121 protein-coding genes, 1 tRNA gene, 1 other RNA gene, 1 riboswitch and 3 other annotated features (2 of these 127 cut by a window edge) are annotated in these 115,343 nt (G+C 34.0%); of the genes, 106 read left to right on the forward strand and 17 right to left on the reverse strand.

Translation table 11 applies throughout. The annotated features are described in order from the left end of the window. Positions 1 to 19 (forward strand) — a binding site (T-box leader); it begins 246 nt to the left of the window's first position. A 109-nt stretch (positions 20 to 128) separates the two neighbouring features. The 32 genes from trpE to ACSBO6_RS01690 all read left to right on the forward strand — a co-directional run bounded on the left by trpE (position 129) and on the right by ACSBO6_RS01690 (position 29,370). Further along, positions 129 to 1,499: an anthranilate synthase component I gene (gene trpE, locus ACSBO6_RS01535; protein ID WP_498844640.1), complete on the forward strand. Its 1,371-nt coding sequence runs from the start codon at positions 129 to 131 to the stop codon at positions 1,497 to 1,499. Further along, on the forward strand, positions 1,483 to 2,094 hold the full coding sequence (locus ACSBO6_RS01540) for an anthranilate synthase component II (RefSeq protein WP_098845524.1): 612 nt from the start codon (positions 1,483 to 1,485) through the stop codon (positions 2,092 to 2,094). The genes trpE and ACSBO6_RS01540 overlap by 17 nt, the downstream gene beginning before the upstream one ends. Beyond that, entirely contained in the window at positions 2,066 to 3,094 is a 1,029-nt protein-coding gene (gene trpD / locus ACSBO6_RS01545; protein WP_498844063.1) for an anthranilate phosphoribosyltransferase, read from the forward strand. The genes ACSBO6_RS01540 and trpD overlap by 29 nt, the downstream gene beginning before the upstream one ends. Beyond that, complete coding sequence (gene trpC, locus ACSBO6_RS01550; RefSeq protein WP_498844064.1) at positions 3,095 to 3,883, forward strand: indole-3-glycerol phosphate synthase TrpC; 789 nt, start codon at positions 3,095 to 3,097, stop codon at positions 3,881 to 3,883. Next, positions 3,880 to 4,485, forward strand: coding sequence for a phosphoribosylanthranilate isomerase (locus tag ACSBO6_RS01555; RefSeq protein WP_098845527.1), 606 nt, complete (start codon positions 3,880 to 3,882; stop codon positions 4,483 to 4,485). Before trpC ends, ACSBO6_RS01555 begins: the two co-directional genes overlap by 4 nt. Continuing rightward, positions 4,486 to 5,685, forward strand: a complete 1,200-nt coding sequence (gene trpB / locus ACSBO6_RS01560; RefSeq protein ID WP_498844065.1) for a tryptophan synthase subunit beta — start codon at positions 4,486 to 4,488, stop codon at positions 5,683 to 5,685. Then, complete coding sequence (gene trpA / locus ACSBO6_RS01565) at positions 5,685 to 6,470, forward strand: tryptophan synthase subunit alpha (protein WP_098845529.1); 786 nt, start codon at positions 5,685 to 5,687, stop codon at positions 6,468 to 6,470. Before trpB ends, trpA begins: the two co-directional genes overlap by 1 nt. Before the next feature lie 344 nt (positions 6,471 to 6,814). Then, the gene (locus tag ACSBO6_RS01570) at positions 6,815 to 7,240 is read left to right on the forward strand and encodes a DMT family transporter (protein ID WP_098845530.1); all 426 of its coding nucleotides are present in this window, start codon (positions 6,815 to 6,817) and stop codon (positions 7,238 to 7,240) included. 26 nt (positions 7,241 to 7,266) lie between these two features. Continuing rightward, the gene (locus tag ACSBO6_RS01575) at positions 7,267 to 7,965 is read left to right on the forward strand and encodes a Crp/Fnr family transcriptional regulator (RefSeq protein WP_098845531.1); all 699 of its coding nucleotides are present in this window, start codon (positions 7,267 to 7,269) and stop codon (positions 7,963 to 7,965) included. Between the two features lie 42 nt (positions 7,966 to 8,007). Next, positions 8,008 to 8,490 carry a DMT family transporter gene (locus tag ACSBO6_RS01580; protein WP_098845532.1) on the forward strand — a complete coding sequence of 161 codons (483 nt, stop codon included), beginning with the start codon at positions 8,008 to 8,010 and terminating at the stop codon, positions 8,488 to 8,490. Between the two features lie 232 nt (positions 8,491 to 8,722). Continuing rightward, positions 8,723 to 10,219: an FTR1 family iron permease gene (locus tag ACSBO6_RS01585; RefSeq protein WP_498844066.1), complete on the forward strand. Its 1,497-nt coding sequence runs from the start codon at positions 8,723 to 8,725 to the stop codon at positions 10,217 to 10,219. Then, positions 10,209 to 10,583, forward strand: a complete 375-nt coding sequence (locus tag ACSBO6_RS01590) for a hypothetical protein (protein ID WP_098845534.1) — start codon at positions 10,209 to 10,211, stop codon at positions 10,581 to 10,583. The genes ACSBO6_RS01585 and ACSBO6_RS01590 overlap by 11 nt, the downstream gene beginning before the upstream one ends. 209 nt (positions 10,584 to 10,792) lie before the next feature. Further along, a complete protein-coding gene (locus ACSBO6_RS01595) occupies positions 10,793 to 11,023 on the forward strand; it encodes a FeoA family protein (protein WP_056469652.1) in 231 nt (76 codons plus the stop codon). After that, positions 11,017 to 13,017 (forward strand): ferrous iron transport protein B, encoded by a 2,001-nt coding sequence (gene feoB / locus ACSBO6_RS01600; protein ID WP_498844067.1) that lies wholly within the window; start codon positions 11,017 to 11,019, stop codon positions 13,015 to 13,017. The genes ACSBO6_RS01595 and feoB overlap by 7 nt, the downstream gene beginning before the upstream one ends. Positions 13,018 to 13,035: 18 nt before the next feature. Continuing rightward, entirely contained in the window at positions 13,036 to 13,188 is a 153-nt protein-coding gene (locus tag ACSBO6_RS01605; RefSeq protein WP_025568315.1) for a FeoB-associated Cys-rich membrane protein, read from the forward strand. 106 nt (positions 13,189 to 13,294) lie between these two features. Beyond that, a riboswitch (TPP riboswitch) is annotated at positions 13,295 to 13,404 on the forward strand. 135 nt (positions 13,405 to 13,539) lie between these two features. Next, positions 13,540 to 14,346: a bifunctional hydroxymethylpyrimidine kinase/phosphomethylpyrimidine kinase gene (thiD, locus tag ACSBO6_RS01610; RefSeq protein ID WP_098845536.1), complete on the forward strand. Its 807-nt coding sequence runs from the start codon at positions 13,540 to 13,542 to the stop codon at positions 14,344 to 14,346. Beyond that, positions 14,339 to 15,577 carry a putative hydroxymethylpyrimidine transporter CytX gene (gene cytX / locus ACSBO6_RS01615; protein WP_498844068.1) on the forward strand — a complete coding sequence of 413 codons (1,239 nt, stop codon included), beginning with the start codon at positions 14,339 to 14,341 and terminating at the stop codon, positions 15,575 to 15,577. The genes thiD and cytX overlap by 8 nt, the downstream gene beginning before the upstream one ends. Then, a complete protein-coding gene (gene thiM, locus ACSBO6_RS01620; RefSeq protein ID WP_098845538.1) occupies positions 15,561 to 16,373 on the forward strand; it encodes a hydroxyethylthiazole kinase in 813 nt (270 codons plus the stop codon). Before cytX ends, thiM begins: the two co-directional genes overlap by 17 nt. Next, complete coding sequence (gene thiE / locus ACSBO6_RS01625; RefSeq protein WP_180232883.1) at positions 16,364 to 16,999, forward strand: thiamine phosphate synthase; 636 nt, start codon at positions 16,364 to 16,366, stop codon at positions 16,997 to 16,999. The genes thiM and thiE overlap by 10 nt, the downstream gene beginning before the upstream one ends. 374 nt (positions 17,000 to 17,373) lie before the next feature. Further along, complete coding sequence (locus tag ACSBO6_RS01630; protein ID WP_098845539.1) at positions 17,374 to 17,988, forward strand: VC0807 family protein; 615 nt, start codon at positions 17,374 to 17,376, stop codon at positions 17,986 to 17,988. Between the two features lie 19 nt (positions 17,989 to 18,007). Next, on the forward strand, positions 18,008 to 18,517 hold the full coding sequence (locus tag ACSBO6_RS01635; RefSeq protein ID WP_498844069.1) for a GNAT family N-acetyltransferase: 510 nt from the start codon (positions 18,008 to 18,010) through the stop codon (positions 18,515 to 18,517). 45 nt (positions 18,518 to 18,562) lie between these two features. After that, a complete protein-coding gene (locus tag ACSBO6_RS01640) occupies positions 18,563 to 19,153 on the forward strand; it encodes a TetR/AcrR family transcriptional regulator (RefSeq protein ID WP_098845541.1) in 591 nt (196 codons plus the stop codon). 110 nt (positions 19,154 to 19,263) lie between these two features. Continuing rightward, positions 19,264 to 20,244: a quinone oxidoreductase family protein gene (locus ACSBO6_RS01645; RefSeq protein ID WP_498844070.1), complete on the forward strand. Its 981-nt coding sequence runs from the start codon at positions 19,264 to 19,266 to the stop codon at positions 20,242 to 20,244. Between the two features lie 135 nt (positions 20,245 to 20,379). After that, the gene (locus ACSBO6_RS01650) at positions 20,380 to 20,658 is read left to right on the forward strand and encodes a hypothetical protein (RefSeq protein ID WP_498844071.1); all 279 of its coding nucleotides are present in this window, start codon (positions 20,380 to 20,382) and stop codon (positions 20,656 to 20,658) included. A 757-nt stretch (positions 20,659 to 21,415) separates the two neighbouring features. After that, the gene (locus ACSBO6_RS01655; protein WP_098845543.1) at positions 21,416 to 22,561 is read left to right on the forward strand and encodes an acyl-CoA dehydrogenase family protein; all 1,146 of its coding nucleotides are present in this window, start codon (positions 21,416 to 21,418) and stop codon (positions 22,559 to 22,561) included. A gap of 11 nt (positions 22,562 to 22,572) precedes the next feature. Beyond that, a complete protein-coding gene (locus ACSBO6_RS01660) occupies positions 22,573 to 23,913 on the forward strand; it encodes an acetyl-CoA carboxylase biotin carboxylase subunit (protein ID WP_098845544.1) in 1,341 nt (446 codons plus the stop codon). 11 nt (positions 23,914 to 23,924) lie between these two features. Beyond that, on the forward strand, positions 23,925 to 24,146 hold the full coding sequence (locus ACSBO6_RS01665; protein ID WP_098845545.1) for a biotin/lipoyl-containing protein: 222 nt from the start codon (positions 23,925 to 23,927) through the stop codon (positions 24,144 to 24,146). Positions 24,147 to 24,157: 11 nt separating this feature from the next. Continuing rightward, the gene (locus tag ACSBO6_RS01670) at positions 24,158 to 25,069 is read left to right on the forward strand and encodes a hydroxymethylglutaryl-CoA lyase (protein ID WP_098845546.1); all 912 of its coding nucleotides are present in this window, start codon (positions 24,158 to 24,160) and stop codon (positions 25,067 to 25,069) included. After that, the gene (locus ACSBO6_RS01675) at positions 25,070 to 25,846 is read left to right on the forward strand and encodes an enoyl-CoA hydratase-related protein (RefSeq protein WP_098845547.1); all 777 of its coding nucleotides are present in this window, start codon (positions 25,070 to 25,072) and stop codon (positions 25,844 to 25,846) included. 4 nt (positions 25,847 to 25,850) lie between these two features. After that, positions 25,851 to 27,380: an acyl-CoA carboxylase subunit beta gene (locus tag ACSBO6_RS01680; protein WP_098845548.1), complete on the forward strand. Its 1,530-nt coding sequence runs from the start codon at positions 25,851 to 25,853 to the stop codon at positions 27,378 to 27,380. Between the two features lie 228 nt (positions 27,381 to 27,608). Continuing rightward, complete coding sequence (locus ACSBO6_RS01685) at positions 27,609 to 28,871, forward strand: DUF2157 domain-containing protein (protein ID WP_098845549.1); 1,263 nt, start codon at positions 27,609 to 27,611, stop codon at positions 28,869 to 28,871. Then, on the forward strand, positions 28,861 to 29,370 hold the full coding sequence (locus ACSBO6_RS01690) for a GDYXXLXY domain-containing protein (RefSeq protein WP_180232884.1): 510 nt from the start codon (positions 28,861 to 28,863) through the stop codon (positions 29,368 to 29,370). The genes ACSBO6_RS01685 and ACSBO6_RS01690 overlap by 11 nt, the downstream gene beginning before the upstream one ends. 53 nt (positions 29,371 to 29,423) lie before the next feature. Here ACSBO6_RS01690 and ACSBO6_RS01695 read toward each other — a convergent pair whose 3' ends face one another. Continuing rightward, positions 29,424 to 29,990 carry a biotin transporter BioY gene (locus tag ACSBO6_RS01695; protein WP_498844072.1) on the reverse strand — a complete coding sequence of 189 codons (567 nt, stop codon included), beginning with the start codon at positions 29,988 to 29,990 and terminating at the stop codon, positions 29,424 to 29,426. A 560-nt stretch (positions 29,991 to 30,550) separates the two neighbouring features. After that, positions 30,551 to 30,779 (forward strand) — a binding site (T-box leader). Between the two features lie 46 nt (positions 30,780 to 30,825). Beyond that, positions 30,826 to 31,058 (forward strand) — a binding site (T-box leader). Positions 31,059 to 31,500: 442 nt separating this feature from the next. Between ACSBO6_RS01695 and ACSBO6_RS01700 the strand changes: the two genes are divergently transcribed. The 10 genes from ACSBO6_RS01700 (at position 31,501) to ACSBO6_RS01745 (ending at position 39,991) form a co-directional block, all read left to right on the forward strand. Next, the gene (locus tag ACSBO6_RS01700; protein ID WP_098845552.1) at positions 31,501 to 33,237 is read left to right on the forward strand and encodes an aromatic amino acid hydroxylase; all 1,737 of its coding nucleotides are present in this window, start codon (positions 31,501 to 31,503) and stop codon (positions 33,235 to 33,237) included. 110 nt (positions 33,238 to 33,347) lie between these two features. Beyond that, positions 33,348 to 33,716, forward strand: coding sequence for a VOC family protein (locus tag ACSBO6_RS01705; RefSeq protein WP_098845553.1), 369 nt, complete (start codon positions 33,348 to 33,350; stop codon positions 33,714 to 33,716). Positions 33,717 to 33,879: 163 nt separating this feature from the next. Then, positions 33,880 to 34,866 (forward strand): GNAT family N-acetyltransferase, encoded by a 987-nt coding sequence (locus ACSBO6_RS01710; RefSeq protein ID WP_098845554.1) that lies wholly within the window; start codon positions 33,880 to 33,882, stop codon positions 34,864 to 34,866. A gap of 42 nt (positions 34,867 to 34,908) precedes the next feature. Beyond that, positions 34,909 to 35,451: a GNAT family N-acetyltransferase gene (locus ACSBO6_RS01715; RefSeq protein WP_098845555.1), complete on the forward strand. Its 543-nt coding sequence runs from the start codon at positions 34,909 to 34,911 to the stop codon at positions 35,449 to 35,451. Between the two features lie 89 nt (positions 35,452 to 35,540). Then, positions 35,541 to 35,921, forward strand: coding sequence for an SRPBCC family protein (locus ACSBO6_RS01720; RefSeq protein WP_098845696.1), 381 nt, complete (start codon positions 35,541 to 35,543; stop codon positions 35,919 to 35,921). Then, entirely contained in the window at positions 35,922 to 37,040 is a 1,119-nt protein-coding gene (locus ACSBO6_RS01725) for a GAF domain-containing sensor histidine kinase (RefSeq protein ID WP_498844073.1), read from the forward strand. A gap of 13 nt (positions 37,041 to 37,053) precedes the next feature. Then, positions 37,054 to 37,701: a response regulator gene (locus ACSBO6_RS01730; protein WP_098845557.1), complete on the forward strand. Its 648-nt coding sequence runs from the start codon at positions 37,054 to 37,056 to the stop codon at positions 37,699 to 37,701. Positions 37,702 to 37,750: 49 nt separating this feature from the next. Next, positions 37,751 to 38,698, forward strand: coding sequence for a ketopantoate reductase family protein (locus tag ACSBO6_RS01735; protein WP_498844074.1), 948 nt, complete (start codon positions 37,751 to 37,753; stop codon positions 38,696 to 38,698). Positions 38,699 to 39,023: 325 nt separating this feature from the next. Next, the gene (locus tag ACSBO6_RS01740; RefSeq protein ID WP_098845559.1) at positions 39,024 to 39,572 is read left to right on the forward strand and encodes an NADPH-dependent FMN reductase; all 549 of its coding nucleotides are present in this window, start codon (positions 39,024 to 39,026) and stop codon (positions 39,570 to 39,572) included. Between the two features lie 17 nt (positions 39,573 to 39,589). Then, the gene (locus ACSBO6_RS01745; protein WP_098845560.1) at positions 39,590 to 39,991 is read left to right on the forward strand and encodes a VOC family protein; all 402 of its coding nucleotides are present in this window, start codon (positions 39,590 to 39,592) and stop codon (positions 39,989 to 39,991) included. A 182-nt stretch (positions 39,992 to 40,173) separates the two neighbouring features. Here the strand turns inward: ACSBO6_RS01745 and ACSBO6_RS01750 are convergent, their stop codons facing one another. After that, a complete protein-coding gene (locus ACSBO6_RS01750; RefSeq protein ID WP_098845561.1) occupies positions 40,174 to 40,605 on the reverse strand; it encodes a YmaF family protein in 432 nt (143 codons plus the stop codon). A 175-nt stretch (positions 40,606 to 40,780) separates the two neighbouring features. On the opposite strand from ACSBO6_RS01750, the gene ACSBO6_RS01755 reads away from it, so the two are divergent. From ACSBO6_RS01755 to ACSBO6_RS01770, 4 genes are all read left to right on the forward strand, one after another. Beyond that, entirely contained in the window at positions 40,781 to 41,245 is a 465-nt protein-coding gene (locus tag ACSBO6_RS01755; protein WP_498844075.1) for an Lrp/AsnC family transcriptional regulator, read from the forward strand. 15 nt (positions 41,246 to 41,260) lie between these two features. Beyond that, complete coding sequence (locus ACSBO6_RS01760; RefSeq protein WP_098845563.1) at positions 41,261 to 41,875, forward strand: LysE family translocator; 615 nt, start codon at positions 41,261 to 41,263, stop codon at positions 41,873 to 41,875. A 135-nt stretch (positions 41,876 to 42,010) separates the two neighbouring features. Further along, entirely contained in the window at positions 42,011 to 42,439 is a 429-nt protein-coding gene (locus ACSBO6_RS01765) for an Rrf2 family transcriptional regulator (protein WP_098845564.1), read from the forward strand. Between the two features lie 147 nt (positions 42,440 to 42,586). Further along, positions 42,587 to 43,228 (forward strand): NAD(P)-dependent oxidoreductase, encoded by a 642-nt coding sequence (locus ACSBO6_RS01770; RefSeq protein WP_098845565.1) that lies wholly within the window; start codon positions 42,587 to 42,589, stop codon positions 43,226 to 43,228. Between the two features lie 89 nt (positions 43,229 to 43,317). Here the strand turns inward: ACSBO6_RS01770 and ACSBO6_RS01775 are convergent, their stop codons facing one another. The 3 genes from ACSBO6_RS01775 to ACSBO6_RS01785 are packed head-to-tail and all read right to left on the reverse strand — an operon-like array spanning position 43,318 to position 44,692. Continuing rightward, on the reverse strand, positions 43,318 to 43,950 hold the full coding sequence (locus ACSBO6_RS01775) for a hypothetical protein (protein ID WP_098845566.1): 633 nt from the start codon (positions 43,948 to 43,950) through the stop codon (positions 43,318 to 43,320). 11 nt (positions 43,951 to 43,961) lie between these two features. Next, the gene (locus ACSBO6_RS01780; protein ID WP_098845567.1) at positions 43,962 to 44,366 is read right to left on the reverse strand and encodes a permease prefix domain 1-containing protein; all 405 of its coding nucleotides are present in this window, start codon (positions 44,364 to 44,366) and stop codon (positions 43,962 to 43,964) included. Further along, positions 44,366 to 44,692, reverse strand: coding sequence for a PadR family transcriptional regulator (locus tag ACSBO6_RS01785; RefSeq protein WP_098845568.1), 327 nt, complete (start codon positions 44,690 to 44,692; stop codon positions 44,366 to 44,368). The genes ACSBO6_RS01780 and ACSBO6_RS01785 overlap by 1 nt, the downstream gene beginning before the upstream one ends. Positions 44,693 to 44,928: 236 nt before the next feature. On the opposite strand from ACSBO6_RS01785, the gene ACSBO6_RS01790 reads away from it, so the two are divergent. The 3 genes from ACSBO6_RS01790 to ACSBO6_RS01800 all read left to right on the forward strand — a co-directional run bounded on the left by ACSBO6_RS01790 (position 44,929) and on the right by ACSBO6_RS01800 (position 48,108). After that, entirely contained in the window at positions 44,929 to 46,233 is a 1,305-nt protein-coding gene (locus ACSBO6_RS01790; RefSeq protein WP_498844076.1) for an FAD-dependent oxidoreductase, read from the forward strand. Between the two features lie 20 nt (positions 46,234 to 46,253). Then, entirely contained in the window at positions 46,254 to 47,138 is an 885-nt protein-coding gene (gene sigJ / locus ACSBO6_RS01795; protein ID WP_498844077.1) for an RNA polymerase sigma factor SigJ, read from the forward strand. Positions 47,139 to 47,319: 181 nt separating this feature from the next. Beyond that, positions 47,320 to 48,108, forward strand: a complete 789-nt coding sequence (locus tag ACSBO6_RS01800; protein WP_498844078.1) for an EcsC family protein — start codon at positions 47,320 to 47,322, stop codon at positions 48,106 to 48,108. A 66-nt stretch (positions 48,109 to 48,174) separates the two neighbouring features. Here ACSBO6_RS01800 and ACSBO6_RS01805 read toward each other — a convergent pair whose 3' ends face one another. Continuing rightward, a complete protein-coding gene (locus ACSBO6_RS01805; protein ID WP_498844079.1) occupies positions 48,175 to 48,831 on the reverse strand; it encodes a glycosyltransferase in 657 nt (218 codons plus the stop codon). Positions 48,832 to 48,979: 148 nt separating this feature from the next. Further along, the gene (locus ACSBO6_RS01810; RefSeq protein ID WP_098845573.1) at positions 48,980 to 49,690 is read right to left on the reverse strand and encodes a polysaccharide deacetylase family protein; all 711 of its coding nucleotides are present in this window, start codon (positions 49,688 to 49,690) and stop codon (positions 48,980 to 48,982) included. A 291-nt stretch (positions 49,691 to 49,981) separates the two neighbouring features. Here ACSBO6_RS01810 and ACSBO6_RS01815 point away from each other — a divergent pair, with 291 nt between their 5' ends. The 26 genes from ACSBO6_RS01815 to ACSBO6_RS01940 all read left to right on the forward strand — a co-directional run bounded on the left by ACSBO6_RS01815 (position 49,982) and on the right by ACSBO6_RS01940 (position 74,325). Continuing rightward, positions 49,982 to 50,425, forward strand: coding sequence for a MarR family winged helix-turn-helix transcriptional regulator (locus ACSBO6_RS01815; RefSeq protein ID WP_098845574.1), 444 nt, complete (start codon positions 49,982 to 49,984; stop codon positions 50,423 to 50,425). A 20-nt stretch (positions 50,426 to 50,445) separates the two neighbouring features. Then, entirely contained in the window at positions 50,446 to 51,387 is a 942-nt protein-coding gene (locus ACSBO6_RS01820; RefSeq protein WP_098845575.1) for a ring-cleaving dioxygenase, read from the forward strand. 2 nt (positions 51,388 to 51,389) lie between these two features. Continuing rightward, a complete protein-coding gene (locus ACSBO6_RS01825) occupies positions 51,390 to 51,995 on the forward strand; it encodes an alpha/beta hydrolase (RefSeq protein ID WP_498844080.1) in 606 nt (201 codons plus the stop codon). Positions 51,996 to 52,011: 16 nt separating this feature from the next. Next, entirely contained in the window at positions 52,012 to 52,617 is a 606-nt protein-coding gene (locus ACSBO6_RS01830) for a flavin reductase family protein (protein ID WP_498844641.1), read from the forward strand. Between the two features lie 149 nt (positions 52,618 to 52,766). Continuing rightward, the gene (sigY, locus tag ACSBO6_RS01835; RefSeq protein ID WP_098845577.1) at positions 52,767 to 53,306 is read left to right on the forward strand and encodes an RNA polymerase sigma factor SigY; all 540 of its coding nucleotides are present in this window, start codon (positions 52,767 to 52,769) and stop codon (positions 53,304 to 53,306) included. Beyond that, positions 53,299 to 53,595 (forward strand): DUF5345 family protein, encoded by a 297-nt coding sequence (locus ACSBO6_RS01840; RefSeq protein WP_098845578.1) that lies wholly within the window; start codon positions 53,299 to 53,301, stop codon positions 53,593 to 53,595. Before sigY ends, ACSBO6_RS01840 begins: the two co-directional genes overlap by 8 nt. A gap of 419 nt (positions 53,596 to 54,014) precedes the next feature. Further along, positions 54,015 to 54,404, forward strand: a complete 390-nt coding sequence (locus ACSBO6_RS01845) for a GntR family transcriptional regulator (protein ID WP_098845580.1) — start codon at positions 54,015 to 54,017, stop codon at positions 54,402 to 54,404. After that, the gene (locus ACSBO6_RS01850) at positions 54,405 to 55,094 is read left to right on the forward strand and encodes an ABC transporter ATP-binding protein (protein WP_498844081.1); all 690 of its coding nucleotides are present in this window, start codon (positions 54,405 to 54,407) and stop codon (positions 55,092 to 55,094) included. Beyond that, positions 55,091 to 55,933 (forward strand): hypothetical protein, encoded by an 843-nt coding sequence (locus ACSBO6_RS01855; protein WP_098845582.1) that lies wholly within the window; start codon positions 55,091 to 55,093, stop codon positions 55,931 to 55,933. The genes ACSBO6_RS01850 and ACSBO6_RS01855 overlap by 4 nt, the downstream gene beginning before the upstream one ends. Positions 55,934 to 55,946: 13 nt before the next feature. Then, positions 55,947 to 57,215, forward strand: coding sequence for a hypothetical protein (locus tag ACSBO6_RS01860; RefSeq protein ID WP_098845583.1), 1,269 nt, complete (start codon positions 55,947 to 55,949; stop codon positions 57,213 to 57,215). Between the two features lie 288 nt (positions 57,216 to 57,503). Beyond that, positions 57,504 to 59,489, forward strand: a complete 1,986-nt coding sequence (uvrB, locus tag ACSBO6_RS01865) for an excinuclease ABC subunit UvrB (RefSeq protein WP_098845584.1) — start codon at positions 57,504 to 57,506, stop codon at positions 59,487 to 59,489. A 14-nt stretch (positions 59,490 to 59,503) separates the two neighbouring features. Continuing rightward, positions 59,504 to 62,362 carry an excinuclease ABC subunit UvrA gene (gene uvrA, locus ACSBO6_RS01870; RefSeq protein WP_098845698.1) on the forward strand — a complete coding sequence of 953 codons (2,859 nt, stop codon included), beginning with the start codon at positions 59,504 to 59,506 and terminating at the stop codon, positions 62,360 to 62,362. 229 nt (positions 62,363 to 62,591) lie between these two features. Then, positions 62,592 to 62,786, forward strand: coding sequence for a PspC domain-containing protein (locus ACSBO6_RS01875; RefSeq protein ID WP_098845585.1), 195 nt, complete (start codon positions 62,592 to 62,594; stop codon positions 62,784 to 62,786). After that, positions 62,787 to 63,161, forward strand: a complete 375-nt coding sequence (locus ACSBO6_RS01880; protein WP_098845586.1) for a phage holin family protein — start codon at positions 62,787 to 62,789, stop codon at positions 63,159 to 63,161. 272 nt (positions 63,162 to 63,433) lie between these two features. Continuing rightward, positions 63,434 to 64,375 (forward strand): HPr(Ser) kinase/phosphatase, encoded by a 942-nt coding sequence (gene hprK / locus ACSBO6_RS01885; RefSeq protein ID WP_098845587.1) that lies wholly within the window; start codon positions 63,434 to 63,436, stop codon positions 64,373 to 64,375. Positions 64,376 to 64,396: 21 nt separating this feature from the next. Next, positions 64,397 to 65,209: a prolipoprotein diacylglyceryl transferase gene (gene lgt, locus ACSBO6_RS01890; RefSeq protein ID WP_098845588.1), complete on the forward strand. Its 813-nt coding sequence runs from the start codon at positions 64,397 to 64,399 to the stop codon at positions 65,207 to 65,209. Positions 65,210 to 65,233: 24 nt separating this feature from the next. Then, positions 65,234 to 66,178 carry a nucleoside recognition domain-containing protein gene (locus tag ACSBO6_RS01895; RefSeq protein ID WP_098845589.1) on the forward strand — a complete coding sequence of 315 codons (945 nt, stop codon included), beginning with the start codon at positions 65,234 to 65,236 and terminating at the stop codon, positions 66,176 to 66,178. A 13-nt stretch (positions 66,179 to 66,191) separates the two neighbouring features. Continuing rightward, positions 66,192 to 66,839, forward strand: a complete 648-nt coding sequence (gene ppaX, locus ACSBO6_RS01900) for a pyrophosphatase PpaX (RefSeq protein WP_098845590.1) — start codon at positions 66,192 to 66,194, stop codon at positions 66,837 to 66,839. Next, the gene (locus ACSBO6_RS01905; protein WP_098845591.1) at positions 66,836 to 67,336 is read left to right on the forward strand and encodes an acyltransferase; all 501 of its coding nucleotides are present in this window, start codon (positions 66,836 to 66,838) and stop codon (positions 67,334 to 67,336) included. The genes ppaX and ACSBO6_RS01905 overlap by 4 nt, the downstream gene beginning before the upstream one ends. Before the next feature lie 176 nt (positions 67,337 to 67,512). Then, positions 67,513 to 69,012, forward strand: a complete 1,500-nt coding sequence (locus tag ACSBO6_RS01910; protein WP_098845592.1) for a tetratricopeptide repeat protein — start codon at positions 67,513 to 67,515, stop codon at positions 69,010 to 69,012. A 266-nt stretch (positions 69,013 to 69,278) separates the two neighbouring features. Then, positions 69,279 to 70,226 (forward strand): thioredoxin-disulfide reductase, encoded by a 948-nt coding sequence (trxB, locus tag ACSBO6_RS01915; protein ID WP_098845593.1) that lies wholly within the window; start codon positions 69,279 to 69,281, stop codon positions 70,224 to 70,226. A 484-nt stretch (positions 70,227 to 70,710) separates the two neighbouring features. Next, positions 70,711 to 71,169: an NUDIX hydrolase gene (locus ACSBO6_RS01920; protein WP_098845594.1), complete on the forward strand. Its 459-nt coding sequence runs from the start codon at positions 70,711 to 70,713 to the stop codon at positions 71,167 to 71,169. A 31-nt stretch (positions 71,170 to 71,200) separates the two neighbouring features. Further along, entirely contained in the window at positions 71,201 to 72,085 is an 885-nt protein-coding gene (gene rapZ, locus ACSBO6_RS01925; RefSeq protein ID WP_098845595.1) for an RNase adapter RapZ, read from the forward strand. After that, a complete protein-coding gene (locus ACSBO6_RS01930; RefSeq protein WP_498844082.1) occupies positions 72,085 to 73,053 on the forward strand; it encodes a gluconeogenesis factor YvcK family protein in 969 nt (322 codons plus the stop codon). The genes rapZ and ACSBO6_RS01930 overlap by 1 nt, the downstream gene beginning before the upstream one ends. A gap of 39 nt (positions 73,054 to 73,092) precedes the next feature. Further along, positions 73,093 to 74,043: a DNA-binding protein WhiA gene (gene whiA / locus ACSBO6_RS01935; RefSeq protein ID WP_098845597.1), complete on the forward strand. Its 951-nt coding sequence runs from the start codon at positions 73,093 to 73,095 to the stop codon at positions 74,041 to 74,043. A gap of 21 nt (positions 74,044 to 74,064) precedes the next feature. Further along, positions 74,065 to 74,325: an HPr family phosphocarrier protein gene (locus ACSBO6_RS01940; protein WP_498844083.1), complete on the forward strand. Its 261-nt coding sequence runs from the start codon at positions 74,065 to 74,067 to the stop codon at positions 74,323 to 74,325. Positions 74,326 to 74,381: 56 nt separating this feature from the next. On the opposite strand, the gene clpP is transcribed toward ACSBO6_RS01940, so the two are convergent. Together clpP and ACSBO6_RS01950 are read right to left on the reverse strand one after the other, a co-directional pair. After that, positions 74,382 to 74,975: an ATP-dependent Clp endopeptidase proteolytic subunit ClpP gene (gene clpP, locus ACSBO6_RS01945; RefSeq protein ID WP_098845599.1), complete on the reverse strand. Its 594-nt coding sequence runs from the start codon at positions 74,973 to 74,975 to the stop codon at positions 74,382 to 74,384. 1,599 nt (positions 74,976 to 76,574) lie between these two features. After that, positions 76,575 to 76,982: a hypothetical protein gene (locus ACSBO6_RS01950; RefSeq protein ID WP_498844084.1), complete on the reverse strand. Its 408-nt coding sequence runs from the start codon at positions 76,980 to 76,982 to the stop codon at positions 76,575 to 76,577. 90 nt (positions 76,983 to 77,072) lie between these two features. On the opposite strand from ACSBO6_RS01950, the gene ACSBO6_RS01955 reads away from it, so the two are divergent. The 11 genes from ACSBO6_RS01955 to chbG all read left to right on the forward strand — a co-directional run bounded on the left by ACSBO6_RS01955 (position 77,073) and on the right by chbG (position 85,163). Beyond that, positions 77,073 to 77,145, forward strand: a tRNA-Arg gene (locus ACSBO6_RS01955). A 198-nt stretch (positions 77,146 to 77,343) separates the two neighbouring features. Continuing rightward, entirely contained in the window at positions 77,344 to 77,499 is a 156-nt protein-coding gene (locus ACSBO6_RS01960; protein ID WP_180232886.1) for a hypothetical protein, read from the forward strand. Between the two features lie 309 nt (positions 77,500 to 77,808). Further along, positions 77,809 to 78,102, forward strand: coding sequence for a DUF6509 family protein (locus tag ACSBO6_RS01965; protein ID WP_098845600.1), 294 nt, complete (start codon positions 77,809 to 77,811; stop codon positions 78,100 to 78,102). Between the two features lie 337 nt (positions 78,103 to 78,439). Next, complete coding sequence (locus ACSBO6_RS01970) at positions 78,440 to 78,742, forward strand: PTS sugar transporter subunit IIB (protein ID WP_098845601.1); 303 nt, start codon at positions 78,440 to 78,442, stop codon at positions 78,740 to 78,742. A gap of 43 nt (positions 78,743 to 78,785) precedes the next feature. Then, positions 78,786 to 80,141, forward strand: coding sequence for a PTS sugar transporter subunit IIC (locus ACSBO6_RS01975; RefSeq protein ID WP_098845602.1), 1,356 nt, complete (start codon positions 78,786 to 78,788; stop codon positions 80,139 to 80,141). 21 nt (positions 80,142 to 80,162) lie between these two features. Further along, a complete protein-coding gene (locus ACSBO6_RS01980; protein ID WP_498844085.1) occupies positions 80,163 to 80,486 on the forward strand; it encodes a PTS lactose/cellobiose transporter subunit IIA in 324 nt (107 codons plus the stop codon). A gap of 430 nt (positions 80,487 to 80,916) precedes the next feature. Beyond that, positions 80,917 to 81,219: a PTS sugar transporter subunit IIB gene (locus ACSBO6_RS01985; protein WP_088014865.1), complete on the forward strand. Its 303-nt coding sequence runs from the start codon at positions 80,917 to 80,919 to the stop codon at positions 81,217 to 81,219. A 45-nt stretch (positions 81,220 to 81,264) separates the two neighbouring features. After that, a complete protein-coding gene (locus tag ACSBO6_RS01990) occupies positions 81,265 to 82,620 on the forward strand; it encodes a PTS sugar transporter subunit IIC (RefSeq protein WP_098845604.1) in 1,356 nt (451 codons plus the stop codon). Positions 82,621 to 82,654: 34 nt separating this feature from the next. Beyond that, a complete protein-coding gene (locus tag ACSBO6_RS01995; protein ID WP_098845699.1) occupies positions 82,655 to 82,963 on the forward strand; it encodes a PTS lactose/cellobiose transporter subunit IIA in 309 nt (102 codons plus the stop codon). A gap of 72 nt (positions 82,964 to 83,035) precedes the next feature. After that, on the forward strand, positions 83,036 to 84,373 hold the full coding sequence (locus ACSBO6_RS02000; protein WP_098845605.1) for a 6-phospho-beta-glucosidase: 1,338 nt from the start codon (positions 83,036 to 83,038) through the stop codon (positions 84,371 to 84,373). Positions 84,374 to 84,446: 73 nt separating this feature from the next. Beyond that, positions 84,447 to 85,163, forward strand: coding sequence for a chitin disaccharide deacetylase (chbG, locus tag ACSBO6_RS02005; RefSeq protein ID WP_098845606.1), 717 nt, complete (start codon positions 84,447 to 84,449; stop codon positions 85,161 to 85,163). A gap of 594 nt (positions 85,164 to 85,757) precedes the next feature. On the opposite strand, the gene ACSBO6_RS02010 is transcribed toward chbG, so the two are convergent. Next, positions 85,758 to 88,478 (reverse strand): sigma-54-dependent transcriptional regulator, encoded by a 2,721-nt coding sequence (locus tag ACSBO6_RS02010; protein WP_098845607.1) that lies wholly within the window; start codon positions 88,476 to 88,478, stop codon positions 85,758 to 85,760. Between the two features lie 148 nt (positions 88,479 to 88,626). On the opposite strand from ACSBO6_RS02010, the gene rpoN reads away from it, so the two are divergent. The 9 genes from rpoN to ACSBO6_RS02055 all read left to right on the forward strand — a co-directional run bounded on the left by rpoN (position 88,627) and on the right by ACSBO6_RS02055 (position 99,198). Continuing rightward, on the forward strand, positions 88,627 to 89,928 hold the full coding sequence (gene rpoN / locus ACSBO6_RS02015; protein WP_098845608.1) for an RNA polymerase factor sigma-54: 1,302 nt from the start codon (positions 88,627 to 88,629) through the stop codon (positions 89,926 to 89,928). Between the two features lie 19 nt (positions 89,929 to 89,947). Further along, a complete protein-coding gene (locus ACSBO6_RS02020) occupies positions 89,948 to 90,181 on the forward strand; it encodes a glutaredoxin family protein (RefSeq protein WP_098845700.1) in 234 nt (77 codons plus the stop codon). Between the two features lie 193 nt (positions 90,182 to 90,374). Continuing rightward, entirely contained in the window at positions 90,375 to 91,403 is a 1,029-nt protein-coding gene (locus tag ACSBO6_RS02025; RefSeq protein ID WP_498844086.1) for a sugar-binding transcriptional regulator, read from the forward strand. Between the two features lie 40 nt (positions 91,404 to 91,443). Next, positions 91,444 to 92,451 carry a type I glyceraldehyde-3-phosphate dehydrogenase gene (gene gap / locus ACSBO6_RS02030; protein ID WP_098845610.1) on the forward strand — a complete coding sequence of 336 codons (1,008 nt, stop codon included), beginning with the start codon at positions 91,444 to 91,446 and terminating at the stop codon, positions 92,449 to 92,451. 242 nt (positions 92,452 to 92,693) lie between these two features. Beyond that, on the forward strand, positions 92,694 to 93,875 hold the full coding sequence (locus ACSBO6_RS02035) for a phosphoglycerate kinase (protein ID WP_098845611.1): 1,182 nt from the start codon (positions 92,694 to 92,696) through the stop codon (positions 93,873 to 93,875). Between the two features lie 79 nt (positions 93,876 to 93,954). Then, positions 93,955 to 94,710, forward strand: a complete 756-nt coding sequence (gene tpiA / locus ACSBO6_RS02040; RefSeq protein WP_098845612.1) for a triose-phosphate isomerase — start codon at positions 93,955 to 93,957, stop codon at positions 94,708 to 94,710. Next, positions 94,710 to 96,242, forward strand: coding sequence for a 2,3-bisphosphoglycerate-independent phosphoglycerate mutase (gene gpmI / locus ACSBO6_RS02045; protein WP_098845613.1), 1,533 nt, complete (start codon positions 94,710 to 94,712; stop codon positions 96,240 to 96,242). Before tpiA ends, gpmI begins: the two co-directional genes overlap by 1 nt. Positions 96,243 to 96,306: 64 nt before the next feature. Further along, a complete protein-coding gene (gene eno / locus ACSBO6_RS02050; RefSeq protein WP_098845614.1) occupies positions 96,307 to 97,602 on the forward strand; it encodes a phosphopyruvate hydratase in 1,296 nt (431 codons plus the stop codon). A 345-nt stretch (positions 97,603 to 97,947) separates the two neighbouring features. Next, positions 97,948 to 99,198, forward strand: a complete 1,251-nt coding sequence (locus ACSBO6_RS02055; protein ID WP_098845615.1) for an MFS transporter — start codon at positions 97,948 to 97,950, stop codon at positions 99,196 to 99,198. A gap of 82 nt (positions 99,199 to 99,280) precedes the next feature. On the opposite strand, the gene ACSBO6_RS02060 is transcribed toward ACSBO6_RS02055, so the two are convergent. Together ACSBO6_RS02060 and ACSBO6_RS02065 are read right to left on the reverse strand one after the other, a co-directional pair. Then, a complete protein-coding gene (locus ACSBO6_RS02060) occupies positions 99,281 to 100,522 on the reverse strand; it encodes a helix-turn-helix domain-containing protein (RefSeq protein WP_098845616.1) in 1,242 nt (413 codons plus the stop codon). A gap of 433 nt (positions 100,523 to 100,955) precedes the next feature. Then, positions 100,956 to 102,623 carry a M4 family metallopeptidase gene (locus ACSBO6_RS02065; protein ID WP_098845701.1) on the reverse strand — a complete coding sequence of 556 codons (1,668 nt, stop codon included), beginning with the start codon at positions 102,621 to 102,623 and terminating at the stop codon, positions 100,956 to 100,958. A gap of 305 nt (positions 102,624 to 102,928) precedes the next feature. Here ACSBO6_RS02065 and ACSBO6_RS02070 point away from each other — a divergent pair, with 305 nt between their 5' ends. The 3 genes from ACSBO6_RS02070 to ACSBO6_RS02080 all read left to right on the forward strand — a co-directional run bounded on the left by ACSBO6_RS02070 (position 102,929) and on the right by ACSBO6_RS02080 (position 104,801). After that, the gene (locus tag ACSBO6_RS02070; protein WP_180232888.1) at positions 102,929 to 103,594 is read left to right on the forward strand and encodes a DUF4047 domain-containing protein; all 666 of its coding nucleotides are present in this window, start codon (positions 102,929 to 102,931) and stop codon (positions 103,592 to 103,594) included. Continuing rightward, positions 103,566 to 104,108 (forward strand): signal peptidase I SipW, encoded by a 543-nt coding sequence (sipW, locus tag ACSBO6_RS02075; protein WP_483295175.1) that lies wholly within the window; start codon positions 103,566 to 103,568, stop codon positions 104,106 to 104,108. Before ACSBO6_RS02070 ends, sipW begins: the two co-directional genes overlap by 29 nt. An 84-nt stretch (positions 104,109 to 104,192) precedes the next feature. Continuing rightward, a complete protein-coding gene (locus tag ACSBO6_RS02080) occupies positions 104,193 to 104,801 on the forward strand; it encodes a TasA family protein (protein ID WP_098845619.1) in 609 nt (202 codons plus the stop codon). Between the two features lie 101 nt (positions 104,802 to 104,902). Here ACSBO6_RS02080 and ACSBO6_RS02085 read toward each other — a convergent pair whose 3' ends face one another. Next, positions 104,903 to 105,469 carry a DUF2238 domain-containing protein gene (locus tag ACSBO6_RS02085; protein WP_098845620.1) on the reverse strand — a complete coding sequence of 189 codons (567 nt, stop codon included), beginning with the start codon at positions 105,467 to 105,469 and terminating at the stop codon, positions 104,903 to 104,905. Between the two features lie 202 nt (positions 105,470 to 105,671). Between ACSBO6_RS02085 and ACSBO6_RS02090 the strand changes: the two genes are divergently transcribed. The 3 genes from ACSBO6_RS02090 (at position 105,672) to secG (ending at position 107,133) form a co-directional block, all read left to right on the forward strand. Beyond that, the gene (locus ACSBO6_RS02090; RefSeq protein WP_098845621.1) at positions 105,672 to 105,893 is read left to right on the forward strand and encodes a hypothetical protein; all 222 of its coding nucleotides are present in this window, start codon (positions 105,672 to 105,674) and stop codon (positions 105,891 to 105,893) included. Beyond that, entirely contained in the window at positions 105,886 to 106,815 is a 930-nt protein-coding gene (locus ACSBO6_RS02095) for an alpha/beta fold hydrolase (protein WP_098845622.1), read from the forward strand. Before ACSBO6_RS02090 ends, ACSBO6_RS02095 begins: the two co-directional genes overlap by 8 nt. An 84-nt stretch (positions 106,816 to 106,899) precedes the next feature. Continuing rightward, positions 106,900 to 107,133 carry a preprotein translocase subunit SecG gene (gene secG / locus ACSBO6_RS02100; protein WP_025569105.1) on the forward strand — a complete coding sequence of 78 codons (234 nt, stop codon included), beginning with the start codon at positions 106,900 to 106,902 and terminating at the stop codon, positions 107,131 to 107,133. A 111-nt stretch (positions 107,134 to 107,244) separates the two neighbouring features. Here the strand turns inward: secG and ACSBO6_RS02105 are convergent, their stop codons facing one another. Beyond that, positions 107,245 to 107,736 carry a DinB family protein gene (locus ACSBO6_RS02105; RefSeq protein ID WP_098845623.1) on the reverse strand — a complete coding sequence of 164 codons (492 nt, stop codon included), beginning with the start codon at positions 107,734 to 107,736 and terminating at the stop codon, positions 107,245 to 107,247. A 266-nt stretch (positions 107,737 to 108,002) separates the two neighbouring features. On the opposite strand from ACSBO6_RS02105, the gene ACSBO6_RS02110 reads away from it, so the two are divergent. The 4 genes from ACSBO6_RS02110 (at position 108,003) to ssrA (ending at position 112,387) form a co-directional block, all read left to right on the forward strand. Next, on the forward strand, positions 108,003 to 108,743 hold the full coding sequence (locus ACSBO6_RS02110; protein WP_098845624.1) for an alpha/beta hydrolase: 741 nt from the start codon (positions 108,003 to 108,005) through the stop codon (positions 108,741 to 108,743). A 65-nt stretch (positions 108,744 to 108,808) separates the two neighbouring features. After that, entirely contained in the window at positions 108,809 to 111,256 is a 2,448-nt protein-coding gene (rnr, locus tag ACSBO6_RS02115; protein WP_098845625.1) for a ribonuclease R, read from the forward strand. A 91-nt stretch (positions 111,257 to 111,347) separates the two neighbouring features. Then, on the forward strand, positions 111,348 to 111,815 hold the full coding sequence (gene smpB, locus ACSBO6_RS02120) for an SsrA-binding protein SmpB (protein ID WP_056469927.1): 468 nt from the start codon (positions 111,348 to 111,350) through the stop codon (positions 111,813 to 111,815). Positions 111,816 to 112,029: 214 nt separating this feature from the next. Then, positions 112,030 to 112,387: a transfer-messenger RNA gene (gene ssrA, locus ACSBO6_RS02125) on the forward strand. 145 nt (positions 112,388 to 112,532) lie between these two features. Here ssrA and ACSBO6_RS02130 read toward each other — a convergent pair. Further along, positions 112,533 to 112,685: a hypothetical protein gene (locus ACSBO6_RS02130; protein WP_180232889.1), complete on the reverse strand. Its 153-nt coding sequence runs from the start codon at positions 112,683 to 112,685 to the stop codon at positions 112,533 to 112,535. Positions 112,686 to 112,792: 107 nt separating this feature from the next. Then, positions 112,793 to 114,013: a helix-turn-helix domain-containing protein gene (locus tag ACSBO6_RS02135; protein ID WP_098845626.1), complete on the reverse strand. Its 1,221-nt coding sequence runs from the start codon at positions 114,011 to 114,013 to the stop codon at positions 112,793 to 112,795. Positions 114,014 to 114,500: 487 nt separating this feature from the next. Between ACSBO6_RS02135 and ACSBO6_RS02140 the strand changes: the two genes are divergently transcribed. Next, positions 114,501 to 115,142 (forward strand): VanZ family protein, encoded by a 642-nt coding sequence (locus ACSBO6_RS02140; RefSeq protein ID WP_098845627.1) that lies wholly within the window; start codon positions 114,501 to 114,503, stop codon positions 115,140 to 115,142. A 117-nt stretch (positions 115,143 to 115,259) separates the two neighbouring features. On the opposite strand, the gene ACSBO6_RS02145 is transcribed toward ACSBO6_RS02140, so the two are convergent. Further along, positions 115,260 to 115,343, reverse strand: partial view of an alanine/glycine:cation symporter family protein gene (locus tag ACSBO6_RS02145; protein WP_098845628.1) — the 3' end only. It continues 1,344 nt past the right edge of the window; 84 of the gene's 1,428 nt are visible here — the last part of the coding sequence; its start codon lies off the right edge, out of view; the stop codon is at positions 115,260 to 115,262.

A 115,343-nucleotide genomic window follows, 5' to 3' on the forward strand; every position in this document is an offset into this window, starting at 1 on the left:
GAAACTAATCGTCCTCTATATGCACAATATTCGTGCGTATAGGGGACTTTTTTTATATTCATTATTCTTTTTGGAGGTCGAACAAATTGTCAGTACAAAACAAAACAGAAATAATCATTGAAACAATAATGGGAGATTTATTTACACCGATTTCAGTATTTAAGAAATTGACCGCTAGAAAAAAGTTTTTATTTGAAAGTTCATTTAAGCATAAAGATTCTGGCCGTTATTCATTTGTTGGTTCAAAACCAGCTTTTGAATTGATCGGGACAAATCAAGGTGGCCAAATCATCTATAAAAATGGCGAAAAAGAAGAGTTTGTTGGAAATCCACTTTTAAAACTGAAAGAGTTAATACCGAAGCAGGATTGCTTAGAAATATTGGATATCCCATTCATTGGTGGAGGTATTGGATATGTAGGATATGATATGATTCGCCAATTTGAGGAAATTGGTGATGAGTTGGAAGATGTGATTGGAATGCCAGATCTCCATTTAATGTTTTTTGAAGTCATTATTGTATTTGATCATTTAGAACAGAAAATTCATTTAGTTGGAACAAAGCTTACCGATGAAACAACATTAGAAGATTTGAAAAGTGAAATTCAGAAGTATAAGAGAGTAATTGTCACTAACTCATATCAAGGAGAGGAAATAAAACCTGTTGTATTTTCTACTTTCGAGTCTGAAGTTAGTAAAGCTGACTACATGTCCAAAGTAGAAAAGGCAAAATCATTTATTCAAAAAGGAGATATTTTCCAGGTTGTTCTATCCCATCGAATGGGAGCAAAATTTGAAGGAAATCCATTTGACTATTATCGGAAATTACGAATCCAAAACGCATCACCATATATGTATTATATCGATTTTGGCGATAGTGTTATTGCCGGTACTTCCCCAGAAAGCTTAATAAAAGTTAAAGATAATCAGGTCATTACAAATCCAATTGCCGGTACGAAACGAAGAGGGCTAACGAATGAACAAGATTTAAAGATCGAAAGAGATTTATTACAAGATGAGAAGGAACTTGCCGAACATAAAATGCTTGTTGATTTAGGAAGAAATGATCTAGGCAAAGTTTGCGAGTTTGGAACAATTGAATTAGAAAAATACATGAACGTTGAGAGATACAAATATGTTATGCATATTGTTTCTGAAGTTAGTGGGCAATTAAAAAAATCACATACTTCACTTGATGCGCTTATAGCTTGTTTACCAGCTGGAACTGTATCCGGTGCACCTAAGATTAGAGCAATGGAAATCATTAATGAATTAGAAAGTTCAAAACGAGGGGTATATTCTGGTGCAGTCGGTTATGTATCCGTTAATGGAAACCTTGATTTTGCATTAGCTATTCGAACGATGATTTTAAAAAATCAAATGGCCTATATTCAAGCAGGAGCAGGCATTGTTTATGACAGCAAACCGGAACATGAATATGAAGAAACGATTAATAAACTAAAAGCTTTTTTGGAGGAAAATCATGATATTAATAATTGATCACTATGATTCTTTTACTTACAATCTTTATCAATTTTTAGGCGAGCTTGGCGAAGAAATGAAGATCGCTAGATATGACAAAATTTCGATTGATGAAATAAAAGAAATGAATCCAAAAGCAATCATTCTTTCTCCTGGACCAGGTAAGCCCGAAGAGAAACATGAAACGAATGAACTGATTCAAACGTTTTATAAGACTGTCCCAATTCTAGGCATTTGTCTAGGACACCAAGCCATCGGTTATGCATTCGGTGCAAAAATTAGGAAAGCTAGACAAATCAAACATGGAAAAACATCGAAAATTAGACATGACGGTAGTAACTTATTTGCCTATATGTCTCAACCATTAGAGGTTATGCGATACCATTCACTAGTAATTGAAAAGGAAACGATACCGCCATTACTTGAAACTTTGGCATTTTCTATGGACGATCAAGAAATTATGGCTATTAAACATCGAAAATATCCAATCTACGGTATGCAATTTCATCCCGAATCGATTGGAACAGAATACGGGAAACAACTTTTATTAAACTTTTTAAATGAGATAAAGGAGGAGTTAAAAGATGAAAGAGTACCTTCAACGCTTAGCTAATCGAGAGTCATTTACAGCAGAAGAAATGCAAGTAGCTGTCGGCCAGATTCTCCAGGATGACCAAATTTCAGATAGCGAAATTGCAGCATTTTTAGTTGCTTTAAAAACTAAAGGTGAAACAGTAAATGAAATAGCAGGACTAGTAAACGCTATTCGTAATCATACAGTAGGATTTACTAGAAAGTTTCATAATGTCATTGATAATTGTGGAACAGGTGGGGATAACTCATTGAGCTTTAATGTAAGTACAACTTCGGCATTTGTTATTGCGGGAAGTGGCATTCCAATTGCAAAACATGGAAATCGTAGTATGTCCAGCAAAACAGGTAGCGCCGATGTATTAGAACAATTAGGTGTGGAATTATCGATCCCAACACAAGCTTCTGAGGAGCTTTTAGATGAAATAGGAATTACTTTTTTATTTGCTCCATATGTTCATCCAAGATTAAAAAAAGTAATGAAGGTTAGACGTGAGTTGCAAATTCCAACCATTTTTAACTTAATTGGACCACTAACAAATCCAGTTGAATTAGAGACACAACTATTAGGAATTTACAGAAGAGATTATTTAGAAGTATTTGCAGAAGTACTAAATAAATTAGGACGTAAACGAGCGATTGTCTTAAACGGTGCAGGGCATTTAGATGAAGCATCGTTAGCTGGCGAAAATCATATCGTCCTACTTGAAAATAATGAACTGAAAAAGATGACACTTCACCCGGAAGAAGTTGGATTAACTTGTTACTCAAATACAGAAATCAAAGGTGGAGATGCAAAGAGGAATGCAGATATTCTACTTCGAGTATTAAAAGGAGAAAAAGGAGCTTTTAGAGATACAGTTTTATTAAATGCTGGTTTAGCAATCTATACCTCAGGAATTGTCAATCAAATTACAGATGGTATTAGAAAGGCTGAAGAGAGCATCGATTCTGGCGCGGCTTATGAGAAATTACAAAAACTAGTCGAAAAAACTAGCAAACTAAAAAGAGAGGTTATTTAAATGGAAACTATTTTAGATCGAATCATTTCTCAAAAACAAATCGAAATTAAAAGTTTAAGAGCGATAAGTCGGAAAATAACGAACGAAACAAAGAAATTATCATTAATTGAACAGTTAAAAGCTGCAGACAATTTATCGATCATTGCGGAGTTTAAACGAGCTTCACCATCTAAAGGTGATATTAATACAAATCTGAATCCCGCAGAACAAGCAAAGAAATATGAAGAAAATGGAGCAGCTGCAATTTCTGTTTTAACTGATACAACTTTCTTTAAAGGTTCCTTTAAAGATCTGAAAATCGTTCGGGATTCCGTTAATATTCCGATATTATGCAAGGATTTTATTATCGATCCAGTTCAAATAGATATCGCAAAAGAGCATGGAGCAAACATTATTTTACTAATTGCGGCTGCATTACCTTTTACAGAACTGAATCACTTATATCAATATGCTAAGCAGCAAAATCTTGAAGTATTGATGGAAGTACATGATGAAGAAGATTTGGAAAAAGCGCTAAAAATTAGGCCCGAGCTATATGGCATTAATAATAGAAACTTAAAAACATTTGAAGTGAATCTAAGTGTAACAGAAAGACTAGCTCCACTTATTCAAGCAAATGGAGGATTCATAATTAGTGAAAGTGGAATTTTCAATCAGTATGATGCAAAACGTGTAAGAAATGCTGGAGCAAATGGAATTTTAGTCGGAGAGGCATTAATGAGGAGCAGTGAATTATCGTCAAACATGAAAGAGCTGATGGTTCCTATTTTAAAGGAGGCTAAGCAGTGAAAGTGAAAATTTGTGGTATTACGGATTTAAAAACAGCCCAAAGTGCAATAAATGCAGGTGCTGATGCGATTGGATTTGTATTTGCAGAAAGTAAACGACAAATTGAAATGACTGAGGCAAAAAAGATTATCGAATCACTGCCAGATTCGGTAATGAAGATTGGCGTTTTCGTAAATGAAACAAAGGAGCGATTAGAATCCATCTACCATGAAGTTGGTTTAACCCATCTTCAGCTACACGGAGATGAAACGCCAGAATTTTGTCGTTCATTATCCCTTCCAGTAATAAAAGCATTACGCGTTCAATCGGAAAAGGATGTTGAAAAAATTGCAGAATATGATTGTCATTATATTTTAGTAGATAGCCCGAGTGGGAAGTACCGTGGCGGAAATGGAACAACATTTAACTGGGATCTTGTTAAATCAAAGAATATAGATAATTTGATTTTAGCTGGTGGATTGACGATTGAGAATGTAATACCTGCAAGTAGCGTCGTAAAACCGATAATGGTTGATGTTAGCAGTGGAGTTGAAACGAACGGAAAAAAAGATGAAGAAAAAATAATAAGTTTTATAAAAAAAGTTAAATTAGGAGGAATTTAAATGTCAACTTACACACTTCCAGATGTTAAAGGTCACTTCGGTATATATGGAGGAAAATATATACCTGAAACGCTTGTTCAAGCCATTACGGAATTAGAAGAAGCCTATTCAAAGATTAAAGATGATCCAACATTTATTGAGGAAATTGAAAGATTGTCAAAGGATTACGTAGGTCGCCAAACACCTCTTTACTTTGCAGAGAATTTAACTAAGCATGCCCAAGGAGCCAATATTTATTTAAAACGTGAGGATTTAAATCATACAGGTGCTCACAAAATTAACAACGCGATTGGTCAAGCATTACTTGCGATTCGCATGGGGAAACGAAAAATCGTTGCTGAAACAGGAGCGGGGCAACACGGTGTAGCAACTGCAACAGTATGTGCTCTATTAAACTTAGAATGTGTTATTTTCATGGGCGCTGAGGATGTTCGAAGACAAGAATTAAATGTTTTCCGAATGGAATTACTGGGCGCAAAAGTGATTAGTGTTGAATCAGGAAGTGCGACATTAAAGGATGCGGTAAATGAAGCGCTTCGTTACTGGGTTGCAAATGTAGATGACACTCATTATTTATTAGGATCAGTAATGGGGCCACACCCTTTTCCAATGATGGTACGAGATTTCCAAAGTGTAATCGGGAAAGAAACGAGACAACAATTTTTAGCGAAGGAAGGCAAACTTCCTGATGCAGTAGTAGCTTGTATTGGCGGAGGAAGTAATGCAATTGGTATGTTCCATCCATTTATAATGGATGAAAGTGTAAAGTTATATGGAGTAGAAGCGGCTGGGCATGGAATCCATACAGAAAAGCAAGCAGCATCTTTAACAAAAGGTGTACCAGGCGTACTACATGGTGCATTAATGTATTTACTTCAAGATGAAAATGGCCAAATACAAGAAGCCCATTCTATTTCTGCAGGGCTTGACTACCCAGGGGTAGGTCCTGAGCATTGTTATTTAAAGGATATTAAGCGAGTGAAATATGAGTCGATAACGGATAAAGAAGCACTCGAAGCATTCCAATTGCTAGCAAAATTAGAAGGAATTATCCCAGCATTAGAAAGTGCACATGCAGTTGCATATGCAATAAAGCTAGCAGCAACGATGAACAGAGATGAAAATTTAGTTATTTGTTTATCTGGTAGAGGCGATAAAGATGTTCATACTGTTCGTGAACTATTAAAGGGGGCTAAATAATGAATCGAATTGAATTCCAATTTACAGAACGACTTAAAAAAGGTGAAAAGCTATTTATTCCTTATGTAATGGCAGGAGATGGTGGTCTTGAAGTATTAGGTGGCAGACTAGCTTTATTAGAAAAGTTTGGCGCATCAGCAATTGAAATTGGTATTCCATTTTCAGACCCAGTAGCAGACGGACCAGTCATTCAACAAGCGGGAATACGAGCATTACAAGCTGGTACAACTTTAAAAGCTGTACTTGAAAAAATAAAAGAAGTACGTAAATTAATCTCTGTACCTTTAATCGTCATGACATATATGAATCCTATTTTAGCTTATGGAATTGACCGATTTGTATCTGACCTTAGTCAAGCAGGAGTAGATGGCTGTATTATTCCTGATCTACCAATCGAGGAAGAAGAAATTATTAATCATCAACTTGAAGGATTTGGAATAGAACTAATTCGATTAGTCACAATGGCAACACCAAAAGATCGAATCATAAAAATAGCTGAAAAAGGAAGAGGTTTCTTATATACAGTAACCGTAAAAGGGATTACTGGTGTTCGAAATGAGTTAGACTCAAGCTTGTCATCTTTTTTAAAAACTGTTAAAGAAGTTAGTAATAAACCCGTAATAGCTGGATTCGGTGTATCTAACCCAGAACAAGTAAAAGAATTAAGCCAAGATTGCGATGGAGTCATTGTTGGAAGTAAAATTGTTGATTTATTTAATCAAAATAAGATCAATGAAATTAAACTTTTAATGGAATCAAGTTTAGTAAGTGAAGAAGTAATTTAATAATAAATGAGTCAGGCTATTTTAAGTGGCCTGATTTTTTTATTTTTCTTTGGCTCTAAAATGTAAGGCTTCTCAAATGAAAAGCCTCAATGACAAACTATCCAATAAATTATGCAATTTCCCACATCTTTATAGAAAGTTTTCCACATAATAGCAGAGTATCCACAAAAATCTTACTTCCACTTAAATATAACTACAAATTGTCCACAGAAATTCATATGGTTTAAAAAGTTTTCCACAATTGCAAAATACGTTCATTTTTCTCTTTAGGACATATGTCCTTCCCAAATAACCGTTCAATATCGTTTAATAATGAAGATATCAATATGTCAGGAGAGAAAACTATGAAAGGAATTTTATTAGCAATTGTTGGTGGAGCACTTATTACCCTACAAGGTGTTGCAAATTCACAAATTAGCAGTGATATTGGTACTTGGCAAGCTGCTACAATTACGCAGTTTACAGGTTTTATTGTTGCTTTATTCGTACTACTTTTAATAAGGGATAAAAAATTTGTTGATGTTAAAAATGTGAATCCAATTTATTTAACAAGTGGGGCATTTGGAGCATTTATTATTTTTTGTAACGTAACAGCGATTCATCTCAATGGAGTTACATTTTCAATATCAACTCTTTTAATTGCACAGTTAAGCTTTACTTTTATCAACGATAGTAGAGGTTGGTTTGGAGTAAAAAAACTAAATATGAGTCCGTCACAATTTTTTGGAATTGGTATGATGATGATTGGTGTAATCGTGTTAGGATCTTAAAAGTAATTGCTGGAGGTGAAGTTAACTTGAAATTCCCGAACGATATTGAACAAATTAATCAATTTTTAGCTGATCTCCGTATTGAAGGAGTTTTTAATGAGGAATTAAAAGCTCATATGACACTTCATCGATTCAAGCATGGAGAGCTTATTTGTTCCCAAGGAGACTTATCACAAACTTTGTTTATTTTAGTTAAAGGGAAAGTCAAAGTTTATACAACTACAGCAGAGGGGAAAACATTAATTCTTTCATTTAAAAAGCCGCTTGAACTAATTGGCGACATTGAATATGTAAGGGGAACAAGTTATATAAATACGGTTGAAGCAGTTTCTGAGGTTGAAATGATTGCTTTAGACTATCGATGTTTAAAAAAGTTTGGTCAAGACTATATACCATTTCTTCAGTTCTTATTAGAAATCATAACGGAAAAGTTTCATATTAAGTCGAATGCGATGAGTTTTAATTTAATGTATCCCGTAGAAGTTCGTCTAGCTAGTTATCTATTATCAATATCCTATGATGAAACGAATTCTTTACTAGAGGATCATTTAAAAACGATTAATCTCAAAGATGCAGCGAACTTAATCGGAACGAGTTATCGACATGTTAATCGAGTTATTCAGCAATTCTGTAAGGATGACTTAGTTGAGAGGATTAATGGGGGTATTCTTATTAAGGATCGAGCTCGTTTAAGTGTTCTTGCTAGTGATAATATATATGAATAATATTTTTAGGAATTATACAGTAATTTTTTGGAGGTGAGGCTGATGCTTTATGGTTTACTATTATCTTTAATCTCAGGAGCACTCATTGGTTTGCAAAATATATTCAATAGTAAAGTTAATGAACGAACAGGAATATGGGTAACGACGACATTTGTATTAGGAATGGGTTTTTTAGCTTCTTTCTTAATGGGTCTACTTTTTGATGGTAAGCAGTTATTTATTTTGCATAATATGAAAAAATGGTATTGGATTAGCGGAATTGTTGGTGTAGGCGTTGTATTCTGTTTAACGAAAAGTACTAAAATTCTTGGTCCAACTTATGCTATTTCGATTGTTCTAACTTCTCAATTAATGTCTGCATTATTATTTGATTCTAGAGGATGGTTAGGACTTGAGAGAGTGGGGTTTTCTTTTAAGCAACTAATTGGTGTTTTGCTTATTATAAGTGGTATTTTAATTTTTAAATTGAGCGGAATGAGTTTTAAAGGGATAAAGCTAATAAAAAATCATTCTAGTAAAATATAAATTAAATTAGATACTTGTTTGATCATTTCAAAACTACTATCAAATGACTAGAAAGTAATTCCAACCTATGAAATACAAAATTTTGAAATGTGTAGTTGAAGGGCGTTTGGTTGTCTAATGTTAACCCAAATATTAAAAATAGTTAATAAAAATATAATTGACTATGACTTGAAATAGCCTTATTATCAAGAAGTGATAATGATTATCATTTATATTAAGGGGAATATCAACGATGAAGCAGGCTCTTATTAAAGTAACTTTAACAACTTTACTATTATTAGTTTTACCGTTTAAAACATTTGCACAAAGCCCTGAAGAGGATTTAACACATGCAAATTCGTTTGTAGAAAGTGCAATACAATCTGCACAAAAAGGAGATTTTAAATCTGCTGAGCAGGAATATAAAAAATTCAATGATGAATGGCTTGATAAAGAGGATGGAATAAAAAATAAATCGATTGATGCATATGGCAAAATCGAGGAAGCTATGGGAATGGTTCAGTATAACCTAGCACAAAAAACAGTGAATCAAAATGCACTAGTTACTGCACTTAAAGATTTAGAAGAAATAAATGAAAAGTTTATTTCTCATCAGTTTGCTAGCTCAAAATTAGATTCAAAAAGTACTGGTAGCGTTGAAGATTTAATTGAAATATTAAATAAGGCACTAGCAGATTTAAAAGATAATAATGTATCAGGGGCAACATCGGAAATCAATCAATTTAGAAAATCTTGGATCAATATTGAAGGTGTTGTATTGACGCAATCTCAAACAGTTTATACTGATGCTGAACGAGATATGGTTACGTCTTATGCAATGCTTACTGCAAAAACACCGGATGTGAAAGCGGCTACAAGAACAATTACTAATATGCGGGATTATCTATTACCATTAGCTTCTAAAACTAGTTATACGATGATTGATGCTATAACGATCTTACTAAGAGAAGGTTTAGAGGCATTACTAGTAGTAGTTGCATTATTAGGATTTATTAAAAAGTCTGGACAAGAAAAGAAAAGTAAGTGGATCTGGTTCGGTGTTGGTGCTGGATTAGCTGTCAGTATCATACTAGGTGTTATCGTAAACATTTTATTCTCAGCAGGTGCTTTTGGAAGTAATAACTTCCTAATCGCAGGTTGGACTGGAGTATTTGCTGCTGTCATGCTCTTATATATGAGTTATTGGTTACATAGCAAATCCAATACAAGACAATGGCAACAATATATTAAGACTAAGAGTGATAAGGCATTAAATACTGGTAGTTTATTATCTTTATCAATTCTTGCATTTTTAGCAGTTTTTCGTGAAGGAACTGAAACTGTATTATTCTTTATTGGAATGGCGTCATCAATTAAACTATCGTCATTATTAATAGGAATTGGTTTAGGATTCGCAATTTTAGCAATACTAAGCTTCTTAATCTTAAAGGTTGGGCTAAAAATTCCAATGAGACCATTTTTCCTTATTTCAAGTATATTAATGTTCTATTTATGCTTTAAATTTGCTGGCATGGGTATTCATGGTTTACAACTTTCTGGATTACTTCCAGCGACTCAGGCTCCTATTCCTACAATTGATTTCTTTGCAATTTATTCAACTTGGGAGAGCTTTGTACCCCAGATGATTTTGTTGCTAATAGCATGTATTACAGTTATTTATAATAGATTCTCTAGTAAAAACAATAAAAAAAATAGTGAAAATTCAGGGGGAACAAAAAATGTTATCTAATAAAAAACTAGTCGCAGCAATGGCTTTAGGACTATCATTAACGTTATCTGCATGTGGATCGAAAACAGACGATGCAATTAAAACTGGTTCTGATGATATGATCAAAACGATTTCGGAATTAAAAGCACAAATTTCAAATAATGATGAAGCAAAGGCAAAAGATAGCGGAGAAGCCCTTGAAAAATCATGGGAAAAATTCGAAGACTCAGTAAAAGATAAAGACAAATCACTTTATGAAAAAGTTGAAACGCCACTTCATATTATTGAAGCAGGAGTAAAGGTATCTCCATTGAATGCAGATACACTTAACCAAGCTGGTGACGAATTAGAGAGTGTATTAAAAGAAGTTAAAGATTTAAAATAGAATTAATTAATAGAGCCTACATAGAATTTTCTTTGTGGGTTTTTTTTTTTCTTTTTTTTTGCTCAATTTTTGGGAATTTTTTCTTAGGTAAACCTTTTCATAAAAGCAGGTAGACAATTAACTATCATTGACTTAAGATAAAGATATTGATAAGGATTATCATTATTAATTGTTTGTGAATAATAAGTTTTGATCCGGGGGAATCGCTTATGTTACTTTCAGAATTAAAAAAAGGCGAAAAAGCAAAAATAACGGACTTGTCATCACTAGGTGAGGCAGTGAAGAGACGCCTTTTAGATTTAGGGATAAGTGAAGGGGCTATGGTCTGCCTACAATGTACAATGCCGTTTAAAGGACCATGTATGATTGAAAATTGCGGACAATCACTTGGCATTCGATTTCATGATGCATCTGGGATAAAGGTAGAAAAAATATGTTAAATATAGCGCTTATTGGAAATCCAAATACAGGAAAGACTTCTCTATTTAATAATTTAACAGGTACTTACCAATATGTAGGTAATTGGAGTGGGGTTACCGTTGAAAAAAAGGTAGGGACTATAAAAAATAAACTTGGAAATCTAATCGATTTACCAGGTATCTATTCTCTGAGCCCTCTTTCAAAAGATGAGGCCGTTGTTTCACATTTTTTTGTTAATGAAACATTTGATGGGATGATTAACATTGTTGACGCTGCTCAACTAGAGAGAAATTTAATGCTCACTCTTCAACTTCTAGAGTTTAATAAATCAATGATAATTGGTCTTAATATGGTTGATGTTGCTAAAAGAAGAGGAATATCGGTTGATCCTTCTAGTATCTCAAAGATATTAAAAGTACCAGTAATTCCAATTGATGCTAGATCGGGTAAGGGAACAAACGAAGTAAATGAATTACTAGAGACAATTCCTCAATCTGAAGTTGAGTTTCAAATTGATTATGGAAAAGTTATTGAAGACGGTATTACAAATATTATGACACGATTGCCCTCAACTTTATCTATTCCTAAAAGATGGACTGCAATACAAATCTTAGAAGGTAATAAAGAGGTAATCGAATTTATAGCTTCATCCTACGATTTTAGTAAAATTGACGAAGTAATTAAAATAACAGCAGAGCAATTAAATAGTGAACTAGGTGTATCACCTTCAAAATGGATTTATTCTGTAAGAAAAGAAGTAATTTCAAATTTAATTGGTAGATCGGTAGAGAAAGAATCTAGTGAAGCAGTTACATTAACTGATCGAATTGATCGATTTGTAACACACCCAATTTTGGGTATTCCGATTTTCCTAGTGACAATGTTTTTAATGTTTAAGCTTACTTTTGATTGGTTAGGGTTACCATTATCTGACGCATTAGATGGGTTTTTATCAGGATCTGTAACAGACTGGTTAACAAACGGATTAAATGCAATACATGCATCTGATTTTATTAAAGCAGTTATTCTTGATGGTATTGTTGCCGGTGTTGGTGGGGTTTTAGTCTTTGTTCCACAAATTTTTATTTTGTTTTTATTAATATCATTTCTTGAAGACTTTGGATATATGTCTCGAGCGGCTTTAGTAATGGATCGTTCAATGGAAATGGTAGGTCTAACCGGTAAGGCATTTATTCCAATGATTATAGGATTTGGTTGTAATGTACCTGGGGTTATGGCTGCTAGAACAATTGAACAGCCTAGAGAGAGACTACTCACAATTTTGTTAACACCATTAATGTCTTGTTCGGCGCGTTTACCAGTATACGCACTATTCGTTGGAGCGTTTTTTGCGAAAAATCAAGCAATAGTAGTTTTTTCACTGTATATACTCGGTATAGTAGTTGCATTAATATTAGCTAAGGTTTTTTCATCTACAATATTAAAGAGTGAGTTTTCATTATTTGTTGTAGAACTCCCACCATACCGTATGCCACAAGGTAAAGCTTTGTTTAGAAGCACATGGGACAAAGGGAAAGGCTTTATTCGAAAAGCTGGTACGTTTATTTTTGGTGGTTCTGTAGCTATATGGTTATTATCTTATATGGGCCCAAGTGGTTTCGGTGTTTCTATGGATGATAGCTTTTTAGCAATGATTGGGGGGGGACTTACACCAATCCTTTCACCTTTAGGATTTGGTACATGGCAAGCAGGTGCTTCTTTATTAACAGGATTTTTAGCTAAAGAGGTTGTAGTATCTGCTATGAATATTATCTATCACGTGCCAAATGCACATTCTTTACAAGGGATACTGTCAACACAGTTTTCTGCACTTTCCGCATTTAGCTTTATGGTTTTTGTCTTATTGTATGTGCCATGTCTAGCAACTGTTGCGACAATTCGTAAAGAGACAGGTTCAGCTAAATGGACATATTTCTCAGTTGGTTATGCATTAGTTATTGCATATATATTAGCGTTAATTATTTATCAAGTTGGAAGTCTATTAGGCTACTAAAGAAAGGAGTATCTACTTATGATTGTCAATATTATAATAGGAGCTCTTATTTTTGGATACGCAGGGTGGACACTTTTACGATATATAAAGAAAACAAAAAAAGGTAAATGTGGTTCGTGCTCAATCGCAAAAACTTGTAGTTCAAATTGTGATACAAATTATTCAAAATAGAAATATAGCGATAAGTCAAAAGATTAAATTTAAAGTAATCAATCTAAATACTTGAATATAATAGTTGGATTCATTAAGATGATAAAGTAATCAACTTAAAATAATTGAATAGTACTAGGGGTGCCGTAAATGTTCGGCTGAGATTAAGACACTAAGTCTTTGACCCTTTAACCTGATCTGGATAATGCCAGCGTAGGAAAGTGAACGGTAGAATACATTTTTTGTATTCATAACATTGATTTGTTCGAGCACAAGTCCTTATGGGATTTGTGCTTTTTTGTATTTAAAATCAAGTTTCATCTTCTATCTGTAAGATCAAAGAGTTCTATTCATGAAATAGGGGGAAGAAAATTGAAGAAAGTATTAACGATAGCAGGCTCTGATTCAAGTGGTGGTGCAGGTATTCAAGCGGATTTAAAGACTTTTTCGGCTCATCGAGTATTTGGAATGAGTGTTATTACGGCAGTAACAGCTCAAAATACGCAAGGAGTGTTTGCAGTACAAGACATGACACCAGAGATTATTGCTAGTCAGTTAGATGCAATTTTTACTGATATTGAAGTAGATGCCGTAAAAATTGGAATGGTATCACAAATAGAGACGATTAAAGTGATTACTGAGAAACTAAGACAATATAAACCAAAGCAAATCGTAGTTGATCCAGTCATGGTTTCAAAAAGTGGATTTGACTTATTAAGTTTGGATGCAAAGGAAGCTTTAATTCAAGAATTGATTCCACTAGCAACGGTTATTACGCCAAATCTACCTGAAGCAGAAGTTATTACTGGAAGAAAAGTTACAACGATTGAAGAGATGAAAGAAGCTGCTATTCAAATTCACGCATTAGGTGCTAAGAACGTCCTTGTAAAGGGTGGTCATCTAGAAGGTGAAGCTACGGATATTTGTTTTAATGGTGAGGAATTTACAAGTTTTAATAGCGTTAGAATTAATACAACTAATACCCATGGTACAGGTTGTACTTTATCTTCAGCGATTACATCTAATCTAGCAAATGAACTTGAATTAAATGAGGCCATTAGAGCGGCAAAAAACTATATTACATTAGCAATTAAAAATTCCTTTTCAATCGGAAAAGGGGTAGGTCCTGTACATCATTTCTACTCACTGTATGAAAAGGCAGGCGTTCAACATGTCTAATCAAAATGCAAAAATGACGAAGTGGAACTATACAACACTTTGGTTTGGTGCGGCTGTTTCTGTAGCAGAAATTATGACTGGTGCGCTAGTAGCACCGCTAGGTTTTAAGAAAGGTTTAACGGCCATTTTAGTAGGTCATTTACTAGGTACATTATTGCTTATTTTAGGTGGAGTTATTGGGTCTCAGCAAAGATTGTCGGCCATGGAATCTACAAAAATTTCATTCGGTAGCTATGGTAGCTATTTGTTTTCGATTTTAAATGTTCTGCAATTACTAGGCTGGACAGCAATTATGATTTTAACAGGAGCTCGGTCAATCAATTTAGTTACAATAAAAGATTATCAATTTGACCACCTATGGGTTTGGTGTTTAGTAATTGGAGTATTAATAGCAATTTGGTTGTACTTTGGACAAAATGCTTCAAAAAAACTAAATAGTTTAGCTGTTTGCTTATTATTTGTTTTAACAATTGTGCTTTGTTTTGTCATTTTTAAAAGTGATAAAATCTTAACTCAACCAAGTACTTCAGGATTATCTTTTGGCGAAGCAGTTGAATTATCGGTGATTATGCCATTATCTTGGATTCCATTAATCAGTGATTATACACGATTTGCGAAGACAACAAAAGATGGAGCAATTGGTAGTTTTATAGGTTATATGTTTGGTAGCTCTTGGATGTATATTATTGGACTAGGCGTAGCATTAGCTTTTAATGAAGTAGACCCAGTTGCTGTTTTAATGAGTGCAAATCTAGGATTATTTGCAGTTGGTATCGTCGTCTTAGCGACTGTTACAACAACGTTCATGGATGCTTATTCTGCAGGAATATCAGTTACAACCATTTTTTCAAAACTAAATGGAAAACAGATAGCCCTTATCGTTACTGTCATTGGAACTTTACTAGCCATTATTTTCCCTATAGAGAAGTATGAAGGATTTTTATATACAATTGGTTCATTTTTTGCACCACTATATGCAATTTTATTGACGGACTACTTTATTCTAAAAAGAACAAATATAAATAAATCGTTGAAAATTGATTGGATCGCGATTATCACATGGGTTTTAGGCGTTTTTATTTATCGTAAGTTTGTACAATTAGACTTCTTTCTTGGAGCTACTGTTCCAAGTATGATTTTAATTTGTGTCATCTATATAGTTGTTCAGTTTGTTGTAAATAAGCTTGTTCCAAAACAAATCGGGGGAGAAAAAAATGTTAACTATAAATGAAATGAGTCAAATTCTTGAAAGCGTGAAAGAGAAAAAGCCACTAGTTCATCACATTACAAATTATGTAACAGTTAATGACTGTGCAAATATGGTGTTAGCTCTAGGCGGATCACCAGTTATGGCAGATGATTTAGCCGAAGTAGAAGAAATGGTATCATTTGCTTCAGCTCTTGTTATTAATATTGGAACATTAAATGAAAGAACAATTCAATCAATGATTAAAGCTGGTAAAAAAGCTAATCAATTAGGTGTACCAGTTATATTAGATCCTGTTGGTGTAGGAGCAACAACTTTACGTACAGAAACGACTGCCAAACTATTGAAAGAAGTACGTTTTGCAGTAGTTCGTGGAAACATGTCAGAAATTAAAATGATTGCTGGCTTAAATGTTCAAATTAAAGGTGTTGATTCTGTAGCTGACGAAGAAGACGGTGTTGAAATTGCGAAATCTCTTTCAGCAAAATTAGGCTCAGTAGTAGCAATTACAGGAGCGGTAGATATAATTGCAGAACAAGATCGAGTGTGTACCGTTTCAAATGGAGATAAAATGCTAGCTGATGTTACTGGAACAGGATGCATGAGTACATCATTAATCGGTACTTATGCTGGTGCAACGAATGATTATTTCCTAGCAGCTGTTTCCGGTATAACTACGATGGGTCTATGCGGAGAACTAGCTAAAGCTCGACTAAATGAAGGACAAGGAATTGGCACGTTTAAAGTAAACTTATTTGATGAGGTATCGAAAGTTTCTGTACATACACTTCTAACAGGGGGAAAAATCGAATGGCTATAATTAAAAAGAAGATAGATTATAAGCTTTATTTAGTAACAGATAAAGATGTGTTGGGATCAAGGGATTTAGTTCAATCCGTTGAGGATGCAATAAAAGGTGGAACAACAATCGTACAAATAAGAGAAAAGAATTGTAGTAGTCTAGACTTTTACAAAATTGCTATGCAAGTAAAAGAGGTAACTTCAAAATATAATGTTCCATTAATTATTAATGATCGTCTAGATATCGCTTTAGCAATTAAAGCGGATGGCTTACATATCGGACAAGATGACTTACCTTTAACTGTAGCTAGAAAGATTGTTGGAGAAGATATGATCATTGGCGTTTCTGCAAGAACAATAGAAGAAGCAATGCTTGCCCAGGAACAAGGTGCAGATTATGTAGGTATTGGATCGGTATACCCAACAACTACAAAGTTAGATGCAAAGTATTTAACGCTAGATGAATTACGAAACATACGTGAAGAGGTAAAGATTCCTATCGTAGGGATTGGTGGTATTAATGAAGAAAATGTTTCAGAGTTAATGGAAACAAAAATCGATGGTGTAGCGGTTGTTTCTGCGATCTTAGGGAAAGAAGATATTAAATCGGCTGCTGAACAGTTGAGTATGTTAGTTAATAAGTAAATAAAATTATGTGTAGGGTGCCTATTACATCGTTATTTGATGGATAGGTGCCTTTTTTTGTCTATCTAAAAGTTAAATAAATTGTAAGAAATCATACGTAAACTCCCTCAAATTAATTTAAAGTTTACCGGAATGTCAGCCTATTTTCGAAAAAGATGTATTTTTTATTAGCATACTGACGGTCGGTACATAATATAATCTTACAGAGAAACAAACCGACAGTCGGTATTAACCTGATGTAGCACGTTTGTTTATGAAAAGGATCTGAAGTCTACCTATTAACTGAGCTTAATTAAGCAAATATAAGAACTTCATTCGTAGTATAAAGGCAGAACCAACTCTCTATATAAAAAATTAGTCAAAGGGATGATCATATGTCTAAAAAAATGTATGTTATTTTTACATTAGTAATTAACGGTATTTTACCTTGGGTTATTTATGTTGTGTTATCAGATTACATGAGCAGTATTTTAGCACTTTCAATTGCAACTCTAATTCCATTAGTTGATAATGTAGTTCATTTGTGGAAGCATAAAAGGCTTGATGCCTTTGGAGGTTTAATGCTTTTTACATTAATTCTAACCCTTTTGTTAGTCCTCCTCGGTGGCAGTGAAAAAATTTTGCTTGTAAGAGAATCATTAATTACAGCCTCTGTTGGGATAATCTTTTTAATATCGTTATTATTCAAACGCCCTATAATATTTTACTTAGGAATGCGGTTTATCCAAAATAATCGTTTTGCTGAAAACTGGAATATTAAATACTTTCGCTTTGTTATGCGATTAATGACACTTGTCTGGGGAATTATGTTGTTATCAGAAGCTGTTGTACGAATCATTATGGTTTATGATTTATCAACGGAAAGATATTTACTTTTCTCAAATTATGTTCTTTATGGATTTATAGGTGCTGCAACTTTATGGACTGTTATTTATAGAAGAAAGTCAGCAAAAAAGCTTCAAGAAATTAAATTACAGCTAACAAAGTAATTTAGAAAGGAGAGTAGAGATGGATATTATTCCGATTCAAAAGAAAGATAAAAAAAGCATTTTGAATCTTTATAGAACCGTGACGAAGCACTTGCGCAGCAACCATAATGACCAATGGGATTTATTTTACCCGAATGCATTGGTTATTCGAAGTGATATAACTAACCAAAATATATATGGAATAATTGACAATCATGTCGTAATTGGGGCTGCTGTACTAGATGAATCACAGAGTAAAAAGTATGAACAAATAAATTGGGATGACAAAAATGGGACCCCAGTTTGTATACACCGACTTGCAGTACGACCTGAATACCAAGGAAGAGGAATCGGAAAATTACTATTAGAGTATGTAGAACAATTAGCAATACAAAGGGGCTATACGAGTATTAGATTAGATGTATATTCTTCAAATAACGAAGCAGTGGGACTATATACAAAGTATGGCTATGTTAATAAAGGGACTATAGAGTATCCATTGCGAAAAAATCCCTACTATTGTATGGAAAAACAACTAAATAATCATTAATTTAATAGATTAGAATTATTAAATATTTTGTCATAGGAGGTAAACATGAAAGAGAATTCGCAGCTAAATTCAAGCTTCCAACTGATATTATCAGTTACTGAACAACTCATCGAAGAAAAAGGCTGTAGAAAAACAACGATGCAAGATATTATTGATCGAACAGGACTTTCTAAAGGGGCTATTTATCACTATGTTACTGGAAAAGATGAACTGTTTGGATTGATATTAAAAGCACGTATCGGGCAAGTCGATGCAAAATTTTTTGAAGTTGTTTCGATGAAAGAAACAATAGGAATTAATGACCCACTCAAAGTAATTGCAAGTGGAGTAGCTAAACATTCTACGGAACAGGATGTAACAACTAAAATATTTATTTATCTACTAGGCCGAATGGATAATCAGAAGGTTGAAGAAATCCTAAAGGATGTATATTTGCATAGTCTAGCAACATCAATAAAGTGGATCGAAGTAGGGCAAGAAGAAGGTGCGATTCCTTTAGTAGTTGATGCAGAAAAAATGGCAAATTTATTTCTAACGTTTATGTATGGTTTAAGGGTTCAAAATACAATGAACAAAGACAATTCTAACATAAATATGAGCGATATATTCGAGATTATGTTCAGAACTTTACAATAACAAAGTAACTAATAAGCCTGTCTTATTGAAACTCATAATAAATTGTTATTTTCCGAGACTTCATTCTTACAGATAAAATAAAGATAATGATCGTAAGTGAGGTGGAGATTGTGAAGGCAGTTGTTGTGACTGAGTTTGGGAAACCAGAAGTATTAAAGATTGTTGATATGGAAGTGCCAATAATTAATTCTAAACAAGTATTAATTAAAGTAGAAAAAGCCAGTGTAAATTTTGCAGATGTAAAAGCTAGATACGGAAAAAAAGGTAAAGGAAAAATTCCTTTTATCCCTGGTCTAGACGCAGCCGGGACTATTGAAGCGATAGGAGATGGTGTTAAGCAGTTTAAAGTTGGTCAAAGAGTTGTAGCATTTCCGGTAGGTGGTTCATATGCAGAGTACGTTGTAGCAAATGAGAATTTAACATTCAAAATACCTGAATCAGTTGGATTTGATGTGGCAGCAGCTTGTCCAACGGTATCATTTCTTTCATATAAACTCTTAGCTGACTTAGCTAGAATTGAAAAAGGAGAAACAGTATTAATTCATTCTGCTGCTGGTGGTGTAGGTACAACTGCTATTCAAATGGCAAGGATTTTAGGTGCTAGTAAGATTATTGGAACAGTAGGAAGTGAGCAGAAGATAGCGTATGCATTAAACGCTGGTGCAGATCATGTGATTTGCTATGAAAAAGAAAACTTTTCAGAAATAGTAAATGAGTTAACTGACGGTATTGGCGCTAATATTATTTTAGATTCAGTAGCAGGTAGAATTTCAGAACAAAGCATTAATTGTTTAGCAAAATACGGGCGACTAGTTCATTTTGGAAATTCAAGTGGTGAAGTTGGTCATTTTAAAACAGGCGAGTTACACTCAAGTTGTCGATCTGTCCTTGGTTTTAGTTTAGGTACAACAAGAAAAGAAAGACCAGAGTCATTGAAGGAAACAGCGAAACAAGTTTTTCAATATATAAATGAAGGGCTTTTAAATATTAAGATAGGGCATTATTTTTCATTAGAAGATGTAGTTAGTGCCCATAGATTAATTGAAAGCAGGCAAAGTACTGGGAAAATATTATTAGATATCAATCATTAATTAAGTTAGACGTATCCCTGTATGAATTGTTCCCTATAAAGTGGACACATAAAAAAGAGACTTTCTTAAAGCACAAACTAATTGGCCCCGGTACTCAACCGGGGTCATTTTATTTAATGTCCATCGTGGAAGATGATGATAATTGATACATCAATTCATGAAAATGGTATATTTACCTTTGAATTGTGTGAGTATATACCTTTCTTTAATAGTATCGAATTAAGTAATCATAATGGTAGACTATTAAAATTTAAAACGGGTGATTATCATTTTGAATTGATCGATTTGGCAAATAATATAGCAAATGATTATCGGTGGTACTTAGAGAGTTATAACACAGGTGAAGGTAATTTTAAATTTGAAATGGATGCTAACTTTAGCAGGAAAAATTCTCAAAAACACAGTATGAGTTAAATTCTGCAAATAAAAAGTTAAAAGGATTTAATGCCGTAGAAATTCCCACATTTAAAGAAAAGAATAATACTTTATTCTTTAAATACACTGTAACTAGTTCAACCAAAGTGCCTGGTTCCTATGAAGTTTTGGTAGTTCAGAAGAATAGTAGTGGACAAAAGTATATAATGAGCTCTATTGTTGTTCCATTAGGGGAATAATTAGTAATTAGAATTAAGTCACTTCATTAAAAAATGAGGTGATTCAGACTGTTGACAAACGCTCGCTTTCTTCGTTGCTTCGCCTGTCTGCGGTGCTCATTACCGTCAAAGGTAACTCCGCTCCTCACCAGGCTTCGCGCCTCGAAAGGCAAGCGTTTGCAATCAGTCTGAAAATCAGATTTTTTGTATATTGTCTGCACACTGAGTCACTTCATTAGAAAATGAAGTGATTTTTGTTGTGGAAACGAAAACCCTGGGATAGGGCTAATTCTCGTTATTATAAATAATTAAGTTGGACGTATCCCTGTAATTAGGGGTATGTCTTTTTTATTTTTTGAATAGGGGGACTACTTTTCCGAACCTTTCCTCTCTTGTCTCAATTTGTCGAACATAGATTAAAGGAAAATGGTAGAAAATATCGAATATTATCAATTGTAAGATTAAAATATTTATTTCTTATACACGAAGTATGGGACTCCACTGCTATTTGCTGCAGTTGGAGGCATTCTTACGTTTTTTTAAACGTACCTAAATATTAAAAGGAGAGTGACTAACACATGGATTTTTTATTATCTAAAGAACAGCAAATGATTCAAGAAATGGTACGAGATTTCGCGGCGAAGGAAATTGAGCCTTTTGCAGAGGAACTTGATCGTGATAGCAAATTCCCAATTGAAACGTTCAAAAAAATGGGTGAGTTAGGTTTATTAGGAATTCCGTTCCCTGAAGAATACGGCGGTAGCGGTGGCGATACAATTAGTTATGCTTTAGCTGTAGAGGAAATCGGGCGTGCATGTGGAGGAACAGGTTTAAGCTTTGCTGCAACTTGTTCATTAGGCGCTTCTCCAATTTATTATTTTGGTACAGAAGAACAAAAGCAAAAATACTTAGTTCCTATGGCGCAAGGAAAAACGCTTGGAGCTTTCGGTTTAACTGAGCCAAATGCGGGTTCTGATGCTGGTGGAACACAAACAAAAGCAGTTTTAGATGGTGATGAGTATGTGATTACTGGTGAAAAATGCTGGATTACAAATGCTCAATATTCTAACACAATTATTGTAACTGCTTATACTTCTATTGATGAAAAAGGAAAGAAAAATATTTGTGCGTTTATCGTACCAACAGACTCAAAAGGATTAACAATCACAGATCCTTATGACAAGATGGGTGTTCGTGCATCTAATACGACTCAAATTGTATTAGATGGCGTACGTGTTCCAAAAGAAAATATTCTTGGCAATCCTGATAAAGGTTTTGGCCAATTCTTATATACATTAGATGGTGGTAGAATTTCAATTGCAGCACTTGCTGTAGGGATTGCACAAAAGGCTTTTGACAAAGCGTTAGCATATGCAAAAGAACGTAAACAATTTAAACAACCTTTATCTAGTTTCCAAGCTATTCAATTTAAATTAGCTGATATGGCTATGGGAATTGAGTTAGCAAGAAATATGGTGCACAAAGCTGCGTGGTTAAAAGACAATGGAAAACCGTTTACGAAAGAAGCGGCATTCGCTAAGTTATACGCATCTGAAATCGCTTCCAAAATTGCGAATGAATCATTACAAATTCATGGTGGATATGGTTACATGAAAGAGTATGGCATTGAGCGTTTAGTGCGTGATGCTAAGTTACTTGAAATTGGTGAAGGTACATCAGAAATTCAACGAATAGTAATTGCACGTCAATTAGGATGCCGATAAGGAGAGAGAATATGATCAAAATACTTATTGCAAACCGCGGGGAAATCGCATGTAGAATTATTGAAACATGTAAAAAGCTTCGTTATCAAACTGTAGCAGTTTATTCAGATGCTGATAAAGAAAGTTTGCATGTTAAGTTAAGTGATGAAGCTTTTTCTTTAAAAGGGAATCATACAAAAGATACGTATTTAAACGCAGATTTAATTATAAAAATTGCAAAAGAAAATAATGTAACAGCAATTCATCCAGGGTATGGCTTCTTATCTGAAAATAGTGATTTTGCTAGAAAATGTAAAGAAGCGGGCATTTTATTTGTAGGTCCTAAGCCAGAGCATTTAGAAATGATGGGTGAAAAAATTAGGGCTAGACAAATAATGGAACAATTAAACATTCCATTAATTAAAGGGAATTCTCACCCAATTCAATCAGTTGAAGAAGCAAGAGAAATCGCAGAACAAATAGGCTATCCTGTTATGTTAAAAGCTTCTAGTGGTGGCGGCGGTATTGGTATGAAGTTAATCGAAAACGAAGCACAGCTAGATAAAGAATTTTTAACAACGCAAACGAGAGCTCTTCAATTTTTTGCAAATGATGATGTATTCATCGAAAAAGCGATTATTAAACCGAGACATATTGAAGCGCAAATCGCTGCGGATTCCCATGGCAATGCTGTTTTCCTATTTGAAAGAGATTGCTCAATTCAAAGAAGAAACCAAAAAGTTGTTGAGGAAGCACCATCACCATTCCTTTCTCCACAAGGTAGAAAGAAACTTGAAGAATATGCTCTTACGATTGCTAATCAGATAAAATATGTAAACGTAGGAACAATTGAATTTTTAGTTGATGAAAAAGAAAATATTTATTTCTTAGAAATGAATACTAGATTACAAGTTGAGCACGGTGTAACAGAAGGAATTACAGGAATTGATCTTGTTGAATGGCAGTTCCGTATCACATTCGGTGAAACACTACCAATTCGTCCAACTCATGTAGAAATGAATGGTCATTCGATTGAAGTAAGGGTATATGCTGAGGATCCTAAAACTTTCTTCCCATCGCCAGGAACAGTTCAACACTGTAACTTCCCGGAGGAAATTGGTGTACGTATTGATACGCATCTTTATGATGGATGGGTTGTATCACCGTTTTATGATCCACTATTAGCGAAAGTGATTGTTACGGCTAATACAAGAAAAGAAGCAGTAATTCAACTGCACAATTATCTTAAAAAAATAGAAATTGAAGGTATTAAAACAAATGTGCCGTTTTTGATTGATATTCTATCAACGAATGCATTCCAAGAAGGCGATTATACAACGAGCTTTATTAATGAATATCAAAAAGTGAAATGAGGTAATTAGATATGGAAAACTTAACTGCAATGATGGCTGGAAGCGTATGGAAATGTCTTGTATCTGTGGGGGATGAACTTAGTAGTGATCAAGATTATGTAATCTTAGAATCTATGAAAATGGAAATTCCTCATGCTGCTCCTTATAAATGTAAAGTCGTAAATGTGTTCGTTAACGAAGGCGATTTTATAAACGAGGGCGACACTTTAATTCAAGTTGAAAAACTAGGTTAGGAGTTATTGTGATGAAGCTACCTCAATCGGCTTTTATAAGAGAAGTAGGTCCACGTGATGGCTTGCAAAATGAAAAACAGTTTGTTTCAACTGACAAGAAGCTTGAGTGGATCGATTTATTAGTAAAGAGTGGTTTGACTTATATTGAAGTTTCTTCGTTTGTGAGACCAGACTGGATTCCTCAATTAAGTGACTCAGTAGATCTATTTACAAAGCTTAAGAAAAAAGATGGGGTTACTTATGCAGCTCTTGTGCCTAATAAAAGAGGATTAATGAGTGCATTAGAAGTAGATGCAGATGAAATTAATTTTTTTGTATCTGCTAGCGAAACACATAATTTAAAAAACAAGAACGCGAGTATCGAGCATTCAATGAACGATATTCGCTCAATGATTTCAGAATGTAAAGATAATAAAAAGACTACTAGAGCATATATTTCAACTGTATTTGGTTGCCCATATGAGGGGCCTGTAGACCAAATGAAGGTGATCAAACTTGCAAACCAATTACTTGATTGTGGAGTAGATGAAATTTCCTTAGGAGACACAATCGGAATTGCTAATCCGCTTCAAGTAAATCAATTTTTAGAAAATCTAGTTAAAGAAGTGCCAGTTAATCGAATTGCAATGCACTTCCATGATACATATGGTCGTGCTATTGCAAACCTATATACTTCTTTACTATTTGGAATTGAAAAATTTGATTCATCAAATGGTGGATTAGGTGGTTGTCCATATGCACCAGGAGCAAGTGGTAATGTAGCTACTGAAGATGTTGTTTCATTACTCCATAATTTAGGGATTACAACGAATGTGGATGAAAAGAAACTGCATCAAGCTACATCTTATATCTCTGAACAAATGAACTTAACACCAGTTAGTAAGCTATTTTCCGTATGGAATGGTTCAAAGGAGAGTATTTAAATGGAATCAAGTTTATTAGTAAGTGATATCGGTCATATTAGAATTCTTACATTAAATCGTACAAATGCAGCTAATTCATTATCACGTGAGTTACTAGATGCTCTACATGGCCAAATGGATGAGTTAAAGAAATCATCTGTACGTGCTGTCATATTTACTGGTAGTGGATCTTCTTATTTCTGTAGTGGTGCTGATTTAAAAGAAAGAAGAGGCATGACTGAGAGTGAGGCTCGAGAAACTGTTGAAAAAATCGGGACACTTTTTGAAAAAGTTGAAAGATTACCTATGCCAACAATAGCAGCAATCAATGGAGTTGCCCTAGGTGGGGGACTTGAACTTGCTTTAGCATGTGATTTAAGAATTGCTCATAAAGAAGCAATCGTCGGTTTACCAGAAACATCTCTAGCGATTATTCCAGGTGCTGGTGGTACACAAAGACTACCACGCTTAATTGGACTTGGAAGAGCGAAAGAACTAATCTTTACCGGCAAACGTTTAAATGCACATGAGGCTGAAGGCTATGGGATTCTAGAACATGTTGTTGAAATAGATGAATTACAAAATAAGGCGCTTGAACTATGCGAAACGATCGCAAGCAAAGGTCCTCTTGCAATCCGTGCAGCAAAAAAGGCAATTCAACGCGGTTTCGATCTTCCTTTAGATTTAGGACTAAGATTAGAAACTTATGAATATGAAACTTTACTGCACACAAATGACCGTATGGAAGGTTTAGTAGCATTTCAAGAAAAGCGTAAGCCGCAATATAAAGGAGAGTAATTGCATGTCAAACGAAGCAACATATCAAGCTCGAAAAGAACAAATACTTTCTGGTGGGAAAGAAAAATATCATGAGAGCAATGCCAAAATTGGTAAGCTCTTTGCAAGGGAAAGAATTAATCAACTTTTAGATAAAGACAGTTTCGTGGAAGATGGTTTCTTTGCGAACTGTATGAATGACGAATTTCCAGCAGATGGCATCGTAACAGGAATCGGTAAAATTGATGGCCGTACTGTATGTGTGATGGCAAATGATTCAACTGTAAAAGCAGGTTCATGGGGCGAAAAAACAGTAGAAAAGATCATCCGTATTCAAGAAACATGTTTAAAAATGCTTGTACCTTTAATTTATTTAGTAGACTCTGCAGGAGCACGTATTACGGATCAAGTATTTATGTTCCCAGGTAGACGTGGTGCTGGACGTATATTCCATAACCAAATTAAACTATCAGGTCAAGTACCTCAAATCTGCTTATTATTTGGTCCTTCTGCTGCAGGTGGAGCTTATATTCCTGCATTCTGTGATTCTGTATTCATGGTTGAAGGTAATTCTTCAATGTACTTAGGTTCACCTCGTATGGCTGAAATGGTAATTGGTGAAAAAGTTACACTCGAAGAAATGGGTGGAGCTAGAATGCACTGTTCAGTTTCAGGCTGCGGAGATGTATTATGTGAGACAGAAGAAGAAGCAATTGCTAAGTTAAAAGATTATTTATCTTACTTACCAACTAATTTCAAGCAAGGAGCTCCTGTTGTTGAGGCTAAAAATCCTGTTCAAAAGGAGAAGTCTTTAGCAGAGATTATTCCAAGCAATCAAAACGTTCCATTTTCTATTTATGAATTCATTGATCGAGTAGTTGATGAAGATTCATTCTTTGAAATTAAAAAGCTATTTGCACCTGAACTAGTGACTGGTTTTGCTAGATTAGATGGACGTAGTGTAGGAATTATCGCTAACCAACCGAGAGTTAAAGGTGGCGTATTATTCCACGATTCAGCGGATAAAGCAGCTAAATTTATTAATTTATGTGATGCTTACCATATTCCTTTATTATTCTTAATGGATGTACCTGGTTTCATGATTGGTACAAAAGTAGAGCGTGCAGGAATTATCCGCCACGGTGCGAAAATGCTATATAGCATGAGTAATGCATCTGTTCCTAAAATCTCTGTAATCGTTCGTAAAGCATACGGTGCTGGACTATACGCAATGGCAGGCCCTGCATTTGAAACAGACTGTGTAATTGCATTCCCATCTGCACAGATCGCGGTAATGGGTCCTGAAGCAGCAGTTAACGCAGTATATGCAAAGAAAATTGCAAGCTTACCAAAAGAAGAACAAGCGGCCTTTATCCAAGAAAAACGTAAAGAGTATGCTGAAGATATCGATATTTACCGCTTAGCATCTGAGCTAGTAGTAGATGTAGTCATTCAACCAGAAGAGCTACGTACAGAGCTAATTAAGCGTTTTGCTTATTACTCAGAATCTTATGAAACTCCTGCTACGAAAAAGCATGGTGTTTATCCTGTTTAAATGATAATGAAATGGTCCTATTGTAGGGGCTGTCAGAGTGTAGAGAAACTATTTCTCTACACTTTTTTATTTAATCTGACCTTAGTGGGAAATCTTATGATTTAAACAAACGTTTGATTAAACATATTTCCATAATATTTTAGATTTAGAGGTAATTTATGTTTTATTAAGAAATTATAATAGTAATAGGAGTAGTTTTTATAAACTGCTACTAAAAGGGGGGATTAGATGAGTAAATTAGAACAGAAGCTAAAAGAATGGCACAAACAAGACTTACTAGATGAAGCTTCATTAAATCGTATACTTGAGTATGAAAGGCATCGGGCTAAAGCTGAGAAGCAATCATTTTTAGGAGAGATTGTACCATTTTTAATTGCTTTACTTGTTGCATTTTCAATATTAGCGCTTGTGGGCAGTAACTGGAATGAATTTAGCCAAACCATGAGATTAGTCATTATTTTTGTAACACTATTAGTTTTCCACACAGTTGCATTTATAAGTTATCAAAAGGGTAAAGAATTGTTTGGGCATTGTTTAAACTTTATAAATGTAATTGGGTACGCATGTGCATTTGTGTTAATTGTGCAAATGTATCAATTTGCTAGTGACAGTCCGGTATTTTTGATCACTTGGACAATGCTTTCGTTCCTCTACTACTATGTGTTAAAGCATAATATGTTCTATTATCTTTTCCTAGGAATCGGATTTTTTAGTTTGAGCTATAGTGCAGGAATAGAAACTGCACATGTATATCTTCTCCAAATTCCATTACTACTTTGTTCAATTTACTTCTTAAAAATAATGAAGAGTCGTTGGAATGCTAGCTTTAATTATACATTTCTAGGTTATATAATCGTTATGTTTTTCCAGACAATTTCAGATCGCCAATATATGATGCCAATTATTCTAGTAGTGTTTATTCTTTGGTATTTACATGAACGTGGGGTTATTAATTATGTTCTTTTACCTGTATTTACTGTATTTATATGGTTATTCACATTTTTCACTTCATTATTTGGGGAATCATATGAGGCAGTTCACGAGTTACAAAAGGAATTTACACATGGATTTTTAAAACCAGTTGCGGTCCCACTGTTCGATACGATTATTTTATTAATGCTTTTACTAGCAATCTATACTGTGTACAAGAAATGGAAGGACAATAAATCATTTCATAATTATCTTTGGATCTTCTTATTTATATTCGTACTACCTATATTAGGGGTACAAGATCAATTAGCCAATATGATCGTAGGCATCTTAATACTATTTGCTTATTCATGTATCCGTTTATTTAAAGGCGTATCGGGCCAGGAAAAAGGAAGTATTATTATTGGTTTCATCACATTTGCCTCACTCGTAATCGGAATTTATACAGGATTTGCTATTTCATTTATAAGTAAATCAATCGTGTTTATTATCCTTGCAGTCGTTTTATATTTTGTCTATACCCAATCGAAAAAAGCAAGAGGTGATGAACATGCAAAATAAGAAGAAATTACTTTTGCTTTCAATCATTCAATTTATATTATTACTAGCTTTACTTGGAAACATTATGTACTTTAAGCAATCAGCCGATACGTTTAAAATAAAGTCACAAAGTATGGATCCAGTTGAACCTTTATTAGGTCATTATGCAGCTTTGTCCTATGATTTTGATTCAATAACGATGAAGGATTGGAAAGGTAAAGCTAAACCAAAAGAAGGGGAAAAGGTTTATATTATTTTTAAAAAGGGTCAAAATGATCTTTACCAGTTAGATTATGTAACAAACCATCGCCCAAATCATTCAAAATACATTAAAGCAACAATTCAATACACATATTATGATGAAGCAGAAAAAGAAGAAATACGAATCAACCATAATCTAAGTCGTTTTTACATTCCTGAGGGCCAAATGGACAAATACAATCAAGGTGGAACTAAGTATATTGTGACCATCCAACATAAAGGAGATCGATCAGTCGTTAAAGCTGTTGAAGTTCAATAAAATAATCCTTTAACAAAAAAAGAGCCCATATCTAAAAATGAGCTCTTTTTGTATTACGCTGAAATTTCATCACGTTTTAATAAATTAGCCTTTGCTAAACGTCTTCCAATCACTACACCTAATGCAGATGCTACATATGCTTTAACGAATCCAAGTATAATGAAAGGATAAAATCCGAAAGTCATTGCATCGTGCCAGCTTAAAGTAGCTGCAATTTTTAACCACACAGTACCAAAAATTAATGTAACAAACATTCCGATTGTATTTGCAATCATTGCATTTAAGACCGTGAACTTAGTATTTTCAATAAAGTAAGCGATGATGAAAACTGTTGGAATAAAACCAATTAAATAACCACCAGTCGTACCGACCAGTACACCAAACCCCGCAGCACCACCTGCAAACACCGGAATTCCGACTGCGCCAAGTGCTAAATAAAGAAGTAACGAGATTGTTCCGTACTTTTTACCTAAAATCGTAGCCGCTAAGCCAATTGCTAATGTTTGACCTGTGATGGGTACAGGAGAAAAAGGCAAAGGAATAGATACTTGAGATAGAATACCAATAATTGCTGCAAATAAAGCTGAATTAATAAGCATTTTTAATCTTTCTTGTTGCATTACAATATCTCCCTCTCTTTATGTTAACTTATTTTGTTTGTAAGTTAACATATTATAAATTAATTATATTTTATATAAGAAGATTGTCAATATGTACAAATTCTAAATAATTTAATGATGAAGATGTGAAGTGAAAATATGGCAAAAGAAAAACGTAAAATTACATAAGATTATTTAAAATTAAAAAGAATCTCGTAAGGAATATCAAAATGAGAAAAGAAATATTTATTAGAAAAGTTTTTAAGAATGTTTATAATAAATTTTATTAATATAATTTTTAACGGGTTTAAGCTCTAGTAGAGGAACCATTAACTCTAAATATTAATTGTTAAATCATTGTTTGGAAGGTTAAGAGAGAGTGATTAAATAGATTGCTTATCTATAAATTAAGATAATTAATTCCTAAATTAGTTTTTAAGGTAAGGGGGTTTTTTCAATCGAAATTATTTAAAAACAATGATTATTATTTTATTAAAATAATAAAAAATGTAAAAAAAACAATAGTTAAAAAGTGTTGACATTTACAAAAAATAGGAATAAAGTATGTATTAATTGAATCGCGAAAAGCAATGATAGGAATTTTAGTAGTGGAGTTTTCCCTGTATCAGAGAGCTGGTGGTTGCTGCAAACCAGTACATAGAACACATGAATTACGATCCTAGAGCATCTTCCTCGAAACGAATGGTGAGGGGAAGACGGTGAAGAGCCGTTATGAAATGAAGATATTAGTATTATTTTTCATACTAATAATTTAGGGTGGTACCGCGAATAGACTATTTCGTCCCTACTGTGCAAACAGTAGGGACTTTTTTATTTTAAAAATAATAATTAAATAAGATAAGCAATGATTGGAGCAAAAGTAGTAAAGTTTTCCCTGTAACAGAGAGCTGATGGTTGGTGCAAATCAGTACATAAAACTTTATGAATTACAATCCATGAGCATCTTCTTCGAAACGAATAGTGAGGGGAAGACGGTGAAGAGCCGTTATGAAATGAAGATATTGGTAAGTTTTAGTAAAATTTATTAATAACTAGGGTGGTACCACGAGTTTAACGTTCGTCCCTACTGTATAAACAGTAGGGATTTTTTTTATGTAAAAAATCGTGGATGCATGTGTTGATGGTACGGAATAAGCTACAAGAGTGGTGAAAAAATGAAATCAGAGAAAACCCTGTATTTTATGGTGTCTAGTTCGAGGCGTTAGCCCTTCGAGGTCAGCTAAAGATCAATAAATTGTCTTATGCTTGTCGGGTTTTAGCAAACGCCTTCCACATTTTGGATTTGAAAGGAGTGATGTGTTTGGTTGATTACGACTATATACCGAATAAAAAAAGATTTTGTAGAAAGAAGGAGTAAATTGGAGAAAAGTAGAAATGGTTTAATGATGGAAACTTGCTTAAAAATGCTCAAAAAAAGCTTTTAGCAAGATATAGATAGAACGGGTATTTTTAAGAAAGTAGAGTAATAGATTTTTAAGTGAAATAATTTTTAAAAAGGGGAATTGATGACATGAAAGAAGCAGCTTTTGAAACAAAAGTAATACCACCTCATTTGAAGCAATACTTATCTGAGCAAAATTATGATCTTTACACGCCAATTGATCATGCTGTATGGCGCTATGTAATGAGACAAAATCATCATGCATTAAAAGATAGAGCACATTCTGCATTTGTCGATGGACTAAAGATGTCAGGAATTGAAACGGAAAAAATTCCAAATGTAGCTGAAATGAACGAGTGCCTTTCAAAAATTGGTTGGGGCGCAGGAATCGTTAATGGATTAATTCCAGGTGCTGCATTTTTTGAACTTTTAGCAAATGGTATTTTGCCAATCGCAACTGAAATTAGACAAATTACGAATATAGAATATACACCTGCTCCAGATATTATTCATGAGGCTGCAGGACACGCGCCTATTCTTTTTGACCCTGTATTTAGGGAATACGTACAAAAGATTGGTTCAATTGGTGCAAAGGCATTTGCTACAAAAGAAAAACAAGAATTATTTGAAGCAGTTAGAAATTTAACGATTGTAATGGAAGATCCAAAATCAACACCAGAAGAAAAAGCTGCTGCACAAAAATTAGTTGAAGAAAGACAAAAAGCAATAGTTGGCATTTCTGAAGCTGAAAAAATTTCACGTGTATTCTGGAGAACAGTTGAGTATGGCCTAATTGGTGAATTAGATAATCCAAAAATTTACGGTGCTGGATTATTATCATCAGTAGGTGAAAGTACACATTGCTTTACAGATGCAGTTGAAAGACTACCTTTTTCTATTGAAGCTGCTACATTACATCCGAAAAATATTACTGAAATGCAAGCGCAATTATTCGTATGCAAAGATTTCGAAGAGTTAATGCAAGGTGCAGAAGAATTAGCAAGCACGATGGCATTCCGTGTAGGCGGTACAGAAAGCTTAGATAAAGCACTTAAATCGAAAAGCGTTGCTACATTTGAATTAAATTCTGGATTAAGTGTAACGGGTGTTGTTCATGCAATTTTAAAAGACGAAAACGGTGAAGCAATTTACGTAAACACAACTGGTGAAACAGCACTTTCAATAAACAATAAGCAATTAGAAGGTCACGGAAAAGACTATCATGCTAAAGGATTTGGTACACCAATTGGACTTCTAAAAGGAAATATTGAATTAGAAGAATGTGATGATGTTGCACTTAAAAATTTAGGTATTGTCGTAGGAAACTTTGTTGATTTAGAATTCTCAAGCAATGTAAGCGCTTCCGGGAGAGTTGTGAATATCATTAAAAATGGAGACAAAGTAGCATTAATCTCATTTGAAGACTGCACTGTTACTTACGAAGGAAAAGAGTTATTCAAAAAAGAATGGGGAACTTTTGATATGGCAGTTGGTTCTCGAGTTGTATCAGCATACCCTGGTGCAGCTGACCCGACTTCTTACTTTAGTGATTCAATTAAAGAAGTAGAGTTCGTAATGGAAACACCAGCCCCATTAACTGAATTAGAAAAATTATATAAAGAAGTTAGAGTAATTAGAGAAAAAAATACATTCTGTGATGACTGTATTTCTAAATTGATTGCTGTACATGAAGAGCTTAATCGTGAACACCAAAGCGATTGGTTATTACGATTAGAATTACTTGAAATTGCAACAGTTAATCCAAAATTAGAGCAACTTGTTGAGCCGTTAAAGGCTGAATTGGAAGCATTAAGAAAAGAGGATTCTTTAAAGAATCTTATTACAAATGGCTTAAAGTTAGTTTAATATGTAAGAATATTAGGAAAAGCGTTACTTCTATAATGTAATGCTTTTCTTATTTATTCGTTCTGGTAATCTAAAGGTATAAACTTTTCATAATGAGAGTGGTGTTAGAAATGGGATTTGAAATAAAAGGAATTGATCATATTCAATTAGTTTGTCCAAAGGGTGGAGAGGACGAGGCTAGAAAATTTTATCATGAAATTTTAGGTATGAAAGAATTGCCAAAGCCTGATAATTTAAAAGGCAGAGGCGGATGTTGGTTTATTTGCGGCAATCAAGAAATTCATATTAGTATTCAAGAAGATTTTATAGCACCTAAAAAAGCTCATCCAGGCTTAATTGTTACAAACATAGAGGTATTAAGAGAGCAACTTCTTCAACTCGATTTTGAAATCAAAGAGGAACCACCAATAGAGGGTCGAACGCGTTTTTTTGTGAATGATCCGTTTGGGAATCGAGTCGAGTTTTTAGAATTTCATTAAGCATTATTTACTAGCCACTGTTAATTGACGGTGGCTATTATTTTTAAGGGATTGTTGAAAGTATTACTAGAAACATCAATATCTTCTATAAGCAGGAAGTAAAGCTCTTTTTATTGAAACTAATTAAATAAGTAATTTTTATTTAATGGTCGGGAGGTGTACGATGAAATTTGTCACATTCGGAAATAAACACTTAGATGAAGCGGCTAGTCTTTTGGCTATCCGTCATAAGTATGACCGTCGTATAAACCCTGAATTGCCATCAAAATTTGAAGAGGCTACATATACTAAAAAAGCTATTGAGGCACTTTTTAATGAAAAGAATAGTTTTGGTATTGCAGCGGTGGATGATTCTGGTTTAGTTGGGTATATAATTGGGTCAATTCAGACAGATAAAAATCGAGAACGTCATACTTGGATTAAGTATGCAGGGATGGCTATAGTAGATAGTAGAGATGCCGAATTATATCGTGAATTATATACAGAGTTTGCCAAGAAAATGGTAGAGCTTGGTTCGTTTTATCATTATGTAATGGTACCAAGTGGGAATAAATCAACTTTAGATGCTTGGCTTCATTTAGGATTTGCCTATGAGCAGGTTCATGGAATACGTGATTTGTCAGTTTCTTCGGATCGAATATTTAAAGATATACAGATTCGAAAGGCTACTAGTGAAGATGAAAGAAGAATACGTGAATTGGCAACTGTGATCATGGAACACCAAGCGAAGTCACCAGTTTTTGCCCCAGGTTTCATTGAAGAAAGAGAAGATTATCAGGAAGGTTACGCAGAAATTATTAATGATGAAGCCGCGACGTTATGGTTAGCTCTTTATCAAAATGAAATTGTAGGTTTTCAAGTATTTGAATCAGCTGCAACATCCGATGAGAATTTATTAACACCTGAATCTTGCATTAGTTTAGTAGTAGGAGCAACGGTCGAGTCTTCTCGCAAAATGGGAATTAGTACGGCATTATTGCAGCATGGGCTTACTTCTGCTGATAAAGAAGGTTATAAACTTTGCGAAACAGATTGGAGAATAACGAATTTAGAGTCCTCGAGATTCTGGCCAAAAAATGGTTTTAAACCAATCGCTTATCGACTTGTCCGTAAGATCGATCCGAGAATAATTTGGGCAACAGGCGTTTGATGGGTCAGGGAAAGTAGGGGAATTAGGGAGTGTAGGAAAAAAATGAAATTAGTTGGTAATCATATATATTTAAGACATTTAGATGTGGCAGATGCAGAGGATTTTTTATCATACGAAGTTCGAAATAGAGAGTTTTTTAAACCTTTTACATATATAAAAGACGAGAGTTTCTATACTTTGAAAGCTCAGCAGGATCGCATTAGGTCATATAAAGAGAAAAGTGACAATGATCTGTATTATGGCTTTGGTATCTTTTTAAAGGAAACAAATGCTTTTATAGGTTTTATGATGCTATCAGAAGTTTTAAGAGGAGATTTACAAAGTTGTTTTGTCGGTTATTCTTTAGATGAACAACAAAATGGTAAAGGATATACAACTGAAGCTGTAAAGTTAGTTGTGGATTATGCTTTTAACGAATTAAAATTACATCGTATTGAAGCAGGTGTAATGCCACATAACATCGGTTCAATAAGAGTATTAGAAAAGGCAGGTTTCCATAAAGAGGGAATTGCCAAGAAAAATGTACGGATTAACGGGAAGTGGGAAGATCATCAAATGCTAGCTATTATTAATGAAAACGAATAGCTATATATTTTTTGGAGGGATTAGTATTGAATATTATTAGTTATCCAGATTTATCGAGTAGACCACATAGTCTTACAGTGGAACGAGTAATGGAAAATTCGATAGATGTGTTGTATGAAGCTTGGACTAAACGGTTTGGTGATTGGTTTGCTGCACCAGATTCGGTAATTATGAAGGCAGAGGTTAATTCTGTATTTTTCTTTGAGACGCATTTTGAAGATAAACGCCATCCTCATTATGGCCGCTTTTTAAAACTTGAGCATAATCAACTTGTTGAGATTACTTGGTTCACTGCTGGAACAAAAACGGAGACAGTCGTCACTGTTGAGTTTTCAACGAATGAAAGTGGAGCAGCAGTTATTAGATTAACACATGCAGGGTTTCCAGATGAATTATCGAGAGACCAACATGAGCAAGCGTGGCCGATGGTGCTTGAACAGCTTGATCGCCGAATGAAGGAATTAACATAAATGAAAAAAGAATCTTTCCTTTTAGAGCTACAAGTATTAAAAGAAATTGCTGAAATATTGAACGAGGGTACTGATCTACACAGTACCCTCAATTGTGCCCTAGCCAAATTAGTTCAAGTTACGGGTCTAGATACAGGATGGATTTTTTTAATTGATAAAAATGGGGATTTTGAATTAGTCGCTTCATATGAATTGCCACCGGCTCTTATGAACAAAGAAGTTAAGCCAATGTGCAATGGAGATTGTTGGTGTGTTAATAAATATAATACAGGTAGGCTTAATAAAGCATCGAACATCATGGAATGTAAAAGGTTAGAAGACTCAATGATTCATAATTGGGGAGAAACAAATGGTGTCACTCATCATGCGACCGTACCACTGCAAGCAGGTGAAGAATCTTTTGGTTTATTAAATGTTGCTGCTTCTAATAAATTAAAATTTGATCAAGAAGAATTGAATTTACTAGGTGCAGTTGCGTTGCAAATCGGAACGGCAATTAAACGAATTCAATTAACTGAAAAGGTAAAAGAGTTTGAGTTGATTCAAGAAAGAAATCGACTTGCAAAGGACCTACACGATTCTGTTAGTCAATTATTGTTTTCGATTAATGTAAATGCTAAAGCAGGTGCAAATGTATCCGACAGCCCGAGGTTAAAGGAAACATTTAATCATATTCAACAAATTGCCCAAGAAGCACAAGCAGAAATGAAAGCCTTAATATGGCAGCTTAGACCACAAGGTATTGAAAAAGGAATCGTTAGTGCATTAATTGACTATGGAGAAATGCTAGGATTAAAAGTAATTAGCAATGTAAAAGGAACAACGATATTACCATCTAAAATAGAAGAAACATTATGGCGTGTTGGCCAGGAAGCGTTTAATAATTGTAGAAAACATTCAGGGCAAAATACGGTCTATTTACAGTTATCAATTAGTACAAAGAAAGCAAAAATGACGATTTCTGATCTGGGTGTAGGTTTTATATGCCCAAAGGATGTACAAATTCCTACATTAGGTTTGAAAAGTATGAAGGAAAGAGTGGAATCAATAAAAGGATCATTTTTAGTTGAAAGTGATTTAAATAAAGGAACAAAAATTACGACGAGTATCCCTTTTTAAGAAGGAGAGTTATATGTCTATTAAAATATTAATTGCTGATGATCATCATGTAGTTAGGAGGGGACTTATTTTCTTCTTAAATACACAAGATGATATCGAGGTTATTGGAGAAGCATCAAACGGAGAAGAGGCATTAAGATTAGTAAAAGAGTTAAGACCTGATATTGTCATCATGGATTTAGCAATGCCGGTTCTAGATGGGATTGAGGCAACGAAAAGAATAAAACTAGAGGGATTAGCTGTTAAAGTAATGATATTAACTAGTTTTTATGATCAAGATCATATTTTGCCTGCTATTGAAGCGGGTGCAGCCGGATATTATTTAAAGGATAGTGACCCAGATGAGCTCGTTTCCGCAATCCGGAAGATACACGATGGGGAAAAGCAGTTTCATTCGAAGGTTACGACACAATTAGTTTCAGCTTTAACTGGAAAGACCGAAACGAAGAATGATGAGTCATTTAAAGATAAATTAACGAAAAGAGAAATGGATGTATTGAAGGAAATTACGAGGGGAAAGAGTAATAAAGAAATAGCAGCATCTTTATTCATTACAGAAAAAACTGTAAAAACCCATGTTTCAAATATATTATCCAAAACCCAGCTTCAAGACCGAACTCAACTAGCGCTATACGCGGTACGAAATGGGATTTTAAAATAAATCGTAGCGAGTTAAAGATTTTAAATTTTTAGTAGAAAGGAAGAATGTTATGCGAATTCTAGTAGTAGGAGCTGGAGGAATCGGCGGCTATTTTGGAGGACGTTTAGTAGAAAAGGGAGAAGATGTTACCTTTTTAGTACGAGCTAATCGAAAAAAACAGCTAGAGGAAAATGGTTTAGTCATTCGGAGTGTGAATGGTGATTTTTCATTTCAACCGAAACTAATTACAGCAAAGAGTCCAGCCGAGATTTTTGACATCGTACTTTTCTCGACTAAGTCATATCATTTAAGCAACGCTATTTTGGATGTATCACCGTTCGTAGGTGATCAAACTGTTATTATACCTCTTTTGAATGGTATTGCTCATCTAAATCCTTTAAAGCAGACATTTGGTGAAGACAAGGTTATAGGCGGTTTATGTTTTATTGAAACAACTTTGAATGAAGCTGGGGAAGTTGCTCAAACGAGTAAAGCAGCTAGACTTGTTTTTGGTGAATTCTTGAGCAAAGAAACTGACCGTATTAAAAGAATTGCTGATGTATTTAGTGGATCAAAAGCTGACTTTGTCTATAGTAAGCAAATTGAACGTGATATGTGGCATAAATATTTATTTATTACTGTAATGTCTGGCGTAACGTCTCTTATGCGTGCTCCAATTGGTCCGATTAGAGAAAGTGAAGGTGGAAGAGCTACAATCCGTGAATTATTTGAGGAATGCGCTAATATTATGAGGTCACATGGTGCACCAATTTCTGAAAATATTGTAGACGAGCATATGAAATCAATCGATGCACTTGGATATGATATGAAGTCCTCTTTGCAAAGGGATATGGAAAAAGGTTCCTTAGTAGAGGGTGACCACTTGCAAGGGTATTTACTAGAACTTGCAAAAAGAAAGGATATAACTGCTAAATTACTTGAGTTAGTTTATCAAAATATTAAAGTCTATCAAAAAATGAATCAAGATCGAAGTTACCAAGAAATCAAATCAGTCTGAAAATCCAGTTTTTAAATACTTTTTCTACATACTGAGGAAGTAAACTAGCGAAAATTAGAAAGGTACTTCCCTATAACAGGTTCATGAGGAAGTAAACCAGCGAAAATTAGAAAGTTCCTTGCTCATGACAGGTTTTAGTGGAATAAACCAAAAAATTGTCGTAGTTGACAAGCTCATTTTTAACACTCTGAAAATCTACAACTTTGGTTGTAGATTTTTTTATTTTTATGTACTCCTAAACGTGTAGAAAAGTTCTATCAAACGACTGAAGTTTGGTCTTTATTAATTGACTATACTAAAAGTACAAATTAAAGGAGTGGAAAATATGAATATTTTAATGATTAATGGTAGCCCAAGAAAAGATGGCCGTACGGGTAAATTAACGACAATCATCTCGAAAAAATACAATGTAAAAACAATTGATTTGAGTGAACTTGTATTACCAATCTATAACGGCCAAGAGGAGCAAAATGAAATAGCAAACATTCAAAAACTAAGATCACAACTAGAAAATGCTGATGCTATGATCATTGCAACTCCAGAATATCATGGTGGAATGAGCGGAGCATTAAAAAATGCCTTTGACTTTTTAGGTAGTAAGCATTTTAAAGATAAGCCTGTCGCAATCTTGGCAGTATCTGGTGGAGGAAAGGGTGGAATTAATGCACTTAACAATATGCGAATTGTTTTAAGAGCATTATATGCAAATGTTTTATCGAAACAAGTTGTCATTGATCCATCAGACTTTCTATCCGAAGGTACTGCGTTAGAAGAAAATACATCTTATTCAGTCGATAGCTTATTTCAAGAATTGAAGCGCTATACACAACTATCAAAAATGCTAAATGATGAATGGGCAGCTTCAAATTATTAAAGGATAGGGTGATAACAATGAAAAACTGGGTTCAGTTTAGAATTGCAAGACCTACTAACCAATTAGCAGAAATTAGTAAGTTCTACGGAGAGGGGTTAGGACTAAAACGTGTGGGCGGATTTCAAAATCATGATGGATATGATGGGGTCATGTTTGGACTACCAGATGTTGAGTACCATTTAGAATTTACTCAACATATTGATGGAAGCCCATGTCCTGCTCCAACAAAGGATAATCTTTTAGTATTTTATCTTCCACATAAAGCTGAAATCGATCTTGTCAAAAACCGATTAAATAATTTGGGATATATTGATGTGGAACCTGAGAATCCGTATTGGCTCGGGAAAAGTATTACATTTGAAGACCCGGATGGATGGAGGATTGTGTTAATGAATACTGAAGGATTGAGAAAAACTTAGGACTACGTTATAAAACGATGAAGGACTTTCCAAGGAAGGCCCTTCATCGTTTTTTAATTACGCTTTTATGAATCGTTGATCTATCGGTGAAATTTTTTGATAAGATGTTTAAAGCTGAAAAGAGCTTTAGAAAATTATGTATATTATATTGTATGAAATATACATAAGAATCCTCGATACCTTTATACTAGTGGTCTATCGATCAGAGTTGCAAATTCAAGATTATGCTCATGATCATCGTTAATTGTTGTCATTCCTTTGACAAAGTGAACATGCTTTCCGTTTCCTACCGGAATAGGGGGACCTGTTTCAATAATAACTTCGTGATGATGATCGAGAAAATCTGTATTTACTACAATTCGATGGATATGACTATGTCTTCCTACGGGAATGACTTCACTTGTAACGCCAGCAAAACGATGATTATGTCGGTCGTCACCTTCTTCTGCCAGTTTAGTACTTGCAACAAATTCATGTACATGTGTTTGTGGTTTTTCTTCTTTGTGTTCTACTTCTTTCTCTGTTGTAGGCTCTCTTTCATTTTCTTCATTAAACTCCCTTTCTCTTTCTTTCTCCCTTAATCTTCTTCGATATTCAAATGGGTCCCTTTTCATAAATTGACGCCCCCTTCGATAAAGATTGTCTTCCTTTTTCATCTTATTAGTACAGGTAAATAAATATGTTTATTATACGCGCATATTTAGAATGTAATTTCATTTGGGAATATTGAAATACTTTCATAAAATAAGTAAAATGGAATAAATAATTACAAAAAGAAGGTTTGTTTAGATGGATACTTTTGATTTGAAAATTATTAATCGTTTAATGGATAATTCTAGAATAAAATGGGCTGATTTAGCTAGTGAGATTGGCTTGTCAGCTCCGGCAACGGCTGACCGAGTTAACAGATTAGTCGAACAAGGTGTGATTAAAGGATTTGGTGTTTTAATTGATTCAGAAAAAGTTGGGAGTGAATTAACAGCATTTGTAGCAGTCTCACTTGAGCGACCTGAAAATAGAGCACCATTTTTAGAACTTGTTAATCAATTAGAGGAAGTACAGGAATGTCACCATATTGCTGGTGAAGATGATTATTTACTAAAAATAAGAAGTAGGAATACAAAAGACTTGGATCGTGTAATTAGTCATGAAATAAAAGGAATAAAGGGTGTAATAAGAACAAAGACAACAATTGTAATGGATACAACGAAGGAAACATTTCGACTTCCATTACAAAAACATAAATTTCGATAGGGTAGGGAGGGTAATATGAACCTTGAATTTTATTTTAAAGGATTATTAATTGGCCTATCAATTGCTGCACCTGTTGGACCAATTGGAGTACTGTGTATCCGTAGAACGCTAGCGTATGGGCGGATGGTTGGTTTAGTTTCTGGTCTTGGGGCTGCGACTGCTGATGGTATTTATGGGTTAATTGCAGGCTTTGGATTAACTGTCATTACGAATTTTTTAATTGGTCAACATTTTTGGATACAGTTAATCGGGGGCTTTTTTCTATGCTATTTAGGTGTAAAAACACTTATTTCAAAAGCCAGCTTTACTCAATCTGATACGCAGAAGAAAAATATGTTTAATGCATTTTTATCCGTTTTATTTTTAACGCTAACAAACCCAATGACGATTTTATCATTTATCGCCATCTTTGCAGGATTAGGAATTTCTAGTTCAGGTAGTAATATTGTTTCTTCCGTCATTTTAGTATTAGGTGTTTTTTGTGGTTCAAGTTTATGGTGGGTCATATTAAGCACTGGTGTGGGACTATTTAGAACTCGAATTAATAATCGTTCTTTAACAGTAATTAACCGTTTGTCAGGTATTATCATACTTATTTTTGGTGGTATAGCTTTATACGGATTAATGTAAAGTAACTGTGAGAAGGTATAGAATCGAACGGGTAGTTTTTTATTTATTATATCGATTATCAATTTGTGTAATATAATTCTTATTGACAATTAATAAAAGTTGTAACTATAATAGTTACATCGGAGGTTGAATCAAATGAAAATCAGTAGTCGTTTTACTGTTGCTGTTCATATTTTATCTTTGGTCACGATTGAGAATAGTTCACTTTGTACTTCTGAATGGATTGCAGGAAGTGTAAATACAAATCCGGTCGTAATTAGAAGAGTAATGGGAAAACTAAAGAATGCTGGCTTAATTCAAGTCCGTCGAGGAACCGGTGGAGCTACACTTCACAAGCCTTTAAATGAAATTACTCTTTTAGATGTTTATAGAGCGGTGGAAGTTGTAGAAGAAGGAGAACTTTTTCAATTTCATGAGAAACCGAATCCGAATTGTCCAGTCGGCGCAAATATTCAGGCAGTGCTGGAACTGATCTTAAATCGAGCACAAGAAGCTATGGAAAAAATACTGGATGAAGTCACTATGGAAGAATTAGTAACAGTATTAAGCAAAAAAATTGGATAATATCATTCAATTTTTTTTATCACAGATGTAACTATTATTGTTACATCTATATATCATATTTTTTTAAGTGTGTTGTGACTATTTAAGTTACAACAAAGGAATCAAATTATCAAACAATTTATTAAACAATTTAGGAGGAAGAAAACGATGAAAATTGGTATTATTGGAGCAACAGGAAAAGCAGGAAATTTAATTTTAGGGGAAGCATTGGAAAGAGGGCATGAAGTAACAGCGATCGTAAGAAATGCTTCTAAATTAACAAATAAAGAAGTAACCGTAATGGAAAAGGATTTATTCGACTTAAATTCAACTGACTTAAAACAATTTGATGTTGTTGTAAATGCATTTAAAGCAGCTGAGGGTCAAGAGCATCTTTATATTGAAGCTGGAAATGTTTTAATCAATGCTTTAAAAGGTGTTAAAGATACTAGATTAATAGTAGTTGGTGGAGCAGGAAGCTTGTATGTTGATGAAGAAAAAACGACTCAATTAGTTGACACTCCTCAATTTCCAAAAGAATATTTTGCCACTGCATCAAATATGGCAAAAGGTCTTCAAGACTTGCAAAAAGTAACTGATGTGAAGTGGACGTTTATTAGTCCGGCTGCATTTTTTGATCCAAACGGAAAGCGAACTGGCTCATATCAAAAAGGAAAAGACAATTTTATTGTTAATAAAAAAGGGGATAGCTATGTAAGTTATGCTGACTATGCCATTGCATTGTTAGATGAGATTGAAAATCCACAACATATTAATGAACGATTTACATTGGTTTCTGAAGCTGAATAAGAAAAATGATGCGATTCTTTATGAGAATCGCTTTTCTTATTTATAGAAATAAAAATGGACTCCATAAGTATAGGTCCAACGATTATTACCTAAATTTGTTTCTTTTTATAACTATAAAAATACATACTTAGAGGCCACCAAATAACTGCAAAAATTGGATAGACAGCCCAAATTGTTTCTGGAGATGAGATGATATTTACAATAATAAAGAAAATACTGATTAATATGCTAGCTGTAAACGAAAATGATACAAACGATTGTCTTTTCGCATGATAAATAGATAATGGCCACCAAATGATTGCAAACGCTGGATAAATGACCCAAGGATAATTTGGAGATACGATAAAATTTATAAACGCATAGTATGCGATTGTAATGAAACTGCCAAGAAGAGCAATCGGTAATGTTCTAGCTTTTTTACCTAAATGTATAAGAATTGGCCAACTAATAATAGGAAAGAGTGCATAGAAAAACCAAAGATAATCAGGCATGTGAATTAAGTTTTCCGTTAACAAGAAAGCAAGAAGTACGATACTACTTAAGACTGAGAATTGCTTCATCGATCTTTTTCCAATGAAATATAAACTAATTGGCCAAAATAAAATGAGAAAACAAGGGTAAATGAACCAAATCGAGCTAGGAGTTGTAATAAAATTAACTAGCATGAAAAAGACCATCGTCATAATACAGCCTGCAGTTGCAAAACCGATATAATTTTTCACTTTTCTTCACCTCACTTTTTACGTTGCCAGTAGAAATACATTGAAAGAGGCCACCATAATAGGCCAAACGTAGGGTATACAAACCATATAGTCTCTGGAGTGTAGTAAAAATTAATAAATAAGAATAAAGCGATTAGTAAGCCACTTCCCCATATTGAATAGGATAAATTTAGTTTTGCAAAATTTGCTTTTTTGCTATCTGTTTTTTTAACACCAAGTTCTCTCTTTAATTCCTCAATGTCACCAAACTCTACAATCGCTTTGTTTACAGCATCTTCTTCTTCCTTACCATTTTCCATTAAAAACATGACTTTTTCTTCTAAGTTTTGAATAATCTCTTGTTTAACGATTTCTGATTGTTCAGTTTTAGGAACATCTTTAAATAGTTCTTCAATATGATTTCTTATTTTTTTCATTATTTCTCCTCCATGAATAGATTAATAATTTCTTTTACTTCTTGCCATTCTTTTACTAATTCACTTAAATATGCTTTACCTAATGAAGTGATTTTGTAATATTTTCTTTTTCCACCGTGTGTAATATCACCAAAATAAGCTTCCACTAATTCCTTTTTTTCTAAGCGCTGGAATACAGCGTATAATGTTGCTTCTTTTATTTGAAACCGATTGTCTGTCCGTAATCCAATTTCTTGAGAAATTTCATATCCATAGCGATCTTTCTCAGAAATGAGTTTTAATATAATTGAGTCAAGATGTCCACGAATGATGTCGCTTCTAACCATAATCCACCTATTCACCTTCTATAACATTATTCTATCTGATAGAGTAATGTTAACAATAATTACTCTATCTGTCAAAGTAATTTTATGTGATTTTGTTTATGACTATTCGAGTGAAGTGAATAAGCCCTTCCAAAGTTTAAAAAAATTTTTTCCTCGTCCCTGCTTTACTATATGTCACATTTTTTGTATTTCATTCGTCTTAATTAGTGAAGAAAAAGAAAGGGAGAGATCAAATTATGAAATTTAATCAAATAAATGGTTATCAGAAGTGGGATGTTACTGTATTAGGTGGTGGCATTGCTGGATTAACTGCATCAATTTACTTAGCTCAAGCAGGTAAAAAAGTACTTCTAATAGATAAGGCATCTAAATTAGGCGGAAGAGGAATCTCTAATTCAATTGGCGATGCACATTTAAATCTTGGAGCCCACGCATTATATACAAACTGTATCGAAATATTAAATGAAGTAGGTGTTACTGTTTCAGGCAGTGTTCCAAAATTGAGTGGTGCATTTATTCTTGGAAATCAATCTAATCAAATGAAAATAATCGATGCATTTAATTTATTTTTAGGTAATCATTTAAAATGGAAAGAAAAAATGGAATTTATTCGATTTTACCGACATATTCGTAAAATGGATTTAGAGGAAATCAATCATATTAGTTTAGAAGAATATTTAAATAGAAAAATAACAAGTTATCGTGTAAAGAATTTAATTTTAACTTTTATACGTGTAGCTACTTTTACAAGTAATTCTGAATTGATCAGTGCAGGGGTGGCAATTGGTCAGCTTCGTAGTGCGAAAGTCATCTATATAAACGGAGGATGGCAATCAATTGTTAATGACCTAACTAAAAAGGCTAGTCAACTTGGTGTTACGATTCAAAATAGTACAGTAGTTTCCAAAATTACTGGCTCTTTTCCAAATATAAATCTTATTTTGAAGAATGATACTACGATTAACACTAGCTGTTTGTTATCGACAATTAATCCAATTGATTTAGTTAAGTTAATAGATGGGCCAATCGCAGATTCGTTTTTACAAAAATGTAATCAAATGATACCAGTAAAAGCTGCATGTCTTGATCTTGTAATGAATGGTTTACCAAATCCCAAACTAAACTTTGCTTTAGGTGTTGATCAACCTTGGTATTTTTCAAATCATTCATCGGTAGCTAAATTATCGAATAAAGAAGGCGAAATTGTAGTTCATCTAATGAAATATTTGAACTCGGTCAACGAAACAGATTCATCAAAAGACGAGGAAGAATTAGAAGGTGTACTTGATTTACTGCAACCAGGTTGGAGGGACTATGTCATTTCTCGACGCTATTTACCAAAGCTTATTGTTTCCAACGACATAAAAAAACCATTTCATAAATCAGACAACAATGTAACAAATAATGAATTTGGCTCAGAAGGCATTTATGTTGCAGGTGACTGGGTAGGGGAGAAAGAGCTTCTATTAAATGCATCACTAACGAGTGTTAAAAATGCTACTAAACTAATAAATGAGAAGCTAGAACTTCAACTAATCTAAAATAGAGGAGAAGATACTTTATGGAAGTAGATGATCTATATTCTCAATATAAACCACTTTTATTTTCAATAGGGTATAGTATGCTAGGAACGGTTGAGGATTCGGAGGATTTGGTACAGGATACTTTTCTCACATTTCAAAAGATGAATCAGTCACTTACAAAAGAAGAGCCGAATAATATAAAAGCATTCTTATGTAAAATTATGACAAACCGTTGCTTGGATTTATTAAAATCCTCAAAATATAAACGCGAGGTATATATAGGACCGTGGCTTCCTGAACCGATTATTCAAAACTTACCAGAAGATTTACATGATGATCCGATTGAAAAGATGATTGTAGATGAAACGATAACTTACGCATTTTTAGTTTTACTTGAACAGTTAAATCCAACCGAAAGAGCAGTATTTGTATTGCGTGAAGCTTTTTTGTTTGACTTTCGTACTATCGCAAATATTTTAAATAAAACAGAATTGAATTGTCGTAAAATATTCAGTAGACTTCAACGCAAAGTCCAAAGCAAGGGAGTAGTTGAAAAACGAAATCTAAACCAAGAGCTAGCCATTGCAAAACGATTTATTGAAGCTACCGAAACAGGTAATTTAGATATGCTAATATCACTTTTAACGGAAGATATCGTCCTAATTACAGACGCCGGTGGCAAAACGAAAGCTGCTCTTCGCCCAATCAATCAACAGAAAAATGTTATTGCATTCCTTTTTGGGGTAAGGAAGAAAATTAACTCGTCATCCCAAATCGAAATAGCCTTAATTAATAATCAAATTGGTTTAATTGCTAAAAGTGAAGGCGAGGAGCCGACCATCATTTGTTTTGAAATAGAAGGAGAGTGTTATCGAAGTATTTATATGCTTCGAAATCCTGAAAAAATAAGATTTTTAGGTTGATAGGAATTATTAGAACAGGGTGTCCCGCTATGGGATTCCTTGTTTTTATTAAGTGTGAATAAGTGATTTAGCAACTCATATGGTGTGCAAAGTAGGAATAAAAGAAAATTGGTTTTTTTCAAGAAAAGCTTTATAGTTTTAGTAGTTACTATGTTCAGATTAAAAATTATAGGAGTGTTTAATGGAAACGAAAGAGTATCTAATCACGCAGCTTAATGAAATTGAAAAATGGGAAAAAGATCAAAAAAGCGTATTTTTTTGGGAGAAAATCGGTAGAATTCCATTTATGATTTTGGATAAAATTACACCTAAGTTCATTCACGATAAGATTGGTGTTATTTTAGATGAACTATCTAAGTATGTGAATGCTGGTGGTCAATATTTAGTTAGTGTTCCGACCACTCTTTCTAGGATGAGTAAGGAACTTTCTATTAAAGAATTAACCGAAGTGGAAATGGTCAATCAACTTAGTCTTGAACAAATGGATCTTGTTTCAAATAGTTTTATTGCTAGTCGTAAACAATTTGCAAAGGTTCAAGGAGCAACGACCGGTATTGGTGGAATGTTTACGATTGCGATAGATATTCCAATTTTATTAGGACTGACATTAAAGACACTTCAAGAAATAGCGATTTCTTTTGGCTATGATCCAAATGATAAAATGGAAAGAGTTTTTATTATTAAATGCTTACAATTTACTTCAGCTGATATAGTTGGTAAAAAGGCGATATTAGAAGAGTTAACAAATATTGAAGGAAAAAAAGCCTTTTCGCAAATTGAAGGTTGGAGAGAAGTATTTTATACATATCGTGACAACTTAGGATGGAAGAAATTGTTTCAAATGATTCCAATTGCAGGTCTAATATTTGGTGCATATGTAAATAAACAAGCAATTGAGGATGTTGGCGAGGCTGGTAGAATGCTTTATAAAAAAAGACGGATCATGGAAAGATTGAATGATTTAGAATAAGCAGAAAAAAGATGAATTTAGTTTAGCGCTAAATTCATCTTTTTTGTTAATTAATCAAACGTTTGTTTAAGATTTAAATTTATTTGGGAATTGCTTAATAATGCCTGAAGAAATTGTATCTGCTATAGGTAGTATATGTTGAAGTCCTGCATCAAATGCTTTTACATTCCCGTCCCAGTCCTTTTTTATTCTAGTTACTACTTCATTTGTTACCATTTTTAAATGTGTATAAAGTAAGTCTTTTAATTCTTGATTTGTCCAATTTGGATTTGCTTTACTTAAGAATGCAGCAATATCATCAGCATTTTTAAACCAAGTGTCGTTCAAATTTTTTAAAGTTGCCATGTCACCTGATTTTGCAGCATCAACAATTTTACCAGCGATCACTATGTGGGTGGTTAGTAATTTAGCAAGCTGGTCTCCAGCGGCAGCACCATAATAAGGTTTAATTGCATTCCCAGTATCTTGTTGATTTTTTAAGAGTCTTGCAAGTATTACATCCTTATCTGGCATTCCAGCTACGGAACTAACAATATACTTACTAGTCCATATTAAATGATCCATCCAAAGCTTTCTCATATCAGCTTTGAAATTGCATGCTGAGTTACTAATACATCTTCCTTGAGCCCGAGTATCTACTTGCTCGGCAGTGGATTTAATAGGGGATAAAATTAGGGCAAAACATAAAAATAGGGATGTGAATTTTAGTAATTGTTTCTTCATCTAGTTGCTCCTTTGAGATGTTTTCAAAATATACCAGTATTATTTTGGTTTTTTTTTCAAGTAATATTCGTGAAAGTGAGTATTCTAGAAAAAAAGTCTGAATTTACATGGAAACATCAAAAAAGATAAAAAGACAAGGAGCATAATGCTACTTGTCTTTTTTCAACTTCTGAAGCTCTTTTACTGTGACAAATTTATATCCGTCTTTCGATAATAAGTCCAATATTCCTTTAATGGTTTCTAATTCTTTGCCAGTTTTATCATACATCGGATGAATTAAAATAATTGAACCTGGTTTAATATTTTTCTTTACGTAGTTTATTTTATCTTCTGGATTTGTGTAAAAAGTATCTGGTTCCAAATTCCATGTAATCGTTTCGCGGTTATGTTTATGCATGTAATACGGTAATCCAAATAGTTTTTTACCGTATGGTGGTCGGAATTGAATCTCTCCTTTGTAACCCGCTTTTCGAATTAGTTTGTCTGTCTTTTCTATTTCATTTTTAATAAAGGAAGGAGATTTTAGCACCATTCTGTCGTGAGAATATGTATGGTTTCCGACCTGATGCCCCGCATTTACAATTTTTTTAGCTTCCTCAGGATTTTTCTTGATATCATTACCGATTAGAAAAAATGTAGCTTTTGTATTGTATTGATCTAAAAGTGGTAGAATGTCATCAACATTTTTAGTTGGCCCGTCATCAAATGTTAAAGCAACTACTTTTTGATTAGTGTGTACTTCGTTAGTTAATCCCCCAAAAAGCTGAAAAGATCTTGCATTCATTAGCTTGAACAAACCAAATAAGATAAGAAATAAAATTAGAATACTTGCACTTATTTTCAGTAGTCTTTTTTTCATTAATCTACCTGTCTTTCTAGATATTGAAGTTAAACATTATTATATCATCACTAAATAAAAAAAGTATAAAAGAAGGAAATGAAAGGGAATTTAAGAAGACGTAGTATGAAAAATGTTCCATCGTCGTAACAGGAGCCGCCAAAAAGAGAACATAATGGAGTTAAGAATCAACATATTTCTTTTTCGAGAGTCATTTTGAAAAAGGTTTTAAATTCGAAATAAAACAATCTACTTGTAAATTCATCAGTTTAGTATTAAACTGATAACAAGATCGATCAAAGAGGTGTAAAAATGTTAAGTAGTCATAATGAAGCTTCCGGAAATAAATCAAAAAATTTAGCAGTATTACTTTGGTTTCGATTAGCTCGTTTTTATCTTAAAAATGTTAGAGAATCAAATAATCAATTGAAAAAATGGGGACTGACGACTGCACAATTTGATGTAATAGTTCATGTGGGTAGAAATAAGCGTCTTACACAGCAAGAATTAGCTGATAAATTAGTTGTTACAAAAGGCAATGTGACTCATCTATTAAAGAAAATGGAAGAGCTGCATTGGATTAAAAGAGAAGTAGAATGGAAAAACAAATATCTCTCTTTAACAGAGATTGGTCAAAAAATGTATGAAGAAATCGTTCCTACTCAAGAAGAGTTTCAACAAGCTCAATTCAGCAAATTAACCGAAGAAGAGCAATTACATTTACTGACTTTATTAAGAAAATTAAATAAAAAATAAAAAAAGATGGAGGTAAGTTTATGGAAAAAATGAAAGGTGTACACCATATCACTGCAATAGTTGGTGATCCTCAAGAAAATATGGATTTCTACGCTGGGATTTTAGGCTTACGCTTTGTGAAAAAAACAATTAATTTTGATGATCCAGGTACGTATCACTTTTATTTTGGAGACGAAACTGCAAAACCAGGTACGATTATGACTTTTTTCCCTTGGCCAAATGCCTATAGAGGAAAAATAGGAAGCGGGCAAGTAGGGATCACAACATTCTTAATTCCTACTAACTCAATGGAATTTTGGGAAAACCGATTAGCATCATTTAATATTCATACAAAAAAAGTAAGTCGATTTGGAGAAACATTTCTTCAATTTGAAGACTTTCATGGCTTACAGCTTGAATTAGTAGAAAGAGAAGCTGGCGATGAAAATAATTGGGAATTTAATGGTGTTACAAAAGATGTAGCTATTAAAGGTTTTGGTGGTGCAGTTTTATATTCAGGAGCACCTAATAAAACAGCTGAACTGTTGGAAAACGTAATGGAATTAGATTGCATAGGTCAAGAGGGGAATTATTTACGTTTTAAAGCTGCAGGTGATATCGGAAATATTATCGATATTGAATTAGCGGCAGTAGGTAGAGGTGTTATGGGTGTAGGAACTGTCCATCATATTGCTTGGAGGGCGAGTAATGATGAAGAACATGTAAAATGGCAAGAAAAGTTATATGACAATCACTATGGAGTTACTGAAGTAAAAGATCGAAATTATTTTAATGCAATTTATTTTCGTGAAAATGGTGGGCTTTTATTTGAAATTGCTACGGATTTACCAGGGTTTATGATTGATGAGGACATAGAACACTTGGGTGAACAGCTAATGCTACCAAAGTGGCAGGAACCAAATCGAGAAATAATAGAAAATCACTTGCAACCAATTATTGTTAGAGAAGTGAAAGGAGAATGACGATGAAGCACGTATTTAATAAAGGGAGCAATCCATCAAAGCCAACATTCGTATTATTACATGGTACAGGTGGGAATGAACTTGATCTATTACCAATTGCAGGGATGATCGATGATGAAGCATCGGTTTTATCAGTAAGAGGGAATGTAAGTGAAAATGGAATGCCACGTTTTTTTAAGCGATTAGCTGAAGGTGTATTTGATATGGAAGATTTAGTTTTCCGTACAAAAGAATTAAAAGAGTTTATTGAGTCGGCGTCCGTAGAACATGGATTCGATCCAAACAATCTGATTGCAATTGGATATTCAAACGGTGCAAACATTGCTGGTAGTCTACTGTTCCATTATGAAAATGTATTTAAAGGTGCTATGCTATTGCACCCAATGGTACCGATTCGTGATGTAGAATTGCCAAATATGAAAGATGTGTCGGTTTTCATTGGGGCGGGCAAAAATGATCCGATTTGTTTACCGCAAGAAACAGAAGAATTAGCATCAATGTTAGATGGTGCCGGTGCAAAAGTCGTTATACATTGGGAAAACATGGGGCATAGCTTAACTAGATCGGAAATTGAAGCGGCAGCGGAATGGTACAAAAATAACTTTTAAGGAGTATGCAATAATGATGAAATCTTTTTCTCCAACGGATTTAAGTGATCGTGATAATTATAAGTTCTTAATTGGTGGGATTATTCCAAGACCAATTGCTTTTGTTACAACGAAATCAAATGAGAATGTCTTAAATGGTGCACCATTTAGTTATTTCAACATCGTAACGTCTAATCCACCTATGATATCTGTATCTGTTCAGCGACAAAATGGTAAACAAAAAGATACAGCTAGAAATGCAATTGAGAAAAAAGAGTTCGTTGTCCATATTGTTGATGAATCAAATGTTGAAGCGATTAATAAAACAGCAGCTGCACTGTCACCTACAGAGAGCGAAGTTGAATTAGCAGGATTAACGCCAGTGGAAAGTGTGATGGTCTCAGTTCCAGGAGTGAAAGAGTCAAAAATTCGAATGGAATGTATTTTAGAACAGGCAATTCCATTAGGAAAAGATAATGAGGCTTGCGACTTACTAATAGGCAAAGTTGTTTATTTTCATATAGAAGATGACATTTATGAAAATGGCCGTATAGATGCTAATGGCTTGAAAGCAGTTAGTCGTTTAGCAGGGAATGACTATGCTAAAGTTGGGGGAATGTTTACGATTGATCGTCCTAAATAAGTTTAATAAGAGTGAAGGGTAAAGTAAAATTTATCCTTCACTTTTTTTTGAAAAAAACTAAAAGTAAAATGAACGAATTGCAGACCCTAATCGTATAACAAATGAAAACTAAATAAATATTGAATAAGTAAGCAAGGAAGGAGGAAGAGATGGCTGATTTAGATGAGATAGAAATTATAAAGAATGCACAGCAAGGTGACCAAGATGCATTTGCTAAACTTTTTCAAATCCATTATTCCTTTTTATATAAATACGTTTTAAAGATGACACTAAATCAACAAATTGCTGAAGACTTAGTACAGGATACAATGTTGAAAAGTTATGACAATATTAAGAAATACAACGGTCAATCCAAATTTTCAACTTGGTTAATGACAATCGCTACTAGACTTTATTTAGATCAACAAAGAAAGAAAAAGCGCGAATGGTTTTGGCAAAAAAATGAGTCTGAAAAGTTATCGCGCTCCTTAAATTGGCAACTAGCATATAAAGGGTTTGAGTGGAGAGATATTATGGAGGGTTTTGAAAAACTTAAATCAGAAGTGCGAGCGGCCATATTGTTAAAGCATTACTACGGCTATACGAATGAAGAAATTGGAAATATGATGGGGATTCGAGAGGGAACAGTTAAATCAAGAATACACAATGGAATGAAGGAATTGAGAAAGGAGTTACTGCAAGATGGATAAAGAAGAAATTGTTTCAGCGTTTAAGCAGCTTGATGAATTAACGAGTGTTAATGAACCTACAATCAGTGAGATTACAGAAAAAATTAAATTTCATCAAGAAAAAAAGAAAGCCATTTTTCTTAAAGAACTAATCGTATTCATCTGTGTAGCATGCAGTCTATTCATCGGGGCACTTCTTATGGCATTGGAGGCACCAGTAAGCATTGTTATTATTCAAGGGTTAGGCTTTATTGCATTACCAATTATACTTAAACGAGATAAAAAGAAAATTGAAGGTGAGTTGATCTAAAGTGGAGTGGACAACAGAAAATATTATCATATTAGTTTTAGTCTTTATTATTTTAATAACTCAAAGTATTACACTGTTTATAAACGCTAAAAAGAGAAATCGTTCAGCCTGGTTATGGGGGCTGTTAGGAATGATTCAGTTCCCTTGGCCTAGTGTTTTCTTTTACTTTTTAGTCGTTCGAAAAGATCGAAAAAAACTAAATTAAGAATTGTGTTGAAATACTAGACTAATTGGAACGGTTCAATTTTAGTCTAGTATTTTTTTAAATATTTATGTTTGACATTTTTGGTGTACTACATGTATAGTACACATATAAGGTGTATTATTTGAGTAATACACATCATTATGTGTTAAGTGTATGAACTAAGTAGTACACACACATACTACGAAGATCGTAAAAAAGGCGAGGAGGTGGATTGATGGAATTTATAGTGAATAACCGGGAACCAGTTTATCTACAAGTCGTTAGGCATTTTAAACAACAAATTGCGAAAAGACTATTAGAAGCAGGGCAAGAAATACCATCAAGAAGAGAATTGGCTGTTCAATTTAATATAAATCCAAATACTGTACAAAAAGCATACAAGGAAATGGAGGAACAAGGATTGATTACGACTGAACGAAATTTCCCTAGTAAGATTACGACTGACATAAAAGTGTTAAATGGTGTACGAAATGAATTGATTATGGAAGCTGTAAACGAATTTATCGATTCAATTAAAGTGATCAATGTTCCAGTAGAAGAGTTACTTACAATGGTCAAACAAAACTATGAACAAAAGATAAAAGAAGAGAAAGGGGAGGTATAAATGATACAAGTAAAGAATGTTTCAAAAAAATATGGTCGGAAAAATGTTTTACGTGATATTTCTTTCACTGCAAATAAAGGAGAAATCACTTGCTTAATTGGGATTAACGGTGTCGGTAAGTCTACCACAATGAAGGCAATTATGGGGATTACGCCGATCGATCGCGGTGAAATATTAATAGATGATAAAAAAATGAATCATACAATGTACGAAAATATTACGTTTATTCCAGATACGCTGACAATGCTACCTAGTTATACAGTTGGAGAAGCAATGCAGTTTATGAAGGATTTTTATGTGAAATGGAATCCAGAGCGTGCAAAAGAGTTACTTGGATTTTTCCGTTTAAAGGAAGACGAAAAATTAGGTGAACTTTCAAAAGGTAATGCTGCAAAAGCAAATTTACTGTTTGGATTAGGCCTAGATGTTGATTACGTTCTAATGGATGAACCTTTTTCTGGTATCGATATGTTTAGTAGAGAGCAAATAGCAAAAGTGTTTACGAGTCACTTAATTGAGGATCGAGGCGTGATTATCACTACGCATGAAATTAGTGATATTGAGCATTTAATCGATAAGGTTGTTTTATTAGATAATGGTGAAATTTTAAAAGAGTTTTATACAGAAGAAATACGTTTAGAAGAAGGTAAATCAGTGATGGATGTAATGAGAGAGGTGTATGAGTCTTGAATCGATATTTAAAACTAGTTAATTTTGAGGTTAATCGACTTTTTAAATTATATATAGCGTTACTCATTTTAGTAGCTATTTCACAGTTTGTAAGTATATTTGTAGTAAAGTCCAGCTATATGGAAATGGCTAATGAGGCAAATTATGCTAGTTCTGTAAAGGCAACCAAGGAATTTATCACTTCAAACGGTTTACTAAATTTTAACAAAGTGGCTAATCATTCTTTATTTATTGGTCCAATTGTTATATGTATCGCTTTAATGATGTTCTATGTTTTTATCATTTGGTACAGAGATTACTTTGGAAAAAATACGTTTATTTACCGTTTGTTTATGCTACCAACTTCGAGAATGACAATTTACTTTGCTAAAGCGACTACGATATTAATTATGGTGTTGAGTTTATTGGCTTTTCAACTAATACTTTTACCAATCGAAATAAACGTATTCCAAAATATTATTCCGAGTGAACTATTAGGAAAAATGAGTACAGTTGATCTTTTTATGCAACCTAATATTTTTGCGATGGTTTTACCAAGTAACTTTGTAGATTTCATTCTTAGGTATGTGATTGGAATAGGGCTAGTGTTAGTTCTGTTCACATTCATCCTATTGGAACGTAGTTATCGTTGGAAAGGCATTTTATTTGCTGTTTTATACGGAGTTGCAATTGTCATTTTACTTGCTTCACCAATGATGATTGAATCTTTCATTTTTAGAAATGATTTCTCGTTTTATCCAAGTGAAGTCATTTATATGGAAATAGGCTTTTTTATTATCATCATTACAGTTTCAATCTTATTTAGTAGGTATTTATTAAAAAACAAAGTATCGGTGTAAGGAGGAGTTTAGTATGAAGCGATATCGTAATTTGGCAGTAATAGCTGTTGTCACGATGATCAGTCTAGGTACGTTTTTTACGAAAGTAGCCATGTCGGAAAGTAAATTACCTAAATTTTACTTAAAAAGTGAAAATGGTGACTCGAAATACGTTAAAAATTTAATTATTACCGGTGGATATGGTCAAGAAGGTGGTAGAAGTTTAAGTATTACGACTGACGGTAGTGAATATAAAGATAATAATTCAATCTTTAGTGAACTTGATCGTAATTACTATGATTTAAAGAAATTAAATGAGTTGAAAAAGAATGAAAGAAATTTTATGCGCGGAAAATTTTCTTCTTCTCAATTTTATATCGATAAAGATTATGCATGGCATGCTGAGGTAAAAGGTGGAAAGATGGGAGGTACGTATGAACATCAAAATAATCATTTTAAAATGTATATAGATGGGCTAGACCTTCAAAATAAAGATCGTTATAAATTTAAAATTGATATCCCAGGTGAAGAAAATTACTCATATATAAATGTAGAGGATGTACAATTAGTCGGTAAAGAGTTAGTTGTCATCACTTATCAAAATAAAACGATAAATAATATTACAAATTCTGATGCTAATAACGAACAAACTGAACTAGTTATGTATCGAATTAATGTAAACCAAAAGAAAATTGTTGAACGTAAAGTGATTAATAAATCATCCAACGACCAAAAAACGCACACGCGTATTGATATACAAAATTTCATATCAGAATCAGATCAAACGATTCCTTCTAAATTTAATGTTTATCGAAAGGCAAAACTAAAAGATACAGTTCAAACAAATGGAGAAACAATAACTGAAGAAATAAGTAATGAAATAATCGTGTTTAATTTAGAAACTGATAAAGAAGAAACTTTAAACTTATCGAATGAACAGAAAAAAGAATTAGAGGAGAGTAATATAATCTTAGATAAAGATAAATTGTATTTTATAAAGAGCGATGATAAAGATACTTCAGTATTAATCTATAATCTAAACAATAGAAAAATTGAAGGTGAGCCAGTTCATCTTTCTAAAATAAATACAAATAATGTTTCAAATTATAAAATTATTGACGAAAAGCTATACGCAATTACGAATAACAATGAGAATTCTGGAAAGTTAAATAAAGGTTTGATTATTGCCGATTTAACAAGTGGACAAAGTGTTTTCGAAGGTCAGATTGAAGTGAAGAATAGTAAAGGGAATGCTAGTAAAGCATTAAAAAAATTACAAATTTATGATTTTCAGGTTGAATAAGTAGGACAGGAAAAAGAGAAGAGATTGGTTATAGGGAAAGGGTTTTATAAAACTTATAAAATCTTTACCTATGACTTTTTCTTTCTTTATTCCTGTTCTTTTTTCTTTATCTCATACTTAAGTTGAGGAATGTACGTTCTAGTTTGGTAACTTGATTTCGTACTAGAACATCGATATTATGTAAAGATGATTAAATTTTAAAGTACATTTGTTCTGTTTTTGATTGATTTTTGAAAATTTGTGGTAAAATAGAAGGATAGGTATGTTTTGGAAATGGAGGCGGGGAAGATGGAGCGGGAATTCGAGGTAGTTTCTAATTATTCACCTCAAGGTGACCAACCAAATGCGATTAAGCAGTTAGTTGAAGGAATTAGAAATGGTAAAAAGCATCAAGTTTTATTAGGTGCAACAGGAACGGGAAAAACGTTTACTATTTCAAATGTAATTAAAGAAGTAGGAAAACCTACATTAGTATTTGCTCACAATAAAACATTAGCAGGGCAATTATATAGTGAATTAAAAGAGTTCTTTCCTAATAATGCAGTTGAGTATTTCGTTAGTTATTATGATTATTTTCAACCAGAAGCTTATGTACCTCAGACGGATACTTATATTGAAAAAGATTCAAGTATTAATGATGAAATTGATAAATTACGCCACTCTGCGACTTCCTCCCTTTTTGAACGTAAGGATGTCATTATTGTAGCGAGTGTTTCTTGTATTTACGGTTTAGGTTCTCCTGAAGAATATCGTGAATTAGTTTGTTCTCTTCGTACTGGAATGGAAATTAGTAGAGACGACCTATTACATAAGTTAGTAGATATTCAGTATGCGCGTAATGATATTGACTTCTCACGTGGTACATTCCGAGTTCGTGGAGATGTTGTTGAAATATTCCCAGCATCACGTGATGAGCACTGTATTCGTGTGGAATTTTTTGGTGATGAAATTGAGAGAATTAGAGAAGTGGATGCATTAACAGGTGAAATTTTAGGTGACCGTGAACACGTTGCAATTTTCCCGGCTTCCCACTTCGTTACACGTGAAGAAAAAATGAAAATTGCTATTAAAAATATAGAAGTTGAGCTTGAAGAACGATTAAAGGAATTGAGGGATAACGGTAAGTTACTAGAAGCTCAAAGACTTGAGCAGCGTACTAGATATGATTTAGAAATGATGAACGAGATGGGATTTTGTTCAGGAATTGAAAACTATTCTCGTCATCTGACGCTGAGACCACCAGGTTCTACGCCTTATACATTATTAGACTATTTTCCAGAAGACTTCTTAATGGTGATTGACGAGTCACATGTTACAGTTCCACAAATTCGAGGAATGTTTAACGGTGACCAAGCAAGAAAGCAAGTATTAGTAGATCATGGATTCCGTCTGCCTTCAGCATTGGATAATCGACCATTGAAGTTTGTTGAATTTGAGGAAAAGGTTCAACAAACTATTTACGTAACTGCTACGCCAGGACCATATGAGTTAGAGCTGTGTCCTGAGAAGGTAGAGCAAATTATTCGTCCAACAGGTCTACTTGATCCGACGATAGATGTCCGTCCGATTGAAGGTCAAATTGACGATCTGATTGACGAAGTTCGTAATCGCATTGCCAAAAATGAGAGAGTACTAATTACTACTTTAACGAAGAAAATGTCTGAAGATTTAACGGATTATTTGAAAGAAATCGGAATTAAAGTTAATTATTTACATTCTGAAATTAAAACGCTTGAACGAATTGAAATTATTCGCGATCTTCGTTTAGGAAAATATGATGTATTAATTGGTATTAACCTTTTACGTGAAGGGATCGATATTCCTGAAGTTTCATTAGTCGTCATATTAGATGCAGATAAAGAAGGATTTTTACGATCTGAACGTTCATTAATACAAACAATTGGTCGAGCTGCAAGGAATTCAAATGGTCATGTTATTATGTATGCTGATAAAATGACGAATTCGATGGAAATTGCTATTAATGAAACAAAACGTCGTCGCCAGATTCAGGAAGAATATAACAAAAAACATGGAATTACGCCTAAAACGATTATTAAGCAAGTACGTGACGTGATTCGAGCAACTTCTGTAGCTGAAGAAGAAGAAGTTTATGAAAACGGTATTAGTGCTAAATATAAGAAAATGAACAAAAAAGAACGTCATTTATTTATTCAATCAATTGAAATGGAAATGAAGGACGCAGCGAAGGCGCTTGATTTTGAGCGAGCAACAGAACTTCGTGACTTAATATTAGAATTGAAGTCTGAGAGGTGAAGAACTTGAAAAGTATGAATGAAATAATTATAAAAGGGGCCAGAGCGCATAACTTAAAAAATATCGATGTTACGATCCCGCGTAATCAATTAGTAGTAGTGACTGGTTTATCGGGTTCAGGTAAGTCGTCTCTAGCTTTTGATACGATTTATGCAGAAGGTCAACGCAGATATGTAGAATCATTATCTGCGTATGCTCGTCAATTTTTAGGTCAAATGGATAAACCGGATGTTGATTCGATTGAAGGACTTTCACCTGCAATTTCAATTGATCAAAAAACGACTAGCCGAAATCCTCGTTCGACAGTTGGTACTGTAACAGAGATTTACGACTATCTACGACTTCTTTATGCTCGTATTGGAACGCCAATTTGTCCAAATCATGGTATCGAAATTTCTTCTCAAACAGTTGAACAAATGGTCGATCGTGTAATGGAGTATCCTGAACGAACAAAAATTCAAGTGCTTGCTCCAGTAGTATCTGGTCGTAAAGGGACACATGTAAAAGTATTTGAAGAAATTAAAAAACAAGGGTTCGTTCGCGTTCGTGTTGATGGTGAGTTATTTGATGTTTCTGATGAAATTGAATTAGAGAAAAATAAGAAGCATTCAATTGAAGTTGTAATTGACCGTATTGTTGTAAAAGATGGTGTAGCATCTCGACTAGCTGATTCTCTTGAAACAGCATTAAAATTAGGAGAAGGTCGAGTGATCATTGATGTAATAGGTGAAGAAGAATTACTTTTTAGTGAGCATCATGCATGTCCTCTGTGTGGTTTCTCAATTGGGGAATTAGAACCACGCATGTTTTCGTTTAACAGCCCTTTTGGAGCTTGTCATTCATGTGATGGTTTAGGAACGAAATTAGAAGTAGACTTAAACTTAGTCATCCCAAATGATGAATTGACACTTAAAGAAAATGCTATAGCACCTTGGGAATCAATTAGCTCAATGTATTATCCTCAATTACTAGAAAGTGTATGTAATCATTATGGAATTGATATGAATATTCCATTTAAGGACATACCAAAAGATCTCCAAGACAAAATTCTTTATGGTAGTAATGGTGAACAAATTTATTTTAAATATGATAACGAGCAAGGGCATGTTCGTGAAGCAATGATTGAATTTGAGGGTGTTATTTCGAATGTAGAAAGACGTTTTAAAGAAACATCTTCCGATTTTATTCGTGAACAAATGGAAAAATACATGGCTCAACAACATTGTCCAACTTGTAAAGGGCATCGTCTAAGAAAAGAGGCTCTTGCAGTATTTATTGGTGGATTGCACGTCGGTGAAGTAACAAAAATGTCAGTTAAAGAAGCATTTGAGTTCTTTGGTACACTTGAATTAACGCCAAAACAAGAAAAAATAGCAAATCTAATCCTTCGAGAAATTAGAGAGCGTTTAGGCTTTTTAGTAAATGTAGGTTTAGATTATTTAACATTGAACCGAGCTGCTGGTACATTATCTGGTGGAGAAGCTCAAAGGATTCGTTTGGCAACGCAAATTGGTTCGAGATTAACCGGGGTTTTATATATTTTGGATGAGCCATCAATTGGATTACACCAACGTGATAATGATCGTTTAATCTCAACTTTGTTAAATATGAGAGACATTGGAAATACATTAATTGTTGTCGAACATGATGAAGATACAATGTTAGCTGCAGATTATTTAATTGATATCGGACCGGGTGCTGGAATTCACGGTGGACAGGTCATTTCACAAGGAACGCCAAATGAAGTGATGAATGATCAAAATTCATTAACAGGGAAGTACTTATCGGGTGAGAAGTTTATTCCTGTACCGCTTGAGCGTAGAAAAGGCGATGGACGTGAAATTAAAATTGTTGGAGCAAAAGAAAACAATTTAAAAAATGTATCAGCCTCATTCCCGTTAGGTACATTTGTTGCAGTAACAGGTGTATCAGGATCAGGGAAAAGTACATTAATTAATGAGATTTTATATAAATCATTAGCTCAAAAATTAAATGGCTCGAAAGTTCGTCCTGGAGAGCATAAAGAAATTAAAGGGATTGATCAATTGGAGAAGGTTATTGATATTGATCAATCACCAATTGGTCGTACCCCTCGTTCAAATCCAGCTACTTATACTGGTGTATTTGATGATATTCGAGATGTATACGCCGCTACAAATGAGTCAAAAGTGCGCGGTTATAAGAAAGGTCGTTTTAGCTTCAACGTTAAAGGTGGTAGATGTGAAGCGTGCCGAGGCGATGGAATTATTAAAATCGAAATGCATTTCTTACCAGATGTTTACGTACCATGTGAGGTTTGTCATGGTAAACGATATAATCGAGAAACTTTAGAAGTTAAGTATAAAGATAAATCGATTTCTGAAGTTTTAAATATGACAGTAGAGGATGCAGTATCATTCTTTGAAAATATCCCTAAGATTAAACGTAAACTCCAAACGTTATTTGATGTAGGTTTAGGTTATATTACATTAGGTCAACCTGCTACGACTTTATCTGGTGGAGAAGCACAGCGTGTTAAACTAGCTTCTGAGCTTCATAAACGTACGAATGGAAGAACTTTATATATATTAGATGAACCTACTACAGGACTTCATGTTGATGATATTGCACGATTATTAGTTGTTTTACAAAGACTAGTAGATAATGGAGATACTGTGCTTGTAATTGAACATAACTTAGATGTTATTAAAGCAGCCGACTATCTCATCGATCTAGGACCAGAAGGTGGAGACAAAGGTGGTACCATCGTAGCAACCGGTACACCAGAGAAACTATGTAAAGTTGAAGCGTCTCATACAGGTAAGTATTTAAAAGCTGTATTAGAACGTGACAAAGCTAGAATGGAAAAAAGATTAGCTTTGATGGAATCTTAATCTTAAAATAGATAGACTAAGAAATAGTAAAAGAGAGATACAAAGAATAGGACCTAAACTCCTTTTCTTTGTATTTGTTTTTATTTGGAGTTACGTTTACGTATTCATAATTGCTTTTGCTTGAAAAGTAGTCCACATTTCTTTAATGTTTTAACATAGAATAAATAATAAAATAGAAAATAAGTAATGTTAAAAAAATGATGGCGTATCGATAGAGAGGAGATTTTTTTTGAAAAAATTATATCGATCTTCTAAAGATTCTATGCTTGCAGGTGTATGTGGTGGATTGGGTAAGTATTTTAAGATGGACAGTACATTAATCCGTTTACTGTTTGTTATATTATTCTTCGTAGGATTTGGATCGCTACTATTTGTGTATTTAATTTGGATATTTGTTGTTCCAGAAGAAGGTGAAGTCAATTAAATGAGATGGTTATTTTCATTAGCTATTAATAGCTTAGTTTTTATTGTAGTAGCAGGATTTCTGCAACCAGATTTTTATGTAAAAAATATTCCAACGGCTATCATTGCTGCGTTGGTGTTATCGATTTTAAATACAATTATTCGCCCGATCTTAATTTTAATAACGTTACCTGTAACCGTTTTTACAATGGGATTATTCCTGTTTATTATTAATGCATTTACGCTAGAAATGACGGATTATTTATTAGGGGATGCCTTACGAGTAAATGGATTCGGAACTGCTATTATCGCATCGATTCTAATTAGTACATTCAGTATGTTAATTCAATATTTCGTGTTCGGTTCAAAGGACAAAAAAAAGCATAGTAATCGGTAAAAAAGAGGCATCTCTTAAGTAAAATACTTTTGAGAGTCTTTTTTTATTTAATGGATATTCGATATTCGAACATTATGTGAACACCTTTGTTAATGACTGCTCATCATTGCTATCATGCCAAAACTGATTGTATAGTCTCTAAATCCCGTTGATCCATTAATGATTTTTAATCGTTTTATTGCAGTTAGTGGCTTGGCGACATTTTCCCACAAAGTTTAAAAATGGTACAATATGAAAGATAATACATAATTATTAATCCTTAGGAGGCTTGTATGGCTAAATTACGTACAAAGAATCTAGTAGAGTATTTTAAATTAGAGGTCATTAGTGGAAGTGCGGGTTTGAATCGTTCGATTAACACGACTGACTTATCTCGTCCAGGTATAGAGGTTGCAGGTTTTTTTACATACTATCCATCTGATCGAGTACAAATATTAGGGAAAACAGAATTAACTTTTTATCATAGTTTAACTGACGAAGAAAAACATAATCGATTAAGAAAGCTTTGTGCAGATGATACGCCTTGTATTATCGTGACGCGTGGTTTAGAAATTCCGCCCGAATTAATTGAAGCGGGTGACGAAACTGGAGTACCTATTTTACTCTCAAACAGTAAAACAACTACAATGTACAGCAGACTTACTAGTTATCTAGAGGCTAAACTTGCTCCAACTACAGCATTACACGGTGTACTAGTTGATATTTATGGTGTAGGTGTATTAATTACTGGAAAAAGTGGAGTAGGTAAAAGTGAAACGGCCTTAGAGTTAGTAAAACGTGGTCATCGTTTAGTAGCAGATGATTCAGTAGAGATTCGTCAAACTGATGAAGATACGCTGATTGGTTCATCTCCTGAATTAATTGAGCATTTATTGGAAATTCGTGGATTAGGAATTATTAATGTTATGACTCTTTTCGGAGCGGGATCTGTCCGTAACTACAAGCGTATTACGTTGAATATCGATTTAGAGACGTGGGACTCTCAAAAGGTTTACGATCGGGTAGGCTTAGACGATGAAAAACTTAAAATATTAGATACAGATATTTCGAAAATTACTTTGCCTGTTCGACCAGGTCGAAATTTAGCTGTTATTATTGAGGTAGCAGCGATGAACTTCCGTTTGAAAAATATGGGGGTAAATGCTGCACAGCAATTTGCAGATCGTCTAGAGAAAGTAATTCAAGGCGGTAATAGCGTTAGTGATTTAATTTAATGAAAAAGTGGGGAAATTTAAATGGAGTCAAATATTCAGCCATTAGATAAAGTATTTTTACACTTAGGTCCTCTTTCGATAAAGTGGTATGGGGTATTGATCGGTTTAGGTGTTATATTAGGTTTATGGTTGGCAATTCGCGAAAGTAAACGACGTGGAATACCTGATGATACATTTTTGGATCTTATTTTAGTAGCTTTACCATCCGCTATTATAGGGGCTAGAATTTATTATGTACTCTTTGAGTGGAGCTATTACTCTACGCATGTTAGTGAAATACCGGCCATTTGGCATGGTGGATTAGCTATTCACGGTGGATTAATTGGAGCTTTTATTGCTAGTTACTTCTTTACGAAGAAACGAGGCATTTCATTTTGGAAGCTTGCAGATATCGCAGCACCAAGTATTTTAGTAGGCCAAATGCTTGGGCGTTGGGGGAACTTCATGAACCAAGAGGCACATGGTGGTCCAGTAACTAGATCATTTTTAGAAAGTCTCCATCTACCTACTTGGATTATTAATCAAATGTATATCGATGGAACGTATTATCATCCAACGTTTTTATATGAATCATTATGGAGTTTACTAGGGATTATCTTCCTACTAATTTTAAGAAGAGTGAATCTTAGACGTGGTGAAATGTTTTTAACGTATTTAATTTGGTATTCAGTTGGTCGTTTCTTTATTGAAGGCTTAAGAACAGATAGTTTGATGTTAACAAATACAATTAGAATGGCTCAATTTATTTCAGTCGTAATTATTGTTCTATCAATTATCATTCTTGTTTATCGAAGAGTTAAAGGGTTATCGAATGAACGTTATTTAGACGCATAAGTTTGTTAAACAGGAGTGGGAAGCATGTTTGAGACTTTAAAGAGAGGGTTACTAGTTGGTTTACAAACTTCTTGGAAAATAGGGAAAATCATTTTCCCTATTTCTTTCATTTTAACGATTATTAAAGAAACTGCACTTATGGACTGGTTTGTTACTCTTCTTGAACCACTAATGAGTTTTATCGGTTTAAAGGGAGATGCAGCATTAGTATTAGTGCTAGGAAATGTTTTAAATCTATATGCAGCCCTTGGGGCAATGCTACCGATGGATTTAACTGTTAAGGAAGCATTGATCCTTGCAGTTATGTTAAGTTTTTCTCATAATCTATTTGTTGAAACGACAGTAGCAACTGCTGTAGGGGTTCGAGCATCTTTTGTTGTTTTAGTTAGGATAGGATTTGCAATTATATCTGCTATTTGTATTCATTTCTTTTGGTCTGGTGGGACTGAAATCGTTCATAAAGGCATTGCAGTTGCAGAAAGTGTTAACCAGTCAGGATGGGAGATCGTATATACTGCAATCATTTCGTCATTAATGGGTATTTTAAACCTTGTTAAAATTGTTTTTCCATTAATGTTAGTAATTCAAATTGCAAAAGATTATGGCTGGATGAATTATATAACAAAAGCATTATCTCCGTTTACCAAATTAATCGGTGTTGAAGCAAAGGCTGGGGTTACATTAGCTGCGGGATTGTTTTTTGGGTTAGCTTTTGGAGCAGGCGTTATGATTCAAGCGGTTAAAGAAGATGGGGTTTCGAAACGTGATTTATATCTTGTTTTTTTATTTTTAGTAGCTTGTCATGCTGTAGTAGAAGATACACTTCTCTTTATTCCTTTAGGGATTCCAGTTTTATACTTATTTTTAATTCGTTTCTTTGTCGCGTTAGTTGTTACTTGTATAGTTGCAAGAATCGTCGGAAGAGTAGGTAGAAACGCTGAATCAAGTTTAAAAGCTGAAGTGAAATAGAAAGGAAATTCTTATGAAAATAAATACGATATTATTTGATTTAGATGGTACTTTAATCAATACAAATGAATTAATCATTGCTTCATTCTTGCATACATTGAATAAATATTATCCTGAACAATACAAACGTGAACATGTTATTCCTTTTATGGGTCCAACTTTAACTGAATCATTCTCTTCAATAGATCCAGAAAGAGTGGACGAGTTCATCACGGAATATCGCCGTTTTAATATGGAGATGCATGATGAGTTTGTTGAGGAGTATGAAACAGTTTATGAGACGATTGAAACTTTACACAAATTAGGCTATAAAATTGGGATTGTAACAACGAAAGCACGAAATGTTGTTGAAATGGGCTTAAGTTTTAGTCGGTTAAAGCAATTCTTTGATACGGTTATCACAATTGATGACGTTCAAAATGCAAAGCCACATCCAGAACCAATCCAATTAGCTCTTAAAAAATTAAATTCGATTCCTGAAGAGTGTTTAATGGTGGGCGATAATTACCATGATATTGAAGGTGGTCAAAACGCTGGAACGAAAACAGCAGGTGTTGCTTGGTCGCTAAAAGGAAAAGAATTTTTAGCTACTTTTAAACCTGATTATATGCTTGAAAAGATGAGCGATATCTTACCAATCTTAGGAATTGATGAAAAGTGAGGAAAACCAAGCGATACCTAATTGAAGGTGAAAATTCACTATGGCAAGTGTACAAGACGGTTTCATTTTGGAAAACATTTCGGAATGTCATTGTCATTGAAATAGCTCGATATATCCCCTTCTTTAAACTGAAAAACTGGATGTATAGGACTCTTATCGGAATGAAAGTAGGAGAGTATACATCTTTTGCGTTTAAAGTAACGCCTGATTTAATGTTTCCAGAATTAATTTCAGTTGGTAGGAATTCGATTATTGGCTATAATACAACAATCTTGGCGCATGAATATTTAATTAATGAATACCGATTAGGAGAAGTCATTATTGGTAATAATGTGTTAGTTGGTGCAAATACGACAATCCTGCCGGGTGTGACAATTGGTGATGGTGCAAAAGTTTCGGCTGCAACACTCGTCAACAAGGATGTTCCAGCTGGTGCATTCGTTGGAGGTAATCCTATGGTTATTATATCATTACCTCAAAACGAAACGACTATTTAAAGATTGAAAAAAGTAGTTTTCAATAGGTTTTGTTTCGGTTAGAATAATACTTTGACAACTTATTTAGATAATGTGGAAATTGTACGTTCGTTTAAAATTTCTTATAATTTGGACGGCGACTATTTCCTCTTTTTATGTGATATACTGTGATAAGCTTTTAAAAACTGGAGGATCGAATGTCAGAAAATTTGGGGAATCAAACAAATCAATTTCATAATGTCGTTTCGTTCTCGTTACCGAAAGATTATTTCTATGAAAAAGGGATGAAAGCTTATAATAGTAACGATTCTGAGCAAGCGATTTATTATTTAAAAAAAGCTGCTGAAAATGAAGAAAATCAAACAGTTCTTATTGATATTTCTAGAAAGCTTTTATCATTACATCAATATCAAACTACAATTACAATTTTAGAATATATTTTAGATAAATATCCAACAAATGAGGATGTATACTATTTATTAGCATTTGCATTTTTTGAATTAGGATTGTTCCAAAAAGCGAATTTGTATGCTCAAAAGTATTTAGAAATTGGTACGGATGAAGAGCAAATAGAAGAACTAGAAGACTATTTAGATATTATCCATAGTGAAGAAGATGATGATTTAAGTATTAATGATGATTTATTAGTGCTTCAAGAGCGTGTTACAAGCTATTTGGCAAATCATGATTGGAAATCAGCTAAAACAACTTTACTTACTATTGTTGATAAGTATCAAGAATTTTGGCCAGCTTATAATAACCTAGCTTTAGTAGAGCTTCATTTAGGTAATCCTGAAGAAGCTGAGAGAATATTACAATATGTTTTAGAGGAAAACCCAGGTAATTTATCGGCTCTCATTCATTTAACAATGTTAAAAAGAATATTAAATGAACAAGAAGTTGCTCTACAATATCTAGAGGGCTTATCAAATATTATTCCAATCTCTGAAGAACACCGCCACAAGCTTGGTGTACTTTTCTACCAATTTAAAAAGTATGATGAAGCTTATAAGTTATTTAATTTACTTTACATGGAACGACCAGACCGTGAAATACAGTTTTATTATATGTTCTGTGATGCAGCTTATCAATCTGGAAGAATTGAAACGGCAGAGCGTATTTGGAATTTTGAAATGACTAGTGAATTTGATGATCATGAAGAATTGGCTCCTTGGGCTGAAAAAAAACATTCATCAAATGAAATCGAACAATTAATGGCTGAAACAGAGTACCAAGCGAAATACTCCAATTCGAATAGTGAGAGATGGGGATTAATCTTTTTCATGAAGGAATATTATTATGAACAAAAGTTTAGTTCAATCCTTCAAGATTTAAATCCGCTAGAAAATATTGGTCTCGATGAACAATTAGAACAAGTTCTTCTAAATAATATGTGTTATCTAGAGCCTCATCCATCATTAAATATTGCGATTAACGGGGCAAAGAAAGTACAGACAACTTGGGAAGAAGATTATATTATACTACGAAATCATCTTCAATTATGGTTCTTCGCTGTTTGTGAACTAACATTAAAATATAAAGAATTACCTGTAGACGAAGATGTTTTATTAGCTGCTACACATTATCTTGTTGAAAATGAAGCAAAACGTGTATCACAAAAGAAAATTGCAGCAAACTATAATATCTCTACCTATTTATTAAATAAAGGCATTAACGCCATTCGAAGCTTGTTTTAATACCAGATGGTGTTAATGCAAGCTTTCTTTATTTTACATTAAGGTGAGTACAGATCGGCAGCAAGGATTCGTAATCGACGTGGGGTATTATAGGAATTAAGTAAAGAGAAACTATACCTCTGACTTTTCCTAAAAGGCTCGTTTTGTCGACGAGTTTTCTTTATCATGAGCATATGATTTGTTGTTTTATGTCGTCACGTATTAGGATAGTGATAGATAATGAAGTTGGGCAAATTAGCCATTTAAGTACAAGGAGTGATTAAGTAATGGAAGAAAAAATTTATGATGTTATTATCATTGGAGCAGGTCCTGCAGGAATGACTGCAGCTGTATATACATCTCGTGCAAACCTTTCTACATTAATGATGGAACGTGGTATTCCAGGTGGACAGATGGCAAATACTGAAGAAATTGAAAACTACCCAGGTTTTGATAGTATTTTAGGTCCAGATTTATCAAATAAAATGTTTGATCATGCGAAAAAATTTGGTGCTGAATACGCTTATGGGGACATTAAAGAAATTATCGACGGTAAAGAATATAAAACAATTATTGCTGGTAAAAAAGAATACAAAGCACGTGCAATTATTATCGCAACAGGTGCAGAATACAAAAAAATTGGTGTTCCAGGTGAGCAAGAGCTTGGAGGACGTGGTGTTTCTTACTGTGCAGTTTGTGATGGAGCATTCTTTAAAGATAAAGAATTAGTAGTAGTAGGTGGCGGAGATTCAGCAGTAGAAGAAGGCGTATATTTAACTCGATATGCTTCTAAAGTTACAATCGTTCACCGTAGAGATCAATTACGTGCTCAAAAAATTCTTCAAGACCGTGCATTTGCAAATGAAAAGATTTCATTTATTTGGAATTCAACAATTAAAGAAATAAACGGTACTGATGGTAAAGTAAGTAGTGTAACACTTGTAGATACTCAAAATGGTGAAGAATCTGATTTTAAAACGGATGGCGTATTTATCTATATTGGAATGCTGCCATTAACGAAACCATTCGTAAGTTTAGGGATTACAAATGAAAATGGATATATCGAAACAAATGATGTAATGGAAACAAAAGTACCAGGTATTTTTGCTGCTGGTGACGTTCGTGAAAAAACTTTACGTCAAGTTGTAACAGCTACTGGAGACGGAAGTATTGCTGCTCAAGCAGTACAACATTATATCGAAGAATTAAAAGAAGAATTATCTAAAACTAACTAATCTATATAAAAGTAAACTGACAGATCACAGTAAGTTTTAGAATTGTGAACGAAATTGTAATATTCTGAAACTTATATGTAATTAGGATGTAACTCTCCTGAAATATAGTTGCTGTAATATAGACAATAACCAGAGAGCCCCCTAATATATAGGAACATGGATATGCGCTTGTCCATGTTCCCTTTTTTTGTGCATTGAATGATTGAAGTGCATCGACGAAGAATTAATAAAATGTACACTACGCCTTAAGTCTTCGCTAAAAAAGCTCGTCAATCATCGGTGAGTTTTCTTTATTTATCTTCGAATGTAATCGATTTTCTTCTTAAAACCATAGTTGCAATCCACAAAATCTTTTCCTATTGCCTAGACCTTTCTAACCTAATTCCTACTCTTAACAAGTTGTTGTCTGACTAGTTTAACGGTATAATATAGATTGGGCAGTTTCAACCAACTGCAAGTCCAAATTGTAAGTGAGGTATAAGAAATGCAAAGAGTTACACATTGTGTTTTGGCAAATGAAAATAATATCCTCCTGCTACAAAAACCTAGAAGAAACTGGTGGGTTGCACCCGGCGGTAAGATGGAGCCAGGTGAAAACATTAGGGAAGCAGTTGTTCGTGAATATCGTGAAGAAACAGGTGTTTACTTAAAAAACCCAAAATTAAAAGGTGTTTTTACGATTATTATAGAAGAAGATGCTAAGGTAGTGAATGAATGGATGATGTTTTCATTTTTGGCTACCGAGTTTGACGGAGAAAATCAAGATGAGTGTGAAGAAGGAATTCTTCGCTGGCATGCAATAGATGATGTGAAAAATCTTCCTATGGCAGCAGGTGACTATCATATTATCGATTATTTATTAAAAGGTACAGAAATTTTACATGGTACCTTTGTCTATACTCCAGATTTTGAATTATTAAGATATCGGTTGAATCCATCCTAATTAACCTAATTTATAGAAAGGGTTGAATTAAATGCCTACAAGATCACATGTAAAAATGGTTATTATAACTGGAATGTCAGGTGCTGGAAAGACTGTTGTTGTTCAAGCATTAGAGGATATCGGTTATTTCTGTGTTGACAATCTTCCTCCTGCTCTACTTCCAAAATTTGTAGAGCTATTAAAGGACCCGGATCACAATACAACAGATAAAGTTGCTCTAGTTATGGATTTACGAGGAAGAGAATTTTTTGATCAGTTAGGAAGTTCGTTAGATCAATTAATGTCTACTCCTTCAATCATCCCTCAAATTTTATTTTTAGATGCAACGAATGCCGCACTTGTCACTCGCTACAAAGAAACTCGTCGTTCACATCCACTTTCTCCAACGGGATCGCCATTAAAAGGAATTGAGATCGAACGTGCACTTTTAGCTGATGTAAAAGGTCGTGCGCAATTAATTTATGATACTTCAGATTTAAAGCCTAAAATTTTACGAGAAAAAATAATTGAACAATTTAGAGATAATGAACAAGAAGGTTTTTCAGTAAATATTATGTCATTCGGTTTTAAGTACGGAATACCAATTGATGCTGATTTAGTATTTGACGTACGATTTTTACCAAACCCATTTTATATAGAATCAATGCGTCCTTTAACTGGCTTAGATGAAGAAGTTTCTACTTATGTTCTTAAATTTAATGAGACAACCGAATTTATGTTGAAATTAATTGATTTAATTAGTTTTATGTTACCTCAATATAAAAGAGAGGGTAAAAGACAACTAATCATAGCGATTGGATGTACGGGTGGACAGCATCGTTCTGTTACCTTAGCAGAGTATTTAGCTAATTACTATAAGGATCAATATGATACGAATATTAGCCATAGGGACGTTGAAAAAAGGAGTCATAAGTAATGGTCAGTCAGCGTTCGAAAATCGTAATAATTGGAGGCGGAACGGGACTATCTGTTTTAGTCCGTGGGTTGAAAAAACATCCCGTTGATATAACCGCTATCGTTACAGTCGCAGATGATGGTGGTAGCTCTGGACGATTACGTGATGAGTTGAAAATTCCACCGCCTGGTGATGTACGAAATGTACTGGCCGCGTTATCAGATGTAGAACCGATGTTGGAAGAATTATTCCAGCATCGATTCGCAACAACTGGGGACCTTTCTGGACATTCTCTAGGTAATTTAATGCTAAGTGCAATGACTGCGATTACAGGTGATTTTTATCGTGCAATCATTGAAATGAGAAGAGTATTAAATGTTAGAGGGAAAGTTATACCAGCGGCTAATCAAAGTGTCGTCTTAAAAGCTGAATTAGAAGACGGTACAATTGTTTCAGGGGAATCGAAAATTCCTTATTCTGGTAAGAAGATTAAAAGAGTATTTTTAGCACCAGGAAATGTGGAACCTTTAAAAGAGGCGCTTGATGAAATTAATCGAGCTGACTTAATTGTAATTGGACCGGGTAGCCTATATACGAGTATCCTTCCTAATCTATTAGTAACTAAAATTGGGAATGCTGTTGTCGATTCAAAAGCTAAAAAAGTATATGTATGTAATGTAATGACCCAAGCTGGAGAAACTTTACATTATACAGCTAGTGATCATGTAAAAGCTCTATACAAACATTTAGACTCAAGTTTTATCGATACAATTATTGTTAATGAAGGCACAATGCCTAAAAATATTTTAGAACTTTATAAGGAAGAACATGCTCAACAAGTAATACTAGATCTAGATGAGCTTGAATCTTTAAATCTAGAAATTGTTCATAAATCGATCGTTAAATATGATGATAATGTGATTAGGCATGATACAGTAAAATTAGCTGAAATCTTGTGTGATCTAATCCCGACAAAAATAAAAGAATAGTGAAAAAATCTATAGAGCTAGAAGGAGGGGGTGATTCAAATGTCCTTTGCATCAGAAACGAAAAAAGAATTAACAACGATTGAGATCAAAGATTGTTGTTCAAAATCTGAGCTATCCTCTTTAATTCGAATGAATGGTTCATTATCAATTGCGAATCGCCAAATTATTGTAGATATAGTAACTGAAAATGCAGCTATTGCTAGAAGAATATATGTATTAATTAAACGTGTTTATGATGTGGACGTTGAATTGCTCGTTCGTAAAAAAATGCGTCTTAAAAAGAACAATGTATATATTGTTCGAATAAAAGAAGAAGCAAAACATATTTTAAATGATCTTTATATAACTGGTGAAGGATTTACCTTCACGAATGAAATAGCGAAAGAGCTAATTGCTAAGAAATGTTGTAAACGCTCCTATTTAAGAGGTGCTTTTCTAGCTGGTGGTTCGGTAAATAATCCAGAGACATCTTCATATCATTTAGAAATTTTTTCACTATATAAAGAGCATACAGAAGAGATTTGTCGATTAATGAATGAATTCGGTTTAAATGCTAAAACACTTGAGAGACGTAAGGGCTATATTACGTACTTAAAAGAAGCAGAAAAAATTACAGAGTTTTTAAACGTTGTTGGTGCACACTCAGCCTTATTAAGGTTTGAAGATATCCGCATTGTAAGAGATATGAGAAACAGTGTTAATCGTCTAGTAAATTGTGAAACTGCGAACTTAAATAAAACAATCAGTGCAGCCTTCAGACAAATTGAAAATATACGTTATATTCAAAACTCAGTTGGTTTAGATATATTACCGCCAAAGCTACGTGAAATTGCAGAACTTCGAGTAGCGTACGAGGATGTAACATTAAAAGAGTTAGGTGAAATGGTATCTAGCGGTGCAATTAGTAAATCAGGAATCAATCATCGATTACGTAAAATTGATGAAATAGCTGATAAACTTAGAGCAGGAGAACCAATTAAAATAAAATAAAAGTTAAGAGGGAAGAAAAAAATGATTGAGAAAAAAGGGAGAGTACTATTAGAAACTGGAATACAGGCTCGTCCAGCAGCACAATTTGTTCAAGTTGCTACGAGGTTTCGTTCAGAAGTATTATTAGCTTACAAAGGTAAACAAGTAAACGTTAAGAGTATTATGGGTGTTATGAGTCTTGCAGTACCACACGGGGAAGAGATTGTAATTACTGTAACTGGCGACGATGAGGTTGAAGCAATGGAAGCAGTAATGGCCTTTATTGGAGAAGAAATAATATAATTCCAATTTTTTTCTAAAAAAAAACTAGCCGAAAAATTACGGCTAGTTTTTTATTATTATTTAATAGCTGCAGTATTAGAAATTACTTTATCAATTAATCCGTATTCTAATGCACGGTCTGCAGTCATAAAGTTATCACGCTCTGTATCACGCTCGATCGTATCTAATGGTTGACCAGTACGTTCTGCAAGAATTTTGTTTAATTTATCGCGTAAGAACAAGATTCGCTTAGCTGCAATTTCAATTTCGGTAGCTTGACCTTGAGCACCACCTAATGGTTGGTGAATCATAACTTCTGCATTTGGAAGAGCATATCTCTTACCTTTTTCCCCAGCAGCTAATAAGAAAGCACCCATTGAAGCCGCCATACCAATACAAATTGTAGATACTTGAGGCTTAATAAAGTTCATCGTATCATAAATAGCCATACCAGCAGTAATACTTCCTCCTGGACTATTAATGTATAATGAAATATCCTTATCTGGATCTTCTGCTGCTAAAAATAAAAGTTGTGAAACAATTGAGTTAGCTACATTATCATCGATTGCGCTACCTAACATGATGATGCGGTCTTTTAATAGACGCGAATAGATATCATACGCACGCTCACCACGACTTGTTTGTTCAATAACTGTAGGAATTAAATTCATTTTTTCTCCTCCTTGTTTAAAACAAATGAATGATTAATACAATAATACCTTTAAGGTCAGAAAAGGTCAAATAAAAGAGATGCTATTTTAATGTTTATTTTAACGAATAAATATTGACCTTTAATAACATATTTATTTATCTAATACTTCAACATCATTAACGACTTTTCCTATTATTAAACGTAACTTTATGTAGTTTTTCTTTTGATCAGATAAAAAGCTAAGAACTAAATGATTGCAGCTTATTTTATATGGTCAGAAAGTAGACCTTACTTATAAGATGAGAACGATAGAAAGATAGAAGTAATCAATAAAAAAGTCCTCATAAAAAGAGGACGTCATGAATTTATATTTTCTTGTTTAGATTAAGTTTTTGCTTAATTTTTCTTATTAATAACACACAAAAATAAACTATACCACTTAAAATACCAAGTATTATTAGTAAATTTAATAAATTTATAGATCCCAATTTTTATCTCCTTTAGTTTTTTCAGAAAATTTCCTATTCAATTATTTTGGAAAAGCTCCCTAATATAACTTTAGCAAAATTTAATAAATAAAATGGAGATCATTGTGACAATAAATCAAATACTAAACTATTCGTTATTAATGAATAAGCTAGTGGTAATGAAAAAGTGATTCTTAAATATTTACTAGACAACGATAACGAAGGAAAAGGCAGACTAAAAAGCCTCAAGAAAAAAGCTTTTACTGGTACCAACAAGTCACTCAAAAAAGGAAAAAAACTATAAAATCATGATCATAAAAGAATATTTTCCTACTCAAAAAGAAACCTAAATCATTGCGGTCAGAACATTCTAACGATATAATAAAACATAAGACCTATATGCATTCGTAGCCCAGGGGATAAAGCACGAATGAATAAGCACCCATGCAACAACATCGAGCGCACTTGCCGAGCCACACCTTGCAATAACAAACTGAGGCAAGGGTGGGATAGAATAAACATATTTTCTGGTGAAACACCAATCGAGCCGCTCCTTGCATAACCAAACTGAGATTGGGGCGACAAAAAGAAGATACTTATTTACCCCACATATTAAAAATGCGTTCGTAGCTCAGTTGGATAAAGCACGAATGAATAAGCACCCATGCAACAACATCGAGCGCACTTGCCGAGCCACACCTTGCAATAACAAACTGAGGCAAGGGTGGGATAGAATAAACATATTTTCTGGTGAAACACCAATCGAGCCGCTCCTTGCATAACCAAACTGAGATTGGGGTGACAAAAAGAAGATACTTATTTATCCCACATATTAAAAAATGCGTTCGTAGCCCAGGGGATAAAGCACGAATGAATAAGCACCCATGCAACAACATCGAGCGCACTTGCCGAGCCACACCTTGCAATAACAAACTGAGGCAAGGGTGGGATAGAATAATCATATTTTCTGGTGAAACACCAATCGAGCCGCTCCTTGCATAACCAAACTGAGATTGGGGCGACAGAAAGAAAATCCTTATTTTAAACCACATATTAAAAAATATGCGTTCGTAGCTCAGGGGATAGAGCACGACCGAATAAGCATCGTAGCGAAACATCAGCGCACCAATCGAGCCGCTTCTTGCATAAGCTTACTGAGATTGGGGCGACAGAAAGAAAATCCTTATTTTAAACCACATATTAAAAAATATGCGTTCGTAGCTCAGGGGATAGAGCACGACCGAATAAGCATCGTAGCGAAACATCAGCGCACCAATCGAGCCGCTCCTTGCATAACCAAACTGAGATTGGGGCGACAGAAAGAAAATCCTTATTTTAAACCACATATTAAAAAATATGCGTTCGTAGCTCAGGGGATAGAGCACGACCGAATAAGCATCGTAGCGAAACATCAGCGCACCAATCGAGCCGCTCCTTGCATAACCAAACTGAGATTGGGGCGACAGAAAGAAAATCCTTATTTTAAACCACATATTAAAAAATATGCGTTCGTAGCTCAGGGGATAGAGCACGACCGAATAAGCATCGTAGCGAAACATCAGCACACCAATCGAGCTGCTCCTTGAGTTAACATGCTGAGATTGGGGTGACAAAAAGAAGATACTTATTTATCCCACATATTAAAAAATGCGTTCGTAGCTCAGGGGATAGAGCAACGGTTTCCGGTACCGTGTGTCGCAGGTTCGAATCCTGTCGAGCGCGCTAAAAGAATAAACCGAGTGATTAGATCTGTAAAATAACAGACCGATCGCTCGGTTTTTATTTTCTTAAAATTAGAATCTCAGTCTTAAACCCTACCAATGCTCTACAACTAAAGATGTAATAAAACTCCATCCAATGAAGAATGGGTTCCTTTAACTTAAAGTCATATATTTAAAGTAAATAAGGGAGGGCATTTAAATGGATATGAATTCTTGGTTTCTTGAAGAAATGGCACAAATCAATAAGGATGAAATAGGAAGAGAATTAAAATTTATAGAGACTTATAAACTGTACGCAACATCTAAAAAGAAGAAACACTGCATCGACTTAATAATCATTAAATTCTGTTTCTAAAATCATGTTTAAAATCATTTTAAATTTATTAAAAAAAGAGCCGAGTAATTTTATATTTATAAAAATTATTCGGTTCTTTTCGTACCTTCTATTTTTTACCTCTATCCTTTTCCCTAACTATATGTTATATTATTCTTTGCGATGAGCTAATTTGAGTAAGACGAGAGATATGCGCAAGCTAAACGCGCGGATGTGGCCGCCCGGTCTCTCGCCTCAAACGCATCAAGACGTCTGCTGCGGCAGGCGTCTTTCTTTTTGTCCATTCATTTGTGTATAATAGTACATATTAATATTGAAGGGAATGTTTTTGTGTTAACGATTGCAGAATACACTGTAGAAGAAATAAAGGATCCTTTTGGTATCATTGAAGGTGATCGATATGAGTTCATTCTTTATATTGATGTACCAGAGGATGATGAATTATTTAATGAAAAAGGTATATACATAAAAGTGTTGTTTGGAGTAAATGGTGATGAGTCAAAATTAATTAAATATGACTTGTATGAAGCTGAGTCGAATCAATATTTAGACTTTGATTTAGAAGAGGATGAAGAAAAAGAAGTATTCGAATTTTGTAAAACTCATTTAACAGTTGAAGATTAATTTTAATGTGTTATCGAATGACACACTTCAGCTTAGAGAATCGTTTAGATTGTGTAATTTGATAACACACTATTGTGTCGTTGTAAACACAGTACTAATTGTACCTACACACTTATAAAACACTAATATTTTAACTAAATATTACGTTTTGAAAACCTTGAATTATCAAGGTTTTTTTTGTTGTTATTGCAAATAGATAGATTTTTTAGAAAATTGGCACAGAATTTGCAATAGTTAAATTGATTAACTAACTTGTCTTTGAAACGCGTAATTCTTTTGTCATTATTTGTAAAAATGTAAGCGTTTCAACGACAGGGAAAAATTGAGGAGGTGTAGGATGAATATCTTATTGGTATGTTCTGCGGGAATGTCGACTAGTCTACTAGTTACAAAGATGGAACAAGCAGCTAAGGAAAAAGGAATTCAGGCAAGAATATGGGCTGTTGCTGGTGATGAGGCAAAAGAAAATCTAGACAAAGCGGATGTATTACTACTTGGTCCGCAAGTTCGTTATCTAGTTTCAGAAATGAAGAAGCTAGCTGAGCCTAAAGGGATACCAGTAGATACGATTAATCCAGTGCATTATGGATTGATGAATGGTGAGGCTGTATTAGAAATGGCTTTAAAGTTAAAAAAATAAAACGGGGAATTAAAAATCTAGAGAGAAAAGAAGGTGTATTAGAATGATGCGTTTTGCTGAGAAGTATATAATGCCTGCCGCAGCGAAGTTTGGGAATCAACGTCATTTGTTAGCGATCCGTGATGCGCTAATTGGAATGATTGCCATTACGATGATTGGAGCTTTTGCTGTCCTTATTAATAACTTAGGTGGCGCAATCCATGGCTACGATAAAATGATGGAAACAGTCTTTGGTGCAAACTGGAAAACACTAGGTGGAGATATTTGGTGGGGAACATTTGCATTTATGACAGTATTTGCCGTAGTAGGAATCGCGCATAGATTAGCACGTTCTTACGGTGATGAAGGTTTTGAAGCAATGCTTGTTGCATTAGCATGTTATTTTGTACTTGTTCCTCAATCATTGGCTGCAGTATCTGTTACATTACAAGATGGTAAGACAGCTACGGGTGGAACATGGGGGTTTATTAGTTGGAATTCATTAAACTCAACGGCTTTATTCACAGGTATTATCGTTGCGATTATTGCGACTGAAATTTTTGTACGCTTAGCTAGAGTGAAACAATTGGTCATTAAATTACCAGATGGTGTTCCTCCTGCAGTATCAAAAGCATTTGCTAAGTTATTACCAGGTATGTTAACAATTTTTATCGTTGCATTAGTTGGCTTATTGTTCAGATTATATATTTCAGATGGCGTATTCTTTAATGATTGGTTAAATTCAGTTCTTGTAAAACCATTAACTGATGCAGCAGATTCATTAGGGTTTGCAGTTGCGATTGCATTTTTTGTACATTTCTTCTGGGCGCTTGGTCTACACGGTCCAAATATTTTAGGTGGTATTACAACACCATTATTAACAAGTTTAGGTAACCAAAACGTTGATTTATATGCAAAAGGTGTGACAGATTTAGATAAGTATGCAGTATTAGCTGGTCCATTCTTAGATGCTTTCGTATATATGGGTGGATCTGGTACTACAATCGGTTTAATCATTGCAATGTTCTTGGTCAATCGAAGACGTCATAAGCAAATGATTGCTTTAGGGACGCCTCCAAGTTTATTTAATATTAACGAACCAATTATATTCGGTTTACCAATCGTATTAAACCCAGTTTGGTTAGTACCATTTATCTGTACGCCAATTGTTTTAACCATAATTTCTTATTTAGCTGTTAAATCGCATCTTGTTTTCCCTGTTGTCTCTACAATCCCTTGGGTAACACCACCGGTTATAGGTGGCTATTTAGCAACTGGTGGTCACTGGAGCGGTGCAGTATTATCGCTTATTAACGTAGTGATTTCAATCGTTATTTACTTACCATTCGTTGTAGTAGCAGAAAGAATGGAAGCTAGAAAGACAACAGAAACGACTAGTAGTAATTCATTAAATGTATAAATGTGAAGGAGAAGAGTGCAAATGCCTACCGACACAAATAATGAACAAATTGCATTTATGCTTATTTTACATTCCGGTAATGCTAAGAGTTTATTAATGGAAGCAATGTATAAGGCTCGTGATGGAGAGTTGGAGGAAGCTCGTAGGAAAGTAGACGAGGCGAATGTGGAACTAAGGCTGGCACATCATTCACAAACTTCACTGATACAAAGTGAAGCAGGCGGACAACAATACAAAATTAATATTCTATTAGTACATGCACAGGATCATTTAATGAACACACTTACAACAAGAGATTTAGTAGAGGAAATAATTTACTTGCATGAAAAAATTTCGCTTAAATAATTGGTAAAAAAAGTGGTGTAGACTAAGTCTACATCACTTTTTTTATGGTTCACATAGAACAAAATGTATAATTTAAGGTAGAGTCGTAAAAGTGTTTTAAAACACAATAATAAATTGTATGTAATTTACAACACACTAACAAGATAACAACACACTAAGGTGCTATAAGAAGATTAACAAACTAGATTTAACACACTAGCATTTTTATGTCCTATCCCTTTTAAGCAAAGAAAAAAGATTTTATAACGATGATCCCTTATGGGACAAGGTTTCAATGAGTAAATTAATTGTTTTTCAAGATGTTAGAAAAAGTTGGCACGCCATTTGCTATATAAAGAGTGTAAAAATAAATTAATCTGTAGTTGCCTTATAACAAACTTTCAACCAAAACTGTAAGCGCTACACTAATTCTAAAACTGGAGGAATAAAAATGAATATTTTATTAGCATGTTCAGCAGGAATGTCTACTAGTTTACTAGTAACTAAAATGGAGGATGCAGCAAAAGCAAAAGGGATTGATGTTAAGATTTGGGCAGTTTCAGGTGATGCTGCAAAAGAAAATTTAGATAAAGCAGATGTTCTTTTATTAGGACCACAAGTACGTTATTTAGCTTCTGAAATGAAAAAAGTTGCCGAACCAAAAGGGATACCAGTTGATGTCATCAATCCAGTACATTATGGACTTATGAATGGTGAAGCGGTATTAGAATTAGCACTTAGTTTAAAAAAGTAGTCACGTACGTTGCATAAATTTTAAACAAAAGGGAGTCTTAAAAAAATGATGAATTTTGTAGATCGATATATAATGCCTGCTGCAGCAAAGTTCGGAAACCAACGTCATTTACTAGCAATACGCGATGCGTTAATCGGGATGATTGCCATTACAATGGTCGGTTCATTTGCAGTTTTATTTAATAATTTAGGTGGAGCAATCAAAGGTTACGACAAAATGATGGAAGCTCTTTTTGGAGTAAACTGGAAGACTTTAGGTGGAGACATTTGGTGGGGAACATTCGCATTTATGACTGTTTTTGCAGTTGTTGGGATTGCGTACAAATTGGCTCGTTCATATGGTGATGAAGGATTTGAAGCAATGCTTGTCGCATTAGCATCATATTTTGTATTAGTGCCACAATCATTAAATACTGTAACGGTTACATTAGAAAATGGAAAACCAGCAACTGGTAGTGTTTGGGGGCTAGTGAATTCTACTTATACTAATTCAACTGCCCTTTTTACCGGTATAATCGTTGCCATCATTGCAACTGAAATTTTTGTTCGTTTATCAAGAGTAAAGCAACTAGTTATTAAATTACCAGATGGTGTACCACCGGCAGTTTCAAAAGCATTTGCGAAGCTATTACCAGGTATGCTAACAATCTTTGTGATTGCGATTGTCGGATTGCTATTCAGATTATATTTATCGGATGGAGTCTATTTTAATGATTGGTTAAGCTCAGTACTTGTTAAGCCATTGACGAATGCTGCAGACTCATTACCGTTTGCCATTGGTATAGCATTCTTTATTCATTTCTTCTGGATGCTTGGTTTACATGGACCAAATATACTAGGTGGAATTACGACTCCTTTATTTACAGCTTTAGGAAATGAGAATATTGATTTAGCTGCAAAAGGTGTTAAAAAGTGGAGCGAATACAATGTAATGGCAGGACAGTTCTTTGATGCATTTGTATTCTTAGGTGGATCGGGTGCTACATTAGGGTTAATTATTTCAATGATATTAATTAATCGAAAACGTAATAAACAAATGATTGGATTAGGTGGAGCACCAGGTTTATTCCAAATTAATGAACCAGTACTTTTCGGTTTACCAATCGTGTTAAATCCGATGTGGTTAATTCCATTCATTGGTACACCGATTATCTTAACAGTTATTTCATATTTAGCGATCTCTTTAGGTATGGTTCACCCAGTAACGACAAATATTCCATGGGTAACACCACCAATTTTAGGTGGGTGGTTAATCACAGGGGGACATTGGACAGGTGCAGCCTTAGCAGCATTTAACTTAGTGATCTCAGTGGTCATCTATTTACCTTTCGTTGCATTACAAAGACGAATGGAATCTAAAAAAATGAGAGAAGCAGCAAGTAATCAAAGCGCTGCTATGTAATGCAGTTTGAGGAGGATACGAAATGAGTACATTAATGACAATCGAGCAAACGGCATTCCAATTAATCTTACACGCAGGAAACGCAAAAAGCTCTTTAATGGAAGGGATGCAGGCTGCTCGAGCGGGGAATATAGAAGAGGCAAATAGTAAGATAGAAGAAGCGAAGAAAGAATTAAATCTTGCACACCATGCACAAACTTCATTAATTCAAGGTGAAGCACGTGGAGAAAATGTTGAATTAAGCATCTTATTAATTCATGCTCAAGATCATTTAATGAATGCATTAACGATGAGGGATTTAGTAACAGAAATAATTTTCCTACATGAAAAATTAAATAAATAAGAGAAAATAGAAAAGTAGTTTCCTAGATGGACCGAGCTACTTTTCTCCTATCATATAAAAGGAGTGAAGAAAATGAGAAACGGTATTAAAATAGCAACTATTGGTGGCGGTTCTAGTTATACTCCAGAATTAGTAGAAGGGTTTATAAAACGTTATGATGAACTACCTGTAAGAGAGTTATGGCTAGTGGACATTGAAGAAGGTAGAGAAAAACTTGAAATCGTTGGAAATCTTGCGAAAAGAATGGTGGAAAAAGCAGGTGTTCCAATGGAAATTCATTTAACACTGGATCGACGTGCTGCTCTTAAAGATGCTGATTTTGTTACAACGCAATTTCGTGTAGGTCTACTTGAAGCTCGTATGAAGGATGAACGAATTCCTTTAAAATATGGCGTAATTGGTCAAGAAACTAATGGTCCTGGTGGACTGTTTAAAGCACTTCGTACGATTCCAGTTATTTTAGAGATCGTTAAGGATATTGAAGAGCTTTGTCCAAATGCTTGGTTAGTAAACTTTACGAATCCGACAGGTATTTTAACAGAAGCAATTTTAAGATACACAAATTTCCGTAAAGTAGTTGGGTTATGTAATGTACCAATTCATATCCACATGAACATTGCAAAAGGCCTAGGAGTAGAAGCTGAGCGTGTGCATATTGATTTTATGGGATTAAATCATATGGTTTACGGAACGAAAGTATTATTAGATGGTGAAGATGTAACAAGTCGTGTTGTAAGTGAGTTTGCCCGTCCTGCTGAAAGTATGACGATGCAAAATATTAAGGCGATGGATTGGAATCCTGATTTTATTGAAGCACTTGGAGCAATTCCATGTCCGTATCATCGCTACTACTATCAAACGAAAGTAATGCTAGAGGAAGAGCTTGAAGCAGCGAAAAATGATGGTACGCGTGCTGAGGTTGTGAAAAAATTAGAAGAATCATTATTCGAATTATATAAAGATCCTAATTTAAATATTAAGCCACCACAATTAGAAAAACGCGGTGGAGCTTATTATAGTGATGCTGCATGCCGACTAATTTCATCTTTATATAATAATAAAGGTGATATCCAACCTGTGAACACGATGAATAATGGTGCTATTGCATCAATTCCAGATGATTGTGCTGTTGAAGTAAGTGCCGTTATTACAAAAGATGGTCCAAAACCACTTACAATGGGTGACCTGCCGGTTGCAGTACGTGGTCTAGTTCAACAAATTAAATCATTCGAACGTGTTGCTGCGGAAGCTGGAGTAACTGGTGATTATAAAACAGCATTGCTTGCTATGTGTATTAATCCACTAGTTGGATCGGATAATTTAGCAAAACAAATACTAGATGAAATGCTAGAGGCTCACAAAGAGCATTTACCTCAATTCTTCAAAAACGAAAAAGTAGCAGCAAATTAACGACTTAAAAGAGGGATGTAGCTCGAATGAAAGAGTGCATCCCTTTTTATCATACGAAAAAGGGGAATGAAAAATGACGAAGCTTATTGTAAATGCAGATGATTTCGGCTACTCAAAAGGTGTAAACTATGGCATTATCGAAGCACACTTGAATGGAATAGTGAACTCCGCAACTATGATGATGAATATGTATGCAGTAGAGCATGGAGTAGAATTAGCAAAATTACATCCTACATTAGGATTAGGGGTACATCTTGTATTAACTGCGGGCAAACCTTTATTAACGAATCTACAAACAATCGTAGATCAAAGTGGGGATTTCCTTAAAAATAGTTATTGGTATAATAATCCAGTTATTAAAGTTGAAGAAGTTGAAAAGGAATGGGATGCTCAAATTCAAAAGTTTCTTTCCTATGGCTTGAATCCTTCACATCTAGATAGTCATCACCATGTACACATGATCCCAATTCTGCACCCAGTAATTGCAAAATTATCCCAAAAGTATGATCTTCCAGTCCGAATTTCTCCAAAAAATCGAATAAACGGAATCACACCTTTTACAGATCAATTGTTAACCGATTTTTATGGTAGTGACATACCAATAAACTATTTTGAGACAATAGAAAACAGAATAAGTAATGGCGCAAAGTCTGTAGAGGTTATGGTTCATCCTGCATTAATCGATAATCATTTAAAAAATGGTACTTCTTATTGCTTTGAGAGATTAACAGAACTAGATATCTTAACGAATTCAAAACTTCCTGATGTAGTAGAGTTAGTAAAATATTAATATAGATTTCAATGTGTAGACAAAGTCCAAAATTTGATTTTCAGTCAAAAAGCCAGTTTCTTCATGGAAACTGGCTTTCACGTTGTTGAAAAAAGAATTTGTCAATTGAATTCTTGGAAGATCATTGATAGGTAAGATGTATCCTATTGATTTCCACTACAGTGTGCTCGCTTTCCATGGGGCGAGACCTGAGCCTCCTCGGCACCGCCTGTGGGGTCTCAGCCTTCCCGCATCTCCCATAGGAGCCCGGCACCCTTTCGTTCCAATCATTTTCTTTATGAAAAAGAATAATCATAAAATAGTCAATTAAAGAATGAATTACCATTATTCATTAATATCAAAATGAAACTAATGATGATCCTTACACATCTTTAAAATCTTGATTGTTAAAAAGAAGATATTTTAATTTTTAGAGGTTAGTTAAACATTTTTATTTCAAACAATAAACGTACTCATCAAAAAAACAATAATAAATAGATATACTATTTTTCAATTCAAATACGTTTAATGTTCTTATTTTTCAATATTGACTATATTATATTTCAACACGCTAAAAGCCAGTTTCTTCATGGAAACTGGCTTTTTCTAATTAAATTATTTAATATAAATTTCTTCATCTAACTTATTTAATTCATTTCTAGAATAAAATTCCATTAGGTAACATATTTCATCATCAGGTATGATAATGTCACATGCCTCCTCAATTTGTTGCAAGATTTTTTTTATTTTTAAATACAGCATATAGTCACTATTAATTTTATCTTCTTTATCTTTAAATGGGATTAAGGGCTGAGAGTTTTGAAGTCGATCAATCATGCAACTCATATGAATAACAATTCCCATTAGATCCTCATTTTTGAAAAATTTATCTGTTTGGATTTGTATATCATTCAAAGCACGCCTAATTACACTAATTACTTTTTTAGCATCTTTTAAAGAAATAGTCTCTTGCAATGTTTCGGCCATCTTTAAATACGTTTCTTCATAAGTTATCAATTCTTGTATTGTCTTTGTAGCCTTCATATTTAATACATCCTGTAAATGAAACGTATTGAATGGAACATTTATATCAAAATTTGAAACTATACAAACAATACTTCGTTCTTTAGATATATCGTTTAACATTTTTTGTAATTCGTCTTTATTTAAAAGGCTAATTGGCACGATTTCTAGCATCTCTTTATCATAGACCAAGTTATTCGCTAGTATATTTTTAATGGCTATTGCACTTCCCTGACCAGTCAGACATGCAGTTAAAATGACAGAACGATTAAATTCAAGTTGTTTCGTTTTATTCGAATGAGAATTGATGAAGAAAGTAGTTAAGTTTCGCACGTCCTGATAAAGCTCGTCTAAATTATATCCTAATGTTGCTTTTCTAGAAGCTTCGATTACATGTGCAGTACTTACCATTTGAATCACACGTACTGGAATTGAAAATTCTGCTTCAATTATGTCACCGATATAAGACAGCGACCCCATATCGATACAAAGTAGAATTCCATTTAATTTACCTAAAGATTTAATATAATCCTTTACTCGAATTAGAAATTCCTGTGGTGGTTCACTTAATGGCATATCGATTCCGATTACTTCCTCATTTTCCAACAATTCATTTGTTACATTTGCCATCTCTCTAGCAATGCCATTACCATGAGCTAACACAATTACTTTTACATTGGAGCTAGTCACCTTAAAATCTTCGTTTCCATATACAAAAAACATCGTTATAAATGCTACTTCATCAAAAGGGATTGAAACATTTGAAAAATCTTCAATCATTTTTACACATTCAATTGAAACGGAAAACTCTTTCTTATATTGATCTCGGATTTGCGTTATATTTGGATGATAAATTTTTTTGTTTGACTGTATACGTTGTAATAGCGTTTGTATGTGTAGGCTGAGTGCAACAAGTATTTTTTCATTAAAACTTTTACTTAATTTTTCTTCTGCTAGTTTTAGTACCTTTTCACTAAGTGTAACGATTTCAGGCTTGATTATTTTTTGGACATTTTCTTTACTAGATAGTTTGCGATTAATAGAAGTTAAATAATGTGTAAAATAACTTTCAATATCGTTTTCCATTAGTAGGGATAACTCGTCCTGAGCAACGCCACGTTGTTTTAGTTCTTCGTATTTGGTGTCAATTCGGTCATAAATTGTATCTGCTGTATGATCCAATTGTTGGTTACTCGTTATACCTTTTGTTGGTGAAAATTCAAATTGCTCGTTTAACAGAGTGACGGCATGCTTTACTTTTTTTTCAATAAATAAACCTTCCTTAACATACCAGTTCAAATCAGTACTATAAATTCGTATCTTGTCATGTTTGTGGGTAATAAAATCTGCGTAAGCCTTTGCGCAAGCTAATTGAATGTCAGCTTTAAGTTGTCCGATATTGTTTTGACATGGATAAAATAGAAAAGAACGAATCGTATTTGCACTTACTACGATCTCTTTTCCTAGGCGAACACTTTCTTCTGTGAAAAAGCGTTTGATAAGTGTCAATCTTTCTTCGTATGTACGATCACGAAGAGCTGGTAAAGTAATGACCATAGGAATTCGACGCGTAAATGTAGATAATAATGTGGACCCAGGATCCTCTGTTGTTGCGGAAATGATTAAAACATTCGATGTTCGTTCGTTTTCTGTCTCTCCTAGTCTTCTATACAACTTATAATCAATGAATGTAAATAACATTTCTTGACCTTCAGGGGTAAGACGATGAACCTCATCTAAAAATAATATTCCATTATTAGCTTTCTCAAGTAGACCCTTTTGTTCCGTTGCACCTGTATAAGCACCTTTTCTAACACCGAAAAGCTGGCCTAATAATAGTTGTGGATTATTTGCATAGTCTGCGCAATTAAAAATAATGAATGGAGAATCCTTTTCTAAAACATTCGAACGAATTGCGTAATCATGCATTCTTTTAGCAAAGGCAGATTTACCAACACCAGTCTCACCGAGTATTAAAGTATGCATACCATTTGGTGGATAGAGAATAGCTGATCTTGCTTTTTCGATAGCAGGTCTTAAGCTAATATTTTCTTCATAAAAATATTCATGTTTATTATCTAAACTTGTTATCTTAATTTGAGATTTATTCGCTTGTTGTAAAGTATGAGATAGAAGTTTAAATACGACCGGTCTAGAATTTGTTTTAATTAATAATTCTTCTTTAACTAATTTATTTAAATCACTGCTAACGTTTGCTCGATCTAAACCGAGCTTTTGAGCAATCTCATTAGCTGTAAAACCTTGCTCTTTATTTTGAAGAAAAACTTTATAAATTTGATTTTTTCTGTTCATAATGGCCCACCCATCATAAAGAGTTGTATACTTTTACTATACAGTAAAAAGTAAACGTTTTCACTATATTTAAATTAGTGTAACAATTCGTCAAGTACTATGAAAAAGTTAAATATCGAGTAAAATAGTAATAAGGGAGTGAAGTAGTATGGAAATGAATTTAATGCAAAAACAATCATTGAAACTTGCGATGACTCAGGAACTACGACAAGCCATTACAATGCTTCAATTTAATGCCCAAGAACTTACTGATTTTTTATTTGAGCAATCATTAGAAAATCCTTTAATTGAAGTTGAAACTCCTTATAACGATTACACTTCTTCAAAAATCAAACAACAAACAACTCCAGGCGGACAAGGAATGGAGTTATATACTCGAAGAACAGAAACATTACAAGAAGAACTTGTTAGTCAGTTAAATGAGTTGAAAATTGATAATGAGGAATATAAAATTATTAAATATTTAATTTATAACTTAGATAAAAATGGATTTTTGATGGAATCCGATGAAGAGCTTATACGTGAATTAAATATTTCTTTCGTTCAATTACAAATCTGCATTGATACACTTCAACGTTTTGAACCCTCTGGAGTTGGAGCAAGATCGGTTAAAGAGTGCTTATTGATTCAACTAAATAGCCTTGAAGTTGATACGGCAATTGCAAAACAGGTTATTAATGATTATTTTGAACTATTTGTTAATAAAAACTGGAAAGAAATAGCAAAGAAACTTAAGATTAGCTTACCTGATTTACAAAAAGAAATTGATTTAATTTTAACTCTTCAACCAAGGCCAGGTTTAAATTATTTCCAAGACCAAGTAAATTATGTGGCCCCTGATTTAACAGTTGAAAAAATAGGCGGGGAATTTGTTGTGCTAATTAATGATAAAATTATGCCGCGTTTAAAAGTACTTAATGAATATTCTTCTATTTTAAATGGTCAACATGAGAAAGAAGTTTCAACTTATTTAAAGGATAAAAATACACAAGTTAATTGGTTAATGAAAAGCTTGGAAGAACGAAAGTCAACGATGTTAGCAGTAATGAATTGTATTCTCCGAAAACAAATTGCCTTTTTTGAAAAAGGTCCTGCAAATTTAAAAACGCTTACTTTAAAAGAGATAGCGGAAGAACTTTCATTACATGAATCGACAATTAGCCGTACTTGTAAAAACAAATATGTACAGACACCGTTTGGTTTATATGAAATGAAAAAATTCTTCCACCAAGGTGTAAGTGTGGACGGCGAGGAGCTAGCATCAACGAGTGTTCAAGTATTCATCAAGCAGCTGGTAGATGGAGAAAACAAAGAAAAGCCATTATCGGATCAAAAACTAGTTGAATTATTAGCTGAGAAACATGGTGTGGAAATCTCTAGAAGAACTGTAGCTAAATATAGAGATATACTTAGAATTCCCGGTTCATCAAAACGAAAGCGCTTTAGTTAAAAAGGAGAATTAGATGTCGATTAAGTTAACTTTATTTACAAAAGAGAATTGTGGATTATGCAAAGAAGCAAAAGATGCAATACGTTTGGTACAATCTGAATATGAAATCGAAGTAGATGAAATTGATATTTATTCTGATGATGCATTGTTAGAGCAATATCAAATAATGATCCCGGTTATTCAAATTAATGGGGAAACAGTTGCATACGGGAAAATTCATAAGATTGACATATTAAATGCCATAAATGGGTAGTTAATAGTTGAAAGAAATGAATGACCCTGTTACAATAATAAATGTAGCAGGGTTATTTCACTTCTGGAGTAAATCTTGTTCAAAAAAACAACGTTGCAAAACGCTGTAATTTTTTTAAAACAAGCGGGACATAATATGTCATAGTGGGACACATTTAGACCCAAGTGAATACTCTGTGAAAGAGGAGATGAAAATGAACCATATTTTAAAGCTACAACAAAAATTATTACCTGATCTAATACCTGTTATCCAAAAAAGATTTCAAATCCTACAATATATACGAATTATGCAGCCTATCGGTCGAAGGAACTTGTCTGCTAGCGTAGGATTAACAGAAAGAGTACTTAGATCAGAAGTTGCACTTTTAAAAGAGCAAAGACTGATTAATGTCGCATCTTCTGGAATGTCATTAACGGATGAAGGACTAAACTTACTTCTAGATCTAGAAGAGCCAATGCGTGAACTATTCGGTTTGAAAAATATCGAAGACTTGCTTAAGGAAACATTCAACCTTAAAGAAGTAATCGTTGTTTCAGGCGATAGCGACGAGTTGGACTGGGTAAAAAAGGAGATGGGTCGAGCAGCAGTAGGTTGTATAAACCAAAGGCTAGAGACAAATAATATTGTTGCTGTTACTGGTGGTTCCACTTTAGCTGCCGTAGCTGAAATGATGAATGATGACTCTAAAGATCTTAATACCTTATTTGTACCAGCAAGAGGCGGTTTAGGCGAAGAAGTAAGAAATCAAGCAAATACGATTTGTGCAAAAATGGCTGAAATGGCAAAAGGTAATTATCGATTACTTCACTTGCCAGATGAACTTAGTGAAGAAGCCTATGTAACTATGATGGAAGAACCAAGAGTAAAAGAGGTTTTAAATTTAATTCGATCTTCTTCAATTGTCGTACACGGCATTGGAGATGCATTTACGATGGCTAAACGAAGACAATCTTCATCAGAGCAGTTAAAAATCTTAACTGAATCTGAGGCAGTAGGAGAGGCATTTGGATATTATTTTAATGAAAATGGTGAAGTTGTTTACAGAGTAAGAACAATCGGTTTACAACTGAATGAATTAGAAAATATACCTTATGTACTCGGAGTAGCAGGAGGATCTTCTAAAGCAAAAGCAATGGCTTCTTTCTTAAAGAAAGGTCATGTAAACATCCTCGTCACAGACGAAGGAGCAGCAAGAGAGTTAATTAAAGGATGTACCCTTTAAAATAAAAAAGCTTCTACCTATTAAAAGGAGGAAATTAAAAATGGCAACTAAAATTGGTATTAATGGATTTGGACGTATCGGACGTATGGTTTTCCGCGCAGCTTTAAACAACCCAAACGTAGAGGTTGTTGCAATTAATGACTTAACTGATGCTAAAACTTTAGCTCACTTATTAAAATATGATTCAGTACACGGTTCAGTAAACGCTGAAGTAGCAGTTAACGGTGATTCAATCGTTGTTAACGGTAGTGAAATTAAAGTAATTGCTGAGCGTGACCCAGCAGTTTTACCTTGGAGCGATTACGGAGTAGAAGTTGTAGTAGAATCTACTGGTCGTTTCACAGATAAAAAAGATGCTGAAAAACACTTAGGTGGATCAGTTAAAAAAGTAATCATCTCTGCACCAGCTTCTAATGAAGATATCACGATCGTAATGGGTGTAAATGATGACAAATACGATGCAGCTAGCCACAATGTAATTTCTAATGCTTCTTGTACAACTAACTGTTTAGCTCCATTTGCTAAAGTATTAGATGAAAAATTCGGTATCAAACGTGGTATGATGACAACTGTTCACTCATACACTAATGACCAACAAATTCTAGATTTACCACACAAAGATTTACGTCGTGCACGTGCTGCTGCAATGAGCATGATTCCAACAACTACTGGTGCTGCTAAAGCCGTTTCATTAGTATTACCTCAATTAAAAGGTAAATTAAACGGTGGTGCTGTTCGTGTACCAACTGCTAACGTATCTTTAGTTGACTTAGTAGTAGAATTAAATACTGAAGTTACTGCTGAAGAAGTAAATGCTGCATTTAAAGCTGCTTCTGAAGGCGAATTAAAAGGTATCTTAGGTTATTCTGAAGAGCCATTAGTATCAATAGATTATAACGGTTGCACAAACTCTTCTACAATCGATGCATTATCTACAATGACTATGGAAGGCAACATGGTTAAAATCCTTTCTTGGTACGATAATGAAACTGGTTACTCAACTCGTGTAGTTGACTTAGTAGCTCACATCGCTTCAAAAGGTCTATAATTTTAATAAAAATAAATATGAGGGCGAGGGGATTTTCCTCCCCTCTTTTGTTTGAAAAAATCCTCTTTTGTCACTAATCCAACACAATTATAAAAAATACTCTAGAAATAAATTCCAAATGATGTACATAATCTGTTAAAATTGCGGTGACAATATCACAGAATAGATACGACTTTGTATGAGACGGATCAATCGGTGGAATTGAACATGGATGAATTAAAACAGTATTGGAGGCACCTACTATGAACAAAAAGTCATTACATGACATTGATGTAAAAGGGAAACGCGTATTTTGCCGTGTAGATTTTAACGTACCAATGGCAAATGGTGAAGTAACAGATGATACTCGTATTCGTGCTGCTCTTCCTACGATTCAGTATTTAATTGAAAATGGAGCAAAAGTTATTTTAGCATCTCACTTAGGACGTCCAAAAGGACAAGTAAATGAAGACTTGCGTTTAAATGCTGTTGCTACACGTTTAAGTGAAAAATTAGGTAAAAACGTTATTAAATCTGATGAAGCATACGGTCCTAAAGTTCAAGAAGAAATTAGCAAAATGAACGAAGGCGATGTTTTATTATTAGAAAACGTTCGTTTCTACCCAGGCGAAGAGAAAAATGATGAAGCTTTAGCTAAAGAATTTGCTACATTAGCAGATGTTTATGTAAATGATGCTTTTGGTGCAGCACACCGTGCGCATGCTACAACTGCGGGTATTGCTAAACATATCCCAGCTGTTGCAGGCTTCTTAATGGAAAAAGAAATAAATGTTTTAGGTAAAGCACTTTCTAATCCAGAGCGTCCATTTACAGCTATTATCGGTGGAGCGAAAGTTCGAGATAAAATTGGTGTAATTGAAAACTTATTAGAAAAAGTAGACAATTTAATTATTGGTGGCGGACTAGCTTATACTTTCTTAAAAGCTAAAGGCTATGAAATCGGTAAATCTCTTTTAGAAGAAGATAAAATCGATTTAGCAAATGAATTTATGCAAAAAGCTGAAGCTAAAGGTGTTAAATTCTATATGCCGATTGATGCAATTGTTGCTGACAAATTCGGAGAAGATGCTAATACTCAAGAAGTAGATATCGATAGCATTCCTTCTGATTGGGAAGCTCTTGATATTGGGCCAAAAACAACTGCTCTTTATGCAGATGTAATTAAGAGTTCTAAATTAGTTATTTGGAATGGACCTATGGGTGTATTTGAAATCGATAAATTTGCACAAGGCACTAAAGGAGTAGCACAAGCATTAGCAGATTCTGATGCATACTCAATTATCGGTGGTGGAGATTCAGCTGCTGCTGCTGAAAAATTCGGCCTAGCAGAAAAAATGAGCCATATTTCTACTGGTGGTGGTGCTTCATTAGAATTTATGGAAGGTAAAGAACTTCCTGGTGTTGCATTATTAAACGATAAATAAGTCTAATAGCTTTACAATATTTAGTAATTGAAATAGAGTAAGATGTTATGTCTTACCAATTGTTAGGAAGGTGTTTCTCATGCGTAAACCAATTATCGCAGGTAACTGGAAAATGAATAAAACGCTTAACGAAGCGATGACATTCGTTGAAGAAGTAAAAAATAGCATTCCATCATCTGATAAAGTAGATTCAGCAATTTGTGCTCCTGCATTATTTATTGCACCTATGCTTTACGGTGTAAAAGGAACCGAATTAAAAATTGGTTCTCAAAATGTAAGTAATCAAGATAGTGGAGCTTATACTGGAGAAATTAGCCCAGTAGCACTTAAAGATTTAGGTGTAACTTATGCGATTATCGGACACTCAGAACGCCGTGAATATTATGGCGAAACAGATGAGTTCATTAATAGCAAAACAAAAAAAGCTTTCGAACATGGACTTACACCAATTCTTTGCTGTGGTGAAACACTTGAAGAACGTGAAGGTGGTAAATTTGAGGAAGTTATTCGTACTCAATTAACAGCTGATCTTGCAGGTCTTACTGATGAGCAAGTGAAGAATTTAGTAATTGCTTATGAACCGATTTGGGCAATTGGAACAGGAAAATCTGCTACAGAAAAAGATGCACAAGATTCATGTAAATTTGTTCGTGATGTAGTAGCAAGTCTTTATGATGAAACTGTTGCAGAATCTGTACGTGTACAATATGGCGGCAGTGTAAAACCTGAAAACATTAAAGAATATATGGCTCAACCTGATATTGACGGTGCGTTAGTAGGTGGAGCAAGTTTAGAACCAGCTTCGTTCCTTGCATTATTGGAGGCTGTTAAGTAATGAGTAAACAACCAGTAGCGTTAATTATCCTAGATGGATTTGGTTTGCGCGACGAAACATTTGGAAATGCTGTTGCACAAGCGAAGAAACCAAATTATGATAGATATTGGAATAAATATCCTCACGCGCAATTAACTGCTTGCGGTGAAGCAGTAGGTTTACCAGAAGGACAAATGGGTAATTCTGAAGTTGGTCATTTAAATATCGGCGCAGGACGAATTGTTTATCAAAGTTTAACGCGTGTAAATAAGGCAATTCGTGAAGGTGAATTCGAAAAAAATGACACGTTCATCGATGCAATTAAAAGTGCAAAAGAAAAAGATAAAGCATTACATATTTTCGGTTTACTGTCTGATGGTGGTATTCACAGCCATATTAATCACATGTTTGCTTTATTAAAATTAGCTGCTGAAGAAGGCATGAAAAAGGTATATGTACATGCGTTCCTAGATGGACGAGATGTTGGTCCAACTACTGCTAAAAAATATATTGATCAAACAGAAGCAAAGTTTAAAGAATATGGTGTCGGAGAATTTGCAACAATTTCTGGCCGTTATTATTCTATGGACCGTGACAAACGCTGGGATCGTGTAGAAAAATGCTATTGTGCAATGGTATATGGAGAAGGACCAACTTATACAAGTCCGAATGAATTGATTGAAGATTCGTATGCGAACGGTATCCATGATGAATTCGTTTTACCTTCTGTAATGGTAAAAGAAGATGGTACTCCAGTTGCAACAATAAGTGATGATGATTCAATCATCTTCTACAACTTCCGACCTGACCGTGCAATTCAAATTTCAAATGTATTTACAAACGATGATTTCCGTGACTTTGATCGTGGAAGTAAGTTCCCGAAAAATGTTCATTTCGTTTGCTTAACACATTTTAGTGAAACAGTACAAGGTTATGTTGCATTTAAACCAACAAACCTGGATAACACTTTAGGTGAAGTTCTGTCTCAAAATAACTTAAAACAATTACGAATTGCTGAAACGGAAAAGTATCCACATGTTACATTTTTCTTTAGTGGAGGCCGTGAAGCAGAGTTCCCAGGCGAAGAACGTATTTTAATTAACTCGCCAAAAGTTGCGACTTATGATTTGAAACCTGAAATGAGTGCTTATGAAGTAAAAGATGCATTACTTAAAGAAATTGCTGCAGACAAGCATGATGTAATCATTTTAAACTTTGCAAACCCAGATATGGTAGGACATTCAGGGAAACTTGAGCCGACAATTAAAGCGATTGAAGCAGTTGATGAATGTTTAGGTGAAGTAGTTGATGCAATTTTAGCTAAAGGCGGTAAAGCAATCATTACAGCTGACCATGGAAACGCTGATGAGGAAATTACCCCTGAAGGTGAACCTATGACAGCTCACACGACTAACCCTGTACCAGTTATAGTGACAAAAGAAGGTATTACGTTGCGTGAAGATGGTATTTTAGGTGATTTAGCTCCAACTGTTCTTGATTTATTAAAAGTAAATCAGCCAAAAGAAATGACTGGTAAATCACTTATTAAATAAGTGAACAGTTAATATAAAAAGTTAATAAATATGCGTAAAACGCAACAAAAGGAGAGATTTTATTATGTCAATGATTATTGATGTTTATGCTCGCGAAGTATTAGATTCTCGTGGTAACCCTACTGTTGAAGTAGAAGTTTATACAGAAGATGGTGGCTTTGGCCGTGCACTAGTACCAAGTGGAGCTTCAACTGGTGAATATGAAGCTGTTGAATTACGTGATGGAGACAAATCTCGTTACCTTGGTAAAGGTGTTGAGAAAGCAGTAGCTAACGTTAATGATATTTTAGCTGAAGAAATCGTTGGATTCGAAGTAACTGATCAAGTTTCAATCGACCGTCGTATGATTGAGCTAGATGGTACTGAAAATAAAGGTAAATTAGGTGCTAACGCAATCCTAGGTGTATCTATGGCAGTAGCTCGTGCAGCAGCTGATGAATTAGGTTTACCATTATACCAATACCTTGGTGGATTTAATGCAAAACAATTACCAGTTCCAATGATGAACATCATCAACGGTGGTTCTCATGCTGATAATAACGTAGACTTCCAAGAATTCATGATCTTACCAGTTGGTGCTGATAGCTTTAAAGAAGCAATTCGTATGGGTACTGAAATTTTCCATAACCTTAAAGCTGTATTACATGACAAAGGTTTAAACACAGCTGTAGGTGACGAAGGTGGATTCGCTCCAAACCTTGGTTCAAACCGTGAAGCTTTAGAAGTAATCATGGAAGCAATTGATAAAGCTGGTTACAAAGCTGGAGAGCAAGTATTCTTAGGAATGGACGTTGCTTCTTCTGAATTCTTTAACAAAGAAACTGGTAAATATGATCTTGCAGGTGAAGGACGCACTGGTGTATCTTCAGCTGAAATGGTTGATTTTTATGAGCAACTTTGCAATGATTTCCCAATCCTATCAATTGAAGATGGTTTAGATGAAAATGACTGGGATGGTCACAAATTATTAACAGAGCGTTTAGGTAGCCGAGTACAATTAGTAGGTGACGATTTATTCGTTACAAACACTAAAAAATTAGCTGAAGGAATTGAAAAAGGTATTTCAAATTCAATTCTTATCAAAGTTAACCAAATCGGTACATTAACTGAAACTTTCGATGCAATCGAAATGGCTAAACGTGCTGGTTACACAGCAGTAGTTTCTCACCGTTCTGGTGAAACTGAAGATAGCACAATCGCTGATATCGCAGTTGCTACAAATGCTGGTCAAATTAAAACAGGTTCTGCTTCTCGTACAGACCGTATTGCTAAATACAACCAATTATTACGTATTCAAGACGAGTTAGGCGAAAGCGCAGTATACCAAGGTTTAAAATCTTTCTACAACTTAAGAAAATAATTGAATCAAAACTAAGTGCATTAACAAAAAACATAATCCATTATAGACACGTTAAAAAGAGAAGGATCGTCACCTTCTCTTTTTTTATTGCTTTTAAAATTTTTTATAATCCTTGATTAATGAGTTGTATATATTGTTTCTATGAAATCTATTAAATCTTACTTAATAATTGTTTATGTAAGTGTTCATCAGCTATTTAATTGATCCGTTAGATATTTTTTGCATTTGTAACAAATAGGATTGATTATTAAATAATCCTAATGTTAATATAAAAATGAACGAACATTAGTTCTTATGTTAAATTGAGATGATTTCGGAATTATTTAAAATAAGAAAGGGGAAAAAATGACTAAAACTATTCCAACAGCTTCAAATCCTTCAATGGCTTCTTTGTTAAAAAATCCTTTTATCCAGACGATTCTTTCAGCAGGTTTATTTATTCAAGTAGGTATTTGGATTCGCAATTTTGCAATCTTATTATTTGTTGTGGAGAAGACAAATGGTGATGCAACAGCAGTATCATTGATTTCAGTAGCTGAATTTGCTCCAATTTTTATATTTTCTTTTATCGGTGGAACTTTTGCCGATCGTTGGAAACCAAAGCGTACAATGATTTGGTGTGATCTTTTAAGTGCTATATCGATTTTTGTTATTCTATTAGCACTATTATATGGAACTTGGAAATTTGTGTTTTTTGCTACATTAGTTTCAGCTATTTTGTCTCAGTTTTCTCAGCCTTCCAATATGAAATTATTTAAAGTTCATGTACCAGGTGAGCAAATGCAAGCAGGTATGTCTTTATTTCAAACAATGATGGCTGTGTTTATGATTTTAGGTCCAGTATTAGGTACATTCGTATTCCAACAAGCTGGAATGTATGTTTCGATGGGAATTGTAGGCATTGCATTTCTTATGTCAGCTTTAGTATTAACAAGGTTACCTAAAGATCAAGAAGAAGAAAAAGCAGAACATACAACATCAATATTGGAAGAAATGAAGTTAGGATTCCAATACGTTTGGTCTCGAAAAATTCTTGTCTATTTAGGTGGTCTATTTGCAGCAGCAGGATTAGGTATTGGCCTAATTCATCCTCTAGCTATCTTTTTAGTCACTGAACGTTTAGGATTAGATAAGGAATATTTGCAATGGATATTCGCTGCAAATGGAGCCGCTATGATTATTGGTGGTGGCCTAATAATGGTCATATCAAATAAGTTGGCACCGCATGTTTTATTATTGATCGGTATGGCAGTTAATGCGATCGGAATATTTGTAATAGGTTGGTCTCAGATGTTCTGGCTAACGCTTGTTGCTGAATTCTTTATCGGACTATTTATGCCTGCATTGCATATTGGTATTAATACAATCATCTTAAAAAATACTGATGAAAAGTTTGTAGGCAGGGTAAACGGTATATTAACACCATTATTTATGGGAGCTATGGTCATTACAATGAGCTTGGCAGGAGTTTTAAAGGAACATTTTTCTTTAATCTCTATTTATCAAGCTTCAGCATTTTTATTCGTTATTGGAATCCTCATTATGGTACCAATGTTCAAAATTATGAAGAATGTCGTAGTTGAGGCAAAATCATAATGCTACATTTAAAAAACCTGATTCTATATACAATCAGGTTTTTTTGTATGTAAAAGTCCATTTAACATTTTGTGTTTGTTTTCTATTTTATAAGGATTTTAGAAATTTGTACGACTTTCTCATGATGTTCCAACTTTGAATAGTGATCATATAATTCCTTAGCGTATTTGTTTATATAATACGTATGTTCATTTAATTGGAAGTATGGTAGCACATCCTTTTCTATGAAGCTAAAATACTGTTCGGATTTATTCTCTAAACGAAGGATCAGAAGTTTGAAAACTAGTTGATAAAAGCGATTTCTCAATTGTTTTGCTAATAAAACTCCTTCTTGTGCCTTTTTCAGCAATCCTTTTTTTGGCCGTAGCTTTCCTTCAAAGCTACTTTCCACGCAATTAAATAGGCGATTAAGATAGGAAAGTGAAGCCTTTTCTGACATTCGAAATGCTTCTTTATAGTATTTATACGCACTTGCGTAATTTTTTCTTTTAAAATGTTCAAAGCCTAAGTTGTTTAAAAGCATTCCTTTTTCTTCATGAGCATGAAGTAATTCACTTTGAAAAATTAGATTTTGGTAGGAATCCGTCAACTCTTCTAAATCTAAGTGCAGATCGTTTCCAATTTGTAAAAGTAATAGTGCTTCAGTTTTGATTGCCATTAACGAGTTATTCGTTTCCCTAAAATACCGAAGTGCTTTCTCTGCATACGCATAGGCCATTACTTTAGAATCGATACAGTAATATGCTAAAGCCAAGTCATAATGATATTCTAGATTACCATACTCATCCTTATTGATTTTACGCAAGATTTTAATAGCTTTTTGATGATTTTCATTCTTTAAGGTAATGCAATTGCATAAATAATAAATGCCCCATACATGATACAGTAAGTTTTTTTCGTAAGGACTAAGAATAGGATATTCTTTTTGAACTTGCTGTAAAATGGTAAATGTTTTTTCAAAATCTTCCTTTATAATAAAGTATCTTGCTTGAAGTAGCTTATAAAAGACAGCGTATTTAGAAAAGACAATCGTCGGGATTTTTTCCAGATCGTAATAAGTTTCCTCCATTTCTTTTATCTTTCTCATAATAATCGCCTTATGCCAACGGTGAAGGTGATTTTCCATATTCTCAAGGCGGCCGATTTCTTCTTTTATATTTATGTTCAAACGTTCTGATAATAATTCGATAATCTCCGAAGAGCAGGCCGTTTGACCTCGTTCAATTTTACTTACGTAAGAGAGGGTGCAAATGCCTTTGCCTAATTGTTCTTGCGTAAGGCCGATTTTTTGCCGATAAAATTTAATGATTTCTCCCTCTAACATTTAACTCGCTCCTTCTTCTCTAATAAAACTGATGATAAAGTTTAAAAATATAACAATGAAGTAAAGGTGAGTGGAAATAGTGCGTTCTATACTTCTGATTATTACGAATTTTTAATTATAATACAATTGGGTTAATTAATACCAATAAATTAAGGGTTTTCCTTTCTTGGATTAAAAATATATGATTTTTTATTACAAAATGTCCCAATTTTTTTGGAGAAAATGATAATTTCTGTAACTATATTGCTAGTCGGAAGTAAAAAGAGAGGGGAAATAGGTGATTAGATGAATCAAAAGTAGGATAAAAAATATTCTTATGAAATGCAAATAGGTTGTATTGGTGTTAAATGTATTTTGTAATGGTTCTCCTTTTGCAAAATGGAATAGCCATGAATGAATAGAATACACTCATGGCTTTAAAAAATTTAGAAGATTAGTAGACTCCTACAGAAGAGTATGCGTCCATGATCGCCTTTGTTTCCGCAGATGGTGAACCATTTTTATCTGGATACAAGTCACGGGACGCTTGGATTGCAGCCTCTCTCATATCTTTGAATCCAGAAGATGATGTTAAGTAAAATGTTAAAGCACGGTAATAGATTTTTTCTGCTTTACTTCTACCAATGGAGTTGATCGTATATCCGTTATTTGTGCCACCATTTGTAATTAAGTAAGCTGCTTTGTTATTAATGCCGCTGTTTATATGAACTCCACCATTATCTAAAGTACCCATGTAGCGGTCTTGATATGTATCAGGGTAATAACCTGATGGCATATATTTTGTACTAACTTTCTTAGAAGCCGGGTCACTCATCGAACGAAGACCACCATCATTTGGAATGTTAGGGGTAGTTATATCTTCACCTAGATCCCACTCATTTACACCAGTAGTGTATTGTTGCGTGAATTCGCCAAAGATGTCAGCTAATGACTCATTAATTGCACCGGATTCATCTTGATAATTTAAGTCCGCCGTATTTGTAATGATACCATGAGTCATCTCGTGACCAGTAACATCTAGCCCACCAGACATTGAACCATATTGAATACCATCGCCATCTCCGTATAGCATTTGAACTCCATTCCAAGCAGCATTATTCCACTTTTGTCCAACGTGAACAGAACTGATTAAAGTCATCCCTTTATTATCTAAACTATTGCGTTTATGAATATTTTGATAGTATTTGTTAACTTTATCAGAGTTTACGTGAGCTGAGACAGCTGCAGGATTAAGGAACATGTTATCTGTTCTGGTTGTTGTCACTTCCCAACCTGTAAATCCAAAAAGAGCTGAGAAGATATTGAAAAGAGTTTCATCTGTTCGATGAGCGTCAAAAGTAGCAATCGGTACAGCAGTAGGTGCAGCACTAGATCCAGTGACAGAAGCACCGTATAAATAGCTTGTTCCAGTTGAAAGGTCCTTTCCAACAGGGAAAGATTGCATTTTTCCATGTGCATCTAAGCCTCTTGCCATTACTGGTGAAAGCGAAGCTGGATCCACTAAATTATCAATCGCATCAAAGCTATTAATTACTTCTCCATTTGTAGCATCTACGAAATAAAAGAAGTAGCCAGGTGCAGGTTTGGAAGTGGATGCTTTTACTAAATAAGTTAAGTAATTTTTTCCTTCATAAGGATAAATCGTTAATTGCGTATTGATGCCGTCATAGTTTTTGACAGTGCCAATTTGTGATTCAATACTTTCTTTAGCAGTTGCTACAGCATCTTCTTCGGAAATAGTCGCTTCAGTCGGGATAATTGAGCGGGATAATTTTTGTGTAACGTTACCAAAAGAAGCATACACATTATTGTTTGCATCTAAAGCCACAGTTTGTCCTGATCCATAAATAGGAATACCCTTATACTGTTCTATGGTTCTTACATGATAAGTATTTGCCTCTCTGTCAGCTTCTGAACTAATAATTTTAAATTGTTCCCATGCAGACCCAGATCTAGCGAGACCGTCTACTTTCGAATTTAAATAAGCTTTTACAATTTCTTCCTTACTCAAAGATTGATTAACTGTTGCAGCGCTTGCTTTTACATTTACAAATGAAGGTAAAGTTGTTAACCCTCCACCAAAAGCCACCGTTAAAGCCATTACAGCAGGAATTGATGCTTTTTTACTTATTCTTTTCTGTTGCTTCTTTTTCAATAAACTCACTCCTTATGCGAAAGTAATGTTGAAACAATTTAAATTATTGGGAAAATTTTATGTAAAATCAATCGTTTTCAAGAAACTTCGGTTTGAGATAATTTTTGCCTGTTTTTTAAGGTTTTTTTTAAGTTTCGATTAAATTCACCAAATTTCTACACCGTTTTTAATTAAAAATTTCTCGATTTCAATTTTCTGATTATTCGGTAATAATGAATGCAAATAGATTTGTTTTGAAGAGGGGATTAAAAGTGAGGCGAACATTCCATAAAACCATCTTGTTTTCTAGTTTATGCTGCCTGTCATTTTACACAGGATCTCAAATAGTAGGCGAAACGAAAGCTTCATTTTCAAGTCAAATTTCTACAAAACCTATTACAGTAGCCGCAGCATTTGTTTTTCCAGCAACGATCGAAAAGTTGAATAAGCAAGCAGAGATTCTGGAAAAACAGATGTTTGGAAATTATGAATTGATTGTTGTAAGTGCACCAAAACAATCATTACAAAAATTGCATGACAGACTTACTGAAATGACTGAGATTGAACAAAGATTACACCAACAATTGAATAGTTTACAGCTTGTGTATGATGAATTGTCATCTTATCACAATAGGTTGCAGGATCAAAAAACTACTGGAAATCAAACGTTCAGTTACGTGCGTGAAGGATTTCAAAATGTAGAACGTATTAAAAAAAAGGTGCATGAAGAAATTGACTTTCAAAAAATATCTGTGATGCATTCTTCTGTTATGTTGCAAATAAAGGAGCTAGAAGAAAAGGAAAAAGGCTCTGGAGATGATCTACAAGGACATGGTGTAGCTGAGAATCCAGTAAGCAACAAAGAAACAGAAAAGAACTCAAATATGGACAAGCAGGTGAAAGAAATTGATAAAGAAAACATTGCGAATAGTAAATAGTCTAGTAGGAAGTATTTTCATCGTTTTTGTATGTATATTAGCATTTGTTGTTATTTCTTCTAGAATTGCTGGAGGAGAACCTACAATTTTAGGTTATCAAGTCAAAGTCGTTTTATCCGGATCAATGGAACCAACATTCCAAACAGGATCTATTATCTCTATTAAAGTACGAAATAACCATTCTACTTATCAAAAAGGAGATGTGATTACATTTCGCAAAGATAAGGAGTTAATTACTCATAGAATTATTGACATACAAAAGAAGAGTGGAAAAGTCCTATATAAAACAAAAGGGGATCATAATAACGCTCCTGATTTATGGGAGATTTCCACAGAGGATATAGTTGGTCAGTATACGGGCTTTACAATGCCATATATTGGCTATGCATTGGATTTTACTAAATCCAAAGAGGCAGGTGCTCTTTTATTGATTGTACCTGGCATACTCATGCTCATATCTGCAACTCGTTCAATTATTAGTGCAAAAAAAGAGTTGGAGATAAAAGAAGCGTAATAATCCTGGTTAAATCTCGTGCGTCACCTTACGAAACACGCACGAGTTTAATATATTTTTTACATAATAGAGGAGGATTTTATAATGGGTTTTACACAAAAGATTACTAAAGGTGTTATGACTGCAGCGCTAGGGATGTCATTAATCGGTGGAGGAACATTTGCATATTTTAATGACTCAGTTGATACACAAAATACATTTGCAGCAGGTACATTAGATTTAGGAATGAATCCAAATGCTGTTGTTAACATTAGTAATATCAAGCCAGGAGATGAAATTTATCGTGAATTTACATTAGAAAACAATGGAACATTACAAATAAGTAAAGTATTATTAGATACAAAATACAATGTTGAAGACGTCAAATCTGATAACACGGAAGATTTTGCAAAAAATATTAAAGTGACAATTATGTACAACACAAGTAGTGCGACTAACACTGTAGTTGAAACAACTTTATACGACCTTCAAAGCCAACAACCAGATATTACAGCAATAGATACTAGTATTGGAACAAAGCCAGACGGCATTGTACCTGGCGATAAGGAAAAAATCTTCGTATTATTCGAGTTCATTGATAATGGGAAAAATCAAAACCAGTTCCAAGGTGATAAGCTGCAAGTAAATTGGACATTTAATGCACAGACAGAAGGTTCAACTTATCATGATGACACGGATCCAGATAGCAACTAATAGGTAGAAAAAGCAGGGAATAAGATAATGAAAAGACCCACAAGGATACTTGTGGGTTCTTTAATGCTCTAAGATTTGAGTTATTGGTAGCCTGACCTAGCTTATCTATTCCTTTTCGTCCTTCTTGCATACCCAAACGCGATAATGAGTGCTCCAATTGAGTCTGCAATTAGATCTGTCATTGTATCAAAATTCCCTCCACCTTGAGTCCTAGTTCCAAAGAATTGATCCATACTAAATTCCCAAATTTCCCATATTGCTCCGCAAAATACACCAAAACAAAATACAAATAGGAAAACGAATCCGGTGGACATTTCACTCCGAGACTGATTGGTTGTCAATTTTCCCATCAAATCAATTGCTAAGAATGCGACTAGCGTGCCACTTAGAAAATGTAAAAACGTATCCCACCAGCCAAAACTATAAAATCTAAGCATTGAACCAAGACATAGGGACCCAATTAAAAAAGCAAAATAAGAAAAAATAAACATAAATGCAAATCGAATTTTTAAAAACTTATCTAATATGAGCGGCACAAGTGCACAAAAAAAGCCACCTAGTGCGATTGGATACCGATAAGAATCATCTTTCAAGAAGAAAATGACAAACAAGACAAGCATTACAATAGCAAAAACAACGCTTAAAATTGTTTGTATGCCTCTTTTCATTTCGAATCCCCCATTCATTCTGTTTTATCTTAATTCAAACATCAATATGAAACGTGTGAAGTTAAAAATCCCATTATCATAACTTTGACAAAAAAAGTTCATCGAATTGATGAAAAATTGTAAAAAATCAACCTATAGAATATGGAAATTTGAATTAGTATTGAATTAAGGATATAAGTAGCAATTAGTTGGGAGGATAATTATGAAATTTTTCGCATACTTAAAAGATTATATTTGGTATACTATTAAAACATATTTACTTCCATTTATTATTGTTATTCTTTCAATAGTAATTGTTTTTTGGAGATTATTAGGTGATGAATTTTCTTTTAAATACATACGATTAGAAATAATCTATTTCTCTTGTTTTTTCTTATTAGTATCTTTTACAACATATGAGATGAAGGGGCATAAAAATGAATAATTGGGAAGGATTAATTTCGGCGGAGGATCGAACAAAAATCTATTTGCGAAAATATATTCCTGCAAAACCAATTGCTGTGATTCAAATTGTTCATGGAATGGCAGAGCATGGTGGAGCTTACGATAAGTTTATAGAATATTTAGTTGATAATCAGTTTGCAGTCTTTATTCATGATCAAAGAGGTCACGGGAAAACAGCAGCGATTGAAGATGATCTAGGTTTTTTTGGTGAAGAAATTGGCTGGGATGAAGTTGCTAAAGATATCATATTTATCAGTAAGATGATCAGAAAAGAAATAAAAGATATCCCTTTAATTCTATTTGGACATAGTATGGGATCTTATTTAAGTAGACGAGTAGTTCAATTAAATGGAGAACTATATGATGGGCTAATAATTTCTGGTACCGGATGTGATCCAGGAATACTAAGAAAATTAGGGGTTTTTATTTCAAGTGCAGAGGCATTCTTGATTGGTGCCAATAAGAGAAGTAAAATTTTAGACTTTTTAACATTTGGAAACTTTAATAACCATTTTAAGTTTCCTAAAACAAAATATGATTGGTTAACAAGAGATGAAGCTGAGATTAATCGCTATATAAAAGATCCATATTGTGGTTTTATTTGTTCTTCAAGTTATTATCGTGAATTGTTGAAAGGGATCGGGATTATCCATCGTAAAGAGGAAATAAAGAAGACACCAACTTCTTTGCCAATTTATATTTTTTCTGGAGACAAAGATCCAGTTGGTCAAAAGGGTGAGGGTGTAAAGAAGGTTTTTGAGCGATACAAAGAGATTGGCTGTACAAATATAAAGTTGAAATTGTATGAAGAAGGTCGCCATGAGATGCTTCATGAAATCAATAAAGACGAAGTTCATAACGATATAAAAAATTGGATAGAAGAAACAATCTTAAATCATTAAATAAGTGTTGTACTCTCATATTGAAGTATAGTACTCTTCATAGTAGAATAGGAAGTAACAGTATTTTACTGTGGAGGTGAAGAAATGCATACGTTTTTATCTGTACTTTTAATAATTGTTTCAGTACTTATGATTGTTTTAGTTCTACTTCAATCTAGTAAAAGTAACGGCCTATCAGGTGCGATATCTGGTGGTGCTGAGCAACTGTTTGGTAAGCAAAAAGCTCGTGGTTTTGAATTAGTTTTACAAAGAATAACAGTTGTTGTAGCAGTTTTATTCTTCATTCTAACAATTGCTGTAACATATTTTAAACTGTAATAAACAAGCTGCCGAAATGGGTGGCTTTTTTATTTTGGTTAAGTAAAATCATTAGGATAAAAAAATACAGCCAGGTTTTTGGCTGTATTTTAGTATGTAGAGATCTAAATATTAACCTTTCATTGCAGCCCATTCTTCTTTACTTGGACCGTACATTCCTGGTATAACTAGTCCAGCTTGACGCATTAATACAGTCATTTGCCCACGGTGATGCGTTTGATGTGAAATTGCCATGCGAAGTAATGCATGGATCGGCATTTCAAGGAATCCAAATGCGTTAATGATTTGATTTAAATCTTTTTCTTTCCATTCTTTTTGTGCTGCTTCAGTCATAGCTTTACTAGCTTCTGCGTATTTTTCAGTAATTTCCTTTGCAGTTGCAGGCATTTCTTCTTTACTCATCGATGCCTCAAATTGTAGTCCTGATTGTGAAATGATCGCTTTAATTGCTGTAGTTATATGCCAAGCTAATTCACCTAAAGAGCTAAAATCCTCACCAATTGATTGATCAAGTGATTCATCTGTCATAGCATTTAGTAATTTGATTGTGCTAGCTTCTTCCATTTTCCATTCAGTAATAAATTCTTCAACATTATTAAACATAATGTATCCTCCTTTTATTGGTTAAATTACCAACATTATTATTACCACACCTTTCATTAAATCATAACTAGTTAATTAAAAAAACTGTTTATTGGTAAATTCTTCAATTGGAAGGTAAAATAAAAGGACAATTTCTTTACGTAAAATTAGGTAAATATGATGATTCAATATTTATACCAATTATTAATTTAAATAAACAAAGTATTTAAAGATAAGATAAGAGTAACGAAAGAAAAATGGATAGAAAAGTTTTGGAGTGAGTATATATGAGAGTAACAATGCCGAAGCCATTTACGTTTGAAGGTGGAGATCGAGCAGTTTTATTATTACATGGATTTACAGGACATTCTGCGGATGTTCGAATGCTTGGCCGTTTTTTAGAAAAGCAAGGTTATACTTGTCATGCACCGCACTATAAAGGACATGGTGTACCACCAGAAGAACTTGTTCATACTGGACCAGAGGACTGGTGGAAAGATGTAATGGAAGCTTATCAATTTCTAAAGGATAAAGGACATCAAAAAATCGCAGCGGTAGGTCTTTCTTTAGGAGGAGTATTTGCACTAAAGCTAGGTTACACTGTTCCATTGAATGGTATTGTCACGATGTGTTCGCCAATGTACATAAAAAGTGAAGAAATTATGTATGAAGGTGTCTTAGCTTACACAAGAGAGTTTAAAAAACGTGAAGGGAAATCACCTGAACAAATTGAAGTAGAAATGGAAGAGTTTAAAAAAACGCCAATGAATACATTAAAAGCTCTTCAAGGTTTAATTAAAGAAGTGCGTGAAAATGTAGATACAGTTTATGCACCAACGTTTGTCGTACAATCTACTGTAGACGAGATGATTAATACTGACAGCGCAAATATTATTTATAATGAAGTGCAATCTGATCAGAAAAAAATAAAGTGGTACGAAAATTCAACACATGTTATTACTCTTGGACAAGAAAAAGACTTACTACATGAAGATGTACTAGCATTTCTTAATGAATTGGAATGGTAGAATGAAATCTTTCTGGACAAACTTAAATTATATACCCTTAACAGTTAGAAAAAGGAGGGAAAAATATGAATCAACAATGGAAAGAAAAATTATTAGAATTGATGAAAAGTGAAGATTATAAGCCTTTAAATATACAAGGAATAGAAGAGGCTTTGGAGTTGACAGATGCAAGTGACTTTCGAGAAGTAGTAAAAACGCTCGTTATTTTAGAAGATGAGGGTTATATTGTACGTTCTCGAAATAATAAATATAGTTTACCTGATCAATCTAATTTAGTTAGAGGTAAATTAACTGGACATGCGAAAGGCTTTGCGTTTGTCATTCCAGAAGAAACAGGTGCAGAAGATGTATTTATTTCACCATCAGATTTAAATGGTGCCCTGCATGGCGACATCGTTTTAGCCCGTATTACAAAAGAAAAAAGTGATGCACGTAGAGAAGGGACAATTGTAAAAATTGTTGAACGTGGTCAAACGAAAATGGTAGGTACATACCAGGCTCAGAAAAGTTTCGGTTTCGTTATTCCGGATGATAAACGATTCGGAAGTGATATTTTTATAACAAAGAGTAATTCTCAAGGGGCAGTGGAAGGTCACAAAGTTGTTGTAGAGCTTACTCAGTTTCCTGAGAATGGGAAAAATGCAGAGGGTATAGTAGTCCAAGTACTTGGACATAAAAATGATCCTGGTGTAGATATTCTATCGGTTATTCATAAGTTTGATTTGCCTCAAGAATTCCCTAAGGAAGTAATGGATCAAGCGAATGCTGTACCGGATGAGATTGATGAATCAGCTATTGGCACTCGTCGCGATCTTCGTGATGAACAAATTGTAACGATAGATGGTGCAGATGCAAAGGATTTAGATGATGCCGTTACAGTAACAGCGCTTGAAAATGGCCATTACAAGTTAGGGGTACATATTGCAGACGTATCATACTACGTGACAGATAACTCACCGATAGATCAAGAAGCACATGATCGTGGAACAAGTATTTACTTAGTTGACCGAGTTATACCGATGATTCCACATCGTTTATCTAATGGAATTTGTTCATTAAACCCAAAAGTAAATCGATTTACACTTTCATGTGAGATGGAAATTGACCATAAAGGTGATGTTGTTAAGCATGAAATTTTTGAGAGTATCATTAAAACAACTGAACGAATGACATATAGCGATGTAAATAAAATACTAGATGAGCAAGATACCGAATTACGTGAACGGTACGAACCGTTAGTTCCAATGTTCGAGGAAATGGCTAAGTTAGCGAAAATTTTACGTAATAGACGGATGAATCGTGGAGCAATCGATTTTGATTTTAAAGAATCAAAAGTATTAGTTGATGAAGATGGACACCCAACTGATGTCGTCATTCGTGAGCGCTCAACTGCTGAAAAACTAATTGAAGAATTTATGCTAGTTGCGAATGAAACAGTTGCCGAGCATTTTCACTGGCTAAATGTACCATTCATGTATCGTGTACATGAAGATCCAAAAGAAGAAAAATTACAACGATTCTTTGAATTTATTGCATCATTTGGATACACAGTAAAAGGTGCTGGAAATGAAATTCACCCGAGAGCGTTGCAACAAGTTCTAGAAATGGTTCATGGGCAACCAGAAGAAACGGTCATTTCAACAGTAATGCTTCGTTCAATGAAACAAGCGAAATACGAGGCTGATAATCTTGGTCATTTTGGATTAGCAGCGGAGTATTATACTCATTTCACATCACCGATTCGACGATATCCGGATTTAATTGTCCACCGATTAATTCGTAAATATTTAATCGAAGGAAAAATGGATAATGAAACAAAACGTGAGTGGGATGATAAATTACCTGCTATCGCTGAACATGCATCCAATATGGAGCGTCGATCAGTTGAAGCAGAAAGAGAAACGGATGATTTGAAAAAAGCAGAGTACATGCTTGATAAAATTGGTGAAGAGTATGATGGTATTATTAGCTCTGTAACAAATTTCGGTATGTTTATTGAACTGCCAAATACAATTGAAGGATTGGTTCGAGTTGCTGATTTATCAGATGACTACTATAACTATGATGAGCGTTCTTACGCAATGATTGGTGAAAGAACAGGGAAAATCTTCAGAATTGGTGATGAAGTATCTGTTCGAGTAGTTAATGTTAATAAAGAAGAACGAGCAATCGATTTTGAAATTGTCGGTATGAAATCAAACAAACCTCGGAGAAGCGGCGGTAGAGGACCGGTTAATCTTGGTGGTGGCTCTGGTTCCGGTGGCGGTAGAGGCCGAGGAGGACGCGGCAGAGGTTCTTCAGATCGGAATGGAGAAAGCTCTCGCAGTGGCCGTTCTCGTGGAAGACGTGGTGGTGATAGTTCACCTCGAAATGATGAGAGAGAAAGCGGACGTGGTGGTAAATCATCAAGAAATAAACGCGATGATCGTTTTAATCCAACCAAAAGCAAAAGTAAGAGCAAAAAGAACAAACCTTTTTACGAAAAAGTAGCAAAAGGCAATAAGAAACGATAGTAAGTAACAAGCAGTGGACAAAATTGTCCACTGCTTTATGTATACAGGCATAATTTATGGTAAAATAAGTAAAGATAGAGAGGTGTTATTTATGCCAAAAGGTGAAGGGAAAGTAATTGCTCAAAATAAAAAAGCGTATCATGATTATTTTATCGAAGAAACGTATGAAACAGGTATCGTATTACAAGGTACTGAAATAAAATCATTACGTGCTGGAAAAGCTAATTTAAAGGATTCCTTTGCACGAGTTCAAGGTGGAGAAGTTTGGCTTCATAATATGCATATTAGTCCATATGAGCAAGGAAATCGATACAATCACGAGCCATTACGTACTAGAAAATTACTACTACATAATAGAGAAATCGTGAAATTAATTGGTTATACAAAGGAAACGGGTTATACATTAGTACCTTTAAAAATCTATTTAAAAAACGGCTACGCTAAGCTATTACTTGGATTAGGTAAAGGTAAGAAACAATACGATAAGCGTGATGATTTAAAGAAAAAAGAAGCAAAACGTGAAGTAGAGCGTGCATTCCGAGATCGTCAAAGAATCTAATTGGATAAATGTTGAAGGATTGGAATTCTGTTTTTCTTTTAGAAACAATTGTTAATTGCAACTTATGATGGATATGCTATAATAAGTTTGTAAGTTAATCAGCAACACCAATTGCACGATGTGCAGTTTTTATAAATTATGAAGCCTTTGCTTTATGCTTCGTAAGTCACTCATAGCGAACAGAACTGAAATATGTTTTGTGAGCATTTTATATGGGGACGTTACGGATTCGACAGGGGTAGTTCGAGCTTAAGTTGCGAGTCGAGGGGTCGGCCTCGTTAAAACGCAAAAGCCAATAACTGGCAAAAACAACAATTTCTCTTTAGCTGCTTAATTGCACTAAAGGCTCCTCCTATGTATCGCCCATGTGCATAGCTTAGAGGGGTTCACTCATTAGTGGGCTACGCCGGACCTCGCCGTCTGAGGGGAATGGAAGAGATTAATCAGACTAGCTATCAGGAAGCCTGTCATTGGGCCGAATGGTATGCGAAATTCTAATACAGTGACTACGCTCGTAGAAGCTTAAGTGCCGATATTCTTGGACGTGGGTTCGACTCCCACCGTCTCCACCAATACATATTGTTTGGTGGTTTTTTTATGCTTAAAATTATGAATTAGGAAAACAAACAGCGGGAACAAACCTTGCAGTAGCTTCAAAAGACAATACTGGAAATGAAAGTAAGGTTTTTCATACTGTATTATTGGACAAAACAGCTCCTAATGTCCTTTGATTAATCCAATTAGCGTTAAAGTAGCATTAACCGGTAAAACAGAAGTAAATGTAACAATTACAGTTAAGATTTGTACAAATGTAATTTGCTCAAGTAAGGCAGATTCAGCTGGAACATAAAAGACAAGAATACAAATCACGTATTCTTGTCTTCTTTTTTAGTACATATGAAAAAATAAAAGCTGGCTCCTATGATCGAACCAGCGACTAACTGTAATAGTAGTATAAATATGAAATATACAAGTTCTTATGCATTTAATATTAATTGCGCAATCTCCATTGCCTGTTCATTTAAATTCATCTTTTTATAATATTTAAATAATTCCTTTTTCGAGCGTTCTACTAAAAAGGTAAATCCGTTTTTTTCAAACATAGGTAGAGCTTTGCTGTTTAAATAATGATGGTATTCTTTCTCTTTTGATTTTAATAAATAAAGTAAAAGTTTAAATAGATGGATATATAAACTGTAATTATTCTTTTTCGCTATGAAAAGGCCGGCTTCAGCGTCATGCACAAGTTCCTCTACGTTAGAAGATCCACCATCAAAATTACTACGAAGAAAGCCTTCTAATGAAAGTAAATACGTTGAACACTCTGGATCTTTCAGCTTCATGGACTGTTTATAAAATTTACTTGCTTCCTTATAATTTTTACCTCTATAAAACGCATAGGCTAAATTATGCAAAGCTTTAGCTTTTCGTTCAGGTGCATTACACAACTCACAGCTTCTAATCAGATTTTTGAAACGATTAATAATTTCTTGATCTAAAGTGTCACCTTGAATTTGAATAATCATCAACATTTCAGCATCAATAACTCTAAGATAGTTATTAATTTGTTTGAAAAATTGATGAGATTTTTCGGCATAATAATAGGCCAACACAGGAGCATTTAAAGTATGGTAAGCACATGCCAGGTGGTAATAATATTCCGGATTTTTATAGACCGTATTATCGATCGACTTTAAAATTTCGATTACTTTACCATATTCTTGCTTCGCTAAAGAATAAATCCCTAAAATATGCTTTAATAAATTTCTTTCATAAGGTGCTAATTTGTCCTCTTTTTTTTGAAGCTTTTTAATGATTTTAAAAGCTTCATTGCCTTTGCTATGCGTAAGAAAATATTTCGCTCTTAGCAACTGGTACAGATCATTATATTCAGAGATTTGGATGAGTTCTTCCATTTCAAACTCATAGTAAATTTGATCCATCTCTTCAAATAACTGCATAATGATTACGTCATGCCAGTGGAGTAATCGTTGTTTAATATTCATAAAATTAGCTACTTCTAATTCCATATTAATTCCAAGTCTTTTGGATAATAAATTAATAATTTCAGGTGCATACTTTGTTTGTCCACATTCTATTTTACTGATATGGGTAACGGAGCATATGTTTTTTCCTAATTGTTCTTGTGTTAGTTTGTATTTTTCTCGATAAAATTTAATAATTTTTCCTTCATACATAACTAAGTCCTCCTCCCATTCCAGGATGTTAAAAATAGTACCTAATACTAAAATTCTACATTTAACAACAAAATTAGTATATTTAGAAAACCCGTGTAGTATGTGAAGTAACACTTAAAGATATGTTAAGGGTAAGTGAAATTAGGAAAATCAGGAAAATTAGAAGGGCATGGAATTCACTTCTATAATGAGGATGTTATTAGTCCAAAATACGAAAAAATACCATAACTTATGGTATTGAATACTACAAAATAGAGTAGCTTTTAAGAATATTGTAAAAGCATGGTATTAGAAGTACGGGAATTACTTCTTCATTGTGACAGAATTATGAAAAATGTGGAATATACTTAAAGTTTTCAAAATATTTGGGGAGAATGTGATGTTTGAAATGATACATTAAAAATATATTAATCTAGTAATCGTTTTGGACATTATATTGATACTAATACTAAATTAATATATCAAAAAAATGAAAAAGGAGTGTTAGATGAAAATCAAACTAAATAATCTATTTACATTTTTACTATCTTCACTATTTGTATTTTTTGTAATGAGAGCATTTCTAGGAGAATTTCTTTCAAGACTTATACCATATGCAAATGTGATATTTGGATATAGTCTATTTGTATGTTTAATATTTATTGTTAATACAATAGTTAATATGATTTTCTACTATGTAAAGTATAGGGAAATCCATATCAGTAAATCTGGTTTCGGAGTATTTACACTTACTTATTTAGTTATGTTGGTCTCAATACTATTTTCAAGAAACTCATTAGGAAATCATTATAGCAACAATTACATCCCATTTAAAACAATATGGGGTTATATAAGTGGTAAAGCGGATTTAATCTATATCATTTCGAATTTAGTTGGAAATATTATTATTTTTATTCCTCTTGGATGTATCGTTTATTATTACTTCCATAGAAAGATGAAAGTGTCTATTTGTATTTTAGTTTCAATCTTATTAATAGTACTTATAGAATTTTTACAAAAAAAGTATGTTGTAGGAAGTTTCGATATTGATGATATATTCTTAAATTCACTTGGGGTTTTATTAGGCATAAAAATATTAGTAGGAGAGGGTAACGAAATAGCTAAAAATCTTCTTGAGAAATCAGATTAGAACAGTTTATAAATTTAAGTGTAGATGAACCTACTCCACCAATAATACGTTGGTGTTTTTTTTTATAAAAAATAACCCTTCATCAAAGAATGAAGGGTAGTATTAAATCAGAATTTATTATCCAACGTTTTTCTTAACGTCTTTCTCATCAATCCAAGCCTCTAAATGCTCTCGACCTGGTAAGTTATCGATTTTATCTGC

This window comes from Bacillus sp. AL-1R (assembly GCF_052180195.1).
In the GTDB taxonomy this organism is placed as follows: Bacteria; Bacillota; Bacilli; order Bacillales; family Bacillaceae_G; genus Gottfriedia.

What these genes read in the sequence shown, in the direction of transcription:
- trpE (WP_498844640.1), top strand. Translation starts at nt 129, where the DNA reads ATGGGAGATTTATTTACACCGATTTCAGTATTTAAGAAATTGACCGCT.
- ACSBO6_RS01540 (WP_098845524.1), top strand. Translation starts at nt 1,483, where the DNA reads ATGATATTAATAATTGATCACTATGATTCTTTTACTTACAATCTTTAT.
- trpD (WP_498844063.1), top strand. Translation starts at nt 2,066, where the DNA reads ATGAAAGAGTACCTTCAACGCTTAGCTAATCGAGAGTCATTTACAGCA.
- trpC (WP_498844064.1), top strand. Translation starts at nt 3,095, where the DNA reads ATGGAAACTATTTTAGATCGAATCATTTCTCAAAAACAAATCGAAATT.
- trpB (WP_498844065.1), top strand. Translation starts at nt 4,486, where the DNA reads ATGTCAACTTACACACTTCCAGATGTTAAAGGTCACTTCGGTATATAT.
- trpA (WP_098845529.1), top strand. Translation starts at nt 5,685, where the DNA reads ATGAATCGAATTGAATTCCAATTTACAGAACGACTTAAAAAAGGTGAA.
- ACSBO6_RS01570 (WP_098845530.1), top strand. Translation starts at nt 6,815, where the DNA reads ATGAAAGGAATTTTATTAGCAATTGTTGGTGGAGCACTTATTACCCTA.
- ACSBO6_RS01580 (WP_098845532.1), top strand. Translation starts at nt 8,008, where the DNA reads ATGCTTTATGGTTTACTATTATCTTTAATCTCAGGAGCACTCATTGGT.
- ACSBO6_RS01585 (WP_498844066.1), top strand. Translation starts at nt 8,723, where the DNA reads ATGAAGCAGGCTCTTATTAAAGTAACTTTAACAACTTTACTATTATTA.
- ACSBO6_RS01590 (WP_098845534.1), top strand. Translation starts at nt 10,209, where the DNA reads ATGTTATCTAATAAAAAACTAGTCGCAGCAATGGCTTTAGGACTATCA.
- ACSBO6_RS01595 (WP_056469652.1), top strand. Translation starts at nt 10,793, where the DNA reads ATGTTACTTTCAGAATTAAAAAAAGGCGAAAAAGCAAAAATAACGGAC.
- feoB (WP_498844067.1), top strand. Translation starts at nt 11,017, where the DNA reads ATGTTAAATATAGCGCTTATTGGAAATCCAAATACAGGAAAGACTTCT.
- ACSBO6_RS01605 (WP_025568315.1), top strand. Translation starts at nt 13,036, where the DNA reads ATGATTGTCAATATTATAATAGGAGCTCTTATTTTTGGATACGCAGGG.
- cytX (WP_498844068.1), top strand. Translation starts at nt 14,339, where the DNA reads ATGTCTAATCAAAATGCAAAAATGACGAAGTGGAACTATACAACACTT.
- thiM (WP_098845538.1), top strand. Translation starts at nt 15,561, where the DNA reads ATGTTAACTATAAATGAAATGAGTCAAATTCTTGAAAGCGTGAAAGAG.
- thiE (WP_180232883.1), top strand. Translation starts at nt 16,364, where the DNA reads ATGGCTATAATTAAAAAGAAGATAGATTATAAGCTTTATTTAGTAACA.
- ACSBO6_RS01630 (WP_098845539.1), top strand. Translation starts at nt 17,374, where the DNA reads ATGTCTAAAAAAATGTATGTTATTTTTACATTAGTAATTAACGGTATT.
- ACSBO6_RS01635 (WP_498844069.1), top strand. Translation starts at nt 18,008, where the DNA reads ATGGATATTATTCCGATTCAAAAGAAAGATAAAAAAAGCATTTTGAAT.
- ACSBO6_RS01640 (WP_098845541.1), top strand. Translation starts at nt 18,563, where the DNA reads ATGAAAGAGAATTCGCAGCTAAATTCAAGCTTCCAACTGATATTATCA.
- ACSBO6_RS01650 (WP_498844071.1), top strand. Translation starts at nt 20,380, where the DNA reads ATGATAATTGATACATCAATTCATGAAAATGGTATATTTACCTTTGAA.
- ACSBO6_RS01655 (WP_098845543.1), top strand. Translation starts at nt 21,416, where the DNA reads ATGGATTTTTTATTATCTAAAGAACAGCAAATGATTCAAGAAATGGTA.
- ACSBO6_RS01660 (WP_098845544.1), top strand. Translation starts at nt 22,573, where the DNA reads ATGATCAAAATACTTATTGCAAACCGCGGGGAAATCGCATGTAGAATT.
- ACSBO6_RS01665 (WP_098845545.1), top strand. Translation starts at nt 23,925, where the DNA reads ATGGAAAACTTAACTGCAATGATGGCTGGAAGCGTATGGAAATGTCTT.
- ACSBO6_RS01670 (WP_098845546.1), top strand. Translation starts at nt 24,158, where the DNA reads ATGAAGCTACCTCAATCGGCTTTTATAAGAGAAGTAGGTCCACGTGAT.
- ACSBO6_RS01675 (WP_098845547.1), top strand. Translation starts at nt 25,070, where the DNA reads ATGGAATCAAGTTTATTAGTAAGTGATATCGGTCATATTAGAATTCTT.
- ACSBO6_RS01680 (WP_098845548.1), top strand. Translation starts at nt 25,851, where the DNA reads ATGTCAAACGAAGCAACATATCAAGCTCGAAAAGAACAAATACTTTCT.
- ACSBO6_RS01685 (WP_098845549.1), top strand. Translation starts at nt 27,609, where the DNA reads ATGAGTAAATTAGAACAGAAGCTAAAAGAATGGCACAAACAAGACTTA.
- ACSBO6_RS01690 (WP_180232884.1), top strand. Translation starts at nt 28,861, where the DNA reads ATGCAAAATAAGAAGAAATTACTTTTGCTTTCAATCATTCAATTTATA.
- ACSBO6_RS01695 (WP_498844072.1), bottom strand. Translation starts at nt 29,990, where the DNA reads ATGCAACAAGAAAGATTAAAAATGCTTATTAATTCAGCTTTATTTGCA.
- ACSBO6_RS01700 (WP_098845552.1), top strand. Translation starts at nt 31,501, where the DNA reads ATGAAAGAAGCAGCTTTTGAAACAAAAGTAATACCACCTCATTTGAAG.
- ACSBO6_RS01705 (WP_098845553.1), top strand. Translation starts at nt 33,348, where the DNA reads ATGGGATTTGAAATAAAAGGAATTGATCATATTCAATTAGTTTGTCCA.
- ACSBO6_RS01710 (WP_098845554.1), top strand. Translation starts at nt 33,880, where the DNA reads ATGAAATTTGTCACATTCGGAAATAAACACTTAGATGAAGCGGCTAGT.
- ACSBO6_RS01715 (WP_098845555.1), top strand. Translation starts at nt 34,909, where the DNA reads ATGAAATTAGTTGGTAATCATATATATTTAAGACATTTAGATGTGGCA.
- ACSBO6_RS01720 (WP_098845696.1), top strand. Translation starts at nt 35,541, where the DNA reads ATGGAAAATTCGATAGATGTGTTGTATGAAGCTTGGACTAAACGGTTT.
- ACSBO6_RS01725 (WP_498844073.1), top strand. Translation starts at nt 35,922, where the DNA reads ATGAAAAAAGAATCTTTCCTTTTAGAGCTACAAGTATTAAAAGAAATT.
- ACSBO6_RS01730 (WP_098845557.1), top strand. Translation starts at nt 37,054, where the DNA reads ATGTCTATTAAAATATTAATTGCTGATGATCATCATGTAGTTAGGAGG.
- ACSBO6_RS01735 (WP_498844074.1), top strand. Translation starts at nt 37,751, where the DNA reads ATGCGAATTCTAGTAGTAGGAGCTGGAGGAATCGGCGGCTATTTTGGA.
- ACSBO6_RS01740 (WP_098845559.1), top strand. Translation starts at nt 39,024, where the DNA reads ATGAATATTTTAATGATTAATGGTAGCCCAAGAAAAGATGGCCGTACG.
- ACSBO6_RS01745 (WP_098845560.1), top strand. Translation starts at nt 39,590, where the DNA reads ATGAAAAACTGGGTTCAGTTTAGAATTGCAAGACCTACTAACCAATTA.
- ACSBO6_RS01750 (WP_098845561.1), bottom strand. Translation starts at nt 40,605, where the DNA reads ATGAAAAGGGACCCATTTGAATATCGAAGAAGATTAAGGGAGAAAGAA.
- ACSBO6_RS01755 (WP_498844075.1), top strand. Translation starts at nt 40,781, where the DNA reads ATGGATACTTTTGATTTGAAAATTATTAATCGTTTAATGGATAATTCT.
- ACSBO6_RS01760 (WP_098845563.1), top strand. Translation starts at nt 41,261, where the DNA reads ATGAACCTTGAATTTTATTTTAAAGGATTATTAATTGGCCTATCAATT.
- ACSBO6_RS01765 (WP_098845564.1), top strand. Translation starts at nt 42,011, where the DNA reads ATGAAAATCAGTAGTCGTTTTACTGTTGCTGTTCATATTTTATCTTTG.
- ACSBO6_RS01770 (WP_098845565.1), top strand. Translation starts at nt 42,587, where the DNA reads ATGAAAATTGGTATTATTGGAGCAACAGGAAAAGCAGGAAATTTAATT.
- ACSBO6_RS01780 (WP_098845567.1), bottom strand. Translation starts at nt 44,366, where the DNA reads ATGAAAAAAATAAGAAATCATATTGAAGAACTATTTAAAGATGTTCCT.
- ACSBO6_RS01785 (WP_098845568.1), bottom strand. Translation starts at nt 44,692, where the DNA reads ATGGTTAGAAGCGACATCATTCGTGGACATCTTGACTCAATTATATTA.
- ACSBO6_RS01790 (WP_498844076.1), top strand. Translation starts at nt 44,929, where the DNA reads ATGAAATTTAATCAAATAAATGGTTATCAGAAGTGGGATGTTACTGTA.
- sigJ (WP_498844077.1), top strand. Translation starts at nt 46,254, where the DNA reads ATGGAAGTAGATGATCTATATTCTCAATATAAACCACTTTTATTTTCA.
- ACSBO6_RS01800 (WP_498844078.1), top strand. Translation starts at nt 47,320, where the DNA reads ATGGAAACGAAAGAGTATCTAATCACGCAGCTTAATGAAATTGAAAAA.
- ACSBO6_RS01805 (WP_498844079.1), bottom strand. Translation starts at nt 48,831, where the DNA reads ATGAAGAAACAATTACTAAAATTCACATCCCTATTTTTATGTTTTGCC.
- ACSBO6_RS01810 (WP_098845573.1), bottom strand. Translation starts at nt 49,690, where the DNA reads ATGAAAAAAAGACTACTGAAAATAAGTGCAAGTATTCTAATTTTATTT.
- ACSBO6_RS01815 (WP_098845574.1), top strand. Translation starts at nt 49,982, where the DNA reads ATGTTAAGTAGTCATAATGAAGCTTCCGGAAATAAATCAAAAAATTTA.
- ACSBO6_RS01820 (WP_098845575.1), top strand. Translation starts at nt 50,446, where the DNA reads ATGGAAAAAATGAAAGGTGTACACCATATCACTGCAATAGTTGGTGAT.
- ACSBO6_RS01825 (WP_498844080.1), top strand. Translation starts at nt 51,390, where the DNA reads ATGAAGCACGTATTTAATAAAGGGAGCAATCCATCAAAGCCAACATTC.
- ACSBO6_RS01830 (WP_498844641.1), top strand. Translation starts at nt 52,012, where the DNA reads ATGAAATCTTTTTCTCCAACGGATTTAAGTGATCGTGATAATTATAAG.
- sigY (WP_098845577.1), top strand. Translation starts at nt 52,767, where the DNA reads ATGGCTGATTTAGATGAGATAGAAATTATAAAGAATGCACAGCAAGGT.
- ACSBO6_RS01840 (WP_098845578.1), top strand. Translation starts at nt 53,299, where the DNA reads ATGGATAAAGAAGAAATTGTTTCAGCGTTTAAGCAGCTTGATGAATTA.
- ACSBO6_RS01845 (WP_098845580.1), top strand. Translation starts at nt 54,015, where the DNA reads ATGGAATTTATAGTGAATAACCGGGAACCAGTTTATCTACAAGTCGTT.
- ACSBO6_RS01850 (WP_498844081.1), top strand. Translation starts at nt 54,405, where the DNA reads ATGATACAAGTAAAGAATGTTTCAAAAAAATATGGTCGGAAAAATGTT.
- ACSBO6_RS01860 (WP_098845583.1), top strand. Translation starts at nt 55,947, where the DNA reads ATGAAGCGATATCGTAATTTGGCAGTAATAGCTGTTGTCACGATGATC.
- uvrB (WP_098845584.1), top strand. Translation starts at nt 57,504, where the DNA reads ATGGAGCGGGAATTCGAGGTAGTTTCTAATTATTCACCTCAAGGTGAC.
- uvrA (WP_098845698.1), top strand. Translation starts at nt 59,504, where the DNA reads ATGAATGAAATAATTATAAAAGGGGCCAGAGCGCATAACTTAAAAAAT.
- ACSBO6_RS01880 (WP_098845586.1), top strand. Translation starts at nt 62,787, where the DNA reads ATGAGATGGTTATTTTCATTAGCTATTAATAGCTTAGTTTTTATTGTA.
- hprK (WP_098845587.1), top strand. Translation starts at nt 63,434, where the DNA reads ATGGCTAAATTACGTACAAAGAATCTAGTAGAGTATTTTAAATTAGAG.
- lgt (WP_098845588.1), top strand. Translation starts at nt 64,397, where the DNA reads ATGGAGTCAAATATTCAGCCATTAGATAAAGTATTTTTACACTTAGGT.
- ACSBO6_RS01895 (WP_098845589.1), top strand. Translation starts at nt 65,234, where the DNA reads ATGTTTGAGACTTTAAAGAGAGGGTTACTAGTTGGTTTACAAACTTCT.
- ppaX (WP_098845590.1), top strand. Translation starts at nt 66,192, where the DNA reads ATGAAAATAAATACGATATTATTTGATTTAGATGGTACTTTAATCAAT.
- ACSBO6_RS01910 (WP_098845592.1), top strand. Translation starts at nt 67,513, where the DNA reads ATGTCAGAAAATTTGGGGAATCAAACAAATCAATTTCATAATGTCGTT.
- trxB (WP_098845593.1), top strand. Translation starts at nt 69,279, where the DNA reads ATGGAAGAAAAAATTTATGATGTTATTATCATTGGAGCAGGTCCTGCA.
- ACSBO6_RS01920 (WP_098845594.1), top strand. Translation starts at nt 70,711, where the DNA reads ATGCAAAGAGTTACACATTGTGTTTTGGCAAATGAAAATAATATCCTC.
- rapZ (WP_098845595.1), top strand. Translation starts at nt 71,201, where the DNA reads ATGCCTACAAGATCACATGTAAAAATGGTTATTATAACTGGAATGTCA.
- ACSBO6_RS01930 (WP_498844082.1), top strand. Translation starts at nt 72,085, where the DNA reads ATGGTCAGTCAGCGTTCGAAAATCGTAATAATTGGAGGCGGAACGGGA.
- whiA (WP_098845597.1), top strand. Translation starts at nt 73,093, where the DNA reads ATGTCCTTTGCATCAGAAACGAAAAAAGAATTAACAACGATTGAGATC.
- ACSBO6_RS01940 (WP_498844083.1), top strand. Translation starts at nt 74,065, where the DNA reads ATGATTGAGAAAAAAGGGAGAGTACTATTAGAAACTGGAATACAGGCT.
- clpP (WP_098845599.1), bottom strand. Translation starts at nt 74,975, where the DNA reads ATGAATTTAATTCCTACAGTTATTGAACAAACAAGTCGTGGTGAGCGT.
- ACSBO6_RS01950 (WP_498844084.1), bottom strand. Translation starts at nt 76,982, where the DNA reads ATGTTTCGCTACGATGCTTATTCGGTCGTGCTCTATCCCCTGAGCTAC.
- ACSBO6_RS01960 (WP_180232886.1), top strand. Translation starts at nt 77,344, where the DNA reads ATGGATATGAATTCTTGGTTTCTTGAAGAAATGGCACAAATCAATAAG.
- ACSBO6_RS01970 (WP_098845601.1), top strand. Translation starts at nt 78,440, where the DNA reads ATGAATATCTTATTGGTATGTTCTGCGGGAATGTCGACTAGTCTACTA.
- ACSBO6_RS01975 (WP_098845602.1), top strand. Translation starts at nt 78,786, where the DNA reads ATGATGCGTTTTGCTGAGAAGTATATAATGCCTGCCGCAGCGAAGTTT.
- ACSBO6_RS01980 (WP_498844085.1), top strand. Translation starts at nt 80,163, where the DNA reads ATGCCTACCGACACAAATAATGAACAAATTGCATTTATGCTTATTTTA.
- ACSBO6_RS01985 (WP_088014865.1), top strand. Translation starts at nt 80,917, where the DNA reads ATGAATATTTTATTAGCATGTTCAGCAGGAATGTCTACTAGTTTACTA.
- ACSBO6_RS01990 (WP_098845604.1), top strand. Translation starts at nt 81,265, where the DNA reads ATGATGAATTTTGTAGATCGATATATAATGCCTGCTGCAGCAAAGTTC.
- ACSBO6_RS01995 (WP_098845699.1), top strand. Translation starts at nt 82,655, where the DNA reads ATGACAATCGAGCAAACGGCATTCCAATTAATCTTACACGCAGGAAAC.
- ACSBO6_RS02000 (WP_098845605.1), top strand. Translation starts at nt 83,036, where the DNA reads ATGAGAAACGGTATTAAAATAGCAACTATTGGTGGCGGTTCTAGTTAT.
- chbG (WP_098845606.1), top strand. Translation starts at nt 84,447, where the DNA reads ATGACGAAGCTTATTGTAAATGCAGATGATTTCGGCTACTCAAAAGGT.
- ACSBO6_RS02010 (WP_098845607.1), bottom strand. Translation starts at nt 88,478, where the DNA reads ATGAACAGAAAAAATCAAATTTATAAAGTTTTTCTTCAAAATAAAGAG.
- rpoN (WP_098845608.1), top strand. Translation starts at nt 88,627, where the DNA reads ATGGAAATGAATTTAATGCAAAAACAATCATTGAAACTTGCGATGACT.
- ACSBO6_RS02025 (WP_498844086.1), top strand. Translation starts at nt 90,375, where the DNA reads ATGAACCATATTTTAAAGCTACAACAAAAATTATTACCTGATCTAATA.
- gap (WP_098845610.1), top strand. Translation starts at nt 91,444, where the DNA reads ATGGCAACTAAAATTGGTATTAATGGATTTGGACGTATCGGACGTATG.
- ACSBO6_RS02035 (WP_098845611.1), top strand. Translation starts at nt 92,694, where the DNA reads ATGAACAAAAAGTCATTACATGACATTGATGTAAAAGGGAAACGCGTA.
- tpiA (WP_098845612.1), top strand. Translation starts at nt 93,955, where the DNA reads ATGCGTAAACCAATTATCGCAGGTAACTGGAAAATGAATAAAACGCTT.
- gpmI (WP_098845613.1), top strand. Translation starts at nt 94,710, where the DNA reads ATGAGTAAACAACCAGTAGCGTTAATTATCCTAGATGGATTTGGTTTG.
- eno (WP_098845614.1), top strand. Translation starts at nt 96,307, where the DNA reads ATGTCAATGATTATTGATGTTTATGCTCGCGAAGTATTAGATTCTCGT.
- ACSBO6_RS02055 (WP_098845615.1), top strand. Translation starts at nt 97,948, where the DNA reads ATGACTAAAACTATTCCAACAGCTTCAAATCCTTCAATGGCTTCTTTG.
- ACSBO6_RS02060 (WP_098845616.1), bottom strand. Translation starts at nt 100,522, where the DNA reads ATGTTAGAGGGAGAAATCATTAAATTTTATCGGCAAAAAATCGGCCTT.
- ACSBO6_RS02065 (WP_098845701.1), bottom strand. Translation starts at nt 102,623, where the DNA reads ATGGCTTTAACGGTGGCTTTTGGTGGAGGGTTAACAACTTTACCTTCA.
- ACSBO6_RS02080 (WP_098845619.1), top strand. Translation starts at nt 104,193, where the DNA reads ATGGGTTTTACACAAAAGATTACTAAAGGTGTTATGACTGCAGCGCTA.
- ACSBO6_RS02085 (WP_098845620.1), bottom strand. Translation starts at nt 105,469, where the DNA reads ATGAAAAGAGGCATACAAACAATTTTAAGCGTTGTTTTTGCTATTGTA.
- ACSBO6_RS02090 (WP_098845621.1), top strand. Translation starts at nt 105,672, where the DNA reads ATGAAATTTTTCGCATACTTAAAAGATTATATTTGGTATACTATTAAA.
- ACSBO6_RS02095 (WP_098845622.1), top strand. Translation starts at nt 105,886, where the DNA reads ATGAATAATTGGGAAGGATTAATTTCGGCGGAGGATCGAACAAAAATC.
- secG (WP_025569105.1), top strand. Translation starts at nt 106,900, where the DNA reads ATGCATACGTTTTTATCTGTACTTTTAATAATTGTTTCAGTACTTATG.
- ACSBO6_RS02105 (WP_098845623.1), bottom strand. Translation starts at nt 107,736, where the DNA reads ATGTTTAATAATGTTGAAGAATTTATTACTGAATGGAAAATGGAAGAA.
- ACSBO6_RS02110 (WP_098845624.1), top strand. Translation starts at nt 108,003, where the DNA reads ATGAGAGTAACAATGCCGAAGCCATTTACGTTTGAAGGTGGAGATCGA.
- rnr (WP_098845625.1), top strand. Translation starts at nt 108,809, where the DNA reads ATGAATCAACAATGGAAAGAAAAATTATTAGAATTGATGAAAAGTGAA.
- smpB (WP_056469927.1), top strand. Translation starts at nt 111,348, where the DNA reads ATGCCAAAAGGTGAAGGGAAAGTAATTGCTCAAAATAAAAAAGCGTAT.
- ACSBO6_RS02135 (WP_098845626.1), bottom strand. Translation starts at nt 114,013, where the DNA reads ATGTATGAAGGAAAAATTATTAAATTTTATCGAGAAAAATACAAACTA.
- ACSBO6_RS02140 (WP_098845627.1), top strand. Translation starts at nt 114,501, where the DNA reads ATGAAAATCAAACTAAATAATCTATTTACATTTTTACTATCTTCACTA.